General features: G+C 59.3%; 110 protein-coding genes and 1 tRNA gene (1 of these 111 running past the window's edge). 58 read left to right on the top strand and 53 right to left on the bottom strand.

All coding sequences use genetic code 11. From position 1 onward, the window contains the following. The 5 genes in view from QP908_RS04905 to QP908_RS04885 are tightly spaced (at most 30 nt apart) and all read right to left on the bottom strand, a layout consistent with a single transcriptional unit that may run on beyond the window. Positions 1 to 684, bottom strand: the 5' portion of a protein-coding gene (locus QP908_RS04905; protein WP_239269347.1) for an LppP/LprE family lipoprotein. 45 nt of this gene lie to the left of the window's left edge; only the first 684 of its 729 coding nucleotides appear in the window; its start codon is at positions 682 to 684; the stop codon falls past the left edge of the window. Between the two features lie 2 nt (positions 685 to 686). After that, a complete protein-coding gene (locus tag QP908_RS04900; RefSeq protein ID WP_239269348.1) occupies positions 687 to 1103 on the bottom strand; it encodes a DUF3151 domain-containing protein in 417 nt (138 codons plus the stop codon). A gap of 30 nt (positions 1104 to 1133) precedes the next feature. Continuing rightward, positions 1134 to 1721: a Maf family protein gene (locus tag QP908_RS04895; protein ID WP_239269349.1), complete on the bottom strand. Its 588-nt coding sequence runs from the start codon at positions 1719 to 1721 to the stop codon at positions 1134 to 1136. Further along, entirely contained in the window at positions 1721 to 1930 is a 210-nt protein-coding gene (locus QP908_RS04890) for an acyl-CoA carboxylase subunit epsilon (RefSeq protein ID WP_239269350.1), read from the bottom strand. The genes QP908_RS04895 and QP908_RS04890 overlap by 1 nt, the downstream gene beginning before the upstream one ends. Positions 1931 to 1936: 6 nt before the next feature. After that, complete coding sequence (locus QP908_RS04885; RefSeq protein WP_284771786.1) at positions 1937 to 3397, bottom strand: acyl-CoA carboxylase subunit beta; 1461 nt, start codon at positions 3395 to 3397, stop codon at positions 1937 to 1939. A gap of 339 nt (positions 3398 to 3736) precedes the next feature. Between QP908_RS04885 and QP908_RS04880 the strand changes: the two genes are divergently transcribed. Genes QP908_RS04880 through QP908_RS04870 form a run of 3 tightly spaced genes read left to right on the top strand, consistent with a single transcriptional unit; the run spans position 3737 to position 6182 of the window. After that, on the top strand, positions 3737 to 5005 hold the full coding sequence (locus QP908_RS04880) for a hypothetical protein (RefSeq protein ID WP_239269352.1): 1269 nt from the start codon (positions 3737 to 3739) through the stop codon (positions 5003 to 5005). 22 nt (positions 5006 to 5027) lie between these two features. Next, positions 5028 to 5600 carry a hypothetical protein gene (locus tag QP908_RS04875; RefSeq protein WP_239269353.1) on the top strand — a complete coding sequence of 191 codons (573 nt, stop codon included), beginning with the start codon at positions 5028 to 5030 and terminating at the stop codon, positions 5598 to 5600. Positions 5601 to 5603: 3 nt separating this feature from the next. Beyond that, positions 5604 to 6182, top strand: coding sequence for a hypothetical protein (locus tag QP908_RS04870; protein ID WP_239269354.1), 579 nt, complete (start codon positions 5604 to 5606; stop codon positions 6180 to 6182). A gap of 269 nt (positions 6183 to 6451) precedes the next feature. Here QP908_RS04870 and QP908_RS04865 read toward each other — a convergent pair whose 3' ends face one another. The 6 genes from QP908_RS04865 to QP908_RS04840 form a co-directional block, all read right to left on the bottom strand. Continuing rightward, on the bottom strand, positions 6452 to 7957 hold the full coding sequence (locus QP908_RS04865) for an alpha-amylase family protein (protein WP_239269355.1): 1506 nt from the start codon (positions 7955 to 7957) through the stop codon (positions 6452 to 6454). Beyond that, positions 7954 to 8139: a hypothetical protein gene (locus tag QP908_RS04860; RefSeq protein ID WP_239269356.1), complete on the bottom strand. Its 186-nt coding sequence runs from the start codon at positions 8137 to 8139 to the stop codon at positions 7954 to 7956. The genes QP908_RS04865 and QP908_RS04860 overlap by 4 nt, the downstream gene beginning before the upstream one ends. Then, positions 8139 to 8960, bottom strand: a complete 822-nt coding sequence (locus QP908_RS04855) for a carbohydrate ABC transporter permease (RefSeq protein ID WP_023016855.1) — start codon at positions 8958 to 8960, stop codon at positions 8139 to 8141. The genes QP908_RS04860 and QP908_RS04855 overlap by 1 nt, the downstream gene beginning before the upstream one ends. Next, complete coding sequence (locus QP908_RS04850; RefSeq protein ID WP_284608956.1) at positions 8960 to 9967, bottom strand: carbohydrate ABC transporter permease; 1008 nt, start codon at positions 9965 to 9967, stop codon at positions 8960 to 8962. The genes QP908_RS04855 and QP908_RS04850 overlap by 1 nt, the downstream gene beginning before the upstream one ends. 195 nt (positions 9968 to 10162) lie before the next feature. Next, positions 10163 to 11425, bottom strand: coding sequence for an ABC transporter substrate-binding protein (locus tag QP908_RS04845; protein ID WP_239269357.1), 1263 nt, complete (start codon positions 11423 to 11425; stop codon positions 10163 to 10165). Between the two features lie 101 nt (positions 11426 to 11526). Continuing rightward, positions 11527 to 12519 carry an ABC transporter ATP-binding protein gene (locus tag QP908_RS04840; protein WP_239269358.1) on the bottom strand — a complete coding sequence of 331 codons (993 nt, stop codon included), beginning with the start codon at positions 12517 to 12519 and terminating at the stop codon, positions 11527 to 11529. A gap of 43 nt (positions 12520 to 12562) precedes the next feature. On the opposite strand from QP908_RS04840, the gene QP908_RS04835 reads away from it, so the two are divergent. Continuing rightward, complete coding sequence (locus QP908_RS04835; protein ID WP_239269359.1) at positions 12563 to 13432, top strand: biotin--[acetyl-CoA-carboxylase] ligase; 870 nt, start codon at positions 12563 to 12565, stop codon at positions 13430 to 13432. Positions 13433 to 13505: 73 nt separating this feature from the next. Next, positions 13506 to 13946, top strand: coding sequence for a YdbT family protein (locus QP908_RS04830; protein ID WP_239269360.1), 441 nt, complete (start codon positions 13506 to 13508; stop codon positions 13944 to 13946). On the opposite strand, the gene budA is transcribed toward QP908_RS04830, so the two are convergent. After that, positions 13924 to 14655 (bottom strand): acetolactate decarboxylase, encoded by a 732-nt coding sequence (gene budA, locus QP908_RS04825; protein ID WP_284771785.1) that lies wholly within the window; start codon positions 14653 to 14655, stop codon positions 13924 to 13926. The genes QP908_RS04830 and budA overlap by 23 nt on opposite strands. Between budA and QP908_RS04820 the strand changes: the two genes are divergently transcribed. The 3 genes from QP908_RS04820 to QP908_RS04810 all read left to right on the top strand — a co-directional run bounded on the left by QP908_RS04820 (position 14641) and on the right by QP908_RS04810 (position 17538). Next, on the top strand, positions 14641 to 15849 hold the full coding sequence (locus tag QP908_RS04820; protein WP_239269362.1) for a 5-(carboxyamino)imidazole ribonucleotide synthase: 1209 nt from the start codon (positions 14641 to 14643) through the stop codon (positions 15847 to 15849). The genes budA and QP908_RS04820 overlap by 15 nt on opposite strands. A 24-nt stretch (positions 15850 to 15873) precedes the next feature. Continuing rightward, positions 15874 to 16374 (top strand): 5-(carboxyamino)imidazole ribonucleotide mutase, encoded by a 501-nt coding sequence (purE, locus tag QP908_RS04815; protein ID WP_239269363.1) that lies wholly within the window; start codon positions 15874 to 15876, stop codon positions 16372 to 16374. Positions 16375 to 16467: 93 nt separating this feature from the next. After that, positions 16468 to 17538 (top strand): endonuclease domain-containing protein, encoded by a 1071-nt coding sequence (locus tag QP908_RS04810; protein WP_284771784.1) that lies wholly within the window; start codon positions 16468 to 16470, stop codon positions 17536 to 17538. Between the two features lie 18 nt (positions 17539 to 17556). Here QP908_RS04810 and QP908_RS04805 read toward each other — a convergent pair whose 3' ends face one another. Continuing rightward, entirely contained in the window at positions 17557 to 18465 is a 909-nt protein-coding gene (locus QP908_RS04805; protein ID WP_284771783.1) for a ribokinase, read from the bottom strand. Between the two features lie 11 nt (positions 18466 to 18476). Beyond that, entirely contained in the window at positions 18477 to 19463 is a 987-nt protein-coding gene (locus QP908_RS04800; protein ID WP_284771782.1) for a LacI family DNA-binding transcriptional regulator, read from the bottom strand. 120 nt (positions 19464 to 19583) lie between these two features. Here QP908_RS04800 and QP908_RS04795 point away from each other — a divergent pair, with 120 nt between their 5' ends. Then, complete coding sequence (locus QP908_RS04795) at positions 19584 to 20039, top strand: YdcF family protein (RefSeq protein ID WP_239269367.1); 456 nt, start codon at positions 19584 to 19586, stop codon at positions 20037 to 20039. A gap of 6 nt (positions 20040 to 20045) precedes the next feature. On the opposite strand, the gene QP908_RS04790 is transcribed toward QP908_RS04795, so the two are convergent. After that, complete coding sequence (locus tag QP908_RS04790) at positions 20046 to 21089, bottom strand: RNase H family protein (RefSeq protein ID WP_239269368.1); 1044 nt, start codon at positions 21087 to 21089, stop codon at positions 20046 to 20048. A gap of 541 nt (positions 21090 to 21630) precedes the next feature. On the opposite strand from QP908_RS04790, the gene QP908_RS04785 reads away from it, so the two are divergent. The 3 genes from QP908_RS04785 to QP908_RS04775 all read left to right on the top strand — a co-directional run bounded on the left by QP908_RS04785 (position 21631) and on the right by QP908_RS04775 (position 24660). Next, positions 21631 to 22530 (top strand): DUF559 domain-containing protein, encoded by a 900-nt coding sequence (locus QP908_RS04785; RefSeq protein WP_239269369.1) that lies wholly within the window; start codon positions 21631 to 21633, stop codon positions 22528 to 22530. 196 nt (positions 22531 to 22726) lie between these two features. After that, a complete protein-coding gene (locus tag QP908_RS04780) occupies positions 22727 to 23890 on the top strand; it encodes an NRAMP family divalent metal transporter (RefSeq protein ID WP_284771794.1) in 1164 nt (387 codons plus the stop codon). Further along, positions 23881 to 24660: a putative hydro-lyase gene (locus tag QP908_RS04775; RefSeq protein ID WP_239269370.1), complete on the top strand. Its 780-nt coding sequence runs from the start codon at positions 23881 to 23883 to the stop codon at positions 24658 to 24660. The genes QP908_RS04780 and QP908_RS04775 overlap by 10 nt, the downstream gene beginning before the upstream one ends. Before the next feature lie 20 nt (positions 24661 to 24680). Here the strand turns inward: QP908_RS04775 and QP908_RS04770 are convergent, their stop codons facing one another. Continuing rightward, positions 24681 to 25298, bottom strand: a complete 618-nt coding sequence (locus QP908_RS04770) for a GntR family transcriptional regulator (RefSeq protein ID WP_239269371.1) — start codon at positions 25296 to 25298, stop codon at positions 24681 to 24683. 116 nt (positions 25299 to 25414) lie between these two features. On the opposite strand from QP908_RS04770, the gene QP908_RS04765 reads away from it, so the two are divergent. After that, positions 25415 to 25561: a hypothetical protein gene (locus QP908_RS04765; RefSeq protein WP_239269372.1), complete on the top strand. Its 147-nt coding sequence runs from the start codon at positions 25415 to 25417 to the stop codon at positions 25559 to 25561. After that, on the top strand, positions 25558 to 26241 hold the full coding sequence (locus QP908_RS04760) for a DUF8462 domain-containing protein (protein WP_284771781.1): 684 nt from the start codon (positions 25558 to 25560) through the stop codon (positions 26239 to 26241). Before QP908_RS04765 ends, QP908_RS04760 begins: the two co-directional genes overlap by 4 nt. A gap of 30 nt (positions 26242 to 26271) precedes the next feature. Here QP908_RS04760 and QP908_RS04755 read toward each other — a convergent pair whose 3' ends face one another. The 4 genes from QP908_RS04755 to QP908_RS04740 all read right to left on the bottom strand — a co-directional run bounded on the left by QP908_RS04755 (position 26272) and on the right by QP908_RS04740 (position 32503). Then, positions 26272 to 28059 (bottom strand): acetyl/propionyl/methylcrotonyl-CoA carboxylase subunit alpha, encoded by a 1788-nt coding sequence (locus tag QP908_RS04755; RefSeq protein WP_284771780.1) that lies wholly within the window; start codon positions 28057 to 28059, stop codon positions 26272 to 26274. After that, entirely contained in the window at positions 28049 to 29650 is a 1602-nt protein-coding gene (locus QP908_RS04750) for a 5-oxoprolinase subunit B/C family protein (RefSeq protein WP_284771779.1), read from the bottom strand. The genes QP908_RS04755 and QP908_RS04750 overlap by 11 nt, the downstream gene beginning before the upstream one ends. Continuing rightward, positions 29650 to 30411: a LamB/YcsF family protein gene (locus QP908_RS04745; RefSeq protein WP_005277447.1), complete on the bottom strand. Its 762-nt coding sequence runs from the start codon at positions 30409 to 30411 to the stop codon at positions 29650 to 29652. Before QP908_RS04745 ends, QP908_RS04750 begins: the two co-directional genes overlap by 1 nt. A gap of 145 nt (positions 30412 to 30556) precedes the next feature. Next, positions 30557 to 32503, bottom strand: coding sequence for a fructose-specific PTS transporter subunit EIIC (locus QP908_RS04740; protein ID WP_239269376.1), 1947 nt, complete (start codon positions 32501 to 32503; stop codon positions 30557 to 30559). Positions 32504 to 32852: 349 nt separating this feature from the next. On the opposite strand from QP908_RS04740, the gene QP908_RS04735 reads away from it, so the two are divergent. Continuing rightward, on the top strand, positions 32853 to 33362 hold the full coding sequence (locus QP908_RS04735; RefSeq protein ID WP_239269377.1) for a 2'-5' RNA ligase family protein: 510 nt from the start codon (positions 32853 to 32855) through the stop codon (positions 33360 to 33362). Here QP908_RS04735 and hepT read toward each other — a convergent pair. Genes hepT through QP908_RS04720 form a run of 3 tightly spaced genes read right to left on the bottom strand, consistent with a single transcriptional unit; the run spans position 33348 to position 35457 of the window. Then, a complete protein-coding gene (gene hepT / locus QP908_RS04730; protein WP_239269378.1) occupies positions 33348 to 33782 on the bottom strand; it encodes a type VII toxin-antitoxin system HepT family RNase toxin in 435 nt (144 codons plus the stop codon). The genes QP908_RS04735 and hepT overlap by 15 nt on opposite strands. Further along, the gene (locus QP908_RS04725) at positions 33779 to 34198 is read right to left on the bottom strand and encodes a hypothetical protein (protein ID WP_239269379.1); all 420 of its coding nucleotides are present in this window, start codon (positions 34196 to 34198) and stop codon (positions 33779 to 33781) included. Before QP908_RS04725 ends, hepT begins: the two co-directional genes overlap by 4 nt. Positions 34199 to 34254: 56 nt before the next feature. After that, positions 34255 to 35457 (bottom strand): amidase, encoded by a 1203-nt coding sequence (locus QP908_RS04720; RefSeq protein WP_239269380.1) that lies wholly within the window; start codon positions 35455 to 35457, stop codon positions 34255 to 34257. Positions 35458 to 35607: 150 nt separating this feature from the next. Between QP908_RS04720 and uriH the strand changes: the two genes are divergently transcribed. Continuing rightward, complete coding sequence (uriH, locus tag QP908_RS04715; RefSeq protein WP_239269381.1) at positions 35608 to 36549, top strand: uridine-preferring nucleoside hydrolase UriH; 942 nt, start codon at positions 35608 to 35610, stop codon at positions 36547 to 36549. A 91-nt stretch (positions 36550 to 36640) separates the two neighbouring features. Here the strand turns inward: uriH and QP908_RS04710 are convergent, their stop codons facing one another. Next, the gene (locus QP908_RS04710; RefSeq protein ID WP_239269382.1) at positions 36641 to 39070 is read right to left on the bottom strand and encodes a DUF262 domain-containing protein; all 2430 of its coding nucleotides are present in this window, start codon (positions 39068 to 39070) and stop codon (positions 36641 to 36643) included. A gap of 246 nt (positions 39071 to 39316) precedes the next feature. On the opposite strand from QP908_RS04710, the gene QP908_RS04705 reads away from it, so the two are divergent. Further along, positions 39317 to 39826 carry a gluconokinase gene (locus tag QP908_RS04705; protein ID WP_239269383.1) on the top strand — a complete coding sequence of 170 codons (510 nt, stop codon included), beginning with the start codon at positions 39317 to 39319 and terminating at the stop codon, positions 39824 to 39826. Here the strand turns inward: QP908_RS04705 and QP908_RS04700 are convergent. The 6 genes from QP908_RS04700 to QP908_RS04675 all read right to left on the bottom strand — a co-directional run bounded on the left by QP908_RS04700 (position 39823) and on the right by QP908_RS04675 (position 46458). After that, positions 39823 to 41217, bottom strand: coding sequence for a GntP family permease (locus tag QP908_RS04700; RefSeq protein ID WP_239269384.1), 1395 nt, complete (start codon positions 41215 to 41217; stop codon positions 39823 to 39825). The two genes, QP908_RS04705 and QP908_RS04700, sit on opposite strands and share 4 nt — an antisense overlap. 166 nt (positions 41218 to 41383) lie before the next feature. Further along, on the bottom strand, positions 41384 to 42001 hold the full coding sequence (locus QP908_RS04695; protein WP_239269385.1) for a zinc metalloprotease: 618 nt from the start codon (positions 41999 to 42001) through the stop codon (positions 41384 to 41386). A gap of 167 nt (positions 42002 to 42168) precedes the next feature. Continuing rightward, positions 42169 to 43263, bottom strand: a complete 1095-nt coding sequence (locus QP908_RS04690; protein ID WP_239269386.1) for an ABC transporter ATP-binding protein — start codon at positions 43261 to 43263, stop codon at positions 42169 to 42171. 37 nt (positions 43264 to 43300) lie between these two features. Continuing rightward, positions 43301 to 44623 carry an ABC transporter substrate-binding protein gene (locus QP908_RS04685; protein ID WP_239275588.1) on the bottom strand — a complete coding sequence of 441 codons (1323 nt, stop codon included), beginning with the start codon at positions 44621 to 44623 and terminating at the stop codon, positions 43301 to 43303. Between the two features lie 75 nt (positions 44624 to 44698). After that, the gene (locus QP908_RS04680; RefSeq protein ID WP_284771793.1) at positions 44699 to 45544 is read right to left on the bottom strand and encodes a carbohydrate ABC transporter permease; all 846 of its coding nucleotides are present in this window, start codon (positions 45542 to 45544) and stop codon (positions 44699 to 44701) included. A 29-nt stretch (positions 45545 to 45573) separates the two neighbouring features. Next, on the bottom strand, positions 45574 to 46458 hold the full coding sequence (locus tag QP908_RS04675; protein WP_239269445.1) for a carbohydrate ABC transporter permease: 885 nt from the start codon (positions 46456 to 46458) through the stop codon (positions 45574 to 45576). Positions 46459 to 46994: 536 nt separating this feature from the next. Between QP908_RS04675 and QP908_RS04670 the strand changes: the two genes are divergently transcribed. After that, positions 46995 to 48266, top strand: a complete 1272-nt coding sequence (locus tag QP908_RS04670) for a threonine/serine exporter family protein (protein ID WP_239269446.1) — start codon at positions 46995 to 46997, stop codon at positions 48264 to 48266. Positions 48267 to 48718: 452 nt separating this feature from the next. After that, positions 48719 to 50041, top strand: coding sequence for an MFS transporter (locus tag QP908_RS04665; protein ID WP_239269388.1), 1323 nt, complete (start codon positions 48719 to 48721; stop codon positions 50039 to 50041). A 289-nt stretch (positions 50042 to 50330) separates the two neighbouring features. On the opposite strand, the gene QP908_RS04660 is transcribed toward QP908_RS04665, so the two are convergent. The 7 genes from QP908_RS04660 to QP908_RS04630 form a co-directional block, all read right to left on the bottom strand. Then, positions 50331 to 51287, bottom strand: a complete 957-nt coding sequence (locus QP908_RS04660) for a glycine betaine ABC transporter substrate-binding protein (RefSeq protein WP_284771778.1) — start codon at positions 51285 to 51287, stop codon at positions 50331 to 50333. Continuing rightward, positions 51284 to 52036, bottom strand: a complete 753-nt coding sequence (locus tag QP908_RS04655; protein ID WP_023016900.1) for an ABC transporter permease — start codon at positions 52034 to 52036, stop codon at positions 51284 to 51286. The genes QP908_RS04660 and QP908_RS04655 overlap by 4 nt, the downstream gene beginning before the upstream one ends. Continuing rightward, on the bottom strand, positions 52023 to 53237 hold the full coding sequence (locus tag QP908_RS04650; protein WP_239269390.1) for an ABC transporter ATP-binding protein: 1215 nt from the start codon (positions 53235 to 53237) through the stop codon (positions 52023 to 52025). Before QP908_RS04650 ends, QP908_RS04655 begins: the two co-directional genes overlap by 14 nt. Positions 53238 to 53239: 2 nt before the next feature. Further along, positions 53240 to 53875, bottom strand: coding sequence for an ABC transporter permease (locus QP908_RS04645; protein WP_239275615.1), 636 nt, complete (start codon positions 53873 to 53875; stop codon positions 53240 to 53242). Between the two features lie 189 nt (positions 53876 to 54064). After that, complete coding sequence (locus tag QP908_RS04640; RefSeq protein WP_239269392.1) at positions 54065 to 54802, bottom strand: sulfite exporter TauE/SafE family protein; 738 nt, start codon at positions 54800 to 54802, stop codon at positions 54065 to 54067. A 28-nt stretch (positions 54803 to 54830) separates the two neighbouring features. Beyond that, positions 54831 to 55493, bottom strand: a complete 663-nt coding sequence (locus QP908_RS04635) for a TIGR03089 family protein (RefSeq protein ID WP_239269393.1) — start codon at positions 55491 to 55493, stop codon at positions 54831 to 54833. A gap of 25 nt (positions 55494 to 55518) precedes the next feature. Beyond that, complete coding sequence (locus QP908_RS04630; protein ID WP_239269394.1) at positions 55519 to 57150, bottom strand: LCP family protein; 1632 nt, start codon at positions 57148 to 57150, stop codon at positions 55519 to 55521. 134 nt (positions 57151 to 57284) lie between these two features. On the opposite strand from QP908_RS04630, the gene QP908_RS04625 reads away from it, so the two are divergent. From QP908_RS04625 to QP908_RS04615, 3 genes are all read left to right on the top strand, one after another. Beyond that, positions 57285 to 58193: a glycosyltransferase family 2 protein gene (locus QP908_RS04625; protein WP_239269395.1), complete on the top strand. Its 909-nt coding sequence runs from the start codon at positions 57285 to 57287 to the stop codon at positions 58191 to 58193. A gap of 93 nt (positions 58194 to 58286) precedes the next feature. Then, positions 58287 to 59381 (top strand): mannose-1-phosphate guanylyltransferase, encoded by a 1095-nt coding sequence (manB, locus tag QP908_RS04620; RefSeq protein WP_239275621.1) that lies wholly within the window; start codon positions 58287 to 58289, stop codon positions 59379 to 59381. Between the two features lie 438 nt (positions 59382 to 59819). Continuing rightward, on the top strand, positions 59820 to 60113 hold the full coding sequence (locus tag QP908_RS04615; protein WP_005277485.1) for a WhiB family transcriptional regulator: 294 nt from the start codon (positions 59820 to 59822) through the stop codon (positions 60111 to 60113). Between the two features lie 85 nt (positions 60114 to 60198). Here QP908_RS04615 and QP908_RS04610 read toward each other — a convergent pair whose 3' ends face one another. After that, complete coding sequence (locus QP908_RS04610; protein WP_239269397.1) at positions 60199 to 60675, bottom strand: metallopeptidase family protein; 477 nt, start codon at positions 60673 to 60675, stop codon at positions 60199 to 60201. 88 nt (positions 60676 to 60763) lie between these two features. Here QP908_RS04610 and QP908_RS04605 point away from each other — a divergent pair, with 88 nt between their 5' ends. Both QP908_RS04605 and QP908_RS04600 read left to right on the top strand, forming a co-directional pair. Next, positions 60764 to 61273 (top strand): DUF3499 domain-containing protein, encoded by a 510-nt coding sequence (locus QP908_RS04605; protein ID WP_239269398.1) that lies wholly within the window; start codon positions 60764 to 60766, stop codon positions 61271 to 61273. A 104-nt stretch (positions 61274 to 61377) separates the two neighbouring features. After that, positions 61378 to 62745 carry a phosphomannomutase/phosphoglucomutase gene (locus QP908_RS04600; RefSeq protein ID WP_239269399.1) on the top strand — a complete coding sequence of 456 codons (1368 nt, stop codon included), beginning with the start codon at positions 61378 to 61380 and terminating at the stop codon, positions 62743 to 62745. A 17-nt stretch (positions 62746 to 62762) separates the two neighbouring features. On the opposite strand, the gene QP908_RS04595 is transcribed toward QP908_RS04600, so the two are convergent. Next, a complete protein-coding gene (locus QP908_RS04595) occupies positions 62763 to 64115 on the bottom strand; it encodes an FAD-dependent oxidoreductase (protein ID WP_239269400.1) in 1353 nt (450 codons plus the stop codon). Positions 64116 to 64418: 303 nt separating this feature from the next. Here QP908_RS04595 and QP908_RS04590 point away from each other — a divergent pair, with 303 nt between their 5' ends. The 4 genes from QP908_RS04590 to QP908_RS04575 are packed head-to-tail and all read left to right on the top strand — an operon-like array spanning position 64419 to position 68091. After that, a complete protein-coding gene (locus QP908_RS04590; RefSeq protein ID WP_239269401.1) occupies positions 64419 to 66095 on the top strand; it encodes a nitrite/sulfite reductase in 1677 nt (558 codons plus the stop codon). Further along, on the top strand, positions 66092 to 66343 hold the full coding sequence (locus QP908_RS04585) for a hypothetical protein (protein WP_005277497.1): 252 nt from the start codon (positions 66092 to 66094) through the stop codon (positions 66341 to 66343). Before QP908_RS04590 ends, QP908_RS04585 begins: the two co-directional genes overlap by 4 nt. A gap of 9 nt (positions 66344 to 66352) precedes the next feature. Then, the gene (locus QP908_RS04580; protein WP_239269402.1) at positions 66353 to 67078 is read left to right on the top strand and encodes a sirohydrochlorin chelatase; all 726 of its coding nucleotides are present in this window, start codon (positions 66353 to 66355) and stop codon (positions 67076 to 67078) included. Continuing rightward, on the top strand, positions 67072 to 68091 hold the full coding sequence (locus QP908_RS04575) for a sulfite exporter TauE/SafE family protein (RefSeq protein WP_239269403.1): 1020 nt from the start codon (positions 67072 to 67074) through the stop codon (positions 68089 to 68091). Before QP908_RS04580 ends, QP908_RS04575 begins: the two co-directional genes overlap by 7 nt. Here QP908_RS04575 and cobA read toward each other — a convergent pair. Further along, on the bottom strand, positions 68088 to 68840 hold the full coding sequence (gene cobA, locus QP908_RS04570) for a uroporphyrinogen-III C-methyltransferase (protein WP_284771777.1): 753 nt from the start codon (positions 68838 to 68840) through the stop codon (positions 68088 to 68090). The genes QP908_RS04575 and cobA overlap by 4 nt on opposite strands. Positions 68841 to 68881: 41 nt before the next feature. On the opposite strand from cobA, the gene QP908_RS04565 reads away from it, so the two are divergent. Both QP908_RS04565 and manA read left to right on the top strand, forming a co-directional pair. Continuing rightward, entirely contained in the window at positions 68882 to 69931 is a 1050-nt protein-coding gene (locus QP908_RS04565) for an exopolyphosphatase (protein ID WP_239269405.1), read from the top strand. Positions 69932 to 69937: 6 nt separating this feature from the next. Beyond that, positions 69938 to 71191, top strand: coding sequence for a mannose-6-phosphate isomerase, class I (manA, locus tag QP908_RS04560; RefSeq protein WP_239269406.1), 1254 nt, complete (start codon positions 69938 to 69940; stop codon positions 71189 to 71191). A gap of 119 nt (positions 71192 to 71310) precedes the next feature. Here the strand turns inward: manA and QP908_RS04555 are convergent, their stop codons facing one another. Further along, positions 71311 to 72171: a hypothetical protein gene (locus QP908_RS04555; protein WP_239269407.1), complete on the bottom strand. Its 861-nt coding sequence runs from the start codon at positions 72169 to 72171 to the stop codon at positions 71311 to 71313. Positions 72172 to 72383: 212 nt separating this feature from the next. On the opposite strand from QP908_RS04555, the gene QP908_RS04550 reads away from it, so the two are divergent. The 8 genes from QP908_RS04550 (at position 72384) to secA (ending at position 82074) form a co-directional block, all read left to right on the top strand. After that, entirely contained in the window at positions 72384 to 72737 is a 354-nt protein-coding gene (locus QP908_RS04550) for a DUF4259 domain-containing protein (protein WP_239269408.1), read from the top strand. Between the two features lie 63 nt (positions 72738 to 72800). Further along, positions 72801 to 73415, top strand: coding sequence for a dTMP kinase (locus QP908_RS04545; RefSeq protein WP_239269409.1), 615 nt, complete (start codon positions 72801 to 72803; stop codon positions 73413 to 73415). A 3-nt stretch (positions 73416 to 73418) separates the two neighbouring features. Continuing rightward, positions 73419 to 74111, top strand: a complete 693-nt coding sequence (gene mtrA, locus QP908_RS04540) for an MtrAB system response regulator MtrA (RefSeq protein ID WP_005281774.1) — start codon at positions 73419 to 73421, stop codon at positions 74109 to 74111. Between the two features lie 90 nt (positions 74112 to 74201). Next, positions 74202 to 76031 (top strand): MtrAB system histidine kinase MtrB, encoded by a 1830-nt coding sequence (gene mtrB, locus QP908_RS04535; protein WP_411697142.1) that lies wholly within the window; start codon positions 74202 to 74204, stop codon positions 76029 to 76031. Beyond that, the gene (gene lpqB, locus QP908_RS04530; protein WP_284771775.1) at positions 76032 to 77777 is read left to right on the top strand and encodes an MtrAB system accessory lipoprotein LpqB; all 1746 of its coding nucleotides are present in this window, start codon (positions 76032 to 76034) and stop codon (positions 77775 to 77777) included. A gap of 64 nt (positions 77778 to 77841) precedes the next feature. Beyond that, positions 77842 to 78471 (top strand): ComF family protein, encoded by a 630-nt coding sequence (locus tag QP908_RS04525; protein WP_284771774.1) that lies wholly within the window; start codon positions 77842 to 77844, stop codon positions 78469 to 78471. 136 nt (positions 78472 to 78607) lie between these two features. Beyond that, positions 78608 to 79252 (top strand): ribosome hibernation-promoting factor, HPF/YfiA family, encoded by a 645-nt coding sequence (hpf, locus tag QP908_RS04520; RefSeq protein ID WP_005277524.1) that lies wholly within the window; start codon positions 78608 to 78610, stop codon positions 79250 to 79252. A gap of 236 nt (positions 79253 to 79488) precedes the next feature. Beyond that, positions 79489 to 82074, top strand: a complete 2586-nt coding sequence (secA, locus tag QP908_RS04515) for a preprotein translocase subunit SecA (protein WP_239269412.1) — start codon at positions 79489 to 79491, stop codon at positions 82072 to 82074. Between the two features lie 79 nt (positions 82075 to 82153). Here the strand turns inward: secA and QP908_RS04510 are convergent, their stop codons facing one another. Further along, on the bottom strand, positions 82154 to 82537 hold the full coding sequence (locus tag QP908_RS04510) for a hypothetical protein (protein ID WP_239269413.1): 384 nt from the start codon (positions 82535 to 82537) through the stop codon (positions 82154 to 82156). Between the two features lie 176 nt (positions 82538 to 82713). Here QP908_RS04510 and QP908_RS04505 point away from each other — a divergent pair, with 176 nt between their 5' ends. Further along, the gene (locus tag QP908_RS04505; RefSeq protein WP_005281786.1) at positions 82714 to 83124 is read left to right on the top strand and encodes an HAD-IA family hydrolase; all 411 of its coding nucleotides are present in this window, start codon (positions 82714 to 82716) and stop codon (positions 83122 to 83124) included. Further along, positions 83124 to 83639 (top strand): DUF6912 family protein, encoded by a 516-nt coding sequence (locus QP908_RS04500; protein ID WP_411697074.1) that lies wholly within the window; start codon positions 83124 to 83126, stop codon positions 83637 to 83639. The genes QP908_RS04505 and QP908_RS04500 overlap by 1 nt, the downstream gene beginning before the upstream one ends. Before the next feature lie 6 nt (positions 83640 to 83645). Here QP908_RS04500 and rsgA read toward each other — a convergent pair whose 3' ends face one another. Together rsgA and aroA are read right to left on the bottom strand one after the other, a co-directional pair. Continuing rightward, entirely contained in the window at positions 83646 to 84680 is a 1035-nt protein-coding gene (rsgA, locus tag QP908_RS04495) for a ribosome small subunit-dependent GTPase A (RefSeq protein ID WP_284771773.1), read from the bottom strand. Continuing rightward, positions 84673 to 85974, bottom strand: a complete 1302-nt coding sequence (gene aroA / locus QP908_RS04490; RefSeq protein WP_284771772.1) for a 3-phosphoshikimate 1-carboxyvinyltransferase — start codon at positions 85972 to 85974, stop codon at positions 84673 to 84675. Before aroA ends, rsgA begins: the two co-directional genes overlap by 8 nt. On the opposite strand from aroA, the gene QP908_RS04485 reads away from it, so the two are divergent. Next, positions 85973 to 86623, top strand: a complete 651-nt coding sequence (locus QP908_RS04485; RefSeq protein ID WP_284771771.1) for an SOS response-associated peptidase — start codon at positions 85973 to 85975, stop codon at positions 86621 to 86623. The genes aroA and QP908_RS04485 overlap by 2 nt on opposite strands. Here the strand turns inward: QP908_RS04485 and ybaK are convergent. Then, complete coding sequence (ybaK, locus tag QP908_RS04480) at positions 86606 to 87112, bottom strand: Cys-tRNA(Pro) deacylase (RefSeq protein WP_284771770.1); 507 nt, start codon at positions 87110 to 87112, stop codon at positions 86606 to 86608. The genes QP908_RS04485 and ybaK overlap by 18 nt on opposite strands. Before the next feature lie 36 nt (positions 87113 to 87148). Between ybaK and QP908_RS04475 the strand changes: the two genes are divergently transcribed. Both QP908_RS04475 and QP908_RS04470 read left to right on the top strand, forming a co-directional pair. Beyond that, entirely contained in the window at positions 87149 to 87751 is a 603-nt protein-coding gene (locus QP908_RS04475; protein WP_284771769.1) for a sigma-70 family RNA polymerase sigma factor, read from the top strand. Then, on the top strand, positions 87751 to 88023 hold the full coding sequence (locus tag QP908_RS04470; protein ID WP_005281801.1) for an anti-sigma factor: 273 nt from the start codon (positions 87751 to 87753) through the stop codon (positions 88021 to 88023). The genes QP908_RS04475 and QP908_RS04470 overlap by 1 nt, the downstream gene beginning before the upstream one ends. Positions 88024 to 88181: 158 nt before the next feature. On the opposite strand, the gene QP908_RS11880 is transcribed toward QP908_RS04470, so the two are convergent. Continuing rightward, entirely contained in the window at positions 88182 to 88256 is a 75-nt protein-coding gene (locus tag QP908_RS11880) for a 50S ribosomal protein bL37 (protein WP_369707509.1), read from the bottom strand. Positions 88257 to 88359: 103 nt separating this feature from the next. Further along, a complete protein-coding gene (locus QP908_RS04465; protein WP_005277545.1) occupies positions 88360 to 88620 on the bottom strand; it encodes a WhiB family transcriptional regulator in 261 nt (86 codons plus the stop codon). A gap of 516 nt (positions 88621 to 89136) precedes the next feature. On the opposite strand from QP908_RS04465, the gene QP908_RS04460 reads away from it, so the two are divergent. Next, positions 89137 to 89616 carry a hypothetical protein gene (locus QP908_RS04460; protein WP_284771768.1) on the top strand — a complete coding sequence of 160 codons (480 nt, stop codon included), beginning with the start codon at positions 89137 to 89139 and terminating at the stop codon, positions 89614 to 89616. Between the two features lie 50 nt (positions 89617 to 89666). Here QP908_RS04460 and QP908_RS04455 read toward each other — a convergent pair whose 3' ends face one another. Both QP908_RS04455 and QP908_RS04450 read right to left on the bottom strand, forming a co-directional pair. After that, on the bottom strand, positions 89667 to 90905 hold the full coding sequence (locus tag QP908_RS04455; RefSeq protein WP_284771767.1) for an Rv3212 family protein: 1239 nt from the start codon (positions 90903 to 90905) through the stop codon (positions 89667 to 89669). Next, positions 90902 to 92260 carry a DEAD/DEAH box helicase gene (locus tag QP908_RS04450; RefSeq protein WP_284771766.1) on the bottom strand — a complete coding sequence of 453 codons (1359 nt, stop codon included), beginning with the start codon at positions 92258 to 92260 and terminating at the stop codon, positions 90902 to 90904. The genes QP908_RS04455 and QP908_RS04450 overlap by 4 nt, the downstream gene beginning before the upstream one ends. A 74-nt stretch (positions 92261 to 92334) precedes the next feature. On the opposite strand from QP908_RS04450, the gene QP908_RS04445 reads away from it, so the two are divergent. From QP908_RS04445 to QP908_RS04410, 8 genes are all read left to right on the top strand, one after another. Then, positions 92335 to 92559: a DUF3107 domain-containing protein gene (locus QP908_RS04445; protein ID WP_284771765.1), complete on the top strand. Its 225-nt coding sequence runs from the start codon at positions 92335 to 92337 to the stop codon at positions 92557 to 92559. A gap of 66 nt (positions 92560 to 92625) precedes the next feature. Next, entirely contained in the window at positions 92626 to 93579 is a 954-nt protein-coding gene (locus QP908_RS04440) for a DUF3152 domain-containing protein (RefSeq protein WP_284771764.1), read from the top strand. A gap of 10 nt (positions 93580 to 93589) precedes the next feature. After that, a complete protein-coding gene (locus QP908_RS04435) occupies positions 93590 to 94378 on the top strand; it encodes a hypothetical protein (RefSeq protein ID WP_005277551.1) in 789 nt (262 codons plus the stop codon). Positions 94379 to 94410: 32 nt separating this feature from the next. Next, entirely contained in the window at positions 94411 to 97518 is a 3108-nt protein-coding gene (locus QP908_RS04430; protein ID WP_284771792.1) for an ATP-dependent helicase, read from the top strand. Continuing rightward, entirely contained in the window at positions 97511 to 100690 is a 3180-nt protein-coding gene (locus QP908_RS04425) for an ATP-dependent helicase (RefSeq protein WP_284771763.1), read from the top strand. The genes QP908_RS04430 and QP908_RS04425 overlap by 8 nt, the downstream gene beginning before the upstream one ends. Before the next feature lie 100 nt (positions 100691 to 100790). Beyond that, positions 100791 to 101909, top strand: coding sequence for a potassium channel family protein (locus tag QP908_RS04420; protein WP_284771762.1), 1119 nt, complete (start codon positions 100791 to 100793; stop codon positions 101907 to 101909). After that, a complete protein-coding gene (locus QP908_RS04415; RefSeq protein ID WP_284771761.1) occupies positions 101910 to 102641 on the top strand; it encodes an NAD(+) diphosphatase in 732 nt (243 codons plus the stop codon). Then, complete coding sequence (locus QP908_RS04410; RefSeq protein ID WP_284771760.1) at positions 102634 to 104688, top strand: ATP-dependent DNA helicase UvrD2; 2055 nt, start codon at positions 102634 to 102636, stop codon at positions 104686 to 104688. Before QP908_RS04415 ends, QP908_RS04410 begins: the two co-directional genes overlap by 8 nt. Here QP908_RS04410 and QP908_RS04405 read toward each other — a convergent pair. After that, positions 104666 to 105532, bottom strand: coding sequence for a hypothetical protein (locus QP908_RS04405; RefSeq protein WP_284771759.1), 867 nt, complete (start codon positions 105530 to 105532; stop codon positions 104666 to 104668). The genes QP908_RS04410 and QP908_RS04405 overlap by 23 nt on opposite strands. Before the next feature lie 120 nt (positions 105533 to 105652). Between QP908_RS04405 and QP908_RS04400 the strand changes: the two genes are divergently transcribed. Further along, on the top strand, positions 105653 to 106174 hold the full coding sequence (locus QP908_RS04400; RefSeq protein ID WP_284771758.1) for a M48 family metallopeptidase: 522 nt from the start codon (positions 105653 to 105655) through the stop codon (positions 106172 to 106174). Positions 106175 to 106180: 6 nt separating this feature from the next. On the opposite strand, the gene QP908_RS04395 is transcribed toward QP908_RS04400, so the two are convergent. After that, entirely contained in the window at positions 106181 to 107638 is a 1458-nt protein-coding gene (locus QP908_RS04395) for a zinc-dependent metalloprotease (RefSeq protein WP_284771757.1), read from the bottom strand. A gap of 93 nt (positions 107639 to 107731) precedes the next feature. On the opposite strand from QP908_RS04395, the gene QP908_RS04390 reads away from it, so the two are divergent. Further along, the gene (locus QP908_RS04390) at positions 107732 to 108796 is read left to right on the top strand and encodes a YlbL family protein (protein ID WP_284771756.1); all 1065 of its coding nucleotides are present in this window, start codon (positions 107732 to 107734) and stop codon (positions 108794 to 108796) included. Positions 108797 to 108818: 22 nt separating this feature from the next. Here the strand turns inward: QP908_RS04390 and QP908_RS04385 are convergent, their stop codons facing one another. Beyond that, on the bottom strand, positions 108819 to 109484 hold the full coding sequence (locus QP908_RS04385) for a beta-N-acetylglucosaminidase (protein WP_284771755.1): 666 nt from the start codon (positions 109482 to 109484) through the stop codon (positions 108819 to 108821). Between the two features lie 36 nt (positions 109485 to 109520). Further along, complete coding sequence (locus QP908_RS04380; RefSeq protein WP_005277569.1) at positions 109521 to 110057, bottom strand: PPA1309 family protein; 537 nt, start codon at positions 110055 to 110057, stop codon at positions 109521 to 109523. 123 nt (positions 110058 to 110180) lie between these two features. Between QP908_RS04380 and QP908_RS04375 the strand changes: the two genes are divergently transcribed. From QP908_RS04375 to QP908_RS04360, 4 genes are all read left to right on the top strand, one after another. Continuing rightward, positions 110181 to 113150: a UPF0182 family protein gene (locus QP908_RS04375; RefSeq protein ID WP_284771754.1), complete on the top strand. Its 2970-nt coding sequence runs from the start codon at positions 110181 to 110183 to the stop codon at positions 113148 to 113150. A 162-nt stretch (positions 113151 to 113312) separates the two neighbouring features. Then, a tRNA-Met gene (locus tag QP908_RS04370) sits at positions 113313 to 113389 on the top strand. A gap of 235 nt (positions 113390 to 113624) precedes the next feature. Then, on the top strand, positions 113625 to 114068 hold the full coding sequence (locus tag QP908_RS04365; RefSeq protein WP_284771753.1) for a hypothetical protein: 444 nt from the start codon (positions 113625 to 113627) through the stop codon (positions 114066 to 114068). 165 nt (positions 114069 to 114233) lie between these two features. Further along, on the top strand, positions 114234 to 114650 hold the full coding sequence (locus tag QP908_RS04360) for a hypothetical protein (RefSeq protein ID WP_284771752.1): 417 nt from the start codon (positions 114234 to 114236) through the stop codon (positions 114648 to 114650). Positions 114651 to 115343: the final 693 nt, after the last annotated feature.

Below are 115343 nucleotides of genomic sequence, written 5' to 3'. Positions count from 1 at the left end.
CTTATTGAAAAGGTCAATATCGCCAGAGACTGGTTCCACCGAGTCACCATCAACCTGGAGGCGCACTGTGTGATGCGCGGTGATCCCCGCGGACGTAGTAATTGAGCGCTCTCCCCACGTGAAGTCGACTGCATCGTCTGAGACGCGGCTGACCTTATCAACCGAGTCAAACATGGTGACTTCATTCACGGGCTCTCCATGGACGTATAGGGCCAGTGCATGGCCGACCGATGCTGCGTTATTGTTGGGGCCATTTTTGTCCCCCACCTCACCGTTGAAAGTAATCCAACTGATGGGCGCACAGGGATCGTAGGAGTTGTCGATATCCGCGATCCAAAAGTTGAAGTCATCACCTCTATCAGAGGGCATGCGCCCGGGCGCGGTGCCAGATGCATAGGCTTCCCGGGGATCGTTTGGTAGATCCGCGCATTCGGAATCGGTGGAAGAATCCTTGCCCTTATTATCGTTGGGTTGTTCCGGGGCTTCTTCAGTGGGCGTTTCGGTTACCGTGTGGGTCTGCCCCGAGGTTTCTGGGCTGTGGGTAGAAAATTCGGATTGGGACGAAGCTGAATTAGATTCCTGATCGCCCGAGCCACACGCCGCCAAGCTAAGCAGCAGGGCCGCAGCGAGGAGCGTTATTGCGGCCTTGGAACTTAAGCAGCGGGATATATTTCTAGCAAACATACTTAATCGAGGAGCTGAGAGACGCTATCGGGGTCGGCATCGGAAAGCATCTGGCGAATGCGGTCGTATTCATCGTCCTCGCCGATGGCCTTGGCGGCACGTCCAAGGGCTGCAATGGCGCGCAGGACACCCTGGTTGGGCTCGTGGGAGAAGGGGACCGGGCCCCATCCCTTCCAGCCATTGCCGCGCAGGCGGTCTAAGCTGCGGTGGTAGCCGGTGCGGGCGTAGGCATAAGCGGTGATGTACTCGTTGGGATCCGCGCCCTCTAGCTTGTCGAGCTCCTGCTCCGCGAGCATGGCCCACAGCAACGGGGAATCCGGGTGGTCTACGATGCCGGCCGCAGGCGCGGCCGCGTCCTGAGCGCCGGGATCAGCGGGCAATTTAATCGGTTCTGGGGCAAGCATGTCTTTCATTTCCATAAGACACACTCTAGCGATGCTCGTGCGGGCCTACCAGAAATCAGAAACGCTGAGCCCAAAAGAGTAAAGCGCGCGGCGCACCACCGGCAGGGACAGCCCGATGACAGAAGAGGGATCGCCGTCGATGCTATCGATAAACCAGCCGCCCATGGCCTCCAAGGTAAACGCGCCCGCGCACTCCAAGGGCTCGCCGCTGCGAGCGTAGGCCTCGATATCGGTGGCAGAAGCCTCTGCGAACCGGATGGTCGTGGTAGAGGTTTCCACGTGGCGTTGCGTGCCAAAAATCAGGCAATGGCCGGTAAGTAGCTGCGCGGTGCGCCCAGCCTGTTGGTGCCAACGCTCGATTGTGGCATCGACGGTGTGCGGTTTGCCCTGCAACTGGCCATCCAATAGCAGCATGGAATCGCCGCCAATAACCGGCTCGTCGGGGTACCGGCAAGCGACCTTTTCGGCTTTGGCGGTGGCAAGCTTTGCCACGGTATCGGCAGGCGAGTGCCCCGCCAACTGGGTTTCCAGGGCGCGCTCGTCAATATCGGCGGGCTCGAGCACCGGTTCCACGCCGGCCGCGCGCAGGATGGCGGCGCGCGAGGGGGACTGCGAGGCCAAAATGAGGCGCATTAGTAATACCGCACGGTGTGGAAGGCAGATGGATTAAAGACGCGCTGCGCGCCGTAGTGGTCGAAGCGCTCACCGGGCCTGCCCCAGTGGTTGCGATCCCCAAAGGCACCGGAGTGGTCCTTTTGCATCTGCTTGAGCACCGTCGAGAGCGCGGCGGCCTCTTCTTCCGTGGGGTTTCCCTTCAGGACTTTGATTTCGGGTTCAGACATCTTTTCCTAAACAGTTCCGTGCTTCTTGGGTACCTGGGCCACGACCTTGCGCTCTAGCAGGCGCAGGCCTTCAACCAGGTAGTGGCGGGTAGCGGAAGGCTCGATGACATTATCGGCCAGTCCGCGCTCGGCGGCAGCGTAGGGGTGCAAGAAAAGCTCGTCCATTTCTTCCTGCTTATCCTCATCTCCGTAGATGGTCAGCGCGGTCTGGGCTGCCTCGGCGACGGCGATTTCCGCGGTCGGCCAGGCATAGACCAGATCCGCGCCCAGATCCTTGGATCCCATAAACGCGTAGGCCGGGCCAATGGCCTTGCGGGTGACCACCGTAAGCTTGCCGACGCTCGCTTCCGCCTGCGCATACGCAAACCCCGCCGCCCGGCGCAGGAGACCGGCCTTTTCTTCTGCCGGGGTGGCAACGAAACCGGGCGAGTCCACGAACTCAATGATTGGGGTATTAAAGGCATCGCACAGACGCACAAAGCGTGCCGCCTTTTCCGCCGCGGCCGAATCCAGCGCGCCGTCCAGCGCTAGCGGCTGGTTGGCGACGATACCCACGGCGCGGCCATCCACGAAGGCAAAGCCCGTGATGATATTGGGCGCGGCCTCGGCCGAAAGCTCAAAGAAGGAGCCCTTATCGACGACCGCGTTGATCACCTCACGCATGTCATAGGCATCCGCTGCCGAATCCGGGATGACGGAATCCAGATCGAATTCGGTGACCTCGCGCGTATCGATGCGCGTTGCCTCGGCGCGGTTATTGGCCGGCAGGTAAGCCAGTACGTCGCGGACCAAGTCGAGAGCTGCCTGCTCGCTCGGGGCGCTGATCTGCGCGGTGCCCGACTTCGCGTGGACTGCGGCACCACCAAAGGTTTCCGGTTCCGCTTCGGCGACATCGCTGCCTGCTTGGTGCAGGCTGGTGCCGTGGGTGACAATGAGGACATCGGCAAGCGTGGGCGCAAATGCCGCAATGCCGCTGGTATCCCCGGCCACCACGGAGATCTGCGGGATAAGACCTGAGGCCTCGGTCGCGCGGGCGAGGATGCGGGCGTAGCCAGCAAGTGTGACGATGCCCTCTTGCGCGCGCGGGCCGGTGGAATCATAGATGCCGACGATGGGCACGCCGGTTTTCAGCGCAAGGTCATAGACCTTGGTGAGCTTTTCCGCATAAACCTCACCCATCGTGCCGTCAAAGACGGTGGCATCCTGGCTGAAAATGCACACGCGGCGCCCGTCGATGGTGCCGTAACCGGTGACGATGCCATCGGTGTACGGGCGATCGTGCTCGCGGCCAAAGTCGGTGGAGCGGTGGCGGGCCAGTGCATCGGTTTCTACAAAGGAACCCTCATCTAGCAGCTGATTCACGCGAGTGCGGGCGGCTGGCTCGCCTTCCCCCAACGGCGCGCGGGACTCGGCGAGCTTGTTGTCCAGGTCCTCAATTTTGCCAGCGGTGGTCTTCAGGTCAGTCATAGGCGCTGAGTGTACTAGTGGAAGGCCAAAGATGCGGAAATTGTGCAGTTTGGGCATCGTCACAGGGGTCGGTGTCGGAGCGCTATCGGTGCGGCATCAGCGCAACCGGAGTACCTGCCAGACATTAGGAAATATTAGCTCCCCTTTATAGGGGTAAGGGTGAAATGTGATGTGCAGCGTTCGTTACCGGTAAGGGGCGTTTTCCCACCGTATCGACGATAAATGTCATAAAGAGAGATAGCCGTAACTGTTGAGGAGCTATAACGAAGAGCTTAATATCGGCTGTGTCTTCATGAATTATTTCTCGTATCCTTAAACAACCACAAGGACGGTCTTCTGGTGATTTCAAAGGGACTGCGACTTGTCGCGCCGCTTGCCATCGCGACACTTCTCGCGCCCGCGGCACATGCGCGCGATATTCCCCCGATGCCACAGGCATATCCCATTACCAACCTCTATAAAAGCTGCAGCGCCGCCGGAGATAACACCGAACGCGAATGGCGGTTTGCTGAAACAGGCCGTCGCTACATGAGCGACGGAACCTTGCAATTCAAAAACACCACCGACCAGGAGGTGCCGTACACCGCCGAGGTAGAAACCGGCACCAACCACGAAATTGACGCCAACTCCAAGGCCAAGTTGCCCTCTGGTTGGGACACCACCGCCAAATCCGATATTGGCCTAAAAATGGCCAATGGCTGGCGAGATAAAGAAACCTTCGGGCCCGTCAAACTCAAGCCGGGCGAATCCTTCCGCGTGGAATACGGCGTGGTGGAAAAGGACTTTATTTCCATGTTCGTCGGCTGCAATGATGACCGCCTCGAAAACATTCCCGGCGCCAACGTCATCCGCGGTAAAGCCCCAGCAGAGCGCTATGCCTTTGCCTATATCATCAAGGCTGATGGATCCGTATCGGACTTGGCAATGGAAATTCCGTCTCGTTCCGGCAGCACTAACTCTAAGCCCATCGAAGGTAACTACACTGCGGTTTCCGGACCCAGCTTGGAAAAGATCGCTGATCCGAGCAAAGACGAGATCATGCAACCAGCCGCCGAACCCCAACGCGATCCTGCGTGGCCCAAGGAAGGCGAAAAGTGCGAGGCCAACGATAACTCCTGGTATCCGCTGGATATCACGGCGGTGAAACCCACCTTCCGCAAACCCGGTTATTCCACCGACTTCCTCAACTGGTCTCAGGGTGACTATGAATTCGCGCCGGTAACGGACTTCGTAGTTGGTGCCCAGCACGATCCATATACCAATTGGCGAGGCAATAGGGGCGATATTCCCCAGGGCTGGCTCGAGTCGGTCGGCGCCATCAAGCGTGCCTATATGCCGGTTGGTACTGAGCTCAAACACGTAAACCTTGCGCCCGGAGAGCGCGTTCGCGTGGAATACGGCACCACCATGACCCGTATCAACTATCGCGAGGTGCACTGCGGAAAATCCGGCAAGTACGACCTTACTTCGAACTATAAACAGACCACCGCCCCGAGCGGTTTCTGGGCCGAAGCCACAATCACTTCCAAAGACGGTAGTACCCGCACCGTAGACGTCACCCCTGACGAATACCGCGATCTGCCCGTACCCACCCAAACCATCTACTAACTACCTGCTAGGAGTACATCTCATGCGCATTTCCAAGATTGCGTCCACCACCGCGGCTTTAGCCGTTGCCACCGGCGTATTCGCTGCCCCAGCCGCCAATGCATTGCCGCAGCGCGACCTGGGCCCAGCAAACCCCACCACGATTGGCGAGCGCTGCGCCAATCCTGGCGATACCGGCCAGACCATTGATATTAAGCGCACCTATTTCGACGGTTCCGCCGGCACCTGGACCGTTTCCAACTACAACGATGAGCCACTTCCAGTCACCCGTTCCATCAAGGAAACCAAGACCAAGTCTTGGGACGTTTCTGCTGGTGTGGACTTTAAGTTGTTGGATCTGATTCACTTCACCTTCTCCTCCAGCTACACCTCTAGCCAGACCTACGAGGTAGGCGAGCAGGTCGGCCCATACGATATTGCTCCGGGTAAGACTGCCGTGCTGAAGGCTGGCTGGGTAGTCTCTGACTTCGAGGGTCAAAAGACCGTGTGCGGTTCCGACCACACCTGGCAGGCCAATGGCGGTAAGTTTACCGCAACTCTGCCCAAGGAACGCCACGTCGCGGTCTCCACCCGTGATAACAACGATTGGGGTTAAACCTTGAAGGCTAAGACCATCGCTAGTGCAATCGCAGCGCTGAGCTTGGTGGCCGTTCCAGTAGCCCACGCCTCTGACTTCGGCGGAGACTTTGAACTGCCCCAGCGCTGGAACGATGACTATAAGCCCGGCACGCATTGCGCAACGCCGGGGGAGAACTCCACCTATGTCACCGCGAAGCGCCGCTGGTTCAAGCAAACTGATGCCGCCAGCGTGGCCAACCACAATGCTGAGCCGGTGCCGGTCAAACACACCGTATCCAAAGCGCGGACAGAAACCGTTGAGGTTTCCGGCTCCGTGCAGGGAGAGGGAGATTTGGCCAAGATCCTGACCAAGACCTACGGCTTCAACTACGTCAGCGAACAGCACTGGAAGATTAACCAGGTAGTTGGGCCATATACTTTGCCTGCAAATTCCCAAGGCAAGTTGGTGTGGGGCTTTACCATGCTGGATACCGATGGCCAGGATGTGCGCTGCAACCGAGACCAAGTATGGGAAACGGTAGGAAAACCATATTCGGCCACTGTCCCTGAAGCTCGCTATTCCGAGCTGCGCTTAGAAGACGCTCCGGACTGGAGTTAATTCATCAGGAAATGAGCCCACCCGCACCCTATGAATCGGGGTGTGGAGCTGGGCTCTTTTTGGCAGCTACGGTGCCTTATTAGAAGTGCATCCTCTGAAGTGCATCCTCCAAAGTGCAGGGTCCTCTGCAACATTTGAGGAAGATTTGCGATATCTGAGGGCCGGGTTTGCTCAGTTATCGCAGTGGAGGATGCACAAATGGCAAAGCCGGGCCCATCCACCGGCATGGCTGGCTGTGCAGTGGCTATGCAGGGCCGAAGGCGGCCGCTTTAAGCCGGCAACCACGCATACCCGTAAGGCCCAAGCTCAACGGGGCCTAGGTCAACGGAGCGGTCGCTGAAATTGTGCAGGCACAGCAGGTCGCCGCGCTGGTAACCGAGCACGCTTTCCTTACCGGTTTCCACCGGCTCGCAGGGTGCTGTACCCAGCTCGGGGTGCGCGTGGCGCTCCGTGATCATGGTGCGCACGCTGTGCAGCAGGGAAGTGGCATCATTGAGCTGCGATTCCACGGACGTGCCGCCGACAATAGGCAGCCGCGCCGGGGTGCGGGCACTAAAGCCCGCGGTTTCGCTATCGTCCCACTGCATAGGGGTGCGAACGGCATAGCGATCCGGCAAAGAGGTGTCATCGAGCATGCCAATTTCATCGCCGTAATAAATAAAGGGCGCACCCGGCAGGGTCATCAGTAGCGAAAACATCAGCTCCACCTTGCGGCGGTCCCCGCCCATGAGCGGCATGAGCCGCCTGGCGATGCCCACATGCGCCCGCATGCCTTCTTCTGGCAGGTAGGTCTGATACATCAGCTCGCGGACGTCATCGTCGACCATTTCCAAGGTCAACTCGTCATGGTTGCGCAGGAAGGTACCCCACTGGCACCCCTCGGGCAGCGGCGGTAGCTGGTTGAGGATGTCGTAGACGGGGGTGGCATCGCCAAGCGCGAGCGCCTGGTACAGCCGGGGCATGACCGGGAAGTTGAAGACCATGTGGAAGCGATTGCCGGAGCCGTAGTACTCCATGGTCTCCTTGGGAGGCTGGTTGGCCTCCGCAATGAGGACGGCCTCGGGATAGTGGGTATCCATAAAGGCGCGAATCTTTTCCACGAACTCCACCGTCTCCGGCAGGGACTCGCCGCCGAGCTCATCGCGCTCGAAGAGGTACGCGATGGCATCGAGGCGCAGGCCGTCGAGGCCCTTGTCCATCCAGAAGGACAAGATATTAAAGACCTCATCCTGCACGTCCGGGTTATCGTAATTGAGATCCGGCTGGTGGGAGTAGAAGCGGTGGAAATAGTACTGCTGGCGCTTATCATCCCAGGTCCAGTTGGAGGTTTCAACGTCGGTGAAAATGACGCGAATTTCGGGGTAGCGCTCGGGGTCATCGCCCCAGACGTAGAAATCCCCAAACGGGCCATCCGGGTCGGAGCGCGAGGCTTGGAACCACGGGTGATCGGAGCTGGTGTGGTTGAGCGCCAGGTCCGTCATGATGCGCATATCGCGACGGTGCAATTCCTCAACCAGTTCCTCGAAATCCGCCATCGTGCCGTAATCGGGGTGGATAGAGTAATAATCGGCGATATCGTAGCCGTCATCGCGCAGCGGCGAGGCATAAAACGGCGAGAGCCAGAGGCAGTCCACGCCCAACCACTGGAGGTAATCCAGCTTGTCGATGACCCCGCGCAGTGTACCGATCCCCTTATTCTCGGCCTCGTTATTGCCGGAGTCCTTAAACGAGCCCACCAGGGCTTGGTAGAAGACGGCGTTGTGGTGCCAGCTCATTGCAGATCCTTTCTTTTTGCCCGCCACGCAAAGTACGTCAGTGCGCACAGCACGCCGGCCACCAGGCTGGGCCATACGGCGGGAGAGTCTTCAAATAAGTTCACTACGGCTTGGATGACCGCAAGGCACGCGAAGAAGCCGAGGAATCCGAGGAGCGAATCCCACAGCAGGGACCGGCGCATTAGGCCTTGACACCTCCTGCGGTAAGCCCGGCGACGATGCGGTGCTGGAAAATGAGCACCATGATGATAAGCGGAATGGTCACCAATGCACCAGCCGCCATGGTTGCGGCATAAGGGTACTCGAAGGCCGAGGGGCCAGAGAAACGGGCGATGGCCACCGTGACCGGCTCGGTGCCCGTCGTGGACAGCTGCTTGGCCAGCATGAATTCATTCCACGTGGTGATAAAGGCAATGATCGCGGTGGTAAAGAGCGCCGGGGCGGCCAGCGGCAGGAGGATGAGCCGAAAGGCCTGGGCGCGGGACGCGCCATCCACGCGGGCGGCCTCCTCAAGCTCCCAGGGCAGCTGCCGGAAGAAGCTGAGCAGGGTATAGACCGTCAGCGGCAGGGCGAAGGAGATATTCGGGATGATCATCGCGCGGTAGGTGCCGATCCATTCCAGGCGCCCAAAGAGCTGGAAGAGCGGGGTAACCAGCGCGATGGCGGGAAACATGGAGGCTGCCAGGATGATGCCGGTGACGATACCCTTGCCGGGGAAGTCATAGCGGGAGAGCGCATACGCGGTAAATACGCCGACTAAAACGGCTACCGCGGTGGTCGCGAGAGAGATGAACAGCGAATTGCCCAGCGCGCCGAGGAAGTCATTGCCCTTGTCCGTCGCGAGGGCATCGCGGAAATTATCGAGCGTGATATGCGTTGGCCAGGGCGTGGTATCGAAGGTGAATTCCTGGCTGCGCAGGGCGGTGACCACCATCCAATAAAAGGGCGCAAGGCCCCAGAACATGATGAAGATAATGCCCGCGTAGTGTCCGAATTTACGCATTACTTTGCACCCTTTCTGCCGGAGACATCCGCGCCGAGGAAGCGGATGAGGATGAAGGCGACGAAGAAGATGAGCAAGAAGATAAGGGTGGATAGCGCCGAGGCGGAATTGAAGTTACCTTGGCGCATATCTTCCACCACCAGCTGGGAAATGGTGGCGGTAGGGGAGTTAGACGAGCTCGAAATCATGATGACGGGAAGGTCATACATGCGCAGCGCATCCAGGGTGCGGAAGAGCACGGCCACCATCAGGGCTGGGCGCACCAGCGGCAGGGTGATGCGGAAGAAGGTTTGGATGCGGTTGGCGCCATCGACGCGGGCGGCATCGTAGACGTCCTTGGGGATCATCTGCAGGCCGGCCAGGATGAGCAGCGCCATAAATGGCGCGGTCTTCCACACGTCTGCGATGATAACGGCAAAGCGCGCATAAAACGGGTCCGTGGTCCAGGCGATATTCGTACCAAGCAAGGAATTGACGATGCCCTCTGGGGCGAACATGAACTGCCACAGCTTGGCCGTCACGGCGGTAGGAATGGCCCAGGGGATGAGCACGGCGGCGCGCACCAAGCCGCGGCCGCGGTACTCGCCGTTCATGATGATGGCCATGAACATGCCGAGGATGGTCTCCAAAGCGACGGTGACCACGGTGAAAAACAGCGTGATTTTTACGGCGGGCCAGAAGTCGGTGGCGATAACACCGGGCGGGCACGTCGTGATTTCCCCCGCACCGGAAACACAGCGGTTATTGATCCAGTACAGGTAATTGTCTAGGCCGGCAAAACCGCCTTCTTCAAAGATGCCCGTTTTGGGGTTCAGCTGCCGGTTTCCCTGGAAAGACAGGATGACCGCGCGCACGATGGGATAGCCGATGATGATGCCCAGCACGATGAGCGCTGGGGCGATCAGCGCGGCGGGCCGCCCGAAATTGGCAAACCTGCTGGAGCTAGGGGTGCGCTTGGGTTTCTTCGATGATGAGTGCGTCTGTTGCGTCGGCGAAGTGGTGACCACGGTTATTCGCCTTTCTGGTTCAGATAATTTCTGGTGCGCTAGATTCTATCCCCAACTAGGGTGGGAAAACCACAAAGGGTGAGGCTATGGCGTATGCGCCTTCCTCACCCATTTGTGCACTAGCGGTTCGCTATGTATTTCTCAGTTTTATGCATGCTCCCTGCTCGTGGGATACGAGGGGCAGGGAGCGTATCTTTAACCCTGCGAAGCAGAGTCGATGGCCGCCTTCATATCGGAGGTGGCATCTTCGACGGACTTGCCATCGGTCAGCGCGGCATAAGCGTTGTCCTGGATGGCCTTAGAGATGGCGGAGTAGAACGGCGATACTGGGCGCGGTGCGGCGTTTTCCAGGGATTCCTTCAGCGCTGGCAGGTAGGGGAATTCCTCCTGCAGCTGCGGGTCATCGTAGATGGAGGAAAGAACCGGCGGGAAGGACTGCTCAGCAAAGGACTTCTGGTTTTCCTCATTGATGATGAAGTTCATGAAGTCCAGGGCGGTGCCCTTGTTCTTGGAATTGATGTTGATGCCGTTGTTGTAGCCGCCCAAAGTGGATACGCCAACGCCGTCCTTGCCCAGCGGTGCCTGGACCTCGACGTCGATGCCGGCATCGACCGCGTTGGTGTACATGTAGGGCCAGTTCACTGCGAAGGCGGTCTTGCCCTCGGTGAAGGCCATGTTGGTCTCTTCCTCGGTGGCGGCGGTGGAGTCCTTGGAGATGATTTCGTCTTCATAAGCATCCACCATGGCCTGCAGGCCTTCCTGGGCTTCCTTTGAGTCGACGGTGGCATTGCCGTCATCGTCAAGCACCGAGCCGCCCCAGCCCTCTATGAAGCCGGCGGTATTAAGAGCCAAGCCCTCGTACTGCTTGAGCTGCGTGGTCAGGCACTTTTTGCCGTCTTCCAGTGCCTTGCAGGCGGATTCGAGGTCGGCGAATTTCTCCGGGGTAGCGTCCGCGAGTTCAGTATTGCGGAACAGGAGCTGGCCATTGGTGTTTTGCGGGAGCGCATACAGCACGTCATTGTAGGTTGCGGATTCCACGGTGGCCGGCAAGAGCTCCGAGGTATCGGTCTCGAAGTCACCGTTGAGCGGCTGGAGCCACTGGTTGGCGGCGAATTCCGCGGTCCAGACCACGTCGAGGGCCATGACATCGTAGTCATCATTGCCGGCCTGGAGGGACTGCACGAGGGTCTCGCGCTGGGCATCTGCCTCGCCCGCGAGCTCCTTGAGCGTGACCTTTTCATCCGGATTTTCTTCATTCCACTTATCGATGATGGGAGTGATCTTATCCGTGTCGTTCTTGCCCATGGCAAAGGTGATGGGGCCGTGGGAGTCAGCGCCGGAACCGGAACCGGATGCGGAGCCATCTGCGTTATCTGCACCGTCGTCAGACGTGGAGCAGCCGGCTAGTGCCAGTACTGCCGTGGTGGCGACTGTGGTGCGAATGAAGTACTTCTTCATGGGGAATTCACCTTTCAGAAAGCTTGGGTGTTCCTTAAAAATAATTTACAAACACCGCGCGCAGAATAGATTTTGATTATTCACCTCTAAACGGGGGTGCTTTAAGAGGTAGCGATGCGCTGCCCGGTCTCTGGATCGAAGCGGTGTGCGGCGCTTTCATCAAAGGTCAATACAACCTCCTCGCCGCGCTGTGGCGGGGTGCCTTCGCAGCGCGCAACGAAACGCTCGCCACCCACCGTGGCGTAAACGAAGGATTCGGAACCCAATTCTTCAACTAGGTCGACCACGCCGCGCAGGCCCTCAGCGCCCTCATTGAGGTGCATGTTTTCCGGGCGCACGCCCAGGCGCTCGCCGTTGTGGTCAAAGATATTCATTGCAGGCGATCCGATAAAGCCAGCGACGAATTCGTTGGCTGGCTCCGCATAAAGCTCACGCGGTGGGGCAACCTGCTGCAATACGCCATCTTTTAACACCGCTACCCGGTGCCCCAGCGTCATCGCCTCGACCTGGTCGTGGGTGACATAGACCGTGGTGGTCCCAAGCCGCTGCTGCAGGCTCGCAAGCTCGGTACGAGTCTGCACGCGCAGCTTCGCATCCAGGTTAGAAAGCGGTTCATCCATGAGGAAGGCCTTAGGATTGCGCACGATGGCACGGCCCATGGCCACGCGCTGGCGCTGACCACCCGATAGGTCCTTGGGCTTGCGCTTGAGGAACTCGCTTAGGCCCAGCATGTCTGCTGCATCCTGGACCTTTTGCTTGATTTCAGCCTTCGAGAGCTTGGCCAGTTTGAGCGAAAAGCCCATGTTTTCTTCCACCGAAAGGTGCGGGTAGAGCGCATAATTTTGAAAAACCATCGCAATATCGCGATCGCCCGGTTCAAGGCCCGTGACATCCGCATCATCGATGAGAATCCGGCCACTAGAAATTGGTTCAAGGCCGGCCAGCGCGCGCAGCGTCGTGGACTTGCCGCAGCCAGACGGTCCCACCAAGACGAGGAACTCGCCGTCCGCGATTTCTAGGTCCAATTCCTTCACTGTGGGCGCCGCCGCGCCGGGGTAGGTGATATTTACCTTTTCAAAAGTGACCTTTGCCATGCGCAACACACTAGCACCACCGGCGGGCGGTATCTTGGAATCTATGACTGCACTTGATAAGCACCGCATCCGCACCGCCCTGGCAGAGGACTTCAGCACCATCGATTTTGTGGATCAGACCGGTTCCACCAATACCGACCTGATGCAGGCCACCAACGTTGCCGATGGCACCGTGCTGCTTGCCGATGAGCAGCTATCCGGCAAGGGCCGCCTCGGCCGGGCGTGGACGGCGCCCGCCGGATCCCAGGTGATCTTTTCCGTGCTGCTCTTGCCCGATTCCCTCGATTACTTGGGCACGCTTCCGCTGGCTGCGGGCCTGGCCGTGACCGATTCCATCGAGGGTTCCGTGCTCAAGTGGCCGAATGACGTGCATATAGATGGCAATAAACTCTGCGGCATCCTTGCCGAGGCCGGTCCGGTGGGCCAAGCCTTCAAGTCCGCTCCGAAGACCGAGCTCAACAAGACAGAACTCAATAAGACTGAGTTGAACAAGGCTGAGGTCAACAAAGCAGAAGTCAATAAAGCCGAGGTAAATAAGACCGTCGGCGGGCAGGCACCCTCCGCGCGCGTGGTCGTGGGTATGGGCATTAATGTCACACTCACCCGCGAGGAATTACCCATCGAAAGGGCCACCTCGCTGGCGCTTGAAGGCCGCGATACCGACCGCACCGAGCTGGCTATTACCGTGCTGAAAAACCTGCGCCGCCGCATTACGCAGTGGGAAAACCAGGATCCGCAGCTTATGCAGGATTACCGCGCGGTGTGCTCATCCATTGACCAGGAGGTGCGGTTGGAGACCCCGACTGGCGATGTCATCGGCCGCGTCGAGGGCATCGGCGATGACGGCCGCATTAACGTCGCGGGCGAGTACTACTCCGCCGGCGACGTGACGCATCTGCGCCCGGCACGATAGGTACTGCGCGGCGGGTGCTGCGGAGTCCGCGTGGTCTGAGCAGCACGGCCTCGCACTGGTACTATCCATGGCTATGGGATTGATGAAGATGGGCCAAGGCGAGGTAAAGCGCGCGGATGTATCCGCGCCGTTTCGCGCGCTCGTTTTCCCATTCTTGGAGCTCATCCTCATCACCGGCGTGCTGTGGATTGCCATCGGCTGGTGCGATGCCCAGGGAGTAGATCCGATGTTGCGCAATGGGCTCGTCGTCTTGTGGGCTGGGCTGAGCACGTGGCGCTTCCTTATTCCTTTATATAGGGCCCGCCGCAAGCGGTTCATCGTGACCAACCGCCGCGTCATCGTGCGAGAGGGCCGCCACATCGATTCGATTCCGCTGGAAGATATTCGCGGCGCCCGCAAGCGCCGCGGCGGCATTTCCATTGCACTCAACGGTTGGGACAGGGCCATGTATTTTCCCACCGTGGCCAAGTCAAAGCAGGTGGCGGAGATTATTAATGATCGCCCCTGGTTTTAACCTCGGTCGAGTGCAATTGCTTATCTAGGTCCTCCGGTGCGAGATTAGCGCTGCTGAATTCTTGGGTCAACGGAAGACGCAGTTCTAAATCGGAACCGGGGCAGAGCTCGATTTTCGCTTCATCCACGGTGTAATCCAGCACATGTCCGCCGGACTTACGCGCGGCGTCGATAAAGTGCACGTGGCAGCCGGGCACCGAAATCCCGCGCTCGTATACGGGAGTGCGGAAGCCACCGATGACGCCTTCGACATCGCTAAAGTGCAGCTCTTTATCGCCGCCGACCGCCTTGGTCATTGGGGGATAGGGCTTGGTTTGTTTGACCACGGTGCGCGTTGAGACCTCAGAAAACCTGCCCGTGATGCGGACGGCATACATGTAGTTGGCGGAAGGCTCTATCTCGTCGATGAAGGCGGAAAGCTCGTCGCGGCGCAGGCCCCGTGGGGCATCGACAAGAATGCGCGGCACAAAGTTGGTGGCCACGGAATAAGGAGTCTGCTGGTCCAAGTCCGCAACCCGCGCGGAGCCATCGCCGCGCAGCTGGTAGCAGGTCCCGTCCAAGATGATCATTTCACCATCGAGGCCGTTAAAGGTACCGATGCCAAAATTGCCCTTTCCTAGCAGCTCAGAGATGGTCATCTCGCCGTCATAAATGCCATCAAGGAGGGCGCTCATGAGGGAGTTCTGGAAGATCGAATGACGGGTAAACATGGTATCCAAGCTAATATTGTGGGCGTGAGTGTCTCAAAACCTATTGTAACTGTCTGTGGCGATGGTCAGCTGGCGCGCATGATGCAGCCTGCCGCCGCTGAACTCGATATTCATCTGCGGATTCTTGCTGGTAGCCCGGATTCTTCTACCGCGCAGGTTACCCCGGATATCGTGGTGGGCGATTACCACAAGTACGAGGACCTGCTCGCGGCAGCCCGCGGCGCGGATGCGGTTACCTTCGAGCATGAGCATGTGCCCAATGAGCATTCCGCCGCGCTTATCGATGCCTCCTTCAACGTCCAGCCCCAGCCCAGCGCCCTGCGCTATGCCCAGGACAAGCTGGACATGCGCGAAAAGCTTTCCGCTCTGGGGGCGCCCGTCCCGCGGTTTAGCGCCATCGAATCCGTCGCCGATGCCCGCGCTTTTTTCGATGCCGTAGACGGGCGCGTGTGCCTCAAGGCCCGCCGCGGTGGCTATGACGGCAAGGGCGTGTGGTTTCCCTCGGATGCCGATCTTGATGAGCTCGTCGCCGAGCTATTAGATGCCGGCACGCCGCTCATGGCCGAAGAGAAGGTGGATCTGACCCGCGAGCTGTCCATCTTGGTAGCGCGTCGCCCATCCGGTGAAGCCAAGGTCTGGCCCATTACCCAGTCCCGCCAGGCCAACGGCATCTGTGCCGAGGCCATCGCGCCCGCGCCCGATCTCTCGCCTGAGCTGGCAGAACGCGCCTCTGCGCTGGGGCTGAGCATTGCCGAATCCCTCGGCGTGACCGGCGTGCTGGCCGTGGAACTTTTCGCCTTCAACGGTGAGAATGGCGAGGACATCTCCGTTAATGAATTGGCCATGCGCCCGCACAATACCGGCCACTGGACCCAGGATGGCTGCGTGACCTCGCAGTTCGAACAGCACCTGCGCGCCGTACTCGACCTGCCTTTGGGCGCGGTGGATGCCCTCGCTCCGGTGACCGTGATGGCCAACGTGCTCGGTGCGGACGAAGACCCCAAGATGCCCATGCCGCAGCGCGTGCGCGAGGTCATGGAGCGCTTCCCACACGCCAAGATTCACCTGTACGGCAAGGACCACCGCGCTGGCCGCAAGATCGGCCACGTCAATGTCGCTGGTACATCGCTCGATGAGACCCACGATGCCGCCCGCCAGGCCGCGCACTTTCTGATGCACGCAACCTGGGCATAACTCTTAAAACCTAGAAAGGACATTATGGAACCGCAGGTAGGAATCATTATGGGCTCGGATTCGGATTGGCCCACCGTCGAACCCGCAGCGGAAGTCCTCGCGGACTTCGGCATCCCCTTTGAGGTTGGCGTGGTCAGCGCCCACCGTACCCCGGAAAAGATGTTGGCCTACGCCAAGGGCGCACACTCCCGCGGCCTTAAAGCCATCATCGCCTGTGCCGGTGGCGCCGCCCACCTGCCAGGCATGGTTGCTGCGGCCACGCCGTTGCCCGTTATCGGCATTCCGCGCGCACTCAAGGATCTCGATGGCCTAGACTCCCTGCTTTCTATCGTGCAGATGCCTAGCGGCGTTCCCGTGGCCACCGTCTCCATCGGCGGCGCAAAGAACGCCGGTCTGCTGGCCGTCCGCATCCTGGGCGCCGGAGACCCAGCGCTGCAAGACAAGATGGTTGCCTACCAAGAAAAGATGGCAGAAGAAGTCGAACAGAAGGATAAGAACCTGCGCTCGAAGTTGCTAGGGGAGTAGCCCCTAGTACTCTGCGTCCAAAACAACCGCGTTTCTCCAATTTGGGGTCTGATTTTTAGAGGAATGCGGTTGTTTTAGGCGTTTTTGTATGGCGTGCGTAGGTTTTCTGGCATCCAGGGCGTTGATCGGGCGGCGCTGCGTCCAAAACAACCGCGATTGTTCATTTTTTTGGCCAGATATTTAGAGGAACGCGGTTATTATGGACGCCTCAAGGCTGGGGTCGGTGGCACGTGGCCCTGCGAATCCGCGCTGCCTCACTTACAATTCCACTCGGGGCGTAACTGTTTCGAGGGGGGAGTAGATGAAGGAACTTTTAGTATCGGGTTTAATCAAAGGCAACTGCGGTCCGGTCTGGCCAGCGGCAAGATAATTAAAATTCGCCGTGGGTTGTATACGTGGCGGAAACCTACGCCATTCGAGCTCGCTCGCATCGTGCATGAAAAATGGCCTGGAATAATGCTCGCGGGGAAATCTGCGGTTGAGCTCTATTCCAAGAAGGAACTGACCTTTCCGCTGCATTGTGCCTACGAGCACCCGCTGGCGAACTCTACTTGGTTAAAGGTGCAGCGTACGCGGCAGACAACGACCTTTAGCCAGGATGGCGTTCCTGTTCAGAATCCACTATTGGCTGCGGGAGAGGTAGGTGAAGCGGAAGCGCTGGCGATGCTAGAAGCGCGCTATCAGACGCGACGCGGGAAACAAGCCCTAGAGAAGGAATGGGGCGCTATCTCTCGGGTACCGGCAAGGGTCAAAGAACTGGTGAAAAAGGCCGCCATCGGTGCCGATAGTGAAGTGGAGAGGAAGGTGGCCCGCGCATTGCAGAAGCGCGGTAAAAAGGTGCAGGTTAACCATCAAATCGGTCCGTACCTGTGGGACATTGTGGTGGGTAAGGTGGCGGTAGAGATTGATGGTTACGACTACCACAAGGCTGAAGACCTAGGTACCTTCATTAAGGACCGGTGGAAGGGAAATAACGCTGCGTTGAAAGGCTATACGGTGTTGCGGTACTCGGGGAGCTGCGTGAAGCACCACTTAGTTGATGTAGTGCAGCAAATAATCGAAGCAGACGAGGGCCACACCAACTTCACGTCGCACGTTCACAAGCCCGTGTGGCAGTGGCATTGGATTCTCGCCGGATTTGAGTCCGAACCAATCTACGGCTAGATACCACCGAACGCAGTTCTATTCTTGCGTTACCTCTGGCAACCTCGAAGAGGTCGTGGGATAGGACGGCTGGGCGCCGGCGCTAGTGGCGGCAAAGGCACCGACGCGGGCGGCGAAGGTGGCGGCATCGACAAGCGTGGCGCCTGCAAGGAGCTTGGTACAAAATGCACCGGCAAAGGCATCGCCGGCGCCGGTGGTATCGACCGCGGTGATCTGTGGGGTGGGGATATCCGTGTTGGATTCGGGCGTTGCCACGTAGGCGCCTTCGGCCCCGAGGGCCAGCACCACCGATTTAAAGCCGGCGGAAACCAGGCGGTGGGCGAGCTCGCGCGGGGTGCCGGTGGAAGAAAGGCCCAGTTGCTCAAGGATGAGGCCAGCCTCGTGCTCGTTGGCCATGAGGGGATCGGCCTGCAGGAGCGCGTCGCGGTCCACCTCGATGACTGGGGCGAGGTTGACGACTACGCGTCCTTGGGCGGCATCGACTGCGGCTTTGAAACCGGAGGCGGGGATTTCGCCCTGGAGCAGGACCACGTCCGCATCGGCGATGGTGGATTGGCGGGCGGTGACGAAGGGGGCATCGACAAGAGCGTTCGCGCCGGGGGAGATGACGATGGTGTTTTCGCCATCGGCGGAGACCGTGATGACCGCCAAGCCGGTAGTGGTATCGGCCTGTTCCACCGCGTTGAGGTCGATGCCGGAGCTGTGCATGTAGTGCATGGCGGGCTCGGCGTAGGGATCGGAGCCGACCGCGCCGACGAAAGCTACATTGGCGCCCAATTGCGCAGCGGCGACCGCTTGGTTTGCGCCCTTGCCGCCAGCGAGGATCTCGCCGCCGGAGCCCAGCAGGGTTTCGCCGGGGTGCGGGTGGCGTTCGGCGTGGACAATAAGGTCAGCATTAATCGAGCCGACGACGGTGAGCTTGCTCATTGGAAATCCTCCTATGAATCGGATTCTACGGTGAATGCGGTGGACATGCGGGGGATATATCGCGTATCGATTATTGATCCTTGAGGCAGGCGCCTATTTTTGATGGCCGCGATGAGTTCTGCGGTGGCTATCTTGCCCATGTGATCGACGTTTTGGTCCACTACGGATATGGGTGCCGGCTGGAAGCGCAGGTAAATGAAGTCATCGAAACCGACGAGTGCGACTTCCTCTCCAATGGCCTTGCCGGAATTATGACAGGCTTCTAATGCGCCTGCAGTCATCATCGAATCAGCGGCGACGATGGCCGTAACCCCTGCATTAAGTAGTTCGATTGCACCCTTGTATCCCTCTCGGTGCCGGAAGCTGCCGTGGTGAATGTGGATATTAAGGTCGCGAGCCGCTTCTGTGAATACAGCGAGGCGCTGCCTGCCGGTAGAGGTTTCTTGGGGGCCGGAAAGATAGCCAATCGAGGTATGGCCTTTGTTCTTGAGCTGCGCAATTGCCCTGTGCATTCCCGGACTGGGATCAGAAATCACGGCGGGAAATTCTCCGAGTGTTCGGTCAATCAATAGCAACGGCCGATGGGAGTGGGCTTGGTCAATCGCCTCTTCTGCGCCATCGAGGGGAACAGTAATTATTCCATCGACCTGCCGCTGCGTGAGGGCATCGAGGGCGCGTTCCAAACGCGCAGGATCCTCGCCGCAACTAGTAATCATGGTGGCAAAACCGTGTGCATTAGCCTCTTGCTCAATTGCGGCGGCCATGGCGGCGAAATACGAGTTGTCCAGGCTTGGTATGACGAGGCCGATGGCATTGGACCGTGCGCTGCGCAGCGCGCGTGCCTGGGCATTTGGGCGGTAATTGAGCTGTTCAGCTGCCTGTTTTACGCGCGTGCGGGTGGCTACGGAAATAGCTGGGTTTCCTGCCAGTGCGCGCGAGGCGGTGGAAATGGACACCCCAGCAGCAGCGGCTACGTGCTTGAGGGTGGTTGCGGCCATTTCGGTTCCTAGGGGTAGAGCAGCTTCGACGGGGTGTGCAATCGATTGCACACTTATGTTTCAATTTACGGTTCAGTACCTGTGCCTGTCAAGGGTTCGCGCCGGTCTAAGCTAATGAGCATGGAAAATTCCCCACGAGATCCGCTCCTTGTTTTGGGCTCCCGGGTTACCCACGGTCATCCGGGCGCCATGCTGCGATCGCGTTTGGATAAGACGCTCGAACTCTATTCTGGGCAGACGGTCATCGTCTCTGGCCGCGGGGAAGCGGGCGCGATGGCCGAATACCTAATCCAGCGGGGTGTTGATCCTCGGGATGTGCTCGTGGAACCGGTTGCTACCAGTACAAATGAGAACCTAGAAAACGCGCACAGCCTCGCACCAGATGCCGTATTGCAGGTGGTCACCAACGATTTCCATGCCCTGCGCACCGCATTGTGGGCCTGGCATTTGGGCATTGCAATAACCGTTCACTCCGCGCGCACGCCGTGGCTGTCGATGCCGCGCAATTACCTGCGCGAGCTTGCGGCGACCCCGCATTCCGCGGCGCGAATCCTGTGGCGGCGACTGCGGAGGTAACCGAGGCTATACCACTTTGAGTGCCTTACTGATCCCGCTTTGCAAGGTAGGCCGAGATTGCTTCATGGGGTGGGCAATGGCGCGCAGCCCCATATACGCAATCTGATCGGCGGCGCGATTGAGCGGATCTCCGGCATGCCCGAGTACCCTGCGGATGTCCACTTCGCAGGTGCCTTCAAGGTCGCCCCAGGCCTGTTGGAAACGGGAACGCGCGCCAGACGAGACACCGCGCCACCTGCGTCCAGACCGTGCCGCCTTGGAGCCCTTCTTGTGCAGGATATGGTTGACCGCGTCCAGTGCCGCGACGGAATCGGATTCGATCACGGCCTTCGTTGCACCTACCTTGAGCAGGTACTTTAACGCGAGCGTGAGCGCTTCAAGCTCCAGTTCGTCCGTGCTAGCTTTCGTCTCGCGGGTGCGCAGGCGGTAGTCACCGTTTCCCGCCACGAAACACATTGAGCCCTTGAACACGGTATCGGAGGAGGCATCGGTGGCGATGCGCACCACCGCGCCCGCCGGCCACGACGTCGTGTGCGAGAAGTTGGGCCACCATTTCGCCTCTGGTGTTTCGACCTGGTTGGTTTCCTTCTTCTTCGGGGCCTCGCCCAGCTTGCGGGCCTTCCGTGCGGTCAAACCAGCTTGTTTGCGGCGTGCGGAGCTCGCGCTTGCCGATGCCCGATTCTCCCCCGCAAAGCTCCCCGTCACCGTATAGCCGCGCTTCTCGAGTGTCGCTCGCAGCGCATTTTGCCTACGCCCGGTGACAATCCAGGTGCGTCCATCTATTCCGTGCAAGGCCCGCTGTAGCTCGTTTACTGCAACTTTGACGATATCGCCTTTTTTGATCTGGCCTTTGCGCACGAAGCGTGCCTGCGGGGTGTTGACCGCGATGACCCACCCCTCGATAGTTCCGTCCTCCGCTGAGTCCCAGCGTTCATCCCACAACGCGATCGCCACATGCACCGGCGCAGACACCATGTTCTTGGTAATTTTGCGGGTGCCGTAGGTGCGCGATTGCGTGCCGGTGAGTGCTGAGAGCTCGAGGGGTTCCATTGGTACTAGTAAATCACGCCCCATTCCAGCTGTGAGCTGCACGCGCCTGATGTGGGCTCGATTCGTGAAGGTTCTCGATAGTTCTAGTACTCGTTGCGGCCAGTCTCGCAACAGTGCCACAAAAGAGCTGTGCAACGGATTGTTCAGGAAGCTGCGCAAAGGCCCCTTCAGGAAGCTCCGAAATGGGCTGTGCAAAGGCCCCTTCAGGTTGCTCCGCAACCGGTTGCTCAAAGGCCTCTTTAGGTTGCTCCGCAAAAGTGCAGGGTCCCATGCAACATTTGAAGAAGATTTGCGATATTTGAGGCGCTAGTTTGCTCAGTTATTGCAGTGGAGGATGACCATAGGAGGCTGACCATAGGAGGCTGACCCTCCAACCCCTGACTGAAAGCGGCCGACTACCTAGCCTTCCGCAACAGATGCTGGCCGTCCGCTCCGTGGACCGTCACCCGTTCGGTGCAGATTGCCGGCGGAGAGCTCAGAATGTGACCATTTGGAGCATCACGCCCGGCAGTTTCTCTAGGAAGCCGCGAAGATAAAGAGCATGTTAAATCATGAGTTAATTAATCTTCGTTACGCAGGTTCAACTAGTCCTTACTATCCCGCGCTGTACACGGGCGAATTAAAGCGAGTCGCTCCATGGATTGCAGTGAAAACAACGACGTGGGAAAGCTGGCCATGGCATAAGCAACAGCTTGCCCTTACTTTAGCGGCCGGCCTAAGTGCGCACCGAGCGTCATTGGTGGCTAAGTCGGCTGCGCGTATTTGGGGAATTTGGGTAATTCCGCGGAGAAATGAGGTCGTCGAACTCGCTTCACCTTCAGGAAGTATCCCACCGAAAACGCACTGGCCGCGAAAGTACTACCGAATGTCACGTATAGGGGAGACATCGGTGGAAAGGTCTGGGGTTCGGGTGACGAATCCGGCGCGGACGTGCTTGGATATCGCCAGGCTACATGGGTTTGCGGAGGGGCTTGTTGCGGTCGATTCCGCATTGCGTGCGGGCCTAGTTTCGGTAGAAGAACTAAAGGAAACCCGGGCAGTAATGGCTCGGATGAAGGGGCCTCTCCCCATGAAAATGGTGGTGGAGCATGCGTATGCCGGTTCTGAATCACCGTACGAGTCGCTGTTGCGGGCGTTAATTATTGAAAAGATTCCCTCGGCCACTGTGTACCCACAATTTCGCGTATTGGGAAAGTACCGGGCTGACTTATGCATCGATGGGTGGCTCATTATTGAGGTCGACGGGGATACCAAGTACGACGGTACTTATGGGAAAGCGCCGGAAACAGTGGTCAAGGAACAGATGCGCCGGCAACGAGAAATCGAAAACCAGCGATTTACGGTATTGAGGTTTGGGCCAAAAGAGCTGGTTAATGACCCGAATAGGGTCGTAGAGACAATAGTTGAATACCTGGGGCGAAAGACGGGAAAAGTAGCGTAGATCACCCCCGTGGTACCCCTAGCTATAGATGTTGTTGAACAACCTCCGTAATAGCAATTATGATGATGCGAATCACAATTAAGAGAGACCGGCGTCACGAAAGGTGAGACTAGTGAGTGCTGAAAAACAGGCTTCCGCCCCGTCACCGGCGGGGGCGGAGGCGGATGCGAAAACCCCGCCCAAGGGCATTGGCGCCATGGCGGGAGCCATGTTCCTCATGGCTACCTCGGCCATTGGCCCGGGCTTTTTGACCCAGACTTCGGTCTTTACCGTCCAGATGGGCGCTTCTTTTGCCTTCGCTATCACGCTGTCCATCTTGGTGGACATTGCCATCCAGCTCAATGTGTGGCGCGTGCTCTGCGTGACGGGAATGCGCGCCAATACCTTGGGCAATACCGTCCTGCCCGGTCTAGGTTGGGTGCTCGCCGGCTTCGTCTTTTTCGGCGGGGCGATTTTTAATATCGGTAATATCGCCGGCGCAGGCTTGGGCTTGAACGCGATGCTGGGCATCGATGCGCGCATCGGCGGCGTCATTGCGGCGGCGATTGCGGTGTTTATCTTCCTCTCCCGCCGCGCCGGAATGGCGCTGGACCGCCTCGTGGCCGCCCTGGGCGCGGTGATGATCCTGCTCATGTTGTACGTGGCCATCGTCAGCCAGCCGCCGGTAGGGGAGGCGCTGAAGAATACAGTCGCGCCGGGTGAAATCGATTTCTTCGTTATCACCACCATCATCGGCGGCACCGTCGGTGGCTATATCACTTTCGCCGGCGCGCACCGGTTGATCGATGCGGGCTTATCTGGCGTTGAAAACGTGAAGAACATTACGCGGACCTCCGTTAGCGGCATCATCGTCACCGGTATTATGCGCATGCTGCTCTTCTTGGCGGTATTGGGCGTGGTGACTACCGGCGTCACGCTAAAAGAAAATAATACTGCCGCCGATGCCTTCTACCACGCGGCCGGTGAATTCGGTCTCCGCGCATTCGGCATGGTGCTCTTTGCTGCGGGCCTATCTTCCGTCATCGGTGCCGCTTATACCTCGGTATCCTTCGTGACCACCCAGGAAACTTCGGCCCGGACTCGGAATATCTTCACCGTCATCTTCATTACGGTCTGTACGGTCATTTTTGTAATAATCAACTCCGCGCCGCAAAAGCTCTTGATCTTCGCCGGTGCGATTAACGGGCTCATCCTTCCCATCGGCTTCGCGCTGGTGATGTGGGTGGCTTGGCGCCGCAAGGATCTGCTGCAGGGCTATAAGTACCCAAAGTGGCTCCTAATCCTTGGCGGCCTGGCCTGGCTGCTTACCATCTTCATCGGCCTCCGAGCAGTCTCAGGAATCACAGCGATATGGGCATAATGCACACGCCAGAAGAGGTGCGCGAGTTCGCGCGCACCCACGAGATGACCACCACCGCCGCGCATGCGCGGGGATACATGCAGGCCAACCTGCTCTCGCTGCCCAGCGCATACGCCTTCGACTTCCTGCTTTTTGCCCAGCGCAATCCCAAGCCGTGCCCCATCGTCGGCGTGCTTGAGGCGGGACAGTACACCTCTGATCTCCTGCCTGGCGGCGATATCCGCACCGATATCCCGGCCTATCGCATCTTTGAGCATGGTGAGCACACGGCCACGCTTGCCGATGCCACCTCCTATTACACCCCCGACATGGTCAGCTTCCTTATCGGCTGCTCGTTTACCTTTGAAACGGCGCTGGTGGATGCGGGTATCGAGATCGCGCATATTAAGCAGCAGCGCAATGTGCCGATGTACCGGACGAATATCCCTACTACTCCTGCGGGCGTATTCTCCGGACCGATGGTGGTATCGATGCGCCCGATTCCGGCATCGCAGGTCTCCGATGCGGTGCGCATTACCTCTCGCTATCCGTCCGTGCATGGCGCTCCGGTGCACGTGGGGGATCCGGCGGCTATCGGTATTGCGGATTTAGCGCACCCGGACTTTGGTGATGCGGTGGACATTCCAGAAGGTTGCCTGCCCGTCTTTTGGGCGTGTGGGGTTACCCCGCAGGCCATCGTGATGGAATCAAAGCCAGATCTGGCTATTTCCCATGCCCCGGGCAAGATGCTGGTGACCAATGCCCGCGATGCGGAGTACCTCATCCCTTAGGTATTGACCCCGCCGCTTAATTAGTCCGTGAAGGATAAGATGGTATCGCAAGTTTCTAAGAGGCTATCGCGCAAGTGTGTGGTGGCCTCTTCGCGTTTTCCATCCGCGATGAGCGTGGCCACATCCACGTTGCCTTGAATGTGCTCGGCGTGCAGCTGTGGGTAGCGGGGGATGACCAATAAAAAGGTAAGCCGCATGCGCGCGAGCAGGTTGCTCATCTGCTCATCCAAGGTGGGGGAACCCAGCCCTGCCACCAGGGCTTGGTGGAAGCGCTGGTTAATGGAGGAGACTTCCTGGTGCTTATCGCGCCTCGCGCACTCGAAGGCGGAGGAGGCGAGGGAGATAAGCGAGGGGGCATCGGCAAACGCGCCCCAGCGCGCCGCGGCCGGCTCGATGGCGGCGCGGGCGGCGAATAAATCGCGGATATAGGCGGCATCCGGGGTGGCGATGAAGACGCCGCGGTGGGGGATGCGCTCGACCAGGCGCTCGGCGGCGAGCGTGGTGAAAGCCTCGCGGAGGGTATTGCGGGAGCAACCGAATTGCTCGGCCACCTTTACCTCGCTGAGCTGCTCGCCGGGCTGAAAATTGCCGGCCGACATCTCTTGGCGCAAAGCGGTGGCGACGGACTGGGAAAGCATGACCCTCACCTTACTGAATGGGTGAGGCGTCAACGGCCATTCCGTATGACTTAAAGATCTAAAAGTTCTAAAGAGGTGGCAAAGTTCTAAAGGATCTAAATGGAAGCTCTGGCATAGTGATTCTGGATAAGAATCCTTTTCGCCCCAGTTTCGGCGCGTCGCCGGTGCAGCTGGCCGGGCGCGAATTTGAAATTAGCTCGTTTAACTATGGGCTCGTGGGCGGCGTGGGCAGCATGCAGCGCGCCTTGCTGGTGTCCTGTTGACTGTCGATGAGGTGCAAGCGGCTTCCGTGGATGAGCTTGCACAGCTCGCAACCGCCATCCAGGATCTCATTCGCGACGAATACGATATCGCCTTCGCCGCCGCGGGATTGACGTTTGGGGTAGAAGAACTTTTGGAGCATGAGGGCACCACCTTTTTGCGCCGCGCTCAAAGGCTGGATTTGGGGCTGCTTGATGATGCCACCGTAGCCGATACCCTGCACAGCACCGCTACCGCGGCTGGGCGCGGTTTCAGCGAGCACGCTTTAAAAGAGGCGACCGCATTGGTGCAGGGCTATCCGTACCTATTGCAGCTGGTCGGCGCTTTGGCGTGGACCCGTGCGGTACTCGATGGGGCGGATGCCATCGAGGAGCGTCACGTGTCCTCCATTGCGCGCGAGATTCCAGCGCACATGGGCAACCAGGTGCACAGGATTGCGTTGAAGAATGTTCCTGACGCCCAGCGCGCTTTTCTCAACGCCATGGCGGAGCTGGAAACCGAACACGGCGCTGATATTCCCACCGGTGCCATCGCCGCGAGCCTGGGCAAGACTCCCAATGCCATTTCCATGGCCCGCAAGCTGCTTTTAGAACGCGATCTCATCGCTAGCCGCCGCTATGGAACCGTGCGTTTCCTCTTGCCCTACCTTGGCGAGTATTTGCACGGCCAGGCGCCCAGGTAGGTGCGCGGGCCCACCGGCAGGCAGCATGCGCTAGTCGATGGTCGCAATCACCGTCGCGGAATCCAGGCGGTCGCCCTCTTCAGCAAGGATCTTGATGGTGCCGCCGCGCGGGGCCTTGATGGCAGATTCCATCTTCATGGCCTCAACCGTGGCGATGGAATCTCCTTCGGAGACGCTATCGCCATCGGATACATTCCAGGCCACGAGGTTGGCCTCGAAGGGGGAGGTGACCGCGCTATCGTCGGTGGACTGCGCCCCGGCCGTCGAGGGAGCGGTGGCACCAGAACCATCCGCGGCGCCCGCGCCAGCGCCGGCACCGGCGCCTGCGAGGAAATCCATGGGCACGCCGATATTGACGAGCTTGCCGTCGATTTCTACCGCGACCGTCCGGCGCTTGGTGTAGATTGCCTCGACCTTGTCTACCTGGTTGGCGGCAGAGGGCCGGTAGTTGTGATCGAGCCAGTCAGTAAAGACACCGATGTCGCTGGCGCCGGCATCGGCCTCAGCGGAAGACGCGGTGCCAATAAGTGCTGGCTCGTCCATCATGTCGCGGTGGAAGGGCAGCACCGTGCGCACGCCGGAGACATCGAACTCGCGCAGCGCCTGCCGCGAACGGGCGAGGGCTACCTCGCGCGTGGGCCCCCAGACGATGAGCTTGGCGATGAGCGAGTCATAGTACGGCGGAATGATAGAACCCGAGCGGACAGCAGAATCGACGCGGATGCCGGGGCCGGTTGGCGGCTCGAAGGAGACGATGGTGCCGGGGCAGGGGGCAAAGCCGTTGAGGATGTCCTCGGCATTGATGCGGAACTCGAAGGCGTGGCCGGTGGAGGCTGGATCCTCAGCGATGGAAAGGGGCTCGCCCGCGGCGATGCGGAATTGCTCGGCGATGATATCGGTGCCGGTCACCACCTCGGTCACGGGGTGTTCGACCTGGACGCGGGTATTGACCTCCAAGAAGGAGATGGTGCCATCCTCGGAAACGATGTATTCCACGGTGCCGGCTCCGGTATAGCCCACGTGGGAGCAGATGGAGCGGGCACCTTCGATGATGCCGGTGCGCTGGGCATCGGAAAGCGCGGGCGCGGGGGCCTCCTCGATGAGCTTTTGGAAGCGGCGCTGGGTGGAGCAATCGCGGGTGCCCAGCACGCGGACGTTGCCGTGGGTATCCGCCAGGACCTGCGCTTCTACGTGGCGCGGGTGGGTAAGGAACTTCTCCACGTAGCACTCGGCGCGGCCGAATGCCTCCATGGCCTCGCGCCCGGCGGAGTTGAACGCGCCCTCGATCTCATCCATGGAATCCACGACCTTAAGGCCGCGCCCGCCGCCGCCATAAGCGGCCTTGATGGCAATCGGCAGGCCATGCTCCTCGGCAAAGGCGCGGGCCTCCTGCCAATCATCAATGGGATCGGAGGTGCCCGGAGCCAGGGGCGCGCCGACCTCCTCGGCAACGCGGCGGGCGGCAATCTTATCGCCCAAAAGCTCGATGGATTCCGGCGAGGGGCCGATCCAGATCATGCCGGCATCGGTGACGGTGCGGGCAAAGTCGGCGTTTTCGGAGAGGAAACCGTAACCCGGGTGGATGGCATCCGCACCGGCGCGCACGGCGATATCCAGCAGCGCCGGGATATTCATATAGGTATCGGCAGCGGTATTGCCGGGCAGCGCATAGGCTTCATCGGCAACCTGGGTGTGCAGGGCACCGGCGTCGGCCTCGGAATAAATGGCGACGGACTTAATGCCCAAGTCGCGGGCCACGCGGGCGATGCGCACGGCGATTTCGCCGCGGTTAGCAATGAGGACGGTTTTAATCTGCATTTTCTTCTCCAGTATTTAAAGCTTGGGGTGTCACGAGGCGGAAGGTCACGCGCGCGCCGGGCGGGAGCTGCGCGGCGATGTCGATATCTTCTTCCAACACGGTGGCGATGACGGGGTAGCCGCCGGTGACGGCGTGGTCACGCAGGAAAACCACCGGTTTGCCATTCGGCGGGATCTGGATGGAACCGGCCACCATTCCCTCAGAGGGGAGCTCGCCGTCTTTCACGCGCTGCACGGTGATATCGGAAGTCTCTGCGCTGTCTTTAGCCCCGGAAAGCCGCAGGCCAACGCGGTTGGAATCAGAGGAAACGACCCATTCGGTATCTAGGAAGGTGGAGATATTATCGCCAAACCAGTCATCGCGCGGGCCTAGCACGCAGCGCAGCGTCGCGCGCGTCTTGCCAGCGGAATCAGCGGATACGCGCAGGGGGTTGACCAATTGTGCATCCGTCATGCCGGTCGAGCGCGGCAGCACACCGATGACATCGCCAGTGGTGACGGGGTCGGGGCCGAGGCCGGAGAGGACATCGGTGGCAGAGGAGCCGAGCTCGGATTCGGCGATGATGCCGCCGCGAATGGCTACGTAGTTGCGCATGCCCACGGTTGCGGCACCGACCGTCACGGTCTGGCCGGCGGTAACGAGCACCGGGCGGGCGAGGTGCACGGGCATCTCACCCAGGCGGACGCGGGCGGTGGCGCCGGTAACGCAGATGACGGTATCGGTAAGCGCGCGCAGCTTGATGCCGCCGATATTTTCTAGCACCGTCGCGCCCCGCGGATTGCCCACGGCAACGTTCGCGGTTGCCGCGGCGGCGTGGTCGGCGGCACCGGACGGGGTCACGCCGAGGTCGCCCACACCGGGGCGGCCTAGGTCTTGATAAAGCGTGAGCAGGCCCGCATCGAGGACCTCCATGCGGGGCAGGCGGGCCGGCGAGCGCTTGGATTCCGCGCTGCGATCCACCAAGTCCGGCAGCTCGTCCACGGCGCGGTAGCGCACGCGGTCACCGGGCTGCACCAGCGCGGGCGGGTTCGCGTGCGAATCCCACATCGGGGTATTGGTGGTACCGAGCAGCTGCCAGCCGCCTGGCGAAACGCGCGGGTAGACCGCAGAGAATTCGCCCGCGATGCCCACGGCGCCAGCCGGAACGGCCGTGCGCGGATCGGAGCGGCGTGGCACGGCCTTGGCCTGGGCCGGATCGGAAGGCGCGCAGTAGGTAAAACCGGGGGCAAAACCACCAAAGGCGGCGGTCCATTCGGCAGAGGTATGCCAGTCAATCAAGGCCTCGCGCGACATGCCGAGGAGCTCGGCGGCGGCGTCGACGTCTTCGCCATCGTAAAGCACGTCGATGTCTACCGTGCGCGCTTCCTTCGCGGTAGCGGCGGCAGGGGAGAAGTCTGCCAGAAACTCTGCGGCCGCGCGCGCGGAATTAGGCGCCTCAAAGGTAATGAGCAACGTGGTGGCGGCGGCAATGCAATCCACCTGATTCTTCAGCGGTTTAGCGGACAGCGCCGCATGCCACGCCATGACCTGTTCAAGCCCGTCCAAATCAATGAGCAGGGCGCGGGTGCCAACGAAGTGAATATGCGGCATTAGATAAAGCTCCGAATGTCGATTCCTTCCGCGCTGAGGCGCTCGACCACACCGCGCAGCAGTTTCACGGAGCCCGGCGAGTCACCGTGGGTGCACACGGATTGGGCATCCACATCGAGCGTGGTGCCATCGATGGCGGTAATGGAGCCGGTTTGGGCGACTTCAAGCACGCGCTTGACGACATCCCCTTCATCCCCCATCACCGCATTGTCCTGCTTGCGTGAGACCAGCGTGCCATCCGGGTTGTAGTTGCGATCCGCGAAGGCCTCGCGGATGACGGTGAGGCCTTGCGATTCTGCGATATCGACCGCGAGGCCGCCCGGCAGCAGCATCACGGGGAGGTCACCGAAGGCCTTGATGCCTGCGATAACTCCCTTGGCTTGTGCTTCGTCTTTGACGATGGTGTTGTACATCGCGCCGTGCGGCTTCACATAAGACACCCGCGTGCCATTGGCGCGCGCCAGCGCATCGAGCGCACCAATTTGGTAGGTGACCTCGTCCGCGAGCTCCGCTGCATTGTAGTCGATGAAGCGGCGGCCAAAGCCGGCCGGATCGTTATAGCCCACGTGTGCTCCGACCGTGACTCCCGCACGCGCCGCAGCCTTCAGGGTCTGGGCAATGGAGTGCGGATCACCGGCGTGGAAGCCGGTGGCGACATTGGCGGAGGAGACCATCTCCAGCATCGCGGCATCATCGGCTACCGGGTTGCCGGCGGTGGTTTCACCCAAGTCCGCGTTGAGATCAATGTGGAGCGAAGCCATTCAACACCATCCTTAATTGTTGAACAATAAGTGTGGTTCCAAGTGTAACCCGTGCCACTGCCATTTGTGAAGGCGGTTACTCTTTGGGCGGAGTGGTGTCGATAGAACAGCTCCTCTCAGGAGCGGCCGTGGGCAAGGAAGAAAACTAAGACTCCACGGCGGCTTGGGGTTCGACCTGGAGGACAGAGGAGATGATCCCTTCTGCTTCTTCACAGGAGCTGGCCTCGTGCAGCTGGGCGCGGAAATCCTCCTTCATGATGGCGCGGGCGAGGGTGGACAGCAGCTTTAAGTGCTGTTTTCCGGCGTCATCGGGAACGGCGATAAGGAACGCTAAAGTCGTGGGCTCTTCGCCGCTTGCCCAGGTGATACCGCCCTCGGGAAGCCGGGCGAAGGCCAGAGTTGGTGCGGAAACTCCGGCGGAACGAGCGTGCGGGATGGCCACGCCGTGGCCCACGCCGGTGGAGTGTTGGGCCTCGCGGTTCAGGGCGGCATCGGCAACCGCGGCGGCGTCGTTAATGCGGCCATCGGCGGCGGCGAGGGAAACGAGCGACTTGATGACGTCCTTCGGATCGGAACCGAGCGGTTCATCGAGGCTGATAGTAGAGGTACCGAGAAGAGGGAGCACTGCGGGTGACTCCGTTTCCTTGTCTGTTTCCGGGGAGCGCTGTGTCAGGCGAATGAGCAGGAGCATGAGCGCGGCACACACGGCAACGCCGCAGAGCATGGACAGGAAGAACCACGCCACTTGATCCACCGCGCCGAGGACGGCGACGATGGGGCCACCGTGCATGACATGATCTTGGACCCCGAACGCGCCCGCCATCGCACCGGCGACGGCACCACCGGCGACGTTGGCCGGGATGACCTGCAGGGGACGCGCCGCCGCTAGGGGAATGGCGCCTTCGGTGATGCCGAAAAATCCCATGAATAGCGCGGCGATACCGGAATCCTTTTCCGCCTTATTGAACCAACCGCGGCGCAGGAGGGTGGACACGCCCACTGCGAGCGGCGGAACCGCAATCGCGGCGGCGGCCATACCCATCGGGGCTGCATTCCCCGCGGCGATCATGCCGCCGCCAAACAGGAAGGCTGTCTTATTGAAGGGCCCGCCCATATCGAAGGCGATCATCGCACCAATGATAAGACCCAGCACAATCGCAGACGAGCCCTGCAGCCCACCGAGGTATTCGGTCATGGCCTCGAAGGCGCTGGCAATCGGCGCGCCGATGAAATAGATGAAGGCCAAGCCCACTATCAGCGTGGTGAAAATCGGGATGACGATAATCGGCCAAATCGGCGCGATGAATTTGTGCACCGGAATCTTCTTGATTGCAAGGGCCACGTAGCCGGAGAGGATACCGGTGACGATACCTCCCAAGAATCCGGCTCCGGCCTCGGACCCGTACAGCGAACCGGTCGTGGCGATGAGCCCGGTGATAAGCCCTGGCGCTAACCCCGGCCTATCCGCGATGCCAACGGCAATGTAACCAGACAAGACCGGCACCATCAGCGAAAATGCCAGGCCACCAAGTTCATTGAGCGTATTCCAGAAGCTATCTTCAGGAATCGACAGCCCCTCCGGCGTGGGCGTGCCGCCCAAGGACAGCGCCACGGCGATGAGCAATCCGCCGGTAACCACGAAGGGAATCATGTGGGAAACGCCATTCATCAGCGCCTTGTACATGGTCTGCCCAATACCGCGCAGCCCAGCATCTCCCGCAGCGTCCTCCGCCTCGCTTTCCGATGCCCCGTTATCCTCACCCTTCCACGCTGCTGCCTCCAAGGACTTGGTTAACAGCCGCTCTGGGTGCTTGATGGCCTCGTCCACACCGGTTGCCACCAAGCGCTTGCCGTGGAATCGGTCCTTCGCGATGGTCGTATCGGCACCGATAACAATCGAATCGGCTTCCTCGATGTCTTGTGTACTGAAGTTGCCCTCCACGCCGATGGAACCGTGCGTTTCAATCTTGATGCGGTAGCCCAGCTTTTTGGCGGCGGCCTCCAAGTTCTCGGCGGCCATATAGGTATGGGCGATACCCGTTGGGCACGCCGTGATGGCGAGAATGAAAGGCGAAGAATCTGATGTGCTCATACTCTTATTAAAGGCACCCGTGTAAACGAGCACAAGGAAAAGGGGAGGTTCTTTGCGCAGAGTCCGCTGTATGGGGGCCTATGCGCGGGAGCCAATGCGCAGTGCCCGATGTACAACCTCTTCTGTGCAGGGTCTTATGCGCAACCTCCTATGCGCATCCTCCTCTGCGTCAATTGAAGGCGCGATGCGATTTTTGAGGGGCGACTTTGCTCAAAATGAGCATGGGACCTATAGCATCGCGGAGATCGAACGATTGTTGACCGGCGGTACCCTAGAAACAGAACCGAAACCGCCCGCATCTTGGGCACACGAATGAATCGTGCCCACTTGAACCGAAGAAAGCCGCATCGTGAGTACAGCATCGCCGGATAATATCCTGCTCTACCTGCCGAAAAAGCAGGAAGAGCAGATTCGGGAGATCTTTGCAGGTCTTGCCGAGCGCGGATTCCCCGTACAAAATCAGCGCCCGCATATTACGGTGACTTTCGCGCAGGAGATGGAGCCCCACGTTGTAGAGCTTGCCGCGGAGCTTTTACCGCCGGTCATTCCGGCGACGTTTCGGCGCGTGGGAAACGTCATCTTCGGCACGAAGAGGAAACGGACCGTGGCATGCTTATTAGAGACCAGCGATGAACTCGAAATGGCAGCGCGGAAGATTAGCGCCGCCAATCCTGAGGGCCGCGGTCCGCGCTGGACGCCGCACCTGACCATGGGCCTGCGCTTACCGCGCGAGGATGTGGGTGGCTATTTAACCGCGATGGATGAGCTGACGTCCTCGCATTTCAAGGAACTTAACGCAGTAGAAGCGGCGTATTGGCGCCCGCACACGCAAGAAAAGACGGTGCTAGCGGGAGGCTAGCCAGCGCGAAATCGATTTAACATATTGCGTATATACATCTAATACTCGCGGGATTGAATTGGAGACGATTCCCAAATCCACTTCAACGTATTGGTGAGTAATGACATTGCGCAAAGCCGCACTCTTATAGAAATCTTGCTCCAGGTCGGAGGGCAAAACGCCCGCGCGAATGAGATCTTCGAAACCGCGACGGCTATTAGAGTCCGCAACGTTTAAGGTCGTTGCCGCAATGTGTTGGTTAATATCCGTGGCAAGATCGATTACTTGCTGCAGCATGAAAAACACGGCATACATTTGTGAAAGGTCAGAGCGCAGTTCTTCCACGTCTGAATCCCGGTATTTTTCAAGTTCTCCAAGTATGCGCTGGAGGGAGACAAGCCTTTTGCGGATAGTGTCTGATTGAAAATCCCGTGGACTCATGACATTAAGCTCCTGAGCTCGAACTCGCGGCGGTACGCCGTATTGATGTACTCCCGTGCCGCCATCATTTGCAGCGTTCCATATTTGGTATTGGATGGATCGACCAAGAGGTCGCACTTTTGCAGAGCTTCATGCTGCGCCACCGTGTCCGCAGTATCCAGGCACATGAGATCGATGCCGTCGCCATAGCGGGAGTAAAACGCCGTGGCAACGTCGAGCACGTTCGGCCGGTCAGCTTTCGCACGCGAGAAATCGATCGAATAGGCAAGGTCAACATCATTCGCATTGGCGGCATTGACGTGCGCGCTGCCAAAAAGAACCAGCAGGTCAATGCCGGTATCCAAGCAGAATGACTCCAAGGACCCGTCATCGGCCTCGGCGCGCAACCGCGCGGCAAGCTGTGCTGGAGTGCTCATAACCATCACCTTACCAACGCCGTGAGCAGGCGGATGCACGAAGAATTGTACTGTGCCTAAAGCAGCGCCTGAATCTCGCGGGCGACGCGCAAAACGGTGAGGTCTTGGCCCGGCTTGCCGATGACCTGCACCGCATCACCCACCCCCGTGGTTTCCCTCGTGCGCAGCGGGATAGTGATCGCCGGCCAGCCCAAGACATTGAATGGCTCGGTCCAGCGGCGCAGGCTGCCAGCAGAATCCGCAGTATTTTCTGCAGTGATGTCGTCCCACCTGATGGGACCGGCGTCGAGGGTGGGGGCGAGGATGATGGGGGAGGCATCGACAAGCGTTAGTGCTTCCGTACGCAGTTGTTGTACCTGCTGCGCTGCAGCGTCGTATTCTGCCTGAGTAATATCCTGCCCGCCCAGGACGCGCTCCAAGATGACGCCCTGGTACTTATCCCGCTGATCGAGGTAGGGCTGGTGGACGGCGTAGGCCTCCTTGAGGCGCATCGGCGCGTAGAGCTTCGCGGTGGCAGCAATGGTGGATTCGAGCTGGGAGTAATCGAGGTCTTCTACGGCGGTGAACGTGGAATCCTGCAGCGCAGACAGCAGACCAGCAAAGCGCTCACCTTTGGTATTCAGCGCAGAGACATCGATGGTGGATACATTCTCGGCCGGCTCCGGTGTCTTATCCGCCGTTGCTAGCAGGGCCTGCTCGATGAGGTCGATGGAGCTGGCGAAGAATCCGATGCAATCGAAGCTTGGCGCGAAGGGGAAGACCCCATCGAGCGGGATCGTGCCGGTGGTTGGCTTAAATCCCAGCACGCCTTGGCTGGCGGCCGGGACACGCACAGAACCTGCGCTATCGGAACCCACCGTGAGATCGAGCGCTCCGCACGCAACCAGCGCCGCCGACCCAGAGCTGGATCCGCCGCCGCAGACCTGCGGATCACGCGGATTGATGACGCGGCCATACGCGGAGGCATCGCCCAAGATGCCATAGGAAAATTCCTGGAGGTTGGCCTTGGCCACGGGAATCGCGCCGGCATCCATTAGCCGCTGTGCCACCGTGGCATTCTGCGTTGGAGCCGGTCCCGTATCAACGTTGGTGCCACAGGTCGTTGGCACTCCGGCGATATCCACGATGTCTTTAAAGGCAACGGGTAATCCGTGCAGCGTAGGGGCAGTATCCACGGTGTCCTCATCAAAAGGGATGGTGGAAATTACCGCGTTAAACTCCTGCTGCGCGTGAGTCAGGCGGTCAGAAACTGTCGACATGGTGGGGCGAATTCCTTTCCACGACGGTTCATACCGTTTGCGGGGTGACTTGCTGCTTTCCAGGGTACAGCTGGTGAGCACGGAGGAAATGAAGCTGTGCCACACGATGAAACCGTGGCGGTCTTCACCGACCAAAAGTAGGCTCGAGACATGACGCGAAAAATTATTCTGGATTGCGACCCTGGCCACGATGATGCGGTAGCCCTGCTCTTGGCCATGGGAAACCCCAACATCGATCTGCTGGGCATTACCACTGTCGGCGGCAACCAGACCTTGGACAAGGTTGCCCGCAATGCCCTCGTGGTCAAGGAAATTGCCGGCCACCCAGAGATTCCTGTCTACGCCGGTTGCGATCGCCCGCTCGTGCGCCCCGTAGAAGTCGCTGAGGCGATCCACGGCTCCACCGGCATGGACGTCAACGGCGTCGATCTTCCGGAGCCCAGCACCGCGCTTGCCGATGCCCACGCCATCGACTTCATCATCGACACCGTCATGTCCCACGAACCCGGCACCATTACCTTGGTCCCAACGGGGCCGTTGACCAATATCGCTATGGCGGCGCGTAAAGAACCGCGCATCGTCGAGCGCGTCAAAGAGGTCGTGCTCATGGGCGGCGGCTACCACGAGGGCAATTGGTCCCCAGTCGCCGAATTCAATATCAAGATCGATCCTGAGGCAGCACATATCGTCTTCGAAGAGCCGTGGCTGGTCACCATGGTCGGGCTCGACCTTACCCACCAAGCACTAGCAACAGCCGAGGTCGAAGCTGCAATTAAGGCGTTGAATACACCCGTCTCGGACTTTGTTGTCGGACTCTTCGGTTTCTTCCGCGAGGCGTATCAGCAAAACCAAGGCTTTACGGATCCCCCGGTGCACGATCCGTGTACGGTGGCTTACCTCATCGATCCGAGCATCGTACAAACCCGCAAAGCGCCCGTCCATGTCGAGCTTGCCGGCGCACTTACCACCGGCATGACCGTGACTGACTTACGTGAACCCGCCGATGACAGCTGCCATACCCAAGTCGCTACCAAGTTGGATCACGCGGGGTTCTGGCGCTTGGTTACTGACGCGTTAAAGAACCTGGCCTAAAAGTGAGCCATTAGCCCTGTTACAGCCGCTGTATTGCTAATTGCAGGGCATATCACGGCTGTTTGGGGCTCTGTAAAAGTCCTCATGGGTTTTATGAAAACTCGCTCAATCGGTGAATTAGCTCAGCGATTGAGCCGTTAATTATTTCTTGGTGGAGATAACTTCCACCAAGCATTTGAGACACTTTGATGTGCTGAGTGAGTACAGCTAGGACTTGGTCGTCGCTCATTTCAGGGATCGCGGTGGACGAAATGAATTCCGCGAGCTCTTTACCGCCAAATAATGCTTGGGGGTCTGTGACACTAAAGTATTCAAAGTCCTTAATGAACTCACTGCGAAGTGACTCGGTACTCTGGGGCGTACCCTTTAGCTCTTGTGCTTCAACCAGTTGATCATAGAACTTAGTGAGCTCTGCATACTTGCCTGAAGTGTCGCTGCTATCTTGGTCTCCTGTGTCATCTGTCCGACCTGTTTTGGATACAGGGAAGGTGAATACAAGATCTTCTGGATCTAAGTCGAGATATTCGAAAAGGCTTCGAAGGAACCAGATTTTGGCAGAAGTGTTGTTGCCAACCTGAACATAAAGGCCTTCCTCAATCTTTCGGAAAGACCCAGTTTTTTCGGTGGTAGGCTTTTTAGACCGAAGGAATTTCGAAGATTCTGCGAAAGAAAGAATTTCAGTCCGGTGCTCGTGAAGTAAATACTTCAGTACTGCTTCGACCATGTCAGCCCACGATTTAGTGGTCTTTCTAAAGTCGCCGAATTCAAATCCGCTAATTTTTCGACCACTGAATTCTTCGCTTTCACCCATCGGCTCCTTTGGGAGTACTGCCTCTGGCGGTGCGAAGTTGGTTGACTTAGTTTCCCAGAAATCTAATGCTTTATCGGTAAGGACCTCGTTTCTCTTTTCAATCTGGGGTAAGGACCAGCGATCGGATTCCCGCAGGAGCTCATTGAGGCGATACGGCGAGCTGTCGAAGCCGTTCTCCATGGTTTTCTTGATGGTAAATGGAGAATTCGAGTAGGAAGAGTTGTAGCCGGTGACCGTGAGATTGCCAATTCGGTTTAACCATGACTCGTGAATTTCTTCGGCCCTGTCACCGAGCTCCTGGCGCCAAGCATCAGTAAGGGTCTGGGGCATGATGTGCTCGATGGAAATCCTATTTTCAGCAAGCGCCTTGGAGACATCGCGAATATCCTTTGAATCACCGTTTTCCAGGCAATTGAAAAGGTACTGCCGCCAGTATGCCCGAATGTTGTAGAAGTCTTTGGTGGCAAAGGCTTCCTTGAACTCAGCATCGGTGGGGAAACGACCGCTGCCTGAACGCCTGTTGATCTGATAGATGACGATTGGGGCGAATGGGGTGCCGTCTGAGTGAAGCTTACTGACCTCCGCGTACATAGTCGCGAAGATTTTATTGAGTGAGTTGGTAGCGATGCCGGTGACAAATCGGCGGACGATATAGGACTCGATGGTGAGCAACACTTCGAGGAAGTCCTCAGGCGTCGTCTTGGATTCGTGGACATCGCGAAGAAGCGGCATAAGGAATGGTAGAACCACAGCGCCCATAAATTCGTTCATGCGCTTTAGCTGCGTGTCTATTTCAGGATAACCGGTATCGGATTCGCGTATTTCACGGAAATACTTGGAATAGGCGTATAAATCATCCAAGAGCTCTGGCATATTCGTCTTGCGCTTGGAAGCGAAAGATTTGAATGCCTCATAAACGTCTTGTTCGCGTGGGGTCTTGGTGGTGTACGTAGTGAGATACCAGCGAATGAAAGAGTCGGTCTGAAAGTTGCAGTTGTCTTCAATCGGATTCCAGCGTTCGTTATATAACCTTTCCTGTTGCGTAGAGTCCAAGCCCATGAGGACAAAGTTGCGAATTTTGTCAGCTTCTTTAAGTTCCAAACCGGTGGAGTTTAAGCTTTCGAAGATGCGCTGGGGCTCGTCGTATTCCTCCAAATCCAAGTGCATTACTTCGAGGCGGCAGATCGCTTTCCAAACCTGGTCAGCGTCTAAAGGGGTAGAACGCAGCTTCTCTCGGAAGAAACGGTAGTTAGACGTTACATTCGATGAGTTGATGAATTCACTTTCAGGACCAAATAGTTTCTGATAAGCATTGTCATCGTCTTTTACAGGCTTAAGCTTGAAACGCGGGTTCTCCTTGTTGTGGCCGATTCGCAGGTAGTCAGAAATAATTTTCTCAGCAAGCGAGGGATCTTCACTCTGGATTTCGCCATCTCGGAGGGCATGAGCGAAAGCAAGCATGAGGATGCTGACGGTGGTAAGCCTCTGTTGGCCATCGATGACAATCCAATTCCAGGAATCTTGGTTCTTCCCGACTACCGCGCCGAAGAAGTGTTTCTTTCGGTCGCTAAGGATTATTTCCTCGAGATCGTCAAAAAGCCGGGCACATTGTTTGTGCTGCCAGTCGTAATTGCGCTGGTATACGGGGATGAGGAGACGGCGATTATTGCCATCATAAAGCGTATAGATTTCGCGGATGCTGCCGCGCATGGGAGACCTTTCGCGAGAAGGAAATTAGGAGGACAAGGCTATATTAGGTCAAGTCCGGTGGAGTGGTGTATCTGTCCTTTCTGAATCTGTGAATCGGGTGACAGTGTTGGGGTCCGGCTCAGGGTTGATGTCGGTTCATTAGGAGGCTGCTCCTCCTCGAGATTTGCATCCGCAAATTCACAGTTCGGGGCTGGTAACTCGATGCGGATAAAATGAATGGGAATAACCCCAACCCAAGGAGCCACCATGAACCAGAACAAATTCCGTCATGTCGTCGTCATGGGAGTCTCTGGCTCTGGCAAGACAACGGTGGGGGAGGCCCTGTCGCCGCTGGTTGGGCTAGAGTACCGCGACGGCGATGATATGCATCCGCAGGCGAATATCGACAAGATGGCCGCTGGGGCGCCGCTGAATGATGAGGACCGCGAGCCGTGGCTGAGGCAGATCGGTCAGTGGCTAGCGGAAAGACCAGAAGGCGCGATGGTGGGGTGTAGCGCGCTGAAGCGAAAATACCGGGACCTGATTCGGGAGTACTGCCCTGGCGTGGCGTTTGTGCATGTACACGGTGACTTTGATGTGTTGTATGAGCGGATGCAACACCGGCCGGGACACTTCATGCCAGCGTCGTTGTTGCAATCGCAATTCGATACCTTGGAGCCACTGGAAGAAGATGAAACTGGCCGCGTCTTCGATGTGACGCGGCCAGTAGAAGAGATTGCTAAAGACGCTACTGCCTGGATAAAGGCTGGCTCCTAAAAGACTGCAGCCGCACCGTAGAGGACGAGCACGAGTGCGAAGCCGATGACGGAGATGAGCATCTGATTAACGGTCCACGTCTTCAGAGTTGTCATCGTGTCCATGCCCATCAGGCGGCCTACGAGCCAGAAGCCGGAATCGTTGACGTGGGAGCCGAAGACCGAACCGGCGGCTGTGGCCACAACGATGAGTGCGAGTTGGAGCTCGTTGAAACCGCCAGCTTCCACGGCGGGGACCATGAGGGCAGCGGCCGTGGTGAGGGCTACGGTGGCTGAACCTTGTGCCAAACGGAGGGCTACGGCGATGAGATAGCAGGCCAGGATGACAGGGATGCCGAGGCCGGAGAGGGAATCGGCAAGCGCATCGCCAATGCCGGAAGTGCGGAGCACGCCGCCGAACATGCCGCCCGCGCCGGTGATGAGCACGACGGAACAGATAGGGCCAAGCGAGGAGTCAACGAGCTTTTCCAGCGCCGTCTTTTCCACGCCGCGGCGCAGACCGAGGACTACCAGTGCGATAAGCACCGTAATCAGCAATGCGATTGGAGTTTGGCCGAGCATGACGAAGAACCTGACCCACGTGGCATCGGCGTCGATGGTGCCGTAGGAAGCTAGGGCGTTGAGCCCGGTATTGAAGAAAATGAGCACCATCGGGATGAGCAAAATGGAAATTACTGTGGTGGCGGAGGCAGGTTTTAAGGGTTGTTCTTCTTCATTAACGATGGGCCCGGCGATGGCGTCAGTGACCTTGAAAGGGAACTTCTTTCCAGCAAAAAGGCCGAAGCGGTAGCCGGAGATATACCAGGTAGGCAGAGCCAGTAACAGGCCGACGAGCAGCACCAAGCCGAGGTCGGCGCCGTAGAATTCACTGGCGGCGACAGGACCGGGGTGCGGTGGCATGTAGACATGCATGACAGAGAATGCGCCGGCGGCCGGCAGGCCAAAGGCAAGGACCGGGCCATTCAAGCGGCGGGCGACGGCAAAGATAACCGGAAGCATCACGATAAGCCCAGCATCGAAGAAGATTGGAAAGCCCATAATCAGCGAGGCGATGCCGAGTGCAAGGGGTGCTTTATTTTCGCCGAAGCGGCGAACCATGGCGTCGGCAAGCGACTGGGCACCGCCGGAAGCCTCCACGAGCCGGCCGATCATGGCGCCGAGGCCCACCAGAAGCGCCACCGAGCCAAGGGTGGAGCTGAAACTTTCCGTCATCGTAGGGACGATGCCTTCCAGTGGTATGCCAGATGCAAGTGCTGTCAGCGCGGAGACCACCAGCAGAGTGAGAAAAGCGTGGAGCTTGAAATATATGACCAGTACCAAAATCACAGCGACCGCAGCGACCGCAATCCCCAGCAGCGGACCAGTGGACAATGTGGGTTCCCACGTCTCCATAGAAAAGGCTCCTTTTCTTGTGCAAACCTTTGAATATGGGCAACGTTAGCAGTAGCTCTGCTAGCCGATGCCCACATTCACCAACGCGGCTTATCTACCGCCCCGAAACTGGGCATATAAAAATCCCCTGATTCTCGTTGAGAACCAAGGGGGAGCAGAGGCGAGCTTAGTCGAACTGGCCTTGGATAATGGCGGCCGCATCAAGCGGCGTTACGTGATAGGAGATCGGGTTCTGGTTGGAACCTGCCATAAGTGCGCCGGCGCAGGAGTGTCCCGCGCCCATCATGTGGCCTAGCTCGTGAGCGATGGTGCCTTGGAGAGCCTCAGGGTAAGTAGCATTGGGCATCTTGATGGAGACTAATTTGTGATCCGGGTAAGCCGAGCCTTGGACGTAGCCGCGAGGATCTGGATTGTAGATGATGGAAATGGTGTCATCATCAGCTTCGGAAGGCTTTACTTCCTTAAGGGAAGCCTTCCCCTCGAGAGCCTCGTTCCACTCGGCAACGGCGGCGTCTAGCTGCTTGCGGTAGGGGAAGTTATCCGCCACTTTGTACTTCAGTACGCCATCGCTGAAATAAGGTTTTACAGAGTCCTCATCGTGGAGGATGGAAGGATCTGGGACCGGTTTCCCTTCGTTAGCCAGTTTGGTGATGGCCTTGCAGGTTCCAGGATCGATGATGGAACGTACTGGGTCGCTCTTTGCGTTCGCGGCCGGCGCGGCGATAGTACCGAGTATGGCGGTGGTGGCAAGGGCGGTGACAGATAGCTTCTTCAGAGAGCGCATCGGCAGTTAGTGACCTTTCGATTGGCTTATCGTTCGTGGAGTGCAGTTTGCCTTAGCAATATCCGCGGAAAAGAATTGCGTGGATGCCTCAGGCAAGCGAGTAATAATCAATTTTTACTACACCGGCCAAAGTAGAAATTTACATTGTTAACTTCGCTTTGTCGACTCTAATTTAGACGCTCACCAGTAGTAGAGCTAAATAGGTGGACACGGTCAGGATCGGGAGAGACGTGGAAAGTATCACCAATTGCGTAATCACAGCGAGCGCTTACCAACATGCCAGTTTGTCCGCCCATTCGGGTCGTCGACTGCAGATCTTCGCCGGAGTCCGCTAAGTCACCATAGAGGTAGGTTTGATTGCCTAGTTCTTCAACGTGTTTAACGGTGAATTCCGCACCTTCCTCTGTGTGCACCCAATCTTCGGGGCGAACGCCAACGGTAACGGATTTCCCACCATCGAAGTCGTAATTCGCCAAGTTGATGCGAGTCGACCCCAGGGTGAGCCGGCTAGAGGTGTGTGCGAGGTCGTAGATATTCATGGCAGGGGAGCCGATGAACCCAGCAACGAAGACGTTCTGGGGGCGGTCGTAGATTTCACGAGTGGTATCTACTTGTTGTAGGACACCTGCATTAAGCACCGCGACGCGGTCACCCATGGTCATTGCTTCGGTTTGGTCGTGGGTCACGTACACCGTGGTAGTGCCAAGGCGGCGTTGCAAATTCGAAATCTGCGCGCGGGTGGATACGCGCAGTTTTGCATCCAAGTTGGACAATGGTTCGTCCATGCAGAATACAGCTGGTTCGCGCACGATGGCGCGGCCCATCGCTACGCGCTGGCGCTGGCCGCCTGACAGATTCGCGGGCTTCCGGTCAAGCAAATCCTCCATCTGCAAAATTTTGGCGGCTTCTTGTACCCGTGTCTTAATCTGGTCCTTGGGTACTTTCCGGTTTTCCAAGGCGAAAGACATATTTTGTGCGACCGACATATTCGGGTACAGGGCGTAGTTTTGAAAGACCATGGCTACGTCACGATCTGATGGGCTGACTCCAGTGACGTCTTTTCCGCCGATCCGAATGGAACCTCGGTCTGTCGGCTCAAGGCCAGCGAGCATTCGTAGGCTGGTGGATTTTCCGCAGCCAGAAGGCCCGACGAGGACCAAAAACTCGCCATCGGAAATATCTAGATTAAGACGGTCAACTGCGGGGCGCTCCGCGTCTTTGGAATAGATGCGGCTTGCACCATCAAATGTGACAGTAGCCATGGTGTTACCTTTCAGATACTAAGGAAAATTGGCAAGATTAGCCGTTAATGACGGGCTTTACCTGGTTGTCATAAATGGATTGCAGAGTCTTTTCTAGATCCGTAAGCACCTTGGTGACATCGTCGCGGTTGGTGACGATCTTCTCAAAGGCACCACCAATCTCCTGATCTGCACCAGGGAGGAATACACGGGCGTTGTCCTGTGGGCGAGTTTCTGGAAGCTGCTTGATAGCAGTCTCGAAATTCGGGTTCTCTTCCATGAATTTCTTCTGATCCTCGTTGTCGGCAGCAGAAGAGCGGACTGGCATATAACCCACATTTTGGGACCAATACGAGGTGTTTTCCTCGTTCGTGATGAAATCAATCAGCTTGATGGCTGCCACCTGGCGGTTCTTGCTAATACCGGAAGGAATGGCGAGGCCTGCACCTCCGGTGGGGCAAGCGCCGTCTCCCTTTGGATTGGGAAGGAATGCGGTTCCTAACTCGAAGTCAGCGGTATCAGAGATACCTGCGAGATCGCCTGTGGATAGGACAGTGGCTGCAGCGCGTCCGGTGCCGAATTCCATAGCCATGTCATTGCCCATGTAGGAGTAGCCATTCTTGCTATCGGTAACATCCTTGAGCCATTCCACAGCTTCGATGGTTTTGTCATCAGTGAACTTCAAATCCCATTCATCGGAGTAGGCACCGCCCTTAGACCACAAGGGGCCTTGGAAAATCCATCCCAAGTAGCCGACTGCATCGCCCCAGCCAAAGGGCTTCATCTTAGAATCCGCGCTGGCGAGCTTTTTAGACCACTCATCCATTTCGTCCCAAGACTCCGGTCCACGGTCTGGCAAGCCAGCCTTCTTCCATGCGTCCTTGTTGTAGTAGAACAGGGGAGTTGACCGGGCAAAGGGAAGCGCGAAGTGGCCGCCGTCGTAGTTATAGTCCTCATAGAGCGGCTGGACATAGGTCGAGAGGTCAATATCGGCTTCTTTGGCTAGATCATCAACATTGGCAATCTGCCCATTGATAGCGAAGTTGTACCACCACACATCAGACAGAACCACGATGTCTGGAAGATCAGAGCCGGTAAGTGCAGCATTAAACTTTTGCGCTGCCTCTTCGTAGTTCTTTCCAGCGTCAACAAGGGTGACCTTGATGTCAGGGTTTTCCTTCTCGAAGCGAGAGATGATTTCCTTTTCGATGTCCTTTGAGGAAGCCGGGTGGTTGGACCACCACGTCAATTCCGTGACCTCGCCACCATCGCCACCGTCGCTACTGCCCTGGGAACTGGTAGATGAGGTGCCAGCACAAGCGGCAAGAAATGAAGCGGTAGAAGCAGTGGAGGCTAGCGCGAGAAACTTACGGCGAAGCATGGGTATCTCCTTAAATTGAAGTCAGATTGAGAAGAATAGGGCGACAACGGCGAGCGTGATAAGGATAGAAGCCTTCTAACCTTTTACGGCGCCAGTGGTGAGACCTTGAATCATGTATTTCTGCAGGCCAAGGAAAATGACGACCATCGGGAGAATGGTTAGAACGGTTGCGGCCATTACTGGTCCCCAGTTAGTAACGCCATCGTTGTTTTGCAGCATGGTCAGACCCATCTGCAGGGGAGCAACCCGTTCTGTATCCGCCATCAGGAATGGCCACAAGTAGGTATTCCATTCGTTTACTAGGGTGATCACGGAAAAAGCTGTCAATGTTGGCCAAGAAACGGGAAGAAGCACCTTGGTGAGCAAGCGAATGGGGCCGGCGCCGTCCATGCGAGCAGCTTCCACAAGCTCATAAGGCAAGGACAGGAAGTGATTGCGCATGAGGAAGGTGCCGAATGCAACACCAGCCAGCGGGACGATGATGCCTACAAAGGTATTACGCCAGCCCAAGGAATTGACCAAGGCGTAGTTGGAAATCACCGTGATTTCTGCGGGGACCATCAGGGAAGAAATCACCACGATGAACACTAGATTGCGTCCTGGGAAGCGAAGGATAGATAACGCGTAGGCGGAGACGACACCAAGCACAATCTTTATAGCGGATAGCACCGCGGTAATGAAGACTGAGTTACGCAGGTAGGTCCAGAAAGGGACGCGCGTTGTGGCATCTGCGTAATTTTTGGTTTCCCACGTCGGCGGTAGCCAGTTAACTGGGTCGGTGTAAATATCACCTCTGGCCTTGAATGAGGTCATTAAGATCCAGAACAACGGCAGTCCCACGAGTAGGAGGACGAGGATAATTCCTACGTACCCACCGATGAGTTTGGCACGCCTTGCTACAGGGGAAGAGTCTGTGATCATGTGAAGATTTGAATCAGCCATAGGGTGGGTTAACCTCGCTTATCCATGATGCGGACCTGAATCAACGTAACGACGAGCAGGATGAGGAATAGGATTGTCGCAGCAGTGGCGCCGTAACCAGCACGGAAGTTGACAAAGGTTTCGTTATAAATCTGAAAAACCAGGGTCTGGGTGCCGTTTCCTTGAGGGCCGCCCCGGGTCATGACGTTGATGATGTCGAAGACCTGCACAGAGTTGAGCAGTACCGTAATGGAAAGGAAGAAGGTGGTATTGCGCAGTTGCGGCATTGTCACGCGCCAGAATTTGCGCCAACGGCCTGTTCCATCAATGGCGGCAGCTTCGTCTAATTCCTTATCTAGGCCCTGTAGGGCAGCCAAGTAGATGACAAACGTATAACCCAAGTTCTTCCACACGAATGTAAATGTCACCATGAACAACGCCCAGCCAGGCACGGCATAAAAGTTTGGAGAACTAATGCCAAACCATCCGAGGATTTCTTGAATCAACCCAAAGTTGGGGTCGAATACGAACTGGAAGGCGATACCGATTGCGGCACCGGAGATGGCGTAGGGCGCGAAGACCACCGAGCGTGCGAAGTTGCGGCCTCTGATCTTTTGATTGAGAAGTAGCGCAAGCGCGAGCCCAATAACCATGGAGCCGATGACCGTGAAAAAGGTGAAAATGACGGTATTAAAGACGATCGTCTTTGTATCGTCGCGCGTGAACCACTCCACGTAATTATCAAAACCAACAAAAGTGGAGCTTGAACTAGAAATATTCCAGTTAAAAAAGGAAAGCCGAATATTATCCAGTAGTGGCCGGTAGGTAAAAATGGCCAGCAAGATGAGGTTGGGCGCCAAAAGCGCGGCAGCCAGCAACCATTCCTTATGTCGGCTCTTTGTAGCCTTTCGCACGAGCTCCGATGAATTATCGTTGCTCGGGCCGGTGGCCGTGGCAGTCGCGATGCCGTTCTTAGCGTCGGCGTGGTCATCCCTGAGAGTCACCCAGCCAACGTAAACCGCGTAGATTACGGGGTGTTTCACATAATGGAAACTTTTGATGAATTTAAAACGTCGAGTCCGTAAAGGCTAGGGGGCTATTGCGAACTCTATTGAAAACAACTCCAGCGCCCGGGCCTCAGTGAAGGGCCGCAGGGCGCTGGAGCTGGTTCTCTCTATCTCTCTTGCGCTCTCTCGAACGCTAAGAAAAGTATGGCGCTAGACCCTGTTATGGGCATTGAAGAAAGCTGAAATTTTCCTGGAAGTTAGTGGAGGGTAAGAAGGCCGCGAGGGAGGCGCACGGTGCGCTAGTCTGGGAGGTAGAAGAAACAGCCAAAATGTGGGTGGAAGCTGGGGCAATGGCCGCCGAGAAGTGGCCTGGATCGCAGCTTTCCCGCGAGGTAGAGGTGGAAGATTTGTCGTCGCAGTATGATCCGAATTTTCACCGGCAGATGGGCGTGGAAGCTGACGTCGTCTTGCGCGTCGGAATGATGCTGATGGGGGCGGGCACATCGGGCTATCGCGTCCTGCGCGGTATGAAGCGCAGCGCCCGGGCACTGGGATTTGATTATTTGGACGCAAACGTGGGCCTGACGCAGATTACCTGTACTTTTCACCGGGGCGATTCCTTTCGCACGGTGATTGCGCGCACGCATTCGCCGGCCGTTGATGCTTCCCGCATTGAGGCATTGGAGGACCTCACCCATAACCACTTGTATTCCGGCATTACCGCGGAAGAGCTTGCGGGGATGCTCGATTCCATAGAAAGCGATGTGAAAAAGCGCTGGAGCGTGTGGGTCCTATCCACGGCGGCCGCGGTCGCGTGCGCGGCGTTCGCTTACCTGAATTTCTTCCCAGTGCAAGCGGTAGGGCTCGTGGCGCTGGCGGCATTCGTGGGGCAATTTGTACGCTATGAGGTGCTTCACCAGCACGTGCACCAAATTGGCGGGATCATCGCTGGTGGCGCGGCAGCCAGCATCACCTTCTTTATCCTCATTGAGCTCCTCGGATTTGCTGGGGTGGTGGAGCCGAGCGAGCTGTCCTCAGGCTATGTCGCAGCGGTACTCTTTTTGATCCCGGGGTTCCCGCTCTTTTCAGCGCTGATCGATATTGCGCGCTTTGATTTTGATGCGGGCATCGCCAGGCTGGGCTATGCGTTCACGGTCATCTTTACCGCTACGTTTACCGTCTCCATGGTCAGTTGGCTAACGGATCTCAGCCCAGATCCGCCGGTTCCCGCCCCGGATACGCGGTGGTACCTGCTGGCGTTTGTTGCCAGTTTCTTCGGCATCGCGGGCTTTGCCTTCCTCTTTAATTCCTCGCGCCGCATGGTGCTGGTGGCTGCAAGTGTGGGAACCGTGGCCAACGCGGTGCGCCTTGGCCTCCTTGAGCTGGGCACGACCATCTACTTTGCAGCGTTTATCGGCGGGCTCATTATCGGGCTCTTGGGCGCGGTGGCCTCGCAAAAGGCGCGGTTGCCGCGCATTACCACCACCGTGCCGGCCGCCGTCATCATGATCCCTGGGGTGACGATGTTCCGCGCGGTCTACTACCTCAATGATGGCCAGATGGATCAGGCGGTGGCGAATGTAGCCACGGGCTTGATGGTGGTAGGCGCCATCGGTGCTGGGATGGTATTTGCCCGGCTGCTGACGGACCGCGATTGGGCGCTGGGACGCCTTATTGATTTCGATAAGGAAATCCCGCGGAAAAAGCCCTCTTAGTTCGGGTGGTCTAGCAGTGGGGCGGCCAGAGGCAGCAGGCAGTAGCGGCACCCCACAACGCAGAACCAGTAAAACGCCAGCGGCACTCGGTTCCTTTCGGTTCCGAGTGCCGCTGGCGTCTCTCTCTACAAGGGTGTTTCCATGTATCGGTTTTCACCGCCCTCTGGAAACTGAGGGGTTCTCTCTATCTCTCTCGTATGCGCTCTCTCAAACGCATGATTTAAGTATGGGGCACGCGGCTGAGCTCACCATGGAATCTGCCTGAAAGGTTGCTGCTAAGTGCTGTGAGTTGGGTGGGGAAGGGAGGCATCGGCAAGCAAAGCTTGTAGGCGAGGCTATAAAGGCATATAAAAGTGACATAAACCATAGTAAATTCTGTAGGCTCGTTGCTATGGGTGCAGACTATGCTGCGCCATTTTTGCGAAAAGCTCAACAGAAACGAGGTGAGGAGCATGGCTCCTCTGATAGCCCCACCGCCAGCGAGTGACGAATCTGCCCCAACGGATGTGGACGTTCCTGGCACTTCACACGAACAGCGCGCTTCCGCTATCAAGGCCGCATTCATCGGCACGTTTATTGAGTGGTTCGATTATGCGGCCTATATCTATATGTCCGCGATTATCTCGCGTGTCTTCTTCCCAGAAATGGAAGGCCGCCGCGCGCTGATTTTGACCTTCGCGCTCTTCGCGCTGTCATTCCTGGTGCGCCCCATCGGTGGAATCGTCTGGGGCCATATTGGTGATAAGCACGGCCGCATCCACACGTTGACCTATTCCATCGTGCTGATGTCGCTGGCGACCGCCTGCATCGGCCTATTGCCTGGGTATGCCACCATCGGCTTTGCCGCCACGCTCTTGCTCCTTATGTGCCGCATGGTGCAAGGCTTTTCCGCCGCCGGTGAATATGCCGGCGCCGCCACCCACCTGGCTGAGATTGCCCCACCTGGAAAACGCGGGATTTATGCCGCGGTGGTGCCCTCGGCCACCGCATCCGGGCTGCTCTTGGGCTCGCTCATCGCGGCTTTTCTTACCGGCGTGCTTGATGATGGTGCCCTGCATTCCTGGGGCTGGCGCGTGCCCTTCCTGGTAGCGCTGCCGCTGGGCCTGTACGGCTTGTGGATCCGCCGCCACACGGAGGAATCCAACCGCTTTGAAAAGCACGCGGACACCGAGCTTTCGCCCCTGCGACAGGTGCTGAAATACCCCAAGGCCCTGGCTATTGCCTTTGCCGGCGCGGTGCTCAACGCGATTGGCTTCTACGTCATCTTGACCTACCTGCCCACCTATCTTTCAGAGGAGCTGGGCATGGCAGAAACCCCGGCGTTTATCGCGTCCTCGGTGGCCTCCGCGTTCTACGTGGGGTTTGCGCTACTTACCGGCCTGCTCTCTGATCGCCTGGGCCGGCGGACTACCATGCTGTGCGCCGCGCTCTTTATGGGCCTTGCCATCATTCCGGCATTCATGCTTCTCGATGGCGCAGGCATCCTGCTCGTCATCATCATTCAGGTGTGCCTGGGTGGGGTGCTGGCGCTTAACGATGGCGTCTTGCCCTCCTTCCTTTCCGAGCAGTTCCCCACGCACGTGCGCCTGTCTGGCTTCGCGCTGACGTTTAATACGGCCAATGCCATCTTCGGCGGTACCGCCCCGATGATCGCGACGTGGCTGATTGATACCACCGGAAATAGACTCGCCCCGGCCTTTTACCTGGTGGCCGCGGCGATCGTGACGGGCACCGCCGTGCTCTTCGCGCCGCGCAAGAACGACCTGGTGGCATAACCCGTGCGGGTTATGCCTGTGGAACTAGCAAAACGCCAGCGGCACTCGGTTCCTTTCGGTTCCGAGTGCCGCTGGCGTCTCTCTCTACAAGGGTGTTTCCATGTATCGGTTTTCACCGCCCTCTGGAAACTGAGGGGTTCTCTCTATCTCTCTCGTATGCGCTCTCTCAAACGCATGATTTAAGTATGGGGCACGCGGCTGGAACAGCAATGGAATCTATCTGATAGGTCGCTGAAAATTACTGAAAGTTTCCTGTACATCCATTTGTGCTGGTAAGCGGCCCCAAAGATTATCCTTCTATCAGCCCTTCATCGATGAGGAAATCTCGGGCCACGGCGGTGTAGTCCTCACCGTCCACGTCCACGCGGGCATTGAGCTCCTGCATCTTTTCATCCGTCAGGAGCTCCGCGAGGGGCGCGAAGAGATCCTTGATCTCTGGATGTTCTTCCAAGACCTCGGTGCGTACAACTGGGGCGAGGTTGTACTTAGGGAAGAAGAGCTCAGGATCCTCGAGCACGGTGAGGTTTAAGGACTTAATGCGGCCATCGGTGGCAAAGATCGAACCGAAGGTGCACTCGCCCTTATTCAAGGCGGCATAGACGGCGCCGGAATCCATAATCTGGATGCGGTCGCGCGGTGGTTGTTCAATGCCATAGCTATCCAGCATGGTAAGCAGGCCGTCGTTGCGGGCCAAGAACTCGCTATCGGTGCAATAGGTCTGTTCATTGGCGGGAATACCCTTGATATCGGCCAGCGACTCAAGGCCGTACTGTGCGCGGGACTGTTCGCTAATGGCCAGCGCGTACGTATTATTCATCGGCGCAGGGGGCAGCCAGGTAAGTCCATGGTCCTTATCGGCTTCTTTTACCGCCTCGTATTGCTCCTGCGAGCCGGGGACCGGATCGGCGTTGCCCAGGTAGGTAATCCAGGCGGTACCGGTGTATTCAAACATGGAGTCCATATCGCCGACCTCCAGCGCTTGGCGCGCCGAGGTGGAGCCGGGGATATTGGTCAAGTCCTTTACGTTGGCACCGGCGGATTCCAAGAGGATGGCGCCAATCTTGCCCAGGATCACCTGCTCGGTGAAGTTCTTGGAACCGATGGAAATATTGGCGCCATCCAAGTCGATATCGGCTAGGTCGCCCTTTAACTGTCCGCTCGGGATGAGGCCACCGGCGGTGCCGAGGCCGCACCCGGCGAGGAAGAAGGTGCCTGCGGCGGCGAGGGTTGCGAGGAGGCGTTTCATTTGATCATTCCCTTCGGGGCGAAGACAACCTCAAGAACGCGGCCCACCCATTCGACCGCTAAGGCTAAGGCGGCGATAAGGACCGCGCCAGAGATGAGAATAGGGTTGCGGTAGAGAGTAATACCGGTGGTAATCAGCCCGCCGAGGCCGCCGGCATCGATAAAGGTGGCAAACGCACCAGCGCCGACCAAAAGCACCAAGGAGGTGCGGATGCCGGTCATGATGACCGGCAGGGCCATGGGCAGCTCAACCTTGGTGAGCACCTGGATTGGTGACATGCTGAGGCCATAGGCGGCCTCGACAAGCTGCTTATCCACGCCCCGCAAGCCCGCAATCACGTTGGCGAGCACGGGCAAGAAGGCATAGAACCAGAGGCCGAGGATTGCCACCGGCTCGCCAAAGCCCAGCCAGATGGCCAATAAGACGATGACGCCGACGACGGGCGCGGCCTGGCCAATATTCGCGATGCTGGTGATGATCGGCGCCATGAACTTGGTGGACTTGCGCGTTAGCACGATGCCCAGCGGCACGGCCGTGGCGATGACCAGCAGCGCGGAGATGACCACGAGGACTAAGTGCTCGCGGGTCATGGTGAGCACGGAGCTAATCTGCAGGGTGCGCTCTTCAATATCATCGAGCTCGGCCGTGGCGTGCCAGATGAGCCAGCCGCCCACCGTAAGTACCACCAGGATGGGGATGCCGATGATAAGGAGGCGGTCTTCACCGGTCAGGCGCTTAAATTTCTCCACCGGAATCCACCTCCTGGTCATCTAAAGCCTCTTGGGCCGCGGCGTTCATCTGTTGGATATAATCCGTGACCGTTTCGTAGTACAAAACGCCCACAAATTCACCGCGGCGGGTGACAAGTGCGCCGCTGTGGGAGGAAGCAAGCATGGCAGACATGGCATCGCTAAGCGTAGAGCGCGCATCCACAACGGAGTTGAGCTCGAACTGCGGCTCCGGGATGGTCTCGTAGCGCTCGAGCTGGCGGGCGAAGATCCAGTCGCGGGGATGGCCCTTGTCATCGATGATGACCACCATTTCTTCGCCGGCTTCGCGCAGGCGTGCTAGGGCCTCACTTGTGGGTTCGCCGATGCGCGCGGTGGCCTGGTCCGCAAGGTCCAGCTCATCCGCGCGGCGCAGGTTGAGCTGCTTTAAGGCAGAGCCGGAACCAATGAAATCGGCGACGAAATCATTCGCGGGCGCGGCCAGGATGTTTTCGGGCGTATCGTACTGGCTGATCTTTCCGCCCGGTTCAAAGATGAGGATGCGGTGGCCCAGCTTGATGGCCTCATCGATATCGTGCGTGACGCAGATGATGGTCTTTTTCAACTCGGATTGGATATTGACCAATTCATCCTGCAGACGGGTGCGGGTGATGGGGTCGACCGCGCCGAAGGGCTCGTCCATCAAGACCACCGGCGGATCCGCAGCCAGGCCGCGGGCGACGCCGACGCGCTGTTGCTGGCCACCGGATAGCTCGCTGGGGAAGCGATCGCGGTAGGTGGCAGGATCGAGCCCGACCATATCCAAAAGCTCGTCGGTGCGCTTCGAAATCTTATCGGCCTTCCACTTCTTTAGCTTGGGCACAAGCGCGATATTATCCGCGACGGACATGTGCGGGATGAGGCCGCCGCCTTGGATGACGTAGCCAATATCGCGGCGCAGCTGCGTGGGGTTTTTCTTGGTGGCATCCTCGCCATCGATATAAATGGTGCCGCTGGTTGGCTCCACCAAGCGGTTAATCATCTTCAGCGAGGTGGTCTTACCGCAACCAGACGGGCCGACGAATGCGACCAGCTCGCCCGCCGGAATTTCGAAGGAAAGGTCCTCCACGGCGGGGGAGTCCTGGCCCGAATAGGCCTTGGTGACGTGATCGAAGACGATGCTGGCACCGCTATTGCTCGTGTCCTCGGCGTGCGTGGATGAAGCGTGCGTTGTATCGGACATTCTTAGATACCTTTCGGGGTGGTCAATTTTTGGATTCCGGCGAGAATCGCATCCACGATGAGCGCGATGATGACGACGCCGATGGTGCCCACCAGCGTGAAATTAAGTGCGTTGGTGCCGCCGATTTGGCTAAGCCCTGAGTAGATATATCCACCCAGCCCTGGGCCGAGCGCGTAGGCGGCGATGGCGGCAACACCCATAGACATTTGGGTGGAGACGCGGATACCGGTCATAATCACCGGCCAGGCCAGCGGCAGCCGGATGCGGAAGAGGATGGCCGTCGAGCTCATGCCCTGCCCGCGGGCGGATTCGATGACATCGTCGCTGACATTGTGCAAGCCGACGATGGCATTGCGCAGGATGGGAAGGACAGCATAAAAGACCACGAGGGCAACGGACGGTATGGTGCCGATGCCAAAAAGCGGGATGGCAAGACCAAGGAGCGCCAGCGAAGGCAAGGTCAACCCGATGGAGGTTAAGGCATTAGCAATAGCCGCACCGCGCGGGCGTTGGGCCACAAAGATGGCAATTACCAACGCGATGACCAGGGCCACAACGACTGATTGGATGACAAGGCTTGCGTGCTGGTAACTGCGGAAAAGGATATCCTGCCAGCGCGCAGCGATAAATTCGTTCATTTCATCACCTAAAAGAAAGAGAATAGGGCGCAGGGAAAATTATTAGGAGCACAGACTCTCTGGTCCTTCCTCTGCGCTGATGATGTGCTTCTAGCGTACAAGCTTTTTTACGCGCGAAACAATAGCGTGACAGGCTGGGCACAAAACCGGGGGCAGTGAGCACGAGGTAATACCGGTCTTATTGGCGGCCTAGAAAAACAGCACTTGGCCGATAAGTGCCAGGGCAGCGGTAATAGCTACCACCGTGACGATGCGGTTCAGGCGCTTAGTATCGATGAAATGGTTGAGATAGTTGGCAATGAATAAACCGACGACCACCAACGGGCTATAGGCAGCGGCGGCGTAGACCTGCGGCTGGGTCACCTGGCCGTTAAAGCCCAGGATGATAAGGGACATGACGGTACCGATCACAAAGGTGCCGGCGAGGCTGCCGCGGGTGCGCTGTGGGTCGAAGCGCTTCATAATCAGCGCCATCGGCGGGCCACCGATGGAGGTAGAGGTTCCCAGGAATCCGGAGGTAAGCCCGGCTAAGACGGTATTGCGCCTGGTGGGCTCGGGGCTCCAGCCGAGGCTGGAGAGGGACATTGCCAAGAGCACGGCGCAGCCGATGAAGATGGACAGGCCGTCGTGTGAGAGGGATGCGATCGCCCACGCACCGGCGAACGAGCCCGGAATGCGGGCGATGACGGATATGCCGACCAAGCGCCATGAGGTTTCGCGGTAGGTTCGCGCCAGCGTATAGATGGAAATGCACAGCGCGAGGAGCAAGATGAGCGTGGGGACTAAATCTGGGCGCAAGAGCGCGACTATGGGGGTGGCGATGGTGCCGAGCCCAAAGCCGATCGAGCCCTGAGTGATAGTGCCGACCAAGATGAGCACACCAATAAAGATGTAGACCCACGCGTCTGAAGAGATTCCCAAGAACATGATGGAAGGCAAGTATAGGGCACTTAACCTACAGCCGGGCGGTTACTTTCTCATTCGCTGCAATTTCATCCAAGCGGGACGCGGCGCAGAGTCCAGCGACGATAACGGCGGAGCCGCCGGCTGCTAAGGGCTCGAGCACGGCGCGGGTGAAGGAAGATTTATCGCTCCATCCGGTAGATAGCAGCCGCTCGGCGCCGCCGGGCGGGGTCACCAATTCCGGCAGGGGCTGGGTTTCACCAAAGTACTGATCGCCATAAAAACGGACGGTGGGGCCGAAGTCGATGGCACCGGTGGGCAGATCCCCGCCGGATTCAACGATGCCGCGGCCAAAGGGGTCGTCGCTGATGAGCACGATATCGGCTTGCGGCTGGCGCTCTTGGGCGGCGAGGTAGCGGGAGGGGGAGGTAAAGACGACATCGGCAAGCGCGGCCGATTCACCAAAATCAAAGGTGGGCCCGGCGGCGAGGGCGCCTAAGGCAATGACGGCAGCCTGCCACGAGGTGGGCACGTCGATGGCGATGGTGGAATCAGGCTCCAAGTCGAGCTCTTCTTCCAACATATTGGCGATCTTGGCCGCCCAGTTATCGAGCGTCTGGGCGGAAAAATCCATGCGCGCGCCGGTGGATTCGTTATAAACAGTCAGCCGTGGGGTGGCGGCATCGGCGTTTAAAAGATGGGCGAGTAGTTCCATACCCGCCCATCGTAGGCCAGCCTGCTTAGTTCACGCAGCGCGGACCGTCGCCACCAGCGTCGATTTCAGGCGCAACCTTGTTGGCGCCGAAGTCGTTGCCCGGGGTTCCCACCAGGTCGGTATCTTCTTCGGCCGCGGATTCCTCGGCGCTGGCTTCCTCATCGGAGGGGCCCTGGTAGTCATCGGTGGCCACGACGAGCAAGGTATTGTCATCGAGCTGCGGGTTTTCTACCACTGGCAGGCCACCGAGCTTTTCCGCCAGCTTCTTGGCATCTTCGCTCTCGGGGTCCGCGGCCACGACCTGAGACTCAGAGTAGATGCCGGGCTGGGCATTGGCGGAGCGCTCGACGGTATAGCCGGTGTTTTCCAGCCAGGTGCCGATGCCGGCGGCCAAGCCATCGATATTGCCGGCATTGAGGACGTGGACCTCGTTATCGGAGTTGATATCGGAATCGTGCTCCGCTGCGTTTTCGGCGTTTTCCTCCTTGTGGGCCGCGTCTTCTTCGGCTTCCTCGTGCGACATGGCCAGATCCTCCATGAAGCGGTGGACCTCATTGGTATCGATGGTGACGATGGATTCGCCGTAATCGCCGCGGCCATCGATGGAGGTCACCGGGATGGTGGTGAAGGTGACATTGCCGCCGGCCAGGCCTGCTAGCTGGGTGACAAAGCCCATGATGTCCCAGCCGTCATCGATGACCACGGAGCGCTCCACGGCCTTCGCAATCTTGGAGAGCTTGGACGGGCTGGTCAGCGTGTCATTATCGAGCACCTTCTTCACCAGCGAGGCCATATACGCCTGCTGGCGCACGATGCGGTCAAGGTCACCGCGCGGCAGGTTATAGCGCTGGCGTACGAAGGTCAGCGCCTGCGCGCCATCGAGGGTCTGGATGCCCTTGTGGAAATTGGCGCCGGACATCTCGTCCTCAACATCCTCGTTGAGGCACACCTCGACGCCACCGACGGCATCAGTAAGCAGCGTAAAGCCGAGCAAGCCCACCTCGGCGTAGTGGTCAATGGACACTCCGGTCAGGGAGTGCACCATCTTGAGCAAGCCTTCGCGGCCGGCTTCCACGCCGCGCTTTTCGATGTCCTTATCCGAATACGGTTTCTTCTCGCCCTGCGCCTCCGCCTTGGCGTTTTCCTGCTGGAGCTCCTGGACCTTGTCGTTTTTGTGCGAGGCGTAGACGGCATTGATCTTCATATTGCCGTAGTCCGGATCGTTGACATAGGTATCGCGCGGAATGGAGACCGCGGTAGCGCGCGAGCCGTCTTCCGGAATGCGCACGAGCATGATGGTGTCGGTATTTTCCTCACCCTCGGCAACGCCGGCGTGGAGATCCGCCAGCTCCTTTTCGGAGAGGGGGTTGCCCTGGGCATCGGTGCGCGAGTCCTTGCCCACGAGCAAGATATCGGCGGCGCCGTCCAAGGAAGGATCGGATAAACCATCCTCGCCCAAAGATAAGTCCGAGGCGGAGGACATGCCCGTATCCAGGCGCCCCACCGTGGCGTAGCCCACGCCGGAGACAGCCAGGATGAGGGCAGAAATAACAGCCACGATGGTTTTGGTGGCCGTGGAACCCTTTTGCTTAACCGCGCTAGCGGCAGAGGGCGCGGGTTGGATATTGCGCGCCCGGCGAGTGTTCTCAGAAGTCACAAGTGAAGGCTTTCTACTTTCCGGGGATCTGGAGACAGTTTAGGGGAGATCTCGCCAAAATTAGGGATCCGTGACCAGTTTCGCGTGTTTGAAACAGTGTCTGTCTCCGGACACAGCCTCTGGCGTGACTAAACTTGGGGCCCATTGTGACTACTGAAACTACAGCTCCGCTCGCCATTATCACCGTGACCTATAACCCCGGTGAGTACTTGGCGCGATTTATAGGCTCCCTGCCGGACGCCAGCGCTCAAGGCGCCCAGGTGGTGCTGGCGGATAATGGCTCGACCGACGGCATCCCCGAAGCCGCTGCAGCGGAAAGGGAAGGCGTGGACTTCCTCGATACCGGCGGCAATATTGGCTACGGCGCTGGCATGAACGCCGGTGCTCGGTGGGTGCGCGAGAACCGGCGCGTAGACGAAGAGTTCTTCCTTATCTCTAACCCGGATGTCACCTTTAGTGAAGATGCCATTGACCAGATGATTGCGTGCGCGCGCCGCTGGCCGGATGCCGCGGCGGTTGGCCCGCGCATCGTGGAACCGGACGGCAGCAACTACCCATCCGCCCGGTCTGTGCCGAATATATCCACCGGCATCGGCCACGCGCTGTTTTCTAACCTGTGGCCTTCTAATCCTTGGACGCGCACCTACCGCAACGATGCCGATATGTCCGTCCAGCGCCCCGCCGGGTGGTTATCCGGATCCTGCCTCTTGGTGCGTTGGGACGCCTTTGATGCCATCGGCGGTTTTGATGAGCGCTACTTCATGTACTTGGAAGACGTGGACTTGGGCGATCGCTTCGCGCGCGCCGGGTATCAAAACATTTTCTGCCCAGAAGCCGTCATCAGCCATGCCAAGGGGCATTCCACCCAGGCGCACGCCGGGGCGATGCTGCGCGCGCACCACAGCTCTGCGTACCGCTTTCAGGCGGACCGCCACCCGGCGTGGTGGCAGGCCCCGCTGCGCGCAGCGTTGTGGCTGGGATTGCGGGTGCGGGGAGCGGTAACGGCCGCTCGCGCTAGTACCGCCAAAGATTCGGACGCCTGAAGCGCGTGCCGTTGACCTGGTTTCTGGCCGCGGCCGCATACACTGACCTTCGAAAAACCTCAGAATAAGATTGTCTGCATACAAAGGATGACTATGACTGAAGCAGCCACCACCCACGGTGCCACCACCGATGCAGTGATTTTGGTGGGCGGGCGCGGAACTCGCCTGCGCCCACTGACCATTGGTACGCCCAAGCCCATGCTGCCGACGGCGAACTACCCGTTCCTGCAGCACCTGCTCGCCCGCATCAAGGCCGCGGGCATTGAGCACGTGGTGATGTCCACCTCGTACAAGGCAGAGGTTTTCGAGGAATACTTTGGCGATGGCTCCGAGCTCGGCCTGGACATCGAATACGTGGTGGAAGAAACCGCGCTGGGCACCGGCGGCGGCATTCGCAACGTCTATGACAAGCTGCGCAATGACACCGTCATGGTCTTCAACGGCGATGTTCTTTCCGGCATGGATCTTGAGGGCATTTTGACCACGCACCACAACAAGGGTGCGGATGTCACCATGCACCTGCTCAACGTGGCGGATCCGCGCGCCTTTGGCTGCGTGCCCACGGATTCTGAGGGCCGGGTCACGGCCTTTTTGGAAAAGACCGAGGATCCACCAACCAATCAGATCAACGCCGGTTGCTACGTCTTTGACCGCTCCGTCATCGAATCTATCCCGGCAGACCGCGTGGTCTCGGTCGAGCGTGAGACCTTCCCGGGCTTGCTTGCCGATGCCCGCCTGGTCGTCGGCCACGTCGATAACTCCTACTGGCGCGATATGGGCCGCCCCGATGACTTCACTCGCGGCTCCTCCGACTTGGTGCGCGGCATCGCGCCATCGCCGCTGCTGGAAGGCCGCACCGGTGAATCCCTCGTGGAATCCTCGGCCGGCATTGCCGGCGGCGTGCTGCTGCTGTCTGGCACCGCGGTGGGCCGCGGATCCGAGGTGGGCGCCGGCTCCCGCCTTGAAGGAACCGTGGTCTTTGATGGCGTGCGCATCGAACCAGGCGCCATCATCCACAACTCCATCATTGCCTCGGGCGCACACATCGGTGCCAACGCGGTCATCGAAAACTGCGTCATCGGCGAAGGTGCCCACGTTGGCGCCCGCTGCGAGCTCGTGGACGGCATGCGGGTCTTTCCTGGTGTGACCATCCCCGATGCCGGCATCCGCTTTAGCTCCGACGCCTAAAGCGCCCACCACCTACCCCTCCGCACCGCTTGCAGCTCGGCCGCGAGCGCGGTGCGGAGGGCTTTGTGCTCCCCGCCCGGCCGAGATTTTGGGAGACACGCCGATACTTCCTGAAAATTGTTGACAGAAAAACCGGGCACCACTATATCTAGTACCCCCTACCTATACCCCCGGATGGCACCGGATGTTACTAATGTGACGGATGGGGATCGTGTGCAGCGTTTTTGCGATAAAGCGCAGAAAAGGCACTAATTCAGGTTGACGATATTTAGTGATCCGGTGTGAAATTACATCAGTGCAAGAAACGGCGACCGACACACCCGTTTTACGGATTGGCTCGCGGATTGACGGCGATTCAGTCGTACTTCAGCCTCGTGTACAGTCGGTTGCACTGATTAGGATTACCCAACCTCGGAGAAAGGAAAAGGCGTGGACAAAATGGCTAATAACAACGCCATTCTCCGTGGCGGTGCTGCTGCAGAGGTATCGCTCGATGAACTCTTCGGTGCCGTCGAGCAGGAGTGGCAGGATCAAGCGTTGTGCGCGCAGACGGATCCAGAGGCATTCTTTCCCGAAAAGGGAGGTTCCACCCGTGAGGCAAAGCGTATCTGCCAAGCCTGCGCGGTGCGCGATGAGTGCCTGGAATACGCGCTGGAGCACGATGAACGCTTCGGAATTTGGGGCGGGCTTTCGGACCGCGAACGCCGCCGCCTCAAGCGCGAGATTGGTTAATTAAGTTGTGTGTGCTCTAGCCCTTGGCTGCGCCCCATGTGGTGCTGTCAAGGGCTAGAGTTTTCTTTAGCGCGACTATGCTTTCCTACCAGCTATAGCGTGGGTCTACCTCCTCTGGGGCGAGGTTTAAGTAATTGGCCACCAGGGCGGTAATGACCGTGCCGAGGAGCTCCGCGCGCTCGGCGGCGGTGACGGCACGCTGCTCAATGGGCATGCGGAAGATGACGAGGCGGGCGCGGGTAGGGCTGCCGGAAGAGTCGACTCCGGCGGGCACGATGCGGCCGAGCGGCACGGGACCATCGGCAATGATTTCATCCGGCAGCACCGTCATATCCGCCGAAAGGCGCATGCGCGGGATGGTATCTACTGCAAGGTCGAGCCCGCGCAATTGCGGGGCGAAGGCGTGCTGAATGGGGGCGTAGGCCTCGAGGACAGCGGCATCGAAAAGCTCGCGGGCGCTGCGGTAGCGCGGGGTTTGCTGCGGCAGCAGGGGCCCGTGCAGGCCGCGCCCGTGGCGGTCACGGGCGGGTCGGATATGCGGGCGGGGGCGAGCGGCGGTCATGGCGTTGATTCTAAAGCTCGGTGGCGGCGCAATAAGTGCAGCCACGCCGGGGAAGTACTATCTAAATCTCAACCAAGGGTTTAGACTAATGCGCGTGACTGAATCTCGCCATTGCTCCCGCCCAGGCTGCGGCCGACCCGCCGTGGCGACGTTGACCTACGCATATGCGGATCAGACCGCTGTGGTTGGCCCGCTGGCAGAAGAGGATAACCCGCACAGCTGGGATCTCTGCAGCACTCACCGCGACCGCATCTCCGCGCCGGTGGGGTGGGAGCTGGTGCGAGTAGACCGCATCGAGCTCGACGAGGATGACGACCTTATGGCCCTGGCCCAGGCGGTCAAGGAAGAAGGCAGGGTTACTACGGGGCTTGTCGATGACCGCAGCGCCGGCTCCGGGGCAGATCCCATCGATTACGCCGCCACCTTCGATGGCGCTGATCCCGCCAATTCCAACCACCCGGTATTTCGCACCCGCCGCGTGGCCTATGCCAAAAAGGCCCGCCGCGCTCACCTGTCCGTCGTCCCCGATGCGAACAGCGAGGACAGTTCCAGCTCCGCCGCGGAGCAAGACACGGCGACCGAGTCCGAGTCCGACTAAGCGCGGGTTGAGCACAGCGCCTGAAAAGCCCCGCGCTAGTTAGCTGCAGACACGGAAGGAGCACTGCGCTAGTTGCCCGCAGGCAGGGAGTATTATTGCGAGGTATGCGAACTCGTGAGCATCTTGATGCAGTGATTAAGGCCTATGACGTCCGTGGCGTGGTGGGCGAAGATATCGATGAAGACTTTGTGCGCGATACTGGCGCCGCCTTCGCCGCGATCCTGCGCGAAGAAGGCGAAAACACCGTGGCCGTCGGCCACGACATGCGCCCGTCTTCACCCGCGTTGGCGCAAGCCTTTGCTGAAGGCGTGGTGAGCCAAGGCCTCCACGTGACGCTTCTGGGGCTTACCTCCACCGATGAGCTCTACTATGCCGCGGGTTCTATGGAGTGCGCGGGTGCGATGTTTACCGCCTCCCACAACCCGGCGAAGTACAACGGCATCAAGCTCTGCCGCGCCGGTGCCGTCCCCGTGGGGCAGCAGACTGGGTTGGAAGAAATCAAGCAGATGCTTATCGATGGCACCCCAAACTACGACGGCCCCCATGGTGCCATCGCAGAGCAAGAAATCCTGACCGGCTACGCCGATTTCCTGCGCCACCTCGTGCCGCTGGAAGAGTCCAAGCCGCTGGTCGTCGCCGTCGACGCCGCCAATGGTATGGGTGGGCACACCGTCCCGGCCGTCTTCGATGGCCTGCCCTTTGATGTCCGCGATCTCTACTTTGAGCTTGATGGCACCTTCCCCAACCACGAGGCGAACCCGCTGGATCCCAAGAACTTGGAGGATCTGCAGACATTTACCGTAGAGCAAAACGCCGATATCGGCCTTGCCTTCGATGGCGACGCCGACCGTTGCTTCGTGGTGGATGAAAAGGGCCAGCCGGTATCGCCTTCTGCCATCTGCGCGCTGGTGGCCAGCCGCTACTTGGATAAGTTCCCAGGCGCGACCATTATCCACAACCTGATTACCTCCAAGACGGTGCCGGAGCTCATCGCGGAAAAGGGCGGTACCGCCGTGCGCACGCGCGTGGGCCACTCCTTCATTAAGGCCCAAATGGCCGAGCACAAGGCGGCCTTTGGCGGCGAGCACTCAGCGCACTACTACTTCCAAGAATTCTGGAACGCCGATTCCGGCATGTTGGCCGCCATGCACGTGCTGGCCGCGCTGGGGCAGACGGATAAGCCGCTCAGCGAGCTCATGGCGGAATACTCCCGCTACGAGGCATCCGGCGAGATCAACTCCACGGTAGCGGATCAAAAGGCCGCCACCCAGGCCGTGCTCGATGGGCTGGCGGATAAGATCGAATCTGTCGATGAGCTCGATGGCGTCACGGTCGAGCTCAAGGGCACGGACGCGTGGTTTAATGTGCGCGCTTCCAATACCGAGCCGCTGCTACGGCTCAATGTTGAGGCGAAGACCTCCGAAGAGGTCCAGCAGATTGTGGACGAGGTCCTCGCCATCATCAGGCGCTAATTGCTGGAATCACTGAACTACTGCGCGCGGGAGTGGGCCACCATGTCTTCCCACTCCACGTACTTCTTTCGCTCGCGGCCTTCGCGCTCGCCCAGTGCGCGCTCAGCGGCATCGAGGCGTTGCCAATCCTGCCAGGTGAGGTAGTCGACGCCCTTATCCGCGAAGGCCTCGGTGATATCGCCGGCGGTGGGGGAAGGTAGGCTGCCCGCGGCGGCATCATCAAGCAGCATGCCAATGGTTTCGCTGGCATCGGACTTGGTAATGCCAATCAGGCCGACGGGCCCGCGTTTTACCCAGCCGGTGGTATAGAGGCCGGGAACAATGGCACCCTCTTCGTCGATGACGTGGCCGCCGTCATTGTTAATGACGTTCTTCTCTCTATTAAACGGCACGCCGTCCACGGCGTCCGAGCGGTAGCCCGTGGCAAAATAGACCGCTTGCACCGGCCACGTGGTGAATTTACCGGTGCCGCGCACGTTGCCATCGCCGGTCAGCTCGGTGCGCTCCGTTTTAATCCCGCTGACCCGGCCGTTCTCACCGAGGATCTCCACCGGCTGTTCAAAGAGGTGAATCTGCAGCGTATGCGGGGCCTTTTTGGGATCGCGAATGGCATATTGCTCAAGAACCTGGCAGACCAAATCCGTGGACTTGCTGGAAGCGCGCGCCTCTAGCGAGGCCTCATCGTAATCAATATCTTCGGGGGAGACGACCACATTGATGTTGTCCGAGTGGTCGAGCTCTTTGAGCTCTTGCGGGGTGAACTTGGCTTGGGCGGGACCGCGCCGCCCGAAGACGCGCACGGTTTCTGCCTTATTGCGCGCCAGTGAATCGTAGACATTATCGGCGATTTCGGTCACCTTAAGTTCATCGCCCGTCTTGGCCAAGATGCGCGAGACGTCCAGGCCCACGTTGCCCACGCCGATGACGGCGACCTCGCTGGCGGAGAGATCCCACTCGCGCTCAAAACGCGGATTGCCGTCATAGAAGCCTACGAACTCACCGGCGCCGTGCACTCCCTGCAGTTGTGCACCAGGGATATCGCGGTGGCGATCGCCTACCGCACCGGTGGCAAAGATGACAGCATCGTAGTGCTGCTGCAGCTCGTCTACGGTGATATCGCGGCCGATGTGCACGTTGGTAAGCAGGCGAATCTGCTCCGTGTCCAATACGCGGTGCAGGGATTTAATAATGCCTTTAATGCGTGGGTGGTCAGGGGCCACGCCGTAGCGAATGAGGCCGAAGGGGGCGGGCATCTGCTCAATGAGATCGATGTGTACATTGCCACCGGTCTTTTTCACCAAGATATCGGAGGCGTAAATGCCGGCGGGACCGGAACCGATGACGGCTACGTTTAAGGGCTTTTCTGACACGGTAATTTTGCCTTTCTTGTCTGCGTATTCTCCCGCGGTGGGGTGAAGGGAACGACCCTCGATAAATATGCGTAAATAGACCACATAGTCTATTTATCGCGGTTGAGTGCGGGATTTCTCTTAAGAGAGTGAACCGTATGGTCTATTTGCAGACAAGTGGAAGAATTAGATTCTTTATTAAACCTTCTCAAAGTGCAGGTCACAGCTTTGGGAAAAGTGAAAATAAAACAGACCGCTTTGTCTGTAATCTATAGACGAGTAGGTTTCACCTCAACGCTTTGAAAGGGAGGTCTACACCACATTATGGCTACCGCAACAACGACCAAACGCAAGCCACGCGCCAATAAGCCCGAGGGCCAGTGGAAAATTGACGGTAAGGAACCGTTGAATAACGATGAGGCCATCAAGCAGGACGATGGTGGGCTTTCTGCCAAGCAGCGCGTGATAGACATCTACTCCAAGCAGGGATTTTCCTCCATCCCGCCGGAGGATTTAGCACCGCGCTTTAAATGGCTCGGACTATATACGCAGCGCAACCAGAACCTGGGCGGGGAGATGACCGCCAAGCTATCCAACGCGGAGCTGCAAGATGAATACTTCATGATGCGCGTGCGTTTCGATGGCGGCCGCGCCGATCCAGCCAAGCTGCGCGCGGTGGGAGAAATCTCGCGCGATTATGCTCGCTCCACCGCGGACTTTACAGACCGCCAAAATATTCAGCTGCACTGGATCCAGATCGAAGACGTGCCCACCATCTGGGACAAACTCGAATCCGTGGGCCTGGGCACCTTGATGGGCTGCGGCGATGTGCCGCGCGTCATCCTGGGCTCGCCGGTCGCCGGGGTAGCCGAGGATGAAATTATCGATGCCACCCCAGCCATCGAAGAGATTAAGAATAATTACTTACCGCGCGAGGAGTTCCACAACCTTCCCCGCAAGTTCAAAACCGCCATTTCCGGCAATGCGCGCCAGGACGTTACGCACGAAATCCAAGACGTTGCCTTTGTAGGCGTCAACCACCCCGAATATGGCCCCGGTTTCGATTGCTTCGTGGGCGGGGGACTATCCACCAACCCGATGCTCTCGCAGTCTCTAGGCGCGTGGGTGCCACTCGAGCGCGTGCCGGAAGTATGGGCCGGTGTGGTCAGCATCTTCCGCGACTATGGCTTCCGCCGCAACCGCAACCGCGCGCGCTTGAAGTTCTTGGTGGCTAAATGGGGCATCGAAAAGTTCCGCCAGGTCCTCGAGGAGGAATACTTGGACAAGCCGCTTGTCGATGGCATCCCGCTCGAGGTCAATCCCGGGAGCCGCGATCACCTGGGCGTGCACCGGCAAAAGGACGGCAAGTTCTACGTCGGCGTGAAACCCACCGTGGGCCACGCGACGGGCGAGCAGCTCATTGCCATTGCCGATGTCGCAGAAAAATTTGGCATTTCGCGCATCCGTACCACCCCGATGAAGGAATTGCTCTTCCTCGATGTGGAAGAAGACGATATTCCGGCTCTCTCCCGCGCACTGGATGAAACGGGCTTGTATTCCCAGCCCACGGAGTTCCGCCGTGGTGTCATCTCCTGCACCGGACTGGAATTTTGCAAGTTGGCGCACGTGACCACGAAGGCCCGCGCCATCGAATTGGTGGACATTCTTGAAGACACCCTGGGGGATTTGGATGTACCCATTTCCATCGCCTTGAATGGCTGTCCCAATGCGTGCGCGCGTTCCCAGGTATCCGATATCGGGCTTAAAGGCCAGATCGTCACCGATGCCGATGGTAACCGCGTCGAGGGATTCCAGGTCCACTTGGGCGGTGCCCTCGGCCTGTCCCCCGACTGGGGCCGCAAGCTCCGCGGGCACAAGGTCGTGGCCGATGAAGTACCGGACTACGTCATCCGGCTGGTCAATAAGTATAAGGAACAACGCGAAGAAGGCGAGCAGTTTCGCCACTGGGTACTGCGCGCCGAGGAGGAAGATCTGCAGTGAATTTTCGCCGTAAGCCTAATCCCAATCGCAACCACCCCACCTTTTGCCCGTACTGCGCCGGCACCGATCTTTTCCCCGATGAAGAAGACGACTTTGCCTGGAACTGCCAGGAGTGCCTGCGCGTATTTTCGGTCCGCTTCCACGGACAAGACGATGCCCCCGTGGCACCGGCCCCGGCCGTTTCGTCCACCGAAGCTCTGCAGCGCTCCCTAGCCCGCCGCGGACACTCCACGGCTCCAGTGGATTAAGGATGCACCATGACCGCACTCATCACCTTGTCCCACGGCTCGCGCCACCCGGGCGCCGCCGTCGGCATTGAACGGCTCACCCAAGCCGCGGCCGCCGCGATACCAGCTCACCCGGCCTATAGGGCGGCGCACTTGGAGTTCAATACCCCTGATCTCACTTCTGCTGCGCTCGACCTCGCGCGCTGCGGGAAAGATTCGGCCGTAGTGATTCCGCTGCTTTTTACGCAGGGCTACCACCAGCGCGTTGACGTTCCCCGCGTTATCGCTGCGGCTGAAGAAGCCTCAGGCCTGCGCTTGGTGCAAGGCGAGTGCTTAGGCGGAGGGCGCGCCGCACGAGATGCGGACAGGCGGGAAGCAGGGGAAGAGGAACTGGCGGCGGTACTCGCCGCGCGCGCCAGGCCTGGAGATACCCACCACGTCATCTACTCCGTTGGTTCCTCCGATGCTGCGGCCAATGACTCCATCCGCCGGCTCGCCGCTCGGGTATCCCAGCTTACCGGTGTACCCGCCACGGCCGCGTTCGCCACCCGGGGTGGCAGCAACGGCATTCATGCATTGGCAAGGAGCACTGCGCGAATGCGGGTTATCCCGCTCTTTGTAACCGCAGGACTGCTCCTTAAACCACTGTCATCTACTCCCAGCAATGTCACCGTCGATCCCGTTCTTGGTACCGATCTCGCTGGCATCGTTGCTGCCCACTATCACATCGCCCAGGAGGTCGGTGTCCCATGCTAACCCTTATTTTAATCGCCGTGGCCGGTGCGGCCGCCCAGCTTGTCGATGGCGGCATCGGCATGGGCTTCGGCGTCACCTCAACCACCATCCTTCTCCTCGCGGGCCTTGGGCCTGCCCAAGCCTCCGCCGTCGTCCACACAGCCGAGCTAGGAACCACCGCAATGTCTGGCCTGAGCCACGCCCGCTTTGGCAATGTGGATTGGAAAACCGTCTTCCGGCTGGGCGTGCCGGGGGCCATCGCGGCGTTTATCGGCGCCACCGTGCTCTCCAATATCTCCACCGATGCGGCAGCCCCGATTACCGCGCTCATCTTGGTGGCCATCGGCAGCAACCTCATCTGGCGCTTTTCCCGCCCGCGCCGGGCGAAGTTTGTGCAAAGGCGCAGCCATTCCACCCCATTTTTGATCGGGCTCGGTTCCGTTGGCGGCTTCGTTGACTCCACCGGTGGCGGCGGCTGGGGTCCGGTATCGACCTCGACGCTCATGGCGATTGGCCGCGAGCAGCCCCGCCGCATCGTCGGCACGGTAAATACCGCCGAATTCTTGGTCACACTGGGTGCCACCCTCGGCTTCGTCGTTGGATTGTGGCAGGATATCGTCGCCAACCTCTCCGCCGTGCTGGCCCTGCTCATCGGCGGGTCCATCGCCGCCCCGATTGCGGCATGGGTGATTTCCCGGATCGAGCCGGTCGTCCTCGGAGGCCTCGTGGGTACGGCCATCGTGGCTCTCAATATCGGCAAGGTCTTAGGCGGGCTAGAAACCTACTTCGGGCTGACGGTACCGGGCTTCGTCTCCCCGCTGCTCATGGTCCTAGTCCTCGTCGTGGGCATTTCCGCCACCATCCACGGTGCGCGCGCTACCCGGGCAGCCCGCGCGAGGGAGCTGGAGGCCGAAAACGCCGAAACCAAGGCGCACGCGGAATTTCATGCCGCAGGTTTTGCACACAGCGCGGCCGGTGCCTCCAAGGACGTGAGCGCCGTGGAGGAATCCGCACCGCGGGCGGATAAAGCCTAATCCTCGGCCGGGTCGAGGCCGGCAACCTCGCCGATGACATACACAGCGGGGGAGGAGACGTTATTGTCCTCCATCGTCTGCGCAAGGTGTTCTAGATCGCAGCGAAATTCCCGCTGCGTATCCAGGGTGCCCTCCTGAATAATCGCGCACGGCGTCGACCCAGCAAGCCCGCCTTTTTGCAATGCCCTGGCAATCGCCGGGGCATTTTTCGCGCCCATGATTATGGACAAGGTCGCACCTGACTGGGCCAGGGCATGCCAATCCACCAGGGACTTCTCGTGGCCTGGAGGCAGATGCCCTGATACGACGGTAAAGCCGTGAACCATTCCGCGCTGGGTGACGGGGATGCCAATGCCCGCGGGCACGGAAACCGCGGAGGTCACCCCTGGGATGACGGTGGTGGGGATAGATGCCTGGGTTAAGGCCTGTACTTCTTCAAAGCCGCGGCCGAACACGAAAGGATCTCCGCCCTTCAGCCGCGCTACCTTCCGGCCGGCTTGAGCGTGCTCGATGAGCAGCTCGTTGATCTTGTCCTGGGTAATGGACTTCTTGTAGGGCAGCTTGGAGACATCGATAAGCTCCTTGGCGGAGATATTGCAGAGCTTATCCAACTGCGCGGCAGGGCCTAGGTGATCGGTCAGGATGACCTCGGCCTCCTGCAAGGCGCGCATGCCGCGAACCGTAATCAGGTCCCACGCGCCAGGGCCGCCACCGATAAGGGATACGGGGTGAATTTGTGCGGACGTCATGCCGCACCATCATAGTGGGAGCCAGACTATGCTTGAGCGATATGGATAACGGTTTCACTGATGGTTCCGCCTATGACACCGAAGCGGTGCGATTTTTTGATGTCGCCCACGAGGGCGCGCAGATTCGTCTGCTCGCCGGGCAAATGGGGCGCTGGGGTGAGATCCTCAACGGGCTCAACCCGCGCTCCCTGGTCATCCTGCCCACCGATGCCATCGCCCGCGAGGCAGCGCACCTCGGCGTCGGCTTGGCCGAACCGCTGCGCATCCCGCTGGTGGTGACGGAATCGCTGCCGCAATACGTGGGCGCGCTCGATATCGTCGTAGCGGTAGGCGAGCCCGCAGAATGCGATTGGGCCTCCCGCGCGCTCATCGCGGCGAGCCAGCGTGGCGCCACCACCATCTTGGTGGGCCCGGCAAGCGGCCCCTTGGTAGAGGATTGCCCGGAAGACACCCTGATTGCCCCCTCGCTTCCCACCGCAGAGGGCTGCTCGCCGGCGCGGTTTATCACGGCCCTGTACGCGCTGTGCAGCATCGTGCATACTTCCCCGCGCGCGGTGCGCGAGGAGCTAGAGGATCTAGCCGCCGCCGTGGACCGCGAGATTGAGCAGCTTTCGCCAGAGCGCGATGATGCCATCAATCCCGGCCGGCAGCTGCGCGAATACGCCGAGGGCGCGCGGATTATCCACTCCTGCGTCATCGATCCCTACGCGTATGCCGAGCGCCGCGAGCGCGTGCACATCGATACCCTGGTCGCCCGCATGGCAGCAACCATCTGGGCCGTGCACGGGTTGCCCGGCACCTTTGTCGAGCCCGCTGACCTGCGCGGCGCACTCGATCGGGGTGCCGAATCCAGTACGGCGCCCGCGCCTGCCGATGACCTTTTCTACGACCCCTTCATCGACGGTGCTGGCGCGGATGCACCTTTGATACCCTTGAAGGTGATTTTCTGGGGGCAGGAAGAGGCGAACCTGCCCAACTCGCTTGCAGTCCGCAGCACCGACCCGGAACCGGGCCTTGGGCATCTTGCCCGCTCACTGCAGCTTATTACGCGGAGTTTTGCCGCGACCGCCTACGAGATTTCTAAAGGATAGAAATAAATGCAATTACTGGAAGGCGCTACCCGCAACTACTCGTGGGGCTCGCGCACCCTCATCCCTGAGCTGCGGGGCGAAGAAGCCGCAGAAAAGCCGGTGGCTGAACTCTGGTTTGGCGCCCACCCGGGCGATCCCTCCACGGTGGATGGCCAGCTTCTCAATGAGGTTATTGCGGCGGATCCAGAAGGCCAGTTGGGCGCTCGAGTCTATAAAGAATACGGCGAGAACCTGCCGTTCCTGCTGAAGATCCTCGCCGCCGAAGATCCGCTGTCTTTGCAGGCCCACCCGTCCAAGGAGCAGGCCGAGGAGGGTTTCGCCCGCGAAAACGAGGCGGGCATTGCCCTGCAGGCTGCAAACCGCAATTACAAGGACGATAACCACAAGCCGGAACTTATCGTGGCTCTTTCAGATTTCTACGCCATGGCCGGTTTCCGTCCCTTGGCACAAACCCGCGAGCTCTTTGCCGCCTTGGAGTGCCCAGAGCTTGAGCGCTACCTAGCTATGCTTGACGATGACCCCGCGGAATCCTCCGAGTCCGCCAACCTCCGCGTGCTTTTCACCACGTGGATTACCATCCCCTCGGCCAAGCGCAAGGAGCTCATTAAGGCCATCGTCGCTGCCGGTGAGCGCCTAATTGCCGCCGATCCGACGGATTGGAAAGCGCGGGTCATGGCCACGGTGATAGACCTTAATGACCGCTATCCTGGCGATATCGGCGTGCTCGGTGCGCTCTTGCTCAACCACATCGAGCTTGCCCCAGGCGAAGCCGTCTACCTCGATGCCGGGCAGCTCCACGCGTATGTCTCCGGCCTGGGCGTAGAAATCATGGCCAATTCCGATAACGTTTTGCGCGGCGGGTTAACCCCGAAATTCGTGGATGTGCCGGAGCTGGTCAAGGTCTTGACCTACGCGGCCGCCACTGAGCCACGGGTGCAGCAAAAGGATAAGCAGTACCAGGACAATGTCCACGGCGCCGAGGCATGGTCCTATCCGGTGCCTATCGATGAGTTTCTGCTCGATCGCGCCGAGCTCGGGCCGGATTCTTCCGTCGATCTCGATTATGACGGCCCCACCATCGCCTTGTGCACCGCTGGTTCCCTCAACCTGCGCAATGCCGCGGGCGAGGAACTAATCCTTTCTCCGGGCCAAGCCGCATGGTTGCCAGCCTCCGAAGGGGTGGTTACCGCCCATGCTCACACTGTAAATGAGGCAAATCCTGAGGGCCCCACGGCGCAATTATTCGTGGCCCGAGTCTAAGGGGCCTTATAACTGTGCCCCCTTGCTGGAAAACCCAGCAAGGGGGCACTTTTAGGTGCTGGCCGCATTTTGGCCGAGGCTAACTCCCTAGTACCAGTTGCGCTAGCCGCATAGAGGACTTAGCGCGCAGCGGAAGATCCTGCGGCAGAGCTTCCCGTTGCCGGGATATCCGTGGGCTCTTGGTTTCCCGCCTGTTCCGTAGCGGCAGGCTTCCCGGTTGCTTCCGGCTCGGCGTGTGATTTATTTTTCGCCTGCGGTGCGCTAGAAGGCGCTCCCGCACCTGCACCGTGTCCCTCTGCGGTGGCGTCAGGAGCCGCTGGGGTGCGCTGCGCGCTCCCCTTGGTATATGACTTTTGTGGGGTCTGCGTCGATGGCGGCTCCGGGGTTTCTGATCCGGCGGGCTCTACCGGTTTTCCGGACTCTCTACCCTGATCACTTTGACCAGGCTTCTCCTCGCCCGGGGCAGGGGATGGAACAGGAGAGCTCGGTGCCGGGGACGACGGTGCTAGGTTATCCGGCTTGCTGGGGTTATCCGGGACCGCCTGCATGGTGCCGGTGCCATTTTGCGGCACCTGCCCGCCCTGGTTGGACGGGGCATTATTAACGGAAGTGCCTGGAGAGTACACATTGTCGGGGCGGTACACCTTGGTAGGGCGGGTGGCCGCGTGGGGATGCGTGACTGCATTGGGCGCCAAGTATGGGTCCGTTGATTCAGGGTGCTGGTGGTCTGATTCACCGGCGCCAGAATTGGCCTCTGCGGGGGCAGAGTTTTCCGTCGAGGGCTTCTTATGCGTCGACGATGAGGTCGATTCTTCAGCGGACGTATTTTTTGGTGCCACGGTAGAGGTAGGGGACTCATTCGCGGCATTGGAGTAACGGGCGCTCGGCGTGCTCATGCGCCACACGCCCACTCCCACGACGACGGCGGCGATAAGGCCGAGCACGATGAAGACGTACACGCGACGTGAATCTGGTTTCATCGTGCCCTCCTTTCTTGGTTGCATAGGGTGGGTAACAAGTTGATAACGAGAGTATCATGTATTGGAATTTCCGCGACAGGCTGCGGATTCCGTGATATGTAAACAACGCAGAGATGAGAAAAGGCAGTGCCTATGCAATCCTTTTCATGCCCGATTTTTCTCCGCCGGAAAAGCGTGTATAAATGGCGCTAAACCCGTCGAAGGAGTGAGAAATGAGCAGCTGGGACGAAGAGATTTTTAGCACCGATCTCAACGTGGATTTTCTAGATGAATTGGCAAACCTCGATGAAGAAGGGGTAATCCGCGCAGTACAGGATGCCTGCGAGGTGGCTCGCAGCAAGAACGATTTAACCGAGGAAGAACAGCTCAACGCCCACGCTGCGGCCACGATCGCCGCCATTTGGGCAGGCGCGCCGTTCAGCGCCAGCGAAACCGTTGAAGACTACCCCTATATTAGGGACTTGGTGGGAACCGTTGACGATACCCTGACCGAAAATGCCCTTGAGATCCTGGATACCGTCGAAGGAGACTACGACGTGGAACCGTTTATCGAGGCACTTTCTTAAAAACCACCTCCCTCGGTGCCGCTGGCGCCGCCTAGGAGCAGAAAGGATTCTGCATATCTCACCATGCTTATAAGCATTGAAGGCATTGACGGCGCCGGAAAAAATACACTTGCGACCGCAGTGCGGGACGCCCTCCAAGTCCCAGTAAAAACCGTTTCCTTTCCGCGTTATGAGACCTCCATCCACGCGCAGCTTGCGCGCGAGGCGCTCTACGGAAAGATGGGCGACCTTACGGATTCGGCCTACGGTATGGCCACGCTTTTCGCCCTCGACCGTTTTGGGATAAAAGAGGAATTGCTGGCGGCGAAGCAAACGCGCGAGGTAGTGATCTTAGACCGCTATGTAGCCTCCAACGCTGCCTATTCCGCAGCCCGGTTGCGCGACGATAGCCTCTTCCAATGGGTCTATGACCTAGAATTTGGCACCTTGGGCCTGCCACAAGCAGACCTGCAGGTGTATGTGGATACGGCGGTGGAGGTGGCATCGGCAAGAGCGCAGTCCCGAGCCGCCAGTGATTCCACCCGCGAGCGCGACCACTATGAACGCGATGGGGGATTGCAGGAGCGCACCGCCGCCGCTTACCGGCGCCTAGTCGAGTCCGGGTGGGGCGGGCGCTGGATCGCCACCGCCGATGCGGATACTATTACGGCAGCAATAAATGACCTTGTAGGAGATTAAAACGTGGCGCCAACGATTTTGGTCGTGGATGATGATCCAGCGATCTCGGAAATGCTGACCATTGTCCTTGAATCTGAGGGACTAAACCCCGTCCCCGTCATGGATGGCAATGATGCCGTTCCTGCATTCCGCGAGCATGAACCGGATCTCATCCTTTTGGACCTCATGCTGCCGGGTATGAATGGTGTGGATATCTGCCGCACCATCCGGCGCGAGTCCGCGGTGCCCATCGTCATGCTTACCGCCAAGACCGATACCGTGGACGTGGTCTTGGGGCTTGAATCCGGCGCGGATGATTACATCACCAAGCCCTTTAAACCGAAGGAACTCATCGCCCGCATTCGGGCGCGCCTGCGCCGCACCGACTCCGCGGAACCGGAAACCCTTGAGGTCGCTGATCTCATCATCGACGTGCCGGAGCACACGGTGCGCCGTACTGATGGCACCGAATTAAACCTGACCCCGCTGGAGTTCGATCTCCTGCTGGAAATGGCGCGCCACCCAGGGCAGGTGCATACCCGCGAGTCGCTGCTGGAATCCGTCTGGGGCTACCGCAATGCCTCCGATACTCGTTTGGTTAACGTGCACGTGCAGCGCCTGCGCGCCAAGATCGAGCACGATCCGGAAGATCCGCAGATCGTGCTGACCGTGCGCGGCGTGGGGTATAAGACCGGCAAGGCCGGTGCCGGGGAGTAAGGAAAAATCAGAATTCTGGACCGCGTGCGGCGCATTCGTGACGCCATAGTAGATACGCTGCGCACCTCATTGCAGGCGCGCGTTATCGGTATGATTGTGGTCGCCTCCTCGGTGGTCATGATTATCTTGGCCTACGCCTTGGTCTCCGTGCTGACCCAGCGGTTGGTATCCCAAAAAGAAGACGTGGCGCTGCAGGAGCTCGAGCGCGCCCGCACGGCGGTGGAGCAGCAAATCGATGCCACCAGTTCCGCCAACTCGGTGCAGGTGCGCATCAATTCCGCCCGCGCTTCTTTGGATCAGCTCTCTGCGCAACAAGGCGATGCGCAGGCCGTGTATGAACCCGTCATCGTGGTGGAAAACCAAGATGGATCCATCACCACCTCGCCGGAGGATTTCCCGGTGCCGGAACAAATGCGGCAGATGGTGGGCCAAGACCAGATTGCGCAGCAGTATTACCCCGTCCCGCGCGGCAATGGCGATTACTATAACGCGCTCATGGTGGGCACACCCACCGATGCCGAGATTCCGAATTTGCAGGTCTACCTGGCCCTTTCTATGGAATCGGAAGAATCAACAATGGCGCTTATGCGCGGCCTGCTCTCTGCCGCCGGCGTGGTGGTCGTGGTCTTGCTGGTGGGCATTGCCTGGTTGGCAACCCAGCAGGTCATTACCCCGATTAAGTCCGCGTCCCGCATCGCCCAGCGCCTGGCTGCCGGCCACCTCAAGGAGCGCATGGCCGTGGATCGGGACGATGAGATGGGCCGGCTTGCCGCCTCCTTTAATAATATGGCGGATAAATTGTCCTCCCAGATTGCGCAGCTGGAGGAATACGGCGATTTGCAGCGGCAGTTTACTTCCGATGTCTCCCATGAGCTGCGCACCCCCATTACCACCGTGCGCATGGCCGCAGACCTCATCGAATCTGAGGCCGATAGCCTGCCCGCGGGCGCGCAGCGCGCCTCGAAGCTCATGTCCAGGGAGCTGGACCGCTTCGAGGAGCTGCTCGCGGATCTGCTAGAGATTTCCCGCCACGATGCCGGCGTGGCGGACCTATCCACCACGGCCATTGACCTGCGCTCCTGCGTGGATGCCGCCTACCGCCAGGTTGAGCATTTGGCGCAGAAGCTCGACGTGGAGGTCGTTCGCAATATGCCGGATGAGCGGATTTCCATCCAGGCCGATTCGCGCCGCATCGAGCGCATTTTGCGCAACCTCTTGGCCAATGCCATCGACCATTCTGAGGGCAATCCTGTGGTGATCGATATTGCCACCACGGATAAGGCCGTGGGTGTAGCCGTTACGGACCACGGCGTGGGCCTGAAACCCGGACAAGAAGAACTAGTATTCAACCGTTTCTGGCGCGCGGATTCTTCCCGCAAGCGCCACTCTGGCGGCACCGGGCTGGGCCTTGCCATCGCCCGCGAGGACGCGGCCCTGCACGGCGGCACGCTCGATGCATTTGGCGTATTTGGCTACGGCTCCCGCTTCCGCCTCATCATCCCGCGAGAGCCGAATACCGAGATTGGTGAAGAGCCCATCTCCCGAGAGATTCCAGGCGCCCCGGGCACTGGTTCAGACGCCGCGCACGACGCGCTTGCCGATGCCCCAGCTACCGCCGACCCCAGCGGCGCAACCGGCGCCGCTGTTGGCGCCGCTGCCGACGCAGCTAGCGATGCCGACACCGGGCAAGCTGGTGCAGCGGAAGCTGGTGCAGCAGAAGACGAGGACGAGGGCGGCGCCGGTGGGGCATCGCCAAGCAGCAGCTCGGTGGTAGGCCGCGGAATTGGCATCGACGATGACTCGGCGGAGGCGACCGAGGCGGATGGTGACGGAATCCTGTGGCCTTCTGAACGCAACCGTGGGGCCGCCTCGCCCGAGGGGCGCTCCTATAAGGCGCCGGATTTTAAGGGGGATAAATAAATGAATTCGGTCATTATGAAGGGAATATGGCGGCGGCACACCGCCGTGGGCGCGGTGGTGGCGCTGTGCTTTGTTACCGGCTGCTCAACCTTGCCGCACGATACGAGCCCCCAGGTCGTGGGTACCTACCACAAACAGGCCGATGGCCCGGAAGAGGTCATTGCCCCTGAGGCGGGGGCGGAACCGGACCTTACCCTGCGCGATTTTTATCGCGCCGCGGCCGTTCCAACCAATGACCACGATGCCGCTCGCGGGTTCCTCACGAATAACGCCCGCGGGGCCTGGGATGCCTCAGGCGATGTCATGGTGGTCGATAGCCTGGATATCGTGACCGCGCCCGATAAGAAACAGAATACGGCGGCGGATGCGCGCTCCTTCAATGTGCGCGGCACCATCATTGGACGCCTCAAATCCGGCGGGGCCTATGTGCCAGAAAATGAGAGCTACGAAGCTACCATCGACATGAAAATGGTAGATGACCAGTGGCTCGTTGATAGTCTGCCGGCCGGGCTGGTTATCGAGCGTAATGAGCTGCGCAATCATTACACCCCGCAATCGCTCTACTTTTATAAACAAACCGATGACGTCCTCGCCCCGGACCGCCGGTGGCTGTATAAGGGCAGCGAGGAATCCGAGTCCACGCTGATCACCCTCTTGATGGAAGGCCCATCTAGCAGCATCGCCCCGGCCACCCGCCGGGCGGCGGATGAAAAGGTCACCTTCGCTGGCTACGACAACGAAAACGGCTACCAGTTCGAGGGCTTGTCAGACTTGGATGAAAATGACCGCACCCGCTTTGCGGCGCAATTGGTCTGGACGCTTTCTGATGCCGGGCATATCGGCCCCTTCAAGGTTAAGGCCGATGGCAGCAATCTGGTAGAAGGCATGGACACCGTCAGCGTGGATGATTTTGCTGACTATAACCCCAAGGTAAACAGTAATTCCCTGTCCACGCTGTACGCCTTGAATGAGGGCAACGTGCTGGAGGTCGATAGCGGGGTGGCCGAGCCGGTTAAGGGCTCTTTGGGCTCGAGCGGCAATGTGCAATCGGTCGATGTCACCGAATCCGGCATGATTGCGGCGGTCAGCCGGAAGCCTAGCGGTGACTTCAAGCTGCAGATGGGCGAAATCGGCGCCGCGTTGCAGGATTCGGTCGAAGGTAAGACGCTGGCGCGGCCCACCTTTGAATATAACGGGCAAGCCGTGTGGACGGTGGTCGATGGAGACCGCATCGTGCGCGTCGTGCGCTCCAAGACCACCGGACGGATTTCAGAATCCGAGGTCGATGCGCGCAGCATCGACGATATCGAGGGAGAAATCTCCGTTATCCGCCTCTCCCATAGCGGCGCACGCGCGGCGATGATCATCGATGGCCACGTCTACATCGCCGCGGTGGCCCAATCCAGCAGCGGCGATAAGCGCATCGTCAACGCCCGCGAGGTGGGCCCTGAGGTCTCTGGTTCAGCATTATCGCTGGATTGGAATAACGATGGTTCGCTCATCGTCGGTACGTCCTCTGGGCAGTCGCCGGTATGGCGCATCGAGCAGGATGGTTCCTCGGCCTCTACCATGCCGACGGGTAATATCACCGCCCCGGTAGTCGCGGTGGCTACCTCGCCATCGAAGCTTTATATTACGGATTCCCATGCCATGCTGGAGCTTCCCGCCACGGTGGTCGATGAGGTGAACTGGCGCGAGGTGCCTGGCCTGCAGGGTCGGCGCTCTTCGCCTATCGTGTCTAGCTAAGAGGCGGCCGCGCTGGGCGACGCTGCCGCAGAGGATGTTTCGGGGGATGGGGTGGTGTCGCGCCGTGAGCGTGCGAGAGCTGATTTTTCCGCGTGCGTGTGCCGGGTGCCGCGCGCCCGGCCACGTCTTATGCCCGCAGTGCCGGGAGCACCTGCGCCAGCCGCCTTACCTGGTAAGCCGGCCGCGGCTGCTCAGGGCACCGGTATTTGCCCTAGGGTCCTATTCCGATATTCGCCGCAACATCATCATCAGCATGAAGGAACAAGGCAATAGGGAAGTGCGCGATTATATAGGTGCGGTGGTTGCCGCGGGCGTGGCGCACTTGGCCGCCCGTGGCGAGATTCCCCGCGAGCTGTGCCTGGTGCCGGCCCCTACGCGGCGCCGCTCGGCGCGCATGCGCGGCGGTGATCCCGTGACGGCCATGTGTCAAGGTGCGGCGCGCCGACAGCAGGGGCTGCGGGTGCGCGAGGCGCTTGTCATGGGCGCGGATACGGCGGATCAATCTGAGCTCAATGCGCAGGATAGGTGGGCGAACCTGCAGGGGCGCGTGGGGGTTGGCGCCCCGGTGGGCGGTGAGCAGGCGCTGCTTGTCGATGACGTTATAACCACCGGCGCCACCCTCGCGGCCAGCATGGCGGCCCTGCGCGCCGCCGGCGCCACGGTCTATGGGGCGTTGGCTTTTGCCGATGCTTAAGGCACATCACATAGTGGGGTGTACGGTGTTACCCCCTAATGCCATCAGGTCATAACCACTGGTATTATTAGAGGTGTCACAGAGGAACAGTTACTGTGATTGTTTCTAGTCCCCACAACCAAAGGGAGGCATCTCAATGTCCCAGCCAAACAAAGCTCAGGTAACGATTACGGGCCGTAACGTTGATGTACCGGAACACTTCCAGGAGCGCGTCAACGACAAGCTGGCAAAGATTGAACGCCTTGATCCCACACTGACCTTCTTCCACGTGGAATTGCAGCACGAGCCAAACCCACGCCGCGAAGCAGAGTCCGACCGCATCCAGATCACCGCAACCGGCAAGGGCCACATCGCCCGCGCAGAGGCTAAGGAAGACTCCTTCTACGCAGCGCTGGAAACCGCGATGGGGAAGATGGAACGTTCCCTGCGGAAGGTGAAGGTGCGCCGTGAATACGTCAAGGGCGGTCACCGCGCACAGAAGGGCACCGGCGAAATCGCCGCAGAGATGGTTGCGGAGGCAGAAGCACAGCGCGCCAAGGAAGAGCGCTTGGTCGATCCTTATGCCGAGACCGTCGAGGACGTTCGCCCCGGCCAGATCGTGCGCACCAAGGAGCACCCGGCCACCCCGATGAGCGTGGACGATGCCTTGAGCGAGATGGAGCTGGTTGGCCACGATTTCTTCCTCTTCGTCAACGAGGAAAACAACAAGCCTTCCGTGGTTTACCGCCGCCACGCTTTCGACTACGGCATCATCTCCTTGTCTGAGGATGCAGAGGGCTAGAATCCCTCGTGCCCGGCTAGGGCGTTAAGTTTCTTCACCCCCTTCCTGCCCATCGCGCTATTGCTCGATGAGGCGGGGAGGGGGTGATTTGTCATGCTGTGAGTTATCCATTTTCTTAGTGTGTTTAGTGTGAAATCACTATCGTTTAAGGGTGGGTGGAAGGCGACAAGGGCAGTGGCGTGAGTACAATTGCGGGAAGTTAACTAATGTGTCGCGACAAGAAGGACTAACGAATAGTGTTTGGACTTTCCAAGCTGCTGCGCGCGGGCGAGGGCCGTACGGTCAAGCGCCTGGGCAAAATTGCAGACGATGTAATTGCACTCGAGGATCAGTACGCGGAGCTTTCGGACGATGAGCTAAAGGCCAAGACTGACGAGTTCAAAACTCGCCTGAAGGATGGCGAAGAAAAGAACGACATCTTGCTCGATGCTTTTGCTACCGTCCGCGAAGCCGCTTGGCGCGTCCTAGGACAAAAGCACTACCCCGTGCAGATCATGGGTGGCGCCGCCCTGCACTTTGGCAATGTTGCAGAGATGCGCACCGGTGAGGGCAAAACCCTGACCTCCTTGCTGCCCGCTTACCTCAACGCCCTGGAGGGCCAGGGCGTACACATCGTCACGGTCAATGACTACCTGGCCAAGCGCGACGCCGAGATGATGGGGCGTGTGCACCGCTGGTTGGGCCTGTCCGTGGGCGTTATCTTGGCAGAAATGCGCCCGCAAGAGCGCAAGAAAGCCTACGACTGCGATATCACCTACGGCACCAATAACGAGCTGGGCTTTGATTACCTGCGCGATAACATGGTGCGCACCCTCAATGATGTAGTTCAGCGCGGACACAACTTCTGCATCGTGGATGAGGTGGACTCGATCCTTATCGATGAAGCCCGTACCCCACTCATCATCTCCGGCCCGGTTGATGGGTCCTCCCAGTTCTATGGCGTCTTTGCGCAGCTGGCGCCGCGCATGCGCGAGGGAATCCACTACGAAGTGGACCACAAAAAGCGCACCATCGGTGTCTTGGAAGAGGGGGTGGAGTACGTTGAAGATCAGCTCGGTATTGATAACCTCTACGCGCCGGAGCATTCCCAGTTGGTTTCCTACCTCAATAACGCGTTGAAGGCCAAGGAGCTCTTTACCCGCGATAAGGACTACATCGTCCGCAATGGCGAAGTGATGATCGTGGATGGCTTTACCGGCCGAGTGTTGGCGGGACGCCGCTACAACGAGGGCATGCACCAGGCCATTGAGGCCAAGGAGCAGGTGGAGATCAAAAACGAGAACCAGACGCTGGCGACGGTTACCCTGCAGAACTTCTTCCGCCTCTATGAAAAGATTTCCGGCATGACCGGTACCGCGGAAACGGAAGCCGCGGAGCTGCATTCCATCTATGGGCTGGATGTGGTTCCTATTCCTACCAATAAGCCGAACCAGCGCACCGACCACTCGGACCGCATTTACAAGACCCAAGAGGCAAAGTTCGCTGCGGTGGTTGATGATATTGCGGAGCATGTCGAAAACGGCCAGCCGGTCCTAGTCGGTACCACCTCCGTGGAGCGTTCCGAATACCTGTCGCAGCTGCTGACCAAGCGCGGTGTGCAACACAACGTGCTTAACGCCAAGCACCACGAAGAAGAGGGCCAGATCATTGCCCGTGCGGGCCGCCCCGGCACCGTGACCGTGGCAACCAACATGGCCGGCCGTGGTACCGATATCGTGCTCGGCGGTAACCCGGAAGTTATCCTCGATGAGAAGCTGCGCGAACGCGGCCTTGACCCCTTTGAGGATGAGGAAAAATACCAGGAGGCCTGGGAGGCCGAGATCGACGGCGAGAAAGAGCGCTCGAAGCGCTTGGGCGATGAGGTGCGCGAATCGGGCGGGCTCTATGTCTTGGGCACCGAGCGCCACGAGTCGCGCCGCATCGATAACCAGCTGCGCGGCCGTACCGGCCGTCAGGGTGACCCGGGCGAGACCCGCTTCTACCTGTCCATGCGCGATGAATTGATGGTGCGCTTTGTGGGCCAGTCCATGGAGCACATGATGAACCGCCTCAACGTGCCTGATGATGTCCCCATTGAGGCCAAGATGGTCTCGAACTCCATCAAGGGTGCCCAGGCGCAGGTGGAGAACCAGAACTTCGAGATGCGCAAGAACGTGCTGAAGTACGATGAGGTGCTCAATGAGCAGCGCAAGGTGGTCTACTCCACGCGCTATTCTATCCTCGATGCAGATGACATCAAGGACGATATCCGCACCATGATCGATGACACGGTCTCTGCCTACGTCGAGGGCGCTACCGCCACCGGTTATGTCGAAGACTGGAACCTCGAGGAACTCTGGAATGCCCTCGAGGCGCTGTACGGCCCCACGATGTCCCCGGAGGAACTCGTGGAAGGCTCCGAGTACGGTTCCCCAGGCGAGCTCACTGCGGAGCAGCTGCGCGATGCCCTCGTTACCGACGCGAACCGGGAGTACGACAAGTTGGAGGAAGCCGTTTCTGCCATCGGCGGCGACAAGCAGATGCGCAATACCGAGCGCATGGTGATCCTGCCGATTATTGACCAGAAATGGCGCGAGCACCTTTACGAGATGGACTACCTCAAGGAGGGCATCGGCCTGCGCGCGATGGCGCAGCGCGACCCGCTGGTGGAATACCAGAAGGAGGGTGGCGATATGTTCAATGCCATGAATGAAGGCGTGAAGGAAGAAACCGTGCGCCAGCTATTCATGCTGCGCAAGCAGTTCAAGCAGCAGGAAGAAAACCAAGAATCCGGCGGTGACTCGGGCTCTGGTCCTGCAGGCCAAGAAACCGTAGAGGCATAACGCTTCAACGTCCTATCACGCCCCTTCCTCTTCCTCCCCGTCCTTGCGCGGTGGGGAAGCGGGAGGGGCGCTGTTAGTTTTAGAGCAGCCGAAACGAGCGTAGCCCTTGGTCAGTGGCGGAGCCGGTAAAGGCGTGGCGGTGAGTGCCGATGACCGCGGAACCGAAGTATTCGCCGTTGGGTCGCGCGTGCAGGCTGGTAAGGCGCAAGGCATCGGTGTCATAGGGGCTTTCCCGGCGGTGCACCCAGGAGCCAATGTGCAGGCGGATGGAATCCGAAAAGCGCGGGGAATTGAGGTGGGCAATGGGGCGGTAGCCGGCGGCGACCTCAAGGATGAAGACGACCCAGGCTTGGATATGGTGCTGGGCGGCAACCTCGGCCGTTGTGGGGAGGCGGCCGTAATGGATGCGGTGCGGGGCGATATACAGCTTGAGGTGAGAGTAGCCGGGAATGGGCTCATACATGGTGAAATGAGTGCTCCTGCGAAAAAGGCAGGAGGCGAACGCGTGATAATTATCTCATGGGGGCGCTGCGCGCGCTATTTCTGGCAGTTTCCTGTATGAGGCGGGCGAGAATATAAGCGCAGTTCGCTATACTTTCGGGAGTTACAAAGTATTCGTGTACTGAAGGATTAAAAATTATGCGTGGTCTCATCGTTGACTATGTCGGCGTCCTCGATGGCGCTGAAGAGGACAATCGCCGCTGGAAGGCTCTGCTATCTGCGGCGAAGGCAAATGGTGCCGCAACCGCTATCTTGTCTAATGACCCGGGCGGCTCTGGCGCTGAGCACATTCGCGAGTGGGAATACCGCGGCAACGTCGATGCCGTGGTGTTGTCTGGCGAAATCGGGGCGGAAAAGCCGGAGGTTGCGGCTTTCCAGGCGGCTGCCGATGCCCTCGAGCTGCCCTTGAGCGATTGTGTCATGGTCGACGATTCGATCCTCAACGTGCGCGCCGCTGTCGATGCCGGGATGATCGGTTTCTTATACACCAGCTTCGATCGCGTGTCTGTAGAAATTCAAGCCGTATTCGATATTGAAGGGGAATTTTAGTGGCTCAAGCCCGCGTCTATATTCCGGCGACCTATGCCATGCTGGCGGAGCTCGCTGAGACCGGAACGCTCGCGGCGCGCTCCGGGTGGGGATTCATGGTGACCCCAGCCCTGCGCGATTTTTATACCGCAGGCGATGAAGAAGAGATTGCCTACTCCGCCTTCCTCGAGGCCTCCATGGCTTCGCTGCGCCTGTTGACCATTGGAGACGAGGAGAAGTTCCCGCACCGGCGCGTGGTCATTTCCATCGACGTTGATGACACGGCGGTCACCCCGCGCCCGGATATGGGCGAGCCGGTGGTGGAACTTCAGCCAGCGCAGTTTGGCACGGATAGCCTCGCCGCCATTCACGTGGATATCGAAGAATCCGAAGAGGCAACCGCCAAGGCCATCGAGGCCATCGATTCCGCGGACCTCGGCGATGAGGACGCGGAGCTCGCGGTGGGTGATGCCCTGGATAACTTCATGGCCTTCTACCACCCCACGGAGCTGCCCTTCCTCGTGGAATTGCTCTAAGCCGCGCTAGTTTTCCCACTCCACGTTGGTGCGCAGGGCTTGTAGCAGCCCGCGTACCGCATCGCGCCGGCGGGCGGTAGCGGTGCCCTCGGGAATGATTTCTGGATCATCGAGCCCGCATTCGGGATCCGCCGGTGGACCCGCGTGCGTACAGCCGCGCGGGCATTCCTCAATAGCCGCGGCGAGGTCCTCGAAAACGCCAAGGACGGTATCCGCGTCCACGTGCGCCAGCCCAAAGGAGCGAATGCCCGGCGTATCGATGATCCAGCCGCCCTGGGAGTCGGTACCAGCAGCATCGGTGGGCAAGGGGAGGGCCACCGATTGCGTTGAGGTATGCCGGCCCTTGCCGATGCCCGATACTTCCCCCGTTTCCCTTTCCGCATCTGGAACCAGCCGGTTAACCAGCGTGGATTTGCCCACCCCGGAATGCCCGATGAGCGCGGTAATGTGGCCATCTACCTGCGCGCGCACGGCATCGAGTCCGTCTTCGACCCCGGCCTCTACCACCGTGACATCCAAATCGGCGAATTCTTCTGCAAACGGGGTCGGGTCCGCGAGATCGGTCTTGGTAAGGCACAAGATGGGGTGGAGGTTGCCCACGAATGCGGCAATCAAGGCGCGCTCGACAAAGCCGGACCGCGGGGGCGGGTCGGCCACGGCAGAAACGATCAGCAATTGATCGGCATTGGCCACCACGATGCGCTCATACGGATCCGTGTCATCGGCGGTGCGACGCAGCACGGAGGTGCGATCCGCCAGCTTGACGATGCGCGCCAGCGTGTCCTTCGCACCAGAGGTATCACCAACCACGCCGACGCGGTCACCGACCTCGATGGCGGTGCGGCCCAGCTCGCGGGCGCGCATGGCGGTGACGTGGGGGCCATCGTCAAGCGCGACGCCCCACCGCCCGCGGTCCTTGGTGATTACCATGCCGTATTTGGCATTTTTGTGCTTGGGACGATCCTTGGTGCGCGGGCGCGAGCCCTTGCCGGGGCGAACGCGCACATCAGATTCATCAAAGGAACCGAAACGTCTAGCCATGTAAATCCTGTTGGTCGGGGTGCAGCATCGTCTCCCACATGCGGGCGAAGCCGGGCAGGGTCTTGGAAGTGGTGGAAATATCCTCAATCTGGATATCAGGGACTTTCAAACCCAGAATGGCACCGGCGGTGGCCATGCGGTGATCGGCGTAGCACGGCCAATCGCCGCCGTGGAGTTCGGCGGGTTCGATCACTAGGCCATCGTCAAGCTCGGTGACCCTGCCGCCCAGCGCATTGATATTCGCCGCGAGCGCCTGCAGGCGGTCGGTCTCGTGGCCGCGCAGGTGGGCAATGCCCGTAAGCCGGGACGGCGTTTCCGCGAGCGCGCACAGGGCCGCAACGGTGGGGGTAAGCTCCCCGATATCGCCCATATTGCGCTCGATGCCCTGCAGCTTGCCTGCCGGGTTGCCCTCTGCCGTGACGCTGTTGTGCTCCTGGGTTACCATCACGCCCATATCCAGCAGGATCTGGCGGATGGCATCGCCCGGCTGGGTGGTATTCGCCGGCCAATTCTTGATGGTCAGGCGCCCGCCGGTGACCGCCGCGGCGGCGAGGAACGGCGTGGCATTGGAGAGATCCGGCTCAATGAACCATTCGCGCCCGGCAATGGGGCCGGGATGCACCGTCCACGTCGTGCCATCCGAATCCACGCGCACGCCAGCCTGGCGTAGCATGCCCACCGTCATTTCCACGTGCGGCATAGATGGCAGCTGGCCGCCCTCGTGGGTGAGCTGGATGCCCTGGGAAAAACGCGCCCCGCTCAGCAGCAGGCCGGAGACGAACTGGGAAGAACCGGAAGCATCGATGGTGACCTTCCCGCCTTCTGGCACGCCGTTGGCGGACACCGTAAAGGGCAGGCTATCGCCTTTTACATCAACGCCGAGGCTGCGCAGCGCATCCAGCGTCGTGGACATGGGGCGGTTATAGGCCTGCTTATCGCCATCGACGCGCACCGGGCCACCCGCCAGCGCCGCAACCGGCGGCACAAAGCGCATCACGGTGCCGGCCAGCCCACAATCCACCGTGGCACCGTGCAGCTTCCCAGGCTGGACGTGGATATCGGCGCCGTCATGGGTGAAGCGAACCCCCATGGCACTGAGCGCGTCCTCCATCAGTTGCGTATCGCGCGATACCAGCGGGGCGTGCAGGATAGACGGGGAATCAGCCAGCGCGGCCAGGATGAAGGCGCGATTGGTAATAGATTTCGATCCTGGCACCTGGTGTTCCCCCGTAACGGGGCTGGTAGCCAGCGGGGCGGTCCAAGGTTGAGACATAGTGTCCATAATAGAGGCCATGTGCGGAAGATTCGTTCTTTTTACCGAGTCCCTCCTCGATGAGGTGGGAAACCTCCCGGGAATCCAGGAAGTCCACGCCTCACAGGGTACGCCCGGGCCACGATATAATATTGCCCCTACCCAGCCCATTCCCATCGTGCGCGTGCGCGAGGAGCTAGCGGAAGTCGATCCCGCGCGGTGGGCGCTGTTGCCGCAGTGGAAGAAAGACATGGAAGGCCCGCCGCTTTTTAACGCCCGGGCAGAAACGGTGGCGAGCAAGCCATCTTTTCGCACCGCCTTTAAAACCCAGCGCTGCCTTATCCCCATGAACGGCTATTACGAGTGGCACAAGGATGGCTCCACCAAGACGCCGTACTACGTCCATCCAGACCAGGGACTGCTGTGGGCCGCGGGGCTCTGGGATACCGGGTTGGACCGGCTCTCTGCCACCATCGTGACCACCGCGGCTACCGAAGAGATGGAGTGGCTGCACCACAGGTTGCCGCGATTTTTGGCGCCGGAGGAGATGCGCACCTGGCTCGAGGGTAGCGCCGAGGAAGCCAAGGAGCTGCTAGCACCCACGGGCCTGCGGGGATTTGAGTACCACGCGGTGGATAAGGCCGTGGGGACGGTCTCCAATGACTACCCGGAGCTACTCATCCGCCAGTAGATCGGCAAAGTCGGCCCCGCACAAGTGCGCGAGGTCTTCTGCGTTGAGCTCGATATCTAGGCCGCGGCGGCCGCCGGAGATAAAGACAGTATCGAAGAGCACTGCGGATTCCTCGATCACCGTGGGCAGCGGATTCTTTTGTCCGAGCGGGGAAATACCGCCATGCACGTAGCCTGAGGATTTCTCGGCATCGTGCACCTGCGCCATGGCGGCCTTAGATACGCCAAGGGCAGCGGCGGCCTTCTTGAGGCTTAAATGGTGCGTGGTGGGAATCACGCACACCGCCAACTCGCGGCGCGGACCTTTGCCCGCGGTGAGATCAATGATGAGCGTTTTCAGCACGCGTTCGGGTTCTACGTCTAAGGCCGCCGCGGCGTGATCACCAAAGTGATTCTTGCCCGCCTCGAAGGTGGATATGGAGTGTTTGACTCCGGCATCTTCGATGACTTTCAGGGCCGGGGTAGCGGCATGCGGGGACTTTTTGGCCATATAGGAATTTTAGCGTGAGACGTTAGGATAGATTGTGTGGTTAAAGAAACAGTGAGCGAGAAGGAGCTGCAGCGCCGCTTTGAAAAGGAAGCGCTCCCGCTGCTTGATCAGCTCTATGGCGGCGCGCTGCGCATGACGCGAAACCCGCAAGACGCGGAAGACTTGGTGCAAGAGACCTATCTCAAGGCCTATAAGTCCTTTCATTCCTTCAAGCAGGGAACGAACCTGAAGGCATGGCTTTATCGCATCATGACCAATAACTACATCAACTCTTATCGCAAGGCGAAGCGGCGCTCTACCGAGTCTTCTGCCGATGATCTGAGTGATTTTCAGCTCTATACCACCGCGGGACACGATTCCACCGGCTTGGAATCCGCCGAGGTGGCAGCGCTTAAAGAGATGCCAGATAGGTCCATTTCGCAGGCAATTAATGACTTACCTGAGGACTACCGGATGGTGGTCTATTACTCCGATGTGGAGGGCTTAGCGTACAAAGAAATCGCCGAAATCATGGATACTCCATTGGGAACGGTGATGTCCCGCCTGCACCGTGGAAGAAAAATGCTCCGGAAGGCGTTGAAGGACGTAGCACGTGAACAAGGAATTGGATTAGAACACCCGGACATGGAGGACAAGTAATGGAAGGCGCAACCGGAAAGAACTGTGGTGCGTGCAGCTCCACTGAGGTACACAACCTATTTTGCGAGCTTCTCGATGAATCCACGACCTACGCCCGTGCTTTAGCCATCCGCGAGCACATCGCCCAATGCGATTTTTGCCAGCAGCGCCTAGAGCGCGAAGAACTCGTCCGCTCCCTCGTGCGCAATTGCTGTGCCGGCCAAGCTAAGGCACCGCAGTCGTTGCGCCGCCGCATCTCGGTTGAAATTACGGAAATCGAATCCCGCTGGTAAGAAGCGCCCTTCAGAGCTGCGAAAATCTCTGGAGGCTTCTGGGGTTTCTGGGGCGCAGAAATTTCTTGTTTAGATCTTAACGTAGATATAGCAAAAAGCCCGGCTGGGTAGTGCTGAAATGCACTGCCAACTAAGCCGGGCTTTATGTTTGCTGTACGTTATGCGCCAGGACGCTTGCCGTGATTAGCGGCCTTCTTGCGGCGATCCTTGCGCTTGCGACCACGCTTGCTCATTGCGCACTCCTTCGTTGAGGGTTTCTGAACTTTATTCAACTGTAGCGGCTAAGGGCGCCGAAACGAAAATTGGGGTGGGGGTTAGGTTCCCGGGTCCGCGCTTTTAGGCGGAAACGCGGGAACGGCCGCGGCCGCGGTTGCGGCGACGCTTGAGGGCGCGGCGCTCCTCTTCAGACAGGCCGCCCCAGACGCCGGCATCGAGGCCGGACTCGAGTGCCCAGTTGAGGCAGGAAGAAGCAACGGGGCAGCGGTTGCAGACCAGCTTGGCCTTAGCGATCTGGGTAAGAGCAGGGCCGGAGTTACCTACTGGGAAGAACAGCTCTGGGTCTTCGTCGCGGCAAACGGCTTCGTGGCGCCAATCCATGATTGATATCTCCTAACAAATTTTTGACAGCAGTAAATACGAGCGCAATCCGTGCGGGACAGGAAAGCACCTTGATTTTTAGGTGGTGTGTGAACTGGTCTGCTAGCAGTGGGGCCCGGTCTCGAGGTCGGGCCAGCGTCGCCGCCGCCTATGGTTCACGGTGTTGTTACCTGAAGTTTCCTCCAGGTTAAGAAGAGGTTTACGCCCTCTTTCTTTTTGCTACTAGAGAATCATGACATGTTTACCCGATCGCCGCTAGGGTTAAAGGCTAAATTGTGGTTAACATCACGCAAATAGGCGCGGTGTGGGGGTCATAAAAGTCAAAATCGAATTTTAAAGAAGCCTGTGAGAATCGCCGTGAGCTGCAGCTATAGGTGCTATGTTGTGAGTGTGGTTGCGCAGAGACCGTCAAATCTCCCAGCTCAGCCCCTTGCCCCCGCGCTAGCGCAGGAAACATCGAGGCCCTGCCGTGGGTGGCACAGAAAAATTCACGCCGGATTAGTAGACTGTGGCTTTGTGTCTAAGCAGAACAAACGCCAAGTAAATAAACAGCAGCGAGATAAGGCGGCAGCGCCCGCAGCGGCACCGGATAGTGCCCCGCAGTCGGTGCTGATAGGCGCTGGCATTGCCACGGTGCAATCCATCGCGGTTATTTGTTTTGGTATTTTCCTCATCGTGCGCGAAGCGATGGGCGCGGAAAATGACTCTATGGTTTCTAATTCCGGATCGGGAAGCTTTGTGGGGCTTGGCACGGCCATTTTTATCTTCATCGTCTTTGGCTTTGTCATCGCAGGCGCCTGGGCCATGGTGAAAGGAAAGCGATGGGGAAGAGGTGCCGTGGTCCTCGTAGAGCTCATCTTGGGTGCGAGCGCGTTTCAAATGTATAGCGGTGGATCACCGGTACTGGGGACTATCACCCTGTTAAGCGCGGTTGCGGTGCTTTATCTCTTGATGTTTAGGCGCGAGTCCTCAGAGTGGGCCGCCTCGAATTTCTAAGGGCCACTCGCGTTTGGGCCATTCGCGCGGGAGCAGCGAGTGGCACTCGCTTAGTTGCCCCTGAGGCCGACGACGGTATCGCCGCGGGTTTCTACAATGGTCTCGCCCGCCAACGTGAGGTGGACGGGACCACGGTAGCCGCCGCGGTCGACGGCAATTTCGCGCAGTACCTCACCGGTAGACCAGTCCACCACAGCTATGCCCTTTTCGGTGGGCATCAGCATGCGCCCAGCCACTGAAATTGGGGTGCCGATGGCGCCGTCAATGACGTGATCGATCCGCAAATCACTGGGGGTTAAAAGGTAGAGGCGCTGCCCATCAAACCACGTCATATGGTGCGGGAGATCCGCAACGGCCGGGGCGAAAGGGCTTGTGCCGGAATCGATGGCGTCGGAAGGCTTTACGGGGGTAGAAGAAAGCTTTTCGCCCTCGTTGTTATAGGACTCAATGCGGGGTTCTGGGCCGGGGATATAGACCGCGGCGGCGTCTTGGCCCACCGCGATAAGCCGCGCTCCATCGCGATCGACGGAGATATCGGCGTCCATCTCTGGTTCCCGGGAGTCTTCCGGGGTGGTGGTTTGAAACCTCAACCACGTGGTGTGAGGTTCCTCCGGGCACGATTCCGTCAGCGCGAGATTCTCGGTACGCGTGAGCGCCGAAGAAATGGTGCACTCCTCGTGCGGTTGCTTCTGCGCCTCCTGCTTGGCCTCCACGTCGCCGTATTCCACGGTGCGCACGAGATCTGAGCGCCACAGATCGATTCGCCCGGCAGAAACGGTCCCTACCCGGTCATTGGATTGCACAGGTACAACATCCGGGGAATTAATAGCGCTGCGGGTGGAGTCATATTCGCCCGTCGCCGCATCGATGGCAACCGTATCCCCGCAGCCCACGCCAGTGCGATAGGTGGCAACCACCTTGTCCCAGGCGGTCGATAGCGAGCAGAGCTCGGCATCGCTGCGGGAATAGGTCCAAGCCGTGGAACCGTCGCCATTGGTGGCAGTGAGCACATCGCCATCGTGGCTAATGCTCAACCCGTGGGCGGAAATGGCGCGGTACTGGCCGGGTACGGACTGGTTGGGCAGGCTGTAGGCGGTGGTGAGGGTGGAGGGGACATCGGCAAGCACAGTGGCATCGCTTTCCCCAGGAACGGCCTCTTGGTGCAGGTCAGCCTGGTGGATATTGGCCGTGGCGACCGCCCCGCCCACCGCGATGGCGCAGATAGCGCCGATGATGCCGGTGGCCTTCCAATCTGCCGCGGTTGCCCGCAAGATGGGGGCCTTAGTCATCGGCGCCCTCCTCGGGGCGTGCCCTTGCCGCGCCGAGCTCCGGAACGGGACCGCGACCGCGACTGGGACCGGGATTGGGCCTGTCCCGCGGACCGCTTATGCGCCGGAAGCTGGCCAATCACGCTGGTGGCAGGCCCCACCTTTTCCTGCACACCAGCGGGGATGGAAAGCGCCTGGGCAAGCTCCGGGGAGGTGGAGAACCACTGTGGCGGCGTGGCCGAATCTAGGCCTAGCTCATCGTTGATGACCTGCCATTTGGCCAGCTCATCGTAGCCAACGAGGGTGACGGCGGTGCCGGTGTGCCCAGCGCGGCCAGTGCGCCCGATGCGGTGGATAAAGGTCATGGGATCATCGGGAACCTGATAGTTGATGACGTGGGTGACATCGTCGACGTCGATGCCGCGCGCGGCGATATCGGTGGCGACGAGGATATCCACCTCGCCCGAGCGGAAGGCCTGCAGGGATTTCTCCCGAGACTTTTGGCCCAAGTCACCGTGCACTGCGCCGACGCGGAAGCCGCGCTTAGCAAGGTCATCGGCCAATTGTGCCGCCGAGCGTTTGGTGCGGGTAAAGATGATGCTGCGACCCCGGCCCTGGGCCTGCAGGATATGCGCGATGACCGGCACCTTGTCCATGCGGTGGGCCTGAAAGGTGACCTTGCGGGTGGTTTCGTGCGTGACCTCATCCGCCTCCGATTCGGCCCGAATGTGTACGGGCTTATGCATGAACTGGCGCGATAGGTTCAAGATTGCGCCCGGCATGGTGGCAGAAAACAGCATTGTTTGGTGCGCATTGCCATCGAGCGCTTCCAAAATCGCCTCTATGGAGGGCAAAAAGCCAAGGTCCAGCATCTCATCGGCCTCATCGAGCACCACGATGGCGACGTGGCGCAGAACCAGATCGCCGCGCTCGTGCAGATCGAGCAGGCGGCCTGGCGTGCCGATGACCACGTCGACGCCGCGCTGGAGGAGCTTAATTTGCTCCTCGTAGGGGCGCCCGCCGTAGATGGAGGCGAGGCGGACAGGCAGGTGCGCGGCCGCGTCCTGCAGATCAGCGGTGACTTGTTGGGCTAGCTCGCGGGTGGGCACGACGATGAGCGCCCGCGGCGTTCCATCCAGTGGGGCAATATCCGCGTCATCAAAAACGCGATCGAGCAGCGGCACGCCAAAGCCAAAGGTCTTGCCCATGCCGGTGCGCGCCTGGCCAATGAGGTCTTGGCCATTAAGCGCAATGGGCAGGGTTAATTCCTGGATTGCAAAGGTTCGCGCGATGCCACGGTCAGCGAGCCCATCGCAGATTTCGGCGGCGACGCCGAGTTCCGCGAAGGTCGGTGGCTGGGTTTTTATGACAGACACACCTTGATAGTAGCCGGGATGGTTATAGTGGGGCCATTGGCATGTAAAACTCTCGTTAGAGGAGGATAATTTTTATGGATATCAAGTTTGGTTTTGCAGATACCCCGCGCGAGCTGATCATTAGCACCACCGGCGAGCAGGCGGAGCTGACGCAAAAGATTAATAGCGCCTTGGCGGAAAACTCCACGTTGGAGCTAGAAGATGACAAGGGTCGCAAGTACCTCGTGCGCACGGACCGCGTGGTGTACGTCGAGGTTGGTGCCGCGAAGAAGCAGTCCGTCGGTTTCGCCGGCGCCTAAGCTTGGGGCTTTCTAAAGGTTTGCTAATTCAGTGTGTGAATAAGCAACCGGGTATCCTCAATGCCTATGGAAAGTAGGCAGAATCGCAAGGCTCAACAGGGCCATAGGCGAATTCCGGATCACCCGAACCCGGTGGTCCGGTTCGCCCACCGCTACGGCTGGTGGCGTGTGGTGGCTATCCCCGTGATGGTGCTGCTTACCGTCTGGGTGATTGTGGATATCGCGTCTGGCTCTTCGGGCGATGACAATGGCGATGCATCCAGTGCGGAAACTACCGCCGCCGCCACTCCTACCCACGAAGATCTCACGGGCCCGGATCCCGCAAATGCGGAGGCGGTAGAGCGCGAGATTAGTGAGATGCCCCCTGGAAGTGACTTCACCAAAAAGGGCAAGGGCACTTTCCACGCAATCGGCCGCCCCGGTGCTGTAGCCGGTGAAGGCGGCGAGAAGAAGGTCCGCTATTCCATCGAGGTAGAAGATGGGCTCAATACCGCTCCCTACGGCGGAGACGATGCCTTTGCCGCAATGGTGGAGGCAACCCTTGCGGATCCACGCGGGTGGACCGCCCAAGGTGACTTCGAATTCGAGCATGTCGCCTCCGCTGATAATCCCGATACCCGCATCCAGCTGACCTCATTAGGTACGGCCGCGGAGCGGTGTGGCGAGAAGATCGAAACGGAAACCTCTTGCCACACAAAGTTCACCGGCGAATCCACCACCATCATTAATGAAGCGCGGTGGGTGCGCGGGGCCACGCCCTTTGAGGGCGATTTGGGCAATTACCGCCAATACGTCATCAACCACGAATTGGGCCACGCCATTGGCTATGCCTCCCACCAGCAATGCGGCGGCGAGGGCAAATTGGCCCCGGTGATGATGCAGCAGACGCTGAGCTTGAACAATAAACAATTGCATGACCGCAATCCCAAGGAGGTCTATCCTGATGAGGATGTGACCTGCGAGCCTAACCCGTGGCCATATCCCAATCCGGAGCACAAGGATCCCCACCAACCCCAATAAGGAGTACTGGATGCCGCTTCCCCCAGAGCATGTTTTAAGCGCCTTCCACGCGGAGACCGGAGCGACAGGGTCGCGCCGGGCCCAAGGCGATCAGCTGGGTCCAGTATGGGATAACGGCATCAAGGTGGGCGACGTTGTCTACTCCCAGGCCGGCCCCTTCGCAGCGTGGTCTGCCAAGGTGCGCGAAAGGCTCAGCGTGCCGGGCGCGCGGGTATCGCGGCCGGTTCTCGCGAGCGATGGGCGCCACACCGCGGCTGGGTGGAAGGCGACGCAGTTCCTTCCCGGTGAGGTCACCGGGCGCATCGATGAAGCGGCGCAGACGGCCTTGCGCTTGGACGATGCCATGGCCAATGCGCCTGCGCCGCCGGGTGCGCACCGCGATGATGCCTTTGCCCGCGCGGAGCGCACCGCCTGGGCGGAGACGGGGGAGGCCTACGATAAGGCCGCGCTTGCCGATGTCCCCTTGGTCACCGCCCATACCGCCCTGCTGACCACCACGGTCTTTTATGGTGCGCACCCACCGGGGATTGTGGATCTCGTGCCGAGCCAATCCGCCCGCCCGGCCGGGTGGAGCGCCGCGCTCGTGATCGTGGACGGTTTGATCGCACAGGTGGTAGATGATGATATCTGCCAGCGCTTTGGCCATGTGCCGGGCATGCAGGAGCTTTTGCTGCGGGCGGTGTCTTACCGCCGGCATATCAATGATCTGAATCCGCGGTCGCGCTCGAATGTGCGTTCTAATATTGAGCGGGTAGAACAGTTTCTTGTATCTAGGGCATCTGCGATACTGGGGCGGTGACTTACAATCCCCATTCCACCGCCCGCGCGGGAGTGGTCCTACCGCCGTCGCCAGAGGTACGACTCATCGCCCGCACCCCGTCCGCACACGCTCGTTCCTGGCCCGTTGAGCTGCCGGAAACCGGTACCTGGAAGGTAACCGGCACCGCCGGAACAGGCGTATCCAGTTTTCTTATCGATACCGTCATTCATGCCCTCGACCGAGCCCAGGAGACGGGGGCAGATCCCTCCGGCATCCTCGTAGTTGCCGCCTCCAAGGAATCCGGCGCCCGCCTGCGCCGCGAGCTTTCAGAGCGCCTTGAAGATTATGCGGCGCAATCCTCCATGGTCCGCTCCATCCACTCCTTGGCCTTTGCACTTCTGCGCAGTGCAAGCGACGAGGAATTGCGCCTTATTACCGGCGCGGAACAAGATGCCGTTATCCGGGAATTGCTCGAAGGCCATGCTGAATCCGGCCACGGCGATTGGCCGGAGGAAGTTCGCCCCGCCCTAGAGTACGTAGGCTTTGCCCGCCAATTGCGCGATTTTCTTTTGCGTTCCATCGAACGTGGACTTAGCCCCGCGGATTTGGAGAGCCTCGGTGCGAAGTACGGCCGCGGAATGTGGGTTGCCGCCGGTACGTTCCTGCGCGAATATGAACGCGTCCAAGCCCTATCCGGGGCGCATTCTTATTCCGCGGCCGAGCTAGTCAACCAAGTCTTGCTGCGCCCAGAACTTACGAGTTCACACCCGTGGCACACCATCGTGGTCGATGACGCCCAGCTATTAGATCCCACCGCGGGCAAGCTCATCTCCCGCCTAGCACCCGATGCACAATTGCTGGTCATCGGCGGCGATGCGGACCAATCCGTCTTTGCCTTCCGCGGTGCTAATTCGCAGTTCCTTGAAGAATTTCCCGCGGAACACTCCGTGGAGCTTTCGCAGCCGCACCGCAACGGATCCCCGGCCTGCGTTTCCATCGTGGATTCTGAGGGCCGCCTGCGCGATGTGGTGGCCGATACCGTGCGCCGCCGCCATTTGGACGATGGCGTGCAGTGGCGCGATATCGCCGTCATCGTCCGCTCGACGGCAGATATAGGCCAGATGCGCCGCACCTTGCTGGCCGCCGGCGTACCCGTACACATCAGCCCGACCGACGTGATTTTGGCAGAACAACGCCTAGTATCTGCCATGCTCCTTGCCCTGCGCGCCTTGGAAGAAGACCTCAGCAATGCGGAGCTCGAGGAATTGCTTACTGGGCCCGTGGGCGGGGCGGATCCCGTCACACTGCGCCGCCTGATTCGCGGCCTGCGCCGGTGGGCGCCCGATACGCGCGGCATGGATAGCCTGCGAGAGCTCTTGCACGGCGAGCTGCCGGACTTCAACGGACAGCTCACGGAACGCGAGTTTTCTATCCTGGAGCGCGTGCGCGCGGTACTCGCCGCGGGGCGGCAGGCTATACAAGCCCAAGCCTCTGTGGAAGAAATCCTGTGGGAGGTATGGAGCGCCACTGAGTTGGATATGCGCCTGCAGACATCCGCCTTGCGCGGCGGCGCCACCGGCTCGCAGGCGGACCGCGACCTCGATGCCATGATGGCGCTTTTTGATGCCGCCGGTGATTACTCCGAGCGCCGCCCCGGCTCCTCACTGCAGTCCTTTTTAACCCACATCACCGAACAAGAACTGCCCACCGGCGTCCGCGACCGCCGCACCGCCATCCCACAGGCCGTGGAGATCATCACCGCCCACGGCGCCGTCGGCCGCGAATGGGATACCGTCATCGTCGCCGGAGCCCAAGAAGGCGCGTGGCCCTCGCTGGGGGAGACCGGGTCCATTTTTGGCCAAGAAGATCTCATCGATCTCCTGGACCGCGATATTGAGCCTGATACCCCTGTTAGCCACATCGCCTCCCGTCTGGCCGAAGAGCGCCGGCTCTTCCACGTCGCCACCACGCGCCACCGGAACCGGTTACTCATCGCCGCGGTGGAAAACCCCAATGAGGATGCCTTTGCAGAACCTTCCCGCTTCATCGCGGAATTTACCGGGCGCGGGGTAGATGTGCCCGGGACAATGGCGCGCCGGGAAGCCAGCCGTGCCTTGCGCGCCACCCAATTTCCCCGCGAGCTGGGTTTGGACGTTCCCGAGCCAGCACCGGTGTCCCTGCGCGATGGACTCGAGGTCGATCCCCTCGATATATCGGTGCTGTCTGTACCTTCCTTTGTGGCGCAATTGCGCCGCGTGGTCACGAACCCAGAATCCGGTGAGGCGGAGCGGCGTCAGGCGGCCCGGCAGCTGGCGCGTTTAGCGCAGGCGGGCATCCCTGGCGCCCACCCAGACCAGTGGTTCTCCGCGCGCTCTGTGGCATCGCATACGCAGCTGCGCGGTAGCAAGAGCCTTTCGCCATCCCGGGTCGAAGCCCTGCTCAACTGCCCGCTCAAGGCGATTGTGGGAAACTTGGCCGAAGATCCCAGCGGCGCCGAGCACCTCTTGCGCGGCACCATGGCACACGCCTTCTTGGAGGCCATCGGCCGCGGCATGGATGCGGAAAAGGCCCGCCTGCTCGTCATGGAGGCCTATGAGCTCATCCTGGACGTTCCGCAGTGGCAACTACAGAGCAAGTTGGAAGAATTCTCCCGCCTGTTAGAGCGCACGCAGCAATGGGCACAGCAGTCCGAGGTTAAAAATGAACTCGCCGGGGTGGAAGTACCCGTCTACGTCGAGGTCGCCCCGGATATTCGGGTAGGTGGATTCATGGACCGCTTGATGCAGGACGGGGATGGAAATTACCTGGTCGTGGACCTCAAGACCGGTAAATCTGCAGCGACGCAGGCGGAGGCGGAAGAAAACCGCCAACTAATGACCTACCAATTGGCCTTGTCCCGGGGAAGCTTCGACGGGCAGCGCGTGCGCGATGGCGAAGGGATGCCGCGCGCAGGCGGAGTTCTTGTCTATCCCGGAAAAGATTCCAGCAAAATTACCACCCGCACTCAGAGTCAGCTCACCGCGGAGGCGCTGGAAGAGTTTTCCACATTACTGCCACCCCTGGCAGCGGAATTGCGCGGTCCGCAACTGACCGCGCGCACCAATAAGGATTGCGATAAGTGCCCCATTCGTACCATCTGCCCAGTGCAGGAGGAAGGAAAGATGACCATCCATGCCTAAGCAGAATTTTTCCCCGGAACAAATAGCGAAAGCACTGGGCAAGGACTACCCACCCACTGAGGAACAAGCCCACGTCATCGAGGGTCCTTTTGGCCCCAAGCTTGTGGTGGCCGGCGCGGGTGCCGGTAAGACGGAAACCATGGCCTCCCGCGTGGTCTATTTGGTAGCCAATGGCTACGTGCGCCCAGAGGAAGTGCTGGGGCTGACCTTTACGCGCAAGGCGGCGCAGCAGCTAGAACAGCGCATTCGCCGCCAGCTCATTCAGCTGCGCGATTCCGGGCTCATCGTCCCCGGCAGCCCCGCTGCGGAGGCGCTTAACAATATCGCACCTACCGTGGCCACCTATGATTCTTATGCCGGCGAGCTCGTGCGCGAATACGGCCTCCTGGTCCCAGTAGAGCCCTCGGCGCGCATCATCACGGAGGCAGAGCGCTTTGCCATTGCTTATGATGTGGTGAAAAACTACGGCGGCAAATTATCGGATGAAAAGACCTTGGGTTCCATTACGGAAGTCCTGCTCAAGATCACCTCCGATATGGACAATTCCTTGAAGGATCCGGATGATATCGCCGAGTTCGCACGGGATTTTCGCGCTGATATTGACAACTTGGAAAAGGCCCCGAGGACGAAGGGCGAGTATTCCAAGGACCTGCAGAAGTACATCAATGTCCAGGATCTACGCGTGCAGTACGTGCCTTTGATCGAGGAACTCAAGCGCGCCCAGGCAGAGCAGCAGGTCATCACTTTTGGCGAGCAGATGTCTGTGGCAGCGCGCCTCGCGCAATCGCACCCGGCGGTGGGCAAGCAACAGGCGCAGCGCTACCGCGTGGTCATGCTGGATGAATATCAAGATACGTCTTATGCCCAGCGCGTACTCCTGCGCAGCCTCTTTGGTGGGGAACACAAGGACATTTCCGTGACTGCGGTGGGCGATCCCATGCAGGCCATTTATGGCTGGCGCGGGGCTACCTCAGAAAACCTCACCGCGTTTGTGGAGGATTTCCCGCAAGCCGATGGCACGCCTGCTCCCAAGGATCAGCTGACTACCTCGTGGCGCAACCCGTCGGGTGCCTTGGAGCTGGCCAACTCGGTGGCGGCCGGGGTCTTTGGGGGCGGCCCGCGGCCCGTCGATGAGCTGCACGCGGCCCCGCACAAGGGCGAAGGCGAGATTGAGCTGGGCTATTTCGCCAGCGAAGATGAGGAACACGAGTTTATTGCGCAGAAATTAAAGCAGCAGTGGGATGCGCGCGAGGGCGATGGCTTTCGCGCAGCGGTGCTGGTGCGTACCAACCGGCAAACCGCCGCCATTGCAGCAGCCTTGGATGCCGTCGATGTCCCCAATGAAATCAATGGCCTGGGTGGATTGCTGTGGCAACCGGAAATCCAGGACCTCGTAGCGCTGGCGACCATGCTGGTGCGGCCGGAAGACGCGCAAGCGGCCCTCCGCATTTTCGCCGGGCCCATTTGCGGGCTGGGAATGGGCGATATTCAAGCCCTTGCCGCGCGCCAAAAGAACCTGGCGGGGGCAAAACAAGAGCGCCTGCAGTGGGAAGAGGGTATGGATCCTGAGGAGTATCTGCGCGCCCAATTGGCGCAGCTTACGGCTGAGGGCCCAGATCAAACGGTGGGGCTTGCCGATGCCCTGGCGGACCTCGGCGAGCGCGACCGCTATACCCCGCAGGGCCTGGCGCGCATGGAAGAGGTATCTGCCAAGCTGCGCTACCTGCGCACCTATTCGCTGTCTAAGCCTTTAAGCGATCTCTTCGCGGACATCGAGGCCATCTTCAATATCCGCACCGAGGTTCTTGCCCGCGGCAGTGCCGGGGGAGCCACCCACCTAGATAAATTCGCCGATATTGTCGCGGGATTCCATGGGGATTCCTTGTATGCGCTCCTAGACTATTTGGAGCTCGCCCGCGAGCATGAAGATGGCCTCGGGCTTGGGGAGGTGCCCGCCTCCACGGATCGGCTACAGATTATGACCGTGCATAAGGCCAAGGGCCTGGAGTGGGAGCACGTCTATGTCGTGCACGCGGATTCTTCGAGCTATAAGGCCCAAGCAGAGACCTTTTTGTCCAAGATTGAAAAGGTACCTGGTGACAATGACTACATCGAGGTCTCACCCGATGCGGTTACCCGTTCCGAATTCGAAAAGGCCTGCAAGGCATTCTTGGATGATGACCGCGCGCATAATGCGGAGGAAGCAGCACGCCTGTTTTATGTGGCATTGACCAGAACCGAGTCCACGCTGACCGTTACCGGCTCCGGCACGAATAACCGGTCGGGCAAGGCCAAGAAGGGCCCGTATGAGTACCTCGAAAGGCTAAAAGAAACCTTCCCCCAGTACGTAGGGGAGTGGACGGTGCCCGAAGAGCCGGTGGACACCTCGGCTCATGCGGCAGAAAGTGGGCTCTTCCCAGCCCTTGAAGCCGATCCGGATTCCCTAGCTGGCGCGGATGCGGTGCTAGCCGCCATGGAGGACCTTCCTGAGTTAAGCCACGGCGAGACCTTCGAGCTGTGGGAACAGGATGCGGGCGCGCTCATTGAGGAATACAAGTCCCTGCAACAACCGGTTGTGGATGTGGAACTTCCCAGTGAGCTTACCGCCTCTGACATGGTGGCCCTGGGTAGTGATCCGCTACAGTTTGCGCGCCGGCAACGCCGCCCGGTGCCGTTTAAGCCCAATTCCTATGCCAAGCGGGGCACCGCCTTCCACGCGTGGTTGGAAGAGCGCTTTGGCAGCCCCGCGCTGCTCGGGGAAGAGGAATTGCCGGGCATCGATGAGCCGGAGGACTTCGACCTAGAAGAGCTCAAGGAGTCCTTCTTGAACTCCGAGTGGGCGGAGCGCCAGCCGGACTTTGTGGAGGCGCCGTTTGAAATCACCATCGGCAGCGCGGTGGTGCGCGGGCGAATGGATGCCGTCTTCCGCTTGGCAGATGGTACCTGGATGGTGGTGGATTGGAAGACTGGTCGGCCGCCGAAGGGCGCGGCCATGGACGCGGCGAAGATTCAGTTGGCGGTCTATGCCGAAGCCTGGCGGCGCATCCACGGCGGCGATAAAATCCGTGCAGCTTTCCATTACGTCCACGATGGTTATACTTTTGAGCCAGATACTTTAGCCCAAGGTGAGGAGCTGCGTAGCCTGCTTGAATCGTCAGTAGCAGGCCACTAGGGCTAAGGTATGGGGACGGAACGCGGACGATGAATGGATAGTTGCGTCCCCGTATAACCGGCGGAATCAAAAAATCGATCCAGAAAAGAAGGCTGGGCCAGTGGCCAAAAAACATGCGAAGGTGCTCAAAGGGCGTATTAAACAGCGCTTTTTGCCGCAGGTCGAGTTGTCCTCGCAACCTGATCACGCGCTCCTTGATGTCATCACTGTGCCCAAGGATCAAAATGCCAGCCCGTGGCGCCAGTTGGCCAAACGCGCGCTGTGGGCATTCGGCATCCTCATCTTTGTCACCATCGTGGTGTACTTAGACGGCGAGGGCTATAGCGAGGACATGTCGCTTTTGGATTCCTCCTACTATGCCGCCGTCACGCTGACCACCGTGGGGTATGGCGATATCGTTCCGGTCACGGAGCAATCGCGGTTTATCAACCTCGTACTTATTACCCCAGCCCGCCTCATCTTCCTTGTGCTGTTGGTCGGTGCTACGCTCTCCGTGCTCACGGACAAGGCCCGCCGCACCTTTGAAATCCAGAACTGGAGAAAGCAATTGCGTAACCACACCGTCGTTATCGGCTATGGAACGAAGGGCGCCGGGGCAGTCGCCGCGCTCTTGGCAGACGATGTGCCCACCTCCCAGATCGTGGTCATCGATAATAACCGCGCCTCGCTGGCGCATGCCGAACACCACGGGCTGGTCACCATCTTTGGCTCGGGCACCAAGCAAGACGTGCTCAAGGTCGCTGGGGTGGAGCACGCAACCTCCGTGGTGGTCACCCCGTCCTCGGACGATACCGCGGTGCTGTGCTGCCTGTCCGTGCGCGAGCTCGCCCCCAAGGCCAAAATCGTGGCCTCGGTGCGCGAATCCGAAAACCGCCACCTGCTGCGCCAATCCGGTGCTGATTCCGTGGTTACCTCTGCAGAGACCGCCGGCCGCCTGCTGGGACTTGCCACCGTGACCCCCACCGTGGTGGAAATGATGGAAGACCTGCTTTCTCCCAACGAGGGCTTTTCGGTATCTGAGCGCGCCGTGCGCGAGTTCGAGGTTGGTTCCAACCCGCGCCACCTGGCGGATATCGTGCTCGCGGTGTTGCGCAATAACGAGCTCCACCGCGTTGATACCGCTGATGCCTCCGCACTGAAACCGGGCGACCGCCTGCTGTATATCAAGCATGACTTGGAGCAACCCGTGGAAGTGCAAGATGAGGACGAGGAGGATTAATTGTATTTGCCCGTAACGCACACGGGTCTAGTGCCTGCCACCGCGAGCGGGGACGCCGCGTTGGTGGAGCAATTGCCGGAGGGCGTGGGGACACCGGAGATGGTGGACATCGGCACGTTGCACGTTTTTGCCTGCCCGGAAGCAATCGCACGGGGGATGGGGCAGCTACAACCTGCGACCTTTTTCGCCGATGATTCCCTCGTCATGCAGGCCATTGCCTTGATTCGCAACCGGCTGGAGCAGCGCTTCGATCCGCGCACGGGCCACCCGTTGGACTATCCCACGCCGGGTATTATTGGCCGCGATCCGCAGGATTCGCGCCGCATGGTGTTTCCGCGCCTAGACCCGGCGGTCATCGGGCTCATTGAGCTCAAGGGCGAGGAGCAGATTTTGCTGGCGCGCAATCGCGGGCGCAATAGCTTCTTTTCCTTGATCGCCGGATACGTGGAACCGGGCGAGACCATTGAGGCCGCCTTTGCCCGCGAAACCATGGAGGAAACCGGGCGCCGCATTGACAATCTTCGCTACTGGGGATCCCAGCCGTGGCCGCCGAGTGGCTCGCTTATGCTGGGCTTTCACGCAGAGACATCGGATGTCCAGCCCACCTGCCATACTGATGGGGAACTGGAAGAAATTCGTTGGGTGACCCGCGCCGAGCTGCCTAAGCTCCCGTTGGCCACCGCGGGTTCTATCGCACACACGATGATTATGGAGTGGTATCACGGTGAATAAGCCGGATTTGTCCCTGCTGGATGAGGATCAACGCCGCGCGGCCACCGCCCCGCGCGGGCCGGTGTGCATTTTGGCGGGCGCGGGCACCGGTAAGACGCGCACCATTACTTATCGCATCGCCAATATGGTGGATCAAGGGTTCGTAAACCCCCAGCGTGTTTTGGCCGTGACCTTTACCGCGCGTGCGGCGGGAGAAATGCGGGATCGCCTGCGCATGATGGGCGTGGCTGGCGTGCAGGCCCAAACCTTTCACGCGGCCGCGCGGCGCCAGCTGAAGTATTTCTGGCCGCAGGTCGCAGGCGATCTGCCGTGGACTCTATTGGATAATAAATTCCCGTTGGTAGCCCGCGCGGTGCGCTCGGTGGGGCTGGATAATTCCAAGGACATGATCCGCGACGTGCTGGCAGAAATCGAATGGGCAAAGTCCGCGCTGGTCAGTGCGGAGGACTATGAGAGCGTCATCGCGGAAACGGATCGCACCGCCCCGGCCGATGCCGCCAAGGTGGCCGCGGCCTTCCGGCGCTACGAGAAGGCCAAGGCTACGCCGGATATGATGCATTTGGACTTCGATGATCTGCTCATGCACATCGCTGGCGCCATCGAAAACGTCCCGGCCATTGCAGAGACCTTCCGCGAGCAGTACCGCACATTCGTCGTTGACGAGTACCAGGACGTCACGCCCCTGCAACAGCGCGTGCTGAACGCCTGGCTGGGTGATCGCGATGATCTCACCGTGGTGGGCGATGCCAACCAGACCATCTATTCCTTCAACGGCGCCTCGCCGGAGTACCTGTTGAATTTTTCGCGCAGCTATCCGGACGGGACCATCGTCAAGCTGCAGCGCGACTATCGTTCCACGCCGCAGGTCACGGACCTGGCTAATCGGGTCATCGGCAAGGCGACGGGGCGCGCGGCCGGCACCCGCCTAGAGCTGCAGGGCATGCGCGAGCCTGGGCCGGAGCCGACGTTTAAGGCCTACGAGTCCGAGGAAAATGAGGCGCAAGAGGTGGCCGGGCAGGTGCTCACCCTGCTCAACCAGGGCGTGCCGGCTTCAGAAATTGCCATCCTGTACCGCATCAACGCCCAGTCGGAGCAGTTTGAGCAGGCGCTTGCCGATGCCGGAGTGGTCTACCAAGTCCGCGGCGGTGAAGGTTTCTTCCGCCGCCCGGAGATTCTGGAGGCCATTCGCGTGCTCATTGCCGCCACGCGCCGCGATGATTTGCCGGAGGACCCCGTGGCGATTGCGCGGGCCGCCTTCGTCGAGCTTGGGCTCAGCGCCACCGAACCGCAGGGCGCGCAGGCCCGCGAGCGCTGGCAATCGCTGAACGCGCTGGTGGGATTGATTGAGAAGATCGTGGAATCCACCCCGGGCATCGATCTCAACGGGGTGCTGGGTGAGCTGCGCCGCCGCTCTACCGATAAGCAAGCCCCCGCCATGGAGGGCGTTACTCTCGCTACGGTGCACGCGGCAAAGGGCTTGGAGTGGGACGCCGTCTTCCTCGTCGGACTGAGCGAAAAGCTCATGCCCATCAACCACGCCATTAAGGCGGGTAACGAGCAGATCGAGGAAGAGCGCCGCCTGTTTTATGTAGGCATTACCCGCGCCCGCGAGCACCTAGCCTTGTCGTGGGCATTGGCGAAGACCGCCGGTTCCAGGGCCTCCCGGGAGCGCACTCGGTTCCTCGATGGCATCGCTCCAGGCGTGGAATCGTCTGCGGGAAGTGGCCGCTCCCGCCGCCCGAAGCGCTGCCGCGTATGCAGCGGGGTACTAGAGACCCCGGCGGAAAAGGTCATTGGCCGGCATGAAGACTGCGAGGGCAATGGCGATGACGAGGTCTTTTCCGCCCTGCGTTCGTGGCGCGCGCAGGTTGCCCGGGAAGAAAAGGTTCCGGCCTATGTCATCTTTACGGATGCCACGCTGCAGGCCATCTCGGAAGAGTTGCCGGCAGATGAGGCGGAGCTGCTGTCCATTTCCGGAATAGGGCCCAATAAATTGGAGCGCTACGGCGAGCAAATCCTGGAGGTCATTCGCTCGGTGCGGCTGTAGCCAGGTTGACTTTGCCGCCAAAGCACACCGGGCAGCGCGGATGGGCGATGGCCGTGCGTTGCTGGTGGCGGCCGTAGACGTCTACCTCCCATTGCTGCCCTGGCCGTGGGAAAGCCGTGGGCGCGCCTGGCGGTAAGGGGCGCTTGCTTAGGCGGCGGATCACCACCTGTGCTTGGGCCGCTACAGCATCGATGACTAGTTTTTCTGGCTGCCTGCGCACGCTGGTGAGCTGGGAAGCAATGGCGCTCCACTGCGGATCCGCATCCACGCGGAATAAGTGAATACACAGCGGGCAGGGGCCTTGCCCTTCTACGCGCAGGGGCCCGATGATGCCGCGGTTATCCAGTAAGGAAACCGGTAACCAGGTTGTCGGGGTGCCTGCAAGCGCATTGGCGCAATCGATGGGGCAGTGGAGCTGGTCGATGGCAAGCACCGTAAAAAGCCCATCGAGGTCGTGGATATAGGAAAAGATTTTGTCCTCATCAAGGGGGATGCGCACCGTATATCCATCTGCTGCCAAGCGGGCGCGCAACTCCAGAGCAAGCGGGGATTCACCCAGCATGATGATGGTTTCATGCTGCTCGGGATGTGGTGGCTGGGGCCAGAGGATGCCATAGTCCAGAGCATCATCGATGAGGCTGCTGGCGGCGGCGCTATCCAAGCCGGCCGCTTCCAACCGCGCCGCCAATTCCCCGGAATCGACCGGCTGATGGGCCGTGGCAAAAGCGCGGGCCACACCTTGCGCATTGCCCGTATCCGCCACCGCCACCCGGGTGGCGTCCATCCCAAATTGCACCACGGAATCCTCGCGGCAAAATACGCCACACCCTGGAGCTAATGTCACACGTTGAGCCGTGCCTTGTGAGGCAGTCACTGATTTCCCCCTCGATTCCCCTTTTATCACCCCGAATACGGCATATGTGCCGCATGTGCGTCCATTGCACCACAGGTACAATAGCCTGTCATGTCGAGCACGCAACCACCAGGACGTACCCACCCTGAGGTCAAGGTTATCCGCTCTGCGCGGCGGCGAAAGTCCGTGCAGGCGCGCATGGTGGCCGGGGTATTAGAAGTGCGTATTCCAGCCTGGATGTCCGCCCGCGAGGAAAACGAGGCGGTACAGGACATGCTTGCGCGCTTAGAAAAGAAAACCGGTGGTGCGGCGAAGACCGATGCGGCGCTTCTCCAGCGCGCCGAACAGCTCAACGCGCAGTACCTGGAAGGCCGCGCGTGGATTGGGTCCATCCGGTGGGTGAGCAATCAAAATACGCGGTGGGGTAGCTGTACTACCTCCACCGCGGATATCCGGCTGAGCAACCGCCTACAGCAGGTGCCGGATTATGTATTGGATTCGGTCATCATCCATGAGCTCACCCATACCTTCATCCCGCGCCATGGGCGCGAATTCTGGCAGTGGGCCGATAGGGCGCCCCACGCCGAGCGGGCCAAGGGCTACCTCGAGGCCTACCAGCGCTGGGGCGGTTAGCGCGAGCTACTTATCCTCGCCGCCGTTGTCCTTTTCGGAGTTGTCGTCGCCGTCGTCCGCGTCGTCGCTGCTCTGCGAGTCCTTGTCTTCTGCAGAATCCTTGTCCTCTTCGGACTTGTTTTCGGAGTCCTCGCCGGAGCCCTCGCCGTTTTTGAGCATCTCTTCGAGCTTGGCAAATTCTTCCTCGAAGCCCTCATCTGGCTCATCATCCAAGAGGGAATCGATGAAGGCGGCCGGGTTATCGAGGTGCTCTGCGGTGGGCAGGAAGTCTGGGTGGTCCCAGGCCTTATCGCGCTTTTCGGCACCTACGGCCACGGTGGCGCGGCGCCAGAGCTCGGCGGCCTCGGTCACCTTGGGGGCGTTGAGCTCGATGCCCACGACCTTGCTAAAGGCCTGCTCGGCAGATCCGCCGGTGCTGCGGCGGTGCGCCCATGCCTCAGTGAGCTTGGAGGTGGAAGGGATGCGCTCGCCCAAGGCCTCGCTTACGACGTGCTCGGCCCAGCCCTCGACCAAGGCCAGCAGGGTTTCTAGCCTGGAGGCGGCGGCGGTGTTCTTGGAGGTAATTCGCGGGGAGAGATCCATTCCCTGCAGCTTGCTCATGGCTTCCTGGATGGCCTGCGGGTCGCCGGATTCCAGGTTCAGCTCGCGGGCGAGCTCTTCAATGTGGGAGGTATCAATGACCAAGCCGATGGCGTATTCCTCCACGGAGGAGACGATGCGCTCTACCAGCCACGGCACGTGCTTAAACAGGCGCTGGCGGGCGGCCTCGCGCGCGGCGATATAAACCAGTACCTCTTGGCCCGGAACGTTGAGCTCGCGCGCGACCTTCTGAATGGTATGCGGCAAAAGCGCCACCGTATTGGCCGGGGCGATGGGCAGGCCAAAATCGGAGCCGGTCAGTGCCTGGCTGGCGAGATCGCCCAGGGCGTGGCCTAGCTGCATGCCGAAATTCATGCTGGACATCTGGCCCATCATCTTGGTCATCGGGCCCATCATTTCGCGGGCCTCTTCCGGCATGGATTCCAGCTGGGCATCGTTCATGTGCTGGGCCACGGGGGTGACCATGCGCTCCCAGGCGGGCATGGTTTCTTCCAGCCACTGCTTGGAATCCCATGCCTGCGTGGTACCGGAAGCGGTGGGGAGAATAGAGGCATCGTCAAGCCAGAGCTCCGCCAGGCGCACCGATTCTTCTACTGCCTTGGAATCCTCCGTGCTGATGTCTTTTGACTTGGGGATCTGCTGCAGGGCGATGCGCTTGGCCATGTCGTAATTGACCGGCCCGGAGTTCTGGGGCGAGTTCATGGACGAGCCCATGCCGGATAGCATCTGACCGAACTGGTTCAGCATGTCTCCGAGGCCGCCACCATTACCGCCGCCGAATGCGCCGAACGGGTTCTGGTCACGACGGCCGTCATTATCGTCGTCATCGTTATTTGGGAAAGAAAAACCGAATCCGTTGCTCATGCGCTCCAATCTACCGGCACCGTGCGGAAAGTTTCCATGATCACAGCAACGCTGACAGCGAACAGTACGCCAAAGGTTGTAGGCTATTGCTTCGTGAATTCTCCTGCTAGCCGTCGCGTCCGCACCATCGCCTGGGGTGCTATCCCCGTTGTGCTTACCGGTGCGTTGGTATCGCTTGACCATATCCCGGGCACCGATGTCTCGCTGACCGTTCCCTATGCCGCCGAAGGCCCTGGCCCCACCGTGGATACGCTGGGCGAGGTCGATGGCACCCAAGTCGTTGATGTGCAGGCGCCAAAGACCTATGAGCCCAGTGGGCACCTGAATATGACCACCGTATCCGTGCGCACCAATATGACCTTGGCGCAGGCGTTGGGGCGCTGGGCGCTTACCGATGACACCCTGGTGCCCATCGATACCGTCATTCCGCAAAACATGACCGATGAAGAGGTCCAAGAATCCAATAAGCAGGCCTTTACCCAATCGGAGTCCGCGGCCACCATCGCGGCGATGGACTATTTGCACCTGCCGGTCAAAATCACCGTGGCCGAGGTCATCGAGGACGGCGCCGCTTCGGAGCACCTCAAAAAAGACGATGTCATCACCGCAGTCGATGACACCGAGGTCACCGAGCCAAGCGAGGTCCAAGACATCATCAAGGACAAAAGCCCCGGCGATAAGGTAAAAGTCAGCGTGACGCGCGGGGATAAAGAGCTCAGCGAAGAAATCGAATTGGGCGAAAACCCGCACGATAAGGGCAAGGCGTTGCTCGGAATCGCCATGCTATCCCAGCCCAAGGACGATATCTCGGTGAACTACAACCTGCAGGATATCGGCGGGCCGTCAGCGGGCATGATGTTTACCTTGGCGGTCATCGACAAGCTCAGCGATGAAGACCTAACAGGTGGCACTTTTGTGGCCGGCACCGGGACCATTCAGGCCGATAGCAAGGTCGGGCCGATTGGTGGCATCGAGCATAAAATCGCCGCCGCGCACGATGCCGGCGCTGAGCTCTTCTTGGCGCCTAAGGACAACTGTTCTGCAGCGGCCGGCAGCGACCACGGCGATATGACCATTGCGCAGGTAGAAAACCTCGACGATGCCGTGGCGGCCATGAAGGACTTTGCGGCGGGCAAAGACGTCAAGGAATGTAGCTAATAAAAGCTCATAAGGCCGAGGCCTAGTCCTTTACTAGGCCCAATTCCTTAATTTTTTCTTCTGGGTCCACCTGGTCAGAAGAGATCATCTGCTGCATGACCAAGCCTTCCTTATTATCCACCACGGTGATAACGGCCGTGGTGCCCAATGTGGACCAGCCGACGACGCGATCGCCATCGTCCTCGATGGCATGGGAGCTGCGCAGCTCTGTAAGTACCTGGGTGGTCTGGGAGGCCTTGGAGTGCGACTTAAAGAACTGGAACTGCCCCACTTTAGGACCGGAGCAATTGTAGGAAGAGTCCCCGCCGGTGGAATCGCAGCGCTCAAACTGGGCGAATAGGTCTTTGGGCGCCAGCGACTTATATGTGTCATAGACCTTGGCCACCGATTTATCCAATTCGCCGCTAGCGCTCGGCTCGCGGGTGGAGCTTTCCTCGGAAGCCGCGTCCTCGTCCTTATCTGCCGATTCTGACTCCGTAGAAGACGTGGAGGATTCGGTGCTTGATGCCGCGGACTCCTTGTCGTTCTCAGAGGTCGTGGTGGTGGCCGCAGAGGTGGTCTCTACGGGGGCATCGTCAGGCGCATCAGCATCGGAAGAACAACCTGCCGCAGCCACGCTGAGCCCTAGTAACGCCGCCGCGGTAGCGGTGCGGGCAGAAGAACGGCGGGTGAAGGAAAGGCGTCGCACTGTATAGAACTCCTTGGTTGCGGGCTTAATTGCCACTTAGTCTAGTTCATCCGGATCCTGGTTGAGGCCATAGCGCAGCGCGGCGATTACGCCAGGGGCCACCTGCGGGCCGCCGCGGAGCTGAATATCGTCCTCAGCAAAGGGGCCGGCCGCCTCAAGCTCTTCTTCAGTGGGCCGCAGCTGCAGCAAGGTGGTCTCAATTCCTTCCTCGCGCAGGGCACCCGAATACAGGCGCGCCGGGCGAGGGGAGGGGTCCTCGCTAGAAGTATCCCGGAACTTGATCTCCTGGGCCAAGATGGCGCCCGCGACCTCGCGCGGCCAGGCCAAGCGGGAGACGTAATCAGCCAATTCCTCGGAACCCGGCTCGATGTTTTCCGGGACATTGTCTTGCACGATAAGGGTCAGCGGGGACGCGGTTTCCTCATCCATGGCCGCTAGCTGGTCCGCCACCAGATGGGTGGGAACAAGGGCGAAGATGGTGGGGCGGGCGTCCCAACCTTCAGCATGGACGAACTCCACGGCCTCCGTCATAGCGCGGTTTAAAGCTGGCTGTGATAATTCGGGGGAACTCATAGGCATCCTTATTCGTTATCTGGGTATTGATTCCTTAAACTGGAAAAAGTCTACATGTTTAATATTCGCACTATTTGATTGGAGCTGGCGTTGTCCCTAGGGTCATCCACACCAGCCGCCCCATTGAAGCGGCCACCTAAGGTCGCGGCAATTATTGCGGCCATCATTGCCGTCCTCTTATTCTTCGGCCCCATGCTCGTGGGCATGTACACGGATTGGAGGTGGTTTGGCTCCATTGATTACCGCAGTGTTTTCACTACCGCGATTATTGCGCGCATAGTCCTCTTTATCATCTTCGGGCTCGTTGCTGCCGCAGTGGTGTGGGCAGCCGGGTTCTTTGCCTGGCGCGGCCGCCCCGATTCCCTGGATGTGGGGGATCTGAATTCGCCGGTCTATCAGTACCGCCAGTCCATTGAGAAGTCCATGGGCGTGCTGTTCAAGGTCATCCCAGCCATCGTGGGTATCATCGCCGGTTTTATTGGCCAGTCCCACTGGCGCGATGTGATGCTATTCCTCAATGGCCAGGACTTTGGCGTACAGGACCCCCAATTCCACCACGACTTGGGCTTTTATGCCTTCAGCCTGCCTGTGCTGCAGATGGTGGTTAACACCCTGTCCATCCTGCTCGTGCTCGCCTTCCTCATTGCCTTGTTTGGCCACTACATTTTGGGTGGAATCCGCATTGGCAATAAGGCTGCGGGAGTGCGTGGCTCCATTTCCCGCTCGGCGCGCCTGCAGCTTGCCATTACGGCCGGGCTGTGGATGGTGGCCCAGGTCGCCGGCTACTGGCTGGAGCGCTACGGGCTGCTGTATTCCGAGCACGACCTGTTTACCGGTGGTTCCTACACGGATATCCACGCCTACCTGCCGGCCAAGATCATTTTGATGATCATCGGCGTCTTCGTCGCTATTGCGCTCTTTATGGCCATCGTTATTAAAGACCTGCGCATTCCTGGCCTCGCCGTCGTGCTCATGCTCGCGTCCTCGCTCATCATCGGCCAGGCATGGCCGCTGCTCATGGAGCGCTTCTCGGTACAGCCAAACCGCCAGGCGAAGGAAAACGAGTCCATTGCCCGCAATATCGAGGCCACGCGGTATGCCTATGGGCTTACCGATGACCACGTGACCTACAAGGAAAACTGGGGCGGCGACAACGTATCGGATGACAAGGTTGCCTCCGATAACGCCACCATCAATAACCTGCGCTTGCTGGATCCAGAGATTTTGTCGCCGACGTTTACCCAGATGCAGCAGCTGAAGAACTTCTATGGGTTCCCAGAAACGCTGTCCATGGACCGCTATGAAATCGATGGCAAGATGCGCGACTTCGTCGTTGCAGCCCGCGAGCTGGACCCGAATGAGCTGCGCGAAAACCAGTCCGACTGGATCAACCGCCACACCGTATATACCCACGGCAATGGCTTCGTAGCCGCGCAGGCTAATACCGTCGATGAGGTTGCCCGCGATGCCGGTTCCGCCCGCGGTGGTTACCCCATCTTCACCGTTTCTGATCTGCAGACCCAGGCCGGCGAGTCCGAGGGTGAGGGCGAGACCCAAGATGCCGAGAAGTCCTTGGGCATCAAGGTAGACCAGCCCCGCATTTACTACGGCCCGGTCATCGCTAGTGCCGCAGATAATTTGGACTACGCCATTACCGGTACCACCGGCGAGAACCCAGTGGAGTACGACACCGATAGCACCAACTACACCTATGACGGTGAGGGCGGCGTTGAGATTGGCAATCTCTTTGACCGCACCATGTATGCCGCCAAGTACCGCGAGCTGAACTTCCTGCTTTCGGACCGCGTGGGCAGCGAATCCAAGCTGCTTTATGACCGCGACCCCCGCGAGCGCGTGGAGAAGGTTGCCCCATGGCTGACCACCGATTCCGCTACCTACCCGGCCGTTATTGATGGTCATCTGAAGTGGATCGTCGATGGTTACACCACCCTGGACTCCCTGCCGTACTCGCAGCGGGCTTCGCTTTCCGATGCCACCCAGGACGCCCTCAACCCCGATGGCACCACCCAGCGCTTGGTCAATGACCGGGTGGGCTATATCCGCAACTCCGTGAAGGCGACCGTGGATGCCTATGACGGCAGCGTGGACCTCTACGAGTTCGACAAGGAAGACCCCGTTCTCAAGGCCTGGGAAGGTGTCTTCCCGGATGTGGTGAAGCCGGAATCCGAGATCTCCGATGAGCTGCGCGAGCACTTCCGCTACCCAGAGGACATGTTCAAGGTGCAGCGTGACCTCTTGGCCCGCTACCACGTTGATGACCCGAACGTCTTCTTCAATAACGACGCCTTCTGGTCCGTACCGAATGACCCGACCGCAGAGGAATCCCGTGACCTGAACCAGCCGCCGTACTACGTGATGGCTGCCGATCCGGAAACCGGCGACCCGAGCTTCCAGCTGACCACCTCGTACCGTGGTTTGAACCGTGAGTTCCTGTCCGCACACATGGCGGTATCTTCCGATCCGGATACCTACGGCGATATCACCGTGCGCGTGCTGCCAACCAATACGCAGACCCAGGGTCCGAAGCAGGCACAGGACGCCATGATGTCTTCTGACCAGGTTGCCCGCGATCGCACCCTGTGGGAAGGCACCAACGATCTGCACAACGGTAACCTGCTGGCCTTGCCGGTCGGCGGCGGCGAGATCCTCTACCTCGAGCCGATTTACTCGCAGCGCAAGGATCAGGCATCCGCCTTCCCGAAGCTGCTGCGTGTGCTCGTGTCCTACAAGGGCCGCGTGGGCTACGCACCGACTATCGGTGATGCCCTTGAGCAGGTGGGAATCGACGCCAAGTCCGCCCAGGACATCGAAGAGATCGAGGGTGACTCCGGCGACGACGATGCCGCTAAGGACAGCTCTTCTGCGGACAAGAAGGACGAGAAGAAGGAATCTACTGAGGAATCCGCTCCGGCTTCGGCCCCTCGTTCCTCCGATGAAGCAGGCGCTATCGAGGACATCAACAAGGCCCTGAAGGGCCTGGAGGATGCCCGCAATGGCTCCTTTGAAGAGTACGGCCGCGCCTTGGATGAGTTGGACAAGGCAGTTGAGTCCTACCAGAAGTCCGAGGGCTAAAGCCTCTCACTTCGCGTAGTAGAAACTCAGGAAATAAGGCACCTACCCAGGGGATTTGGGTAGGTGCCTTCCTGTCTGTATAGTTACAGAAGTCGCCGGGACAGAGCGAATACGTTAAGTATTACTGCACTGTTCAAGCGCAGATGATGGAAGTCATCTCGACGCGGGGTGGAGCAGCTCGGTAGCTCGCTGGGCTCATAACCCAGAGGTCGTAGGTTCGAATCCTGCCCCCGCTACCAACTTCCAGGCCCCTACCAGCGGAAACGTTGGTAGGGGCTTTAGTTATTACTCTTAAGGCGCACGCCCTGGGACTCAAATTGGGACTTTAGCGATGGCATTTTGTCACTTAAGCCGGTTTGGAAGCGATGCTGCCCGACACGCCCCTAAGCGTTACCCTTCGCGCGGTTGTGGGACATAAAAGGAACTGCTACCCTCAGCCTAGGTATACAAATTCTGGAGCTTTCACTGTAGACGGTGATCCGATTTAATATGTTGGGCGAAACTCTTCTTTTTACAACTTACTTCCTCGCTCGAGAGTCTGACCTTGAACAATTCCATAAACAGTATTTAAAAAGAGTGGATAAGGCTCGAGAGATCACGCAGATACTCTATGTAACTGACGAAATTACACATGGGGGAGACGGAGTAATTCGCGAAGTCATGATGCAAGATTTCCGTAGGGATATGCGAGACTTTGGCACTTACCCATTTGATGAATCTGAATGGGGTTTGTATAACCTTTCATGTGTGGCTAAAGACGTTGACGAACCCGCCATGGAAGGAGCTGGTGTCTCTCGGCTATGGCGTGATTTGGCATTAGGCGAAGAGACAGTACCTAGGGAATTTACCAGTCATGTAAAAGCCGTTAATGTGTCGAGCGATGGCAGAGGGTTCCCTCTGGGATCTATTTGTGCTTGATTGTCATCCAGAAATTCAACGGAATATCCATATGATAAATGCCGTCACCTCTTGATTAAGGCGTCAGTGTGTAGTCTGGGCGACTAGGCTAATCACTGGTGCACATATCCGGTGGCTTCATTTCTGGTACTAAATCGCTTCGCGAAGCACCAATAGCCAAAGTTTTTGACAGGCGAGCAGACGCACGTATCGCGCGATTTAGAGACTCCCACGCCATATCATCCCCACCATCGTTGTATTCTCACACCACTTCTCGCGTTGATCGTCGCGATAATCATGGGCCACAGCCAAGTATCCTCGATCTACAAAACGCTAGACCGTAAGCTGAGTTGTACGAAGTTACTTCTTTTCTCTTACCTGCATCCTGATCTCGCCATGTATTTGACTGGAAGAATTCTCTATATAGATGACGCGACGGTGAAAATGCAACAGGCTCCATTTGCCCAGGAAGAGTTAAAAGCGGTTAGCGATATGGCGGATACGCTGGTGCCTCTTACTATTTCAAAAACACCACTATATGGCTCTAACGATGGCAGCGACGTAGTTCCTCAATGGTTTAACATGGAAAAAGGCCTAGCCTAAAAATAAATGCGGTAAGACATAATAAAAAGGTCGGACGTGATTCGTTATCGGAATGTAAAGCTCTGCGTCTACTCTTCTGTCTGCTTTCATCCTTCTCAATTCCATAAAATGCTGAGGAACGTTGTTGCTGGCTTTCCCAAACCACTCGATTTTATCTCCTGATCCATAGTCCAAATCTCCAGCAAATGCATCGCCAATCACCAGCCCAACCGGAGCCAGCCTTAAGATTCAGTGAGGAAAGTGCGGCTCCTCCCCCGCCCCCATAGAAAAGCGGTATATGTCACGACAAACGTAGACATCAAAACATGCAATGGGACAGCCCGCTCTGGACCCCCCAAATAAACTTGCAGAAACCCGATCCCCCACTGAATTATGATGAACAGAATAAGAACTTTAGCGATTCGTTGAATGCCCTCTGGAGTTCCAGACTTATGTAAAAATATTGCTACCACCACTGTAATCAAGAGGTAGACATACGTAGCTCCAGAATGGACATAAGCCAACATCAATGTGTCAAAAGCTAAGCGTCCTTCCGCAGCCTGTTGCCAAACTCAATTGCTTGATGGATTGCCCGCGCAACGCCTTCAACGGGGACAAGGGAGCCCGCATGACAATTTGGTTGCGTCCAGTAGCGTGGTGTATCTGTAACTGACGGTGGGCCCCTTATGAATGAGGCCGGCGACCACCGTCGTA

It is taken from the genome of Corynebacterium sp. MSK204, from assembly GCF_030229885.1.
Lineage (GTDB): Bacteria > Actinomycetota > Actinomycetes > Mycobacteriales > Mycobacteriaceae > Corynebacterium.
This window is presented reverse-complemented; position numbering and strand designations above follow the sequence as displayed.

Coding starts and splice junctions, on each gene's coding strand:
- uriH (WP_239269381.1), top strand. CDS start 35,608: ATGACGCGAAAAATTATTCTGGATTGCGACCCTGGCCACGATGATGCG.
- manA (WP_239269406.1), top strand. CDS start 69,938: ATGCAATTACTGGAAGGCGCTACCCGCAACTACTCGTGGGGCTCGCGC.
- QP908_RS04725 (WP_239269379.1), bottom strand. CDS start 34,198: ATGAGCACTCCAGCACAGCTTGCCGCGCGGTTGCGCGCCGAGGCCGAT.
- QP908_RS04380 (WP_005277569.1), bottom strand. CDS start 110,057: ATGAGTTCCCCCGAATTATCACAGCCAGCTTTAAACCGCGCTATGACG.
- budA (WP_284771785.1), bottom strand. CDS start 14,655: ATGTTTACCCGTCATTCGATCTTCCAGAACTCCCTCATGAGCGCCCTC.
- QP908_RS04650 (WP_239269390.1), bottom strand. CDS start 53,237: ATGTCCGATACAACGCACGCTTCATCCACGCACGCCGAGGACACGAGC.
- QP908_RS04510 (WP_239269413.1), bottom strand. CDS start 82,537: ATGTATGAGCCCATTCCCGGCTACTCTCACCTCAAGCTGTATATCGCC.
- QP908_RS04545 (WP_239269409.1), top strand. CDS start 72,801: ATGCTTATAAGCATTGAAGGCATTGACGGCGCCGGAAAAAATACACTT.
- QP908_RS04635 (WP_239269393.1), bottom strand. CDS start 55,493: ATGGAACTACTCGCCCATCTTTTAAACGCCGATGCCGCCACCCCACGG.
- QP908_RS04860 (WP_239269356.1), bottom strand. CDS start 8,139: ATGCGCCGGTCCCTGCTGTGGGATTCGCTCCTCGGATTCCTCGGCTTC.
- hepT (WP_239269378.1), bottom strand. CDS start 33,782: ATGAGTCCACGGGATTTTCAATCAGACACTATCCGCAAAAGGCTTGTC.
- QP908_RS04845 (WP_239269357.1), bottom strand. CDS start 11,425: ATGAAGAAGTACTTCATTCGCACCACAGTCGCCACCACGGCAGTACTG.
- QP908_RS04830 (WP_239269360.1), top strand. CDS start 13,506: ATGGGATTGATGAAGATGGGCCAAGGCGAGGTAAAGCGCGCGGATGTA.
- QP908_RS04465 (WP_005277545.1), bottom strand. CDS start 88,620: ATGGATTGGCGCCACGAAGCCGTTTGCCGCGACGAAGACCCAGAGCTG.
- QP908_RS04875 (WP_239269353.1), top strand. CDS start 5,028: ATGCGCATTTCCAAGATTGCGTCCACCACCGCGGCTTTAGCCGTTGCC.
- aroA (WP_284771772.1), bottom strand. CDS start 85,974: ATGGCCTCTATTATGGACACTATGTCTCAACCTTGGACCGCCCCGCTG.
- lpqB (WP_284771775.1), top strand. CDS start 76,032: ATGAATTCGGTCATTATGAAGGGAATATGGCGGCGGCACACCGCCGTG.
- QP908_RS04445 (WP_284771765.1), top strand. CDS start 92,335: ATGGATATCAAGTTTGGTTTTGCAGATACCCCGCGCGAGCTGATCATT.
- QP908_RS04425 (WP_284771763.1), top strand. CDS start 97,511: ATGCCTAAGCAGAATTTTTCCCCGGAACAAATAGCGAAAGCACTGGGC.
- ybaK (WP_284771770.1), bottom strand. CDS start 87,112: ATGGCCAAAAAGTCCCCGCATGCCGCTACCCCGGCCCTGAAAGTCATC.
- QP908_RS04455 (WP_284771767.1), bottom strand. CDS start 90,905: ATGACTAAGGCCCCCATCTTGCGGGCAACCGCGGCAGATTGGAAGGCC.
- QP908_RS04710 (WP_239269382.1), bottom strand. CDS start 39,070: ATGCGCGGCAGCATCCGCGAAATCTATACGCTTTATGATGGCAATAAT.
- QP908_RS04435 (WP_005277551.1), top strand. CDS start 93,590: ATGCCGCTTCCCCCAGAGCATGTTTTAAGCGCCTTCCACGCGGAGACC.
- QP908_RS04780 (WP_284771794.1), top strand. CDS start 22,727: ATGGCGGGAGCCATGTTCCTCATGGCTACCTCGGCCATTGGCCCGGGC.
- QP908_RS04645 (WP_239275615.1), bottom strand. CDS start 53,875: ATGAACGAATTTATCGCTGCGCGCTGGCAGGATATCCTTTTCCGCAGT.
- QP908_RS04720 (WP_239269380.1), bottom strand. CDS start 35,457: ATGTCGACAGTTTCTGACCGCCTGACTCACGCGCAGCAGGAGTTTAAC.
- QP908_RS04470 (WP_005281801.1), top strand. CDS start 87,751: ATGGAAGGCGCAACCGGAAAGAACTGTGGTGCGTGCAGCTCCACTGAG.
- QP908_RS04900 (WP_239269348.1), bottom strand. CDS start 1,103: ATGGAAATGAAAGACATGCTTGCCCCAGAACCGATTAAATTGCCCGCT.
- mtrB (WP_411697142.1), top strand. CDS start 74,202: ATGATTGTGGTCGCCTCCTCGGTGGTCATGATTATCTTGGCCTACGCC.
- QP908_RS04605 (WP_239269398.1), top strand. CDS start 60,764: ATGCGCGTGACTGAATCTCGCCATTGCTCCCGCCCAGGCTGCGGCCGA.
- QP908_RS04885 (WP_284771786.1), bottom strand. CDS start 3,397: ATGACTGACCTGAAGACCACCGCTGGCAAAATTGAGGACCTGGACAAC.
- QP908_RS04745 (WP_005277447.1), bottom strand. CDS start 30,411: ATGGCTTCGCTCCACATTGATCTCAACGCGGACTTGGGTGAAACCACC.
- QP908_RS04740 (WP_239269376.1), bottom strand. CDS start 32,503: ATGAGCACATCAGATTCTTCGCCTTTCATTCTCGCCATCACGGCGTGC.
- QP908_RS04440 (WP_284771764.1), top strand. CDS start 92,626: ATGGAAAGTAGGCAGAATCGCAAGGCTCAACAGGGCCATAGGCGAATT.
- QP908_RS04695 (WP_239269385.1), bottom strand. CDS start 42,001: ATGCGCTCTCTGAAGAAGCTATCTGTCACCGCCCTTGCCACCACCGCC.
- QP908_RS04840 (WP_239269358.1), bottom strand. CDS start 12,519: ATGGCAAAGGTCACTTTTGAAAAGGTAAATATCACCTACCCCGGCGCG.
- QP908_RS04565 (WP_239269405.1), top strand. CDS start 68,882: ATGGATAACGGTTTCACTGATGGTTCCGCCTATGACACCGAAGCGGTG.
- QP908_RS04685 (WP_239275588.1), bottom strand. CDS start 44,623: ATGCTTCGCCGTAAGTTTCTCGCGCTAGCCTCCACTGCTTCTACCGCT.
- QP908_RS04755 (WP_284771780.1), bottom strand. CDS start 28,059: ATGCAGATTAAAACCGTCCTCATTGCTAACCGCGGCGAAATCGCCGTG.
- cobA (WP_284771777.1), bottom strand. CDS start 68,840: ATGACGTCCGCACAAATTCACCCCGTATCCCTTATCGGTGGCGGCCCT.
- hpf (WP_005277524.1), top strand. CDS start 78,608: ATGTCCCAGCCAAACAAAGCTCAGGTAACGATTACGGGCCGTAACGTT.
- QP908_RS04775 (WP_239269370.1), top strand. CDS start 23,881: ATGGGCATAATGCACACGCCAGAAGAGGTGCGCGAGTTCGCGCGCACC.
- QP908_RS04865 (WP_239269355.1), bottom strand. CDS start 7,957: ATGAGCTGGCACCACAACGCCGTCTTCTACCAAGCCCTGGTGGGCTCG.
- QP908_RS04395 (WP_284771757.1), bottom strand. CDS start 107,638: ATGAGCAACGGATTCGGTTTTTCTTTCCCAAATAACGATGACGACGAT.
- QP908_RS04895 (WP_239269349.1), bottom strand. CDS start 1,721: ATGCGCCTCATTTTGGCCTCGCAGTCCCCCTCGCGCGCCGCCATCCTG.
- QP908_RS04680 (WP_284771793.1), bottom strand. CDS start 45,544: ATGATCACAGACTCTTCCCCTGTAGCAAGGCGTGCCAAACTCATCGGT.
- QP908_RS04770 (WP_239269371.1), bottom strand. CDS start 25,298: ATGCTTTCCCAGTCCGTCGCCACCGCTTTGCGCCAAGAGATGTCGGCC.
- QP908_RS04610 (WP_239269397.1), bottom strand. CDS start 60,675: ATGACCGCCGCTCGCCCCCGCCCGCATATCCGACCCGCCCGTGACCGC.
- QP908_RS04805 (WP_284771783.1), bottom strand. CDS start 18,465: ATGAGCAAGCTCACCGTCGTCGGCTCGATTAATGCTGACCTTATTGTC.
- QP908_RS04690 (WP_239269386.1), bottom strand. CDS start 43,263: ATGGCTACTGTCACATTTGATGGTGCAAGCCGCATCTATTCCAAAGAC.
- QP908_RS04800 (WP_284771782.1), bottom strand. CDS start 19,463: ATGGCCGCAACCACCCTCAAGCACGTAGCCGCTGCTGCTGGGGTGTCC.
- QP908_RS04855 (WP_023016855.1), bottom strand. CDS start 8,960: ATGCGTAAATTCGGACACTACGCGGGCATTATCTTCATCATGTTCTGG.
- rsgA (WP_284771773.1), bottom strand. CDS start 84,680: ATGGCTAGACGTTTCGGTTCCTTTGATGAATCTGATGTGCGCGTTCGC.
- QP908_RS04575 (WP_239269403.1), top strand. CDS start 67,072: ATGCTAACCCTTATTTTAATCGCCGTGGCCGGTGCGGCCGCCCAGCTT.
- QP908_RS04795 (WP_239269367.1), top strand. CDS start 19,584: ATGGAAAATTCCCCACGAGATCCGCTCCTTGTTTTGGGCTCCCGGGTT.
- QP908_RS04665 (WP_239269388.1), top strand. CDS start 48,719: ATGGCTCCTCTGATAGCCCCACCGCCAGCGAGTGACGAATCTGCCCCA.
- QP908_RS04600 (WP_239269399.1), top strand. CDS start 61,378: ATGCGAACTCGTGAGCATCTTGATGCAGTGATTAAGGCCTATGACGTC.
- QP908_RS04705 (WP_239269383.1), top strand. CDS start 39,317: ATGAACCAGAACAAATTCCGTCATGTCGTCGTCATGGGAGTCTCTGGC.
- QP908_RS04505 (WP_005281786.1), top strand. CDS start 82,714: ATGCGTGGTCTCATCGTTGACTATGTCGGCGTCCTCGATGGCGCTGAA.
- QP908_RS04785 (WP_239269369.1), top strand. CDS start 21,631: ATGTTAAATCATGAGTTAATTAATCTTCGTTACGCAGGTTCAACTAGT.
- QP908_RS04750 (WP_284771779.1), bottom strand. CDS start 29,650: ATGCCGCATATTCACTTCGTTGGCACCCGCGCCCTGCTCATTGATTTG.
- purE (WP_239269363.1), top strand. CDS start 15,874: ATGGAACCGCAGGTAGGAATCATTATGGGCTCGGATTCGGATTGGCCC.
- QP908_RS04700 (WP_239269384.1), bottom strand. CDS start 41,217: ATGGAGACGTGGGAACCCACATTGTCCACTGGTCCGCTGCTGGGGATT.
- QP908_RS04485 (WP_284771771.1), top strand. CDS start 85,973: ATGTGCGGAAGATTCGTTCTTTTTACCGAGTCCCTCCTCGATGAGGTG.
- manB (WP_239275621.1), top strand. CDS start 58,287: ATGACTGAAGCAGCCACCACCCACGGTGCCACCACCGATGCAGTGATT.
- QP908_RS04580 (WP_239269402.1), top strand. CDS start 66,353: ATGACCGCACTCATCACCTTGTCCCACGGCTCGCGCCACCCGGGCGCC.
- QP908_RS04820 (WP_239269362.1), top strand. CDS start 14,641: ATGACGGGTAAACATGGTATCCAAGCTAATATTGTGGGCGTGAGTGTC.
- QP908_RS04670 (WP_239269446.1), top strand. CDS start 46,995: ATGGGCGTGGAAGCTGACGTCGTCTTGCGCGTCGGAATGATGCTGATG.
- QP908_RS04660 (WP_284771778.1), bottom strand. CDS start 51,287: ATGAAACGCCTCCTCGCAACCCTCGCCGCCGCAGGCACCTTCTTCCTC.
- QP908_RS04590 (WP_239269401.1), top strand. CDS start 64,419: ATGGCTACCGCAACAACGACCAAACGCAAGCCACGCGCCAATAAGCCC.
- QP908_RS04890 (WP_239269350.1), bottom strand. CDS start 1,930: ATGTCTGAACCCGAAATCAAAGTCCTGAAGGGAAACCCCACGGAAGAA.
- QP908_RS04790 (WP_239269368.1), bottom strand. CDS start 21,089: ATGGAACCCCTCGAGCTCTCAGCACTCACCGGCACGCAATCGCGCACC.
- QP908_RS04555 (WP_239269407.1), bottom strand. CDS start 72,171: ATGAAACCAGATTCACGTCGCGTGTACGTCTTCATCGTGCTCGGCCTT.
- QP908_RS04550 (WP_239269408.1), top strand. CDS start 72,384: ATGAGCAGCTGGGACGAAGAGATTTTTAGCACCGATCTCAACGTGGAT.
- QP908_RS04400 (WP_284771758.1), top strand. CDS start 105,653: ATGTCGAGCACGCAACCACCAGGACGTACCCACCCTGAGGTCAAGGTT.
- QP908_RS04615 (WP_005277485.1), top strand. CDS start 59,820: ATGGCTAATAACAACGCCATTCTCCGTGGCGGTGCTGCTGCAGAGGTA.
- QP908_RS04640 (WP_239269392.1), bottom strand. CDS start 54,802: ATGTTCTTGGGAATCTCTTCAGACGCGTGGGTCTACATCTTTATTGGT.
- QP908_RS04835 (WP_239269359.1), top strand. CDS start 12,563: ATGACTGCACTTGATAAGCACCGCATCCGCACCGCCCTGGCAGAGGAC.